Here is a 111029-nt window from a genome sequence, read left to right as displayed (position 1 = left end):
TGCCGGCAGCAATGGCGCGGCTGGACGAATTGAGCCGATTTATCTATAAGCCGGCCATTCCGACAGCGAGCGCCGTCCGTCCGTCAGGGACGCAGCAGGACGTTCTGAAATTTTGAATTCGAGCATTTTGCAAGATGCCGGGTGGTTCACCAGGCGGCAGATGCTCTAGCCGAGAAGATGACAGGGGTGCCATGGCTGGCCATTCACAGTTCAAGAACATCATGCACCGCAAGGGCCGCCAGGATGCGGTGCGGTCGAAGATGTTTTCCAAGCTGGCGCGCGAAATCACCGTCGCCGCCAAGAGCGGCACGCCCGATCCATCGATGAACCCGCGCCTGCGCCTTGCGGTGCAGAACGCCAAGGCGGTGTCGATGCCGAAGGACAATATCCAGCGCGCCATCAACAAGGCGTCGATGGGCGATGCCGAGACCTACGAAGCCGTGCGCTACGAGGGTTACGGGCCAGGCGGCGTCGCGCTGATCGTCGAGGCGCTGACCGACAACCGCAACCGCTCGGCGTCGAATGTGCGCGCTGCCTTCACCAAGGCGGGCGGGGCGATGGGCGAGACCGGCTCGGTATCGTTCATGTGGGACCGCGTCGGCGAGATCTACTATCCGGCATCGGCCGGCAGCGCCGAGAAGGTGATGGACGCGGCGATCGAAGCCGGTGCCGACGACGTCCAGTCGGACGAGGAAGGCCACACGATCTACTGCGCTTTCGAGAATCTTGGCGAAGTGTCGAAGGCGCTGGAAGGCGCGCTCGGCGAGGCTGAATCGGTGAAGCCGATCTGGAAGCCGCAGACCAATATCGCGGTCGACGAGGAGCGGGCACAATCGCTGATGAAGCTGGTTGCGACGCTCGAGGACGACGACGACGTGCAAAGCGTCTACGCCAATTTCGAGGTCGACGAGGAGACCTTGGCAAAGCTCAGCGCGGCGTAAGTTCAGAACGCCGCGCACCGATCACGTATCTTTCTTCTAGAGCTGTCAGTTACTGATGGGGGACGGATGACTGACACTGACGAGGCTCGTTTTGCTGACGCGATGTCCTGGCCTCGCCGGGGTGACATATGGCGCCGGCTGTTCGCTTCGATCATCGACTATCTTATCGTCCTGATACCTCTTTACGCACTGGTAGCGGGTTTGTTTCTGCTGACTGACGGCGGAGTCAAAGGCAGCTTTTGGTTGAACTGGAGAATATGTCAGGCGGCTTCGTTAAACGGAGCAAGTGATCCATCACTTGCCCGTTACGATTGGCAGGTATGCAGAACGTCGCTGTTCGGTTTGACGGTCGCCGAATGGGCCCTGGGAACGGCTTCGGGCTCACAGTCTGAAGGAAATCCCTCCGTCTCATTTGATTTGGATTCGCAGGGCAATTTCCGACCGGCAGCATTGGATTTGGGTTTCCTCGAACTGGTCGTTCTCGCGTCTTATCTCCTTGTCATGGAGTTGACCTCTGGCCAGCCAATCGGCAAGCGGTTCGCGGCGCTCATAGTGCATGACCAGGATGACAAAAATAGAATCGGACTACCCGTACGAAAGGCTGTTCGGCGGCAGGGAATGAAATTTCTCGGCGCTTTGCCTATAATGGCCACAGGAGGGTGGTACGCTTTTCAGGCTTGGGGCAGCGCTCCTGGGGTCGCGCAGGACTTCTCCCAGCTGGAGATTGTCGGTGCATACGCTGCGTTGGTCTTAGTTATGGTCTGGCCGATCTGGATCGCAATATCCATAGCTCTTGGCAACGACCCGATACACGATCGATTTGCCGTAACCACAGTCCGCGCAGATGAGACCGAGACATGAGCGAACAGGCGCCCACCGTCCGCATCACCTATTGCACCCAGTGCCAGTGGCTGCTCCGGGCCGGCTGGATGGCGCAGGAACTGCTGTCCACCTTCGGCACCGATCTCGGCGAGGTGACGCTGGTGCCCGGCACCGGCGGCATCTTCACCATTTCCTGCAATGACACGCTGGTCTGGGACCGCAAGCGTGATGGCGGTTTTCCCGACGCCGCAAAGCTCAAGCAACTGGTTCGCGATGTCATCGATCCGGATCGCGATCTCGGCCATGCCGACCGCAAGGGCGATAAGTCAAAAGATCCTGCCTGAAGGCCTTTTACGCTTCCGTCCTGCATTCACCGCCACGCGAAGATGAAGCAGCCCAGCGCCACGATGGCGGTGATGGTGCGGACATGGTTCCACATCACCCAGTCCTTGAGATAGGTGGCCCACACGGCGGCGCCGTTGGCGCTTGCCGGATCGACCGCAGCCAGGGCGTTGTTGAGCGGCACGTTGAACACCATCGTCACGATCGGAGTGCCGACGACATAGATCAGGGCGCCGGCGAGAAGCCAGAACGAACCCGGTTGGCTCCAGCCGATAAGAGCGCCGGCGGCGAGGACAAGACAGACCAGCCCGGTGCCGAAAAGTGCGGTCATGAATGCCGGCGTAATCACGGTGATGTTGATCGAATTCATGGCGGCGATGCCGCCTCCGGCAGGCAAGCGGGCGAGCGCCGGCATGATAAAGTTGGAGAAGGCGAAGAAAACGCCGCCGACAACGCCTGAGCCAATGGCAGCGACGAAGGTGAGGGTGGGAAGCAGTTTCATGATCATGTCAGTTGCTCCAGATGCCGGTTGAGGCGGTTTCGGTTGCGTAGGCGGAAAAGTCCTTTGGGGCGCGGCCGAGCACGCGCTCGACGCCGTCGGTCAGCGACTCGTTGCGGCCGTCGAGGACTTCGGTGAACAGCTCGTTGAGCAGCCACGCGAACTCGGCCGGCAACTCATGCTCGGCGATGGCGGCGGTGAACTCGGCGTTTGAAATCCGCTTGAAACGAATGTCGCGGCCGGCGGCCCTGCCGATCTCGGCGACCGCGTCGGCGAAGCTCAGCAGCCGCGGCCCGGCCAACTCGTAGAGCTGGCCGATATGGCCCTGCCGGGTTAGTACGGCAAAGGCGGCCTCCGCGATATCGTCGGCATCGACGAATGGCTCACCGACATTGCCGACCGGCAACGCCACCTCGCCCTCCACCAAAGATTCGACGAGGAAGCCTTCACTGAAGTTCTGGGAAAACCAGGCGCAGCGCAGGATCGTCCAATCGGCGCATGTGGCTTTCAGCATCTCTTCGGCACGTTGCGCTTCCGTTTCGCCGCGCCCCGACAGCAGCACCAGCCGGCGCACACCACACTCCACAGCAAGACGAGAGAAGGCGCCGACCGTGTCGGCCGCGCCGGGCACCGCAAGATCAGGATAGTAGCTGATGTAGACGGCGCCGACACCATCAAGCGCGGGTTCCCAAGTGGCTTTGTTTTCCCAGTCGAAGGGTGGCGTGCCCGAGCGCGAGCCTATCCGTACCGGCAGGCCCCGCGCCGTCAGCCGCTCGGCGAGGCGACGGCCGGTCTTGCCGGTGCCGCCGAGGATCAAAGTTGGTTTCGTTATAGTAGGGTTCATGTCGATTTTCCTCAGTTTGAAAATGTGAGTAATCCTCACATTTGCAAAACGTGATAAACCCTCGTATTTTGCGAGTCAAGCCAATTTGTTGATTGTTCGTCTGGAGACAGTGATGGAAGGCTCTGCCGTATCGGATTCACAGGACGGCCAGATCGCATCGCCGCGCCGGGCGCCGAGCCAGCAGCGCAGCCGTGAGCGGGTCGAGCGCATGCTGGCTGCCGCCTCGGTGCTGATCGCCGAACAAGGCAGCGACGCCATGCGCATGGGCGAGGTGGCCGAGAGGGCCGGCGTGTCGATCGGCTCGCTCTACCAGTTCTTCCCCGACAAGAGGGCGATCATCTGGGCGCTGGCCGAACGCTACACCGCCGAAAGCCAGGCCTGCATTGCGGCAGCGCTAGCCGAGGTCAATGACGCCGAAGGCCTGCGCCGGGCATTTTCGGAACTGGTGGATATCTACTACGGAATGTTCCTGGCTGAGCCGGTGATGCGCGACATCTGGTCGGGCACGCAGGCCGACAAGGCGTTGCGCGAACTTGAGCTCGCCGACAGCCGGGCCAACGCCGAATTCCTCACTGCGGTGCTGAAGCGGCTGCGGCCATCCGCCGATCCAGAAGCGCTCGAAACGACGGCGTTTCTCATCTGGCAGATGGGCGAGGCCACAATGCGGCTGGCGATCTCGGTCGGGCGGAAAGAGGGCGACAGGCTGGTTGCAGCCTACAAGCGGATGGCCCTGCGCGAGTTGCTCGGCGAGTAGGGCCGTATTTTCGCAACAAAAAACCCGCCACGAAGGCGGGTTTCTCGATCTGCGAAACGCCAATGCGGCTTAGAGGCCGAAGCCTTCGAAACGCTTCTTGAACTTCGACAGGCGGCCACCGCGGTCGAGCAGGGTCTGCTGGCCGCCAGTCCAGGCCGGATGAGTGGTCGGGTCGATGTCGAGGTTCATCGTATCGCCTTCCTTGCCCCAGGTCGAACGAGTCATGTATTCGGTGCCGTCGGTCATGACGACCTTGATGGTGTGGTAGTCGGGATGAATATCGGTCTTCATGGGTCTGTTCCTGGCTTGCCGGGTGCTGCCGACGGGCTAAAGCCTGCGTCGATGCGCCCCTTTTTAAAACTCGAAGCCGCAGCTATTGAGGAGCCACGGCTTCTAAAACGGTCGGCGAGCCTATACATCAGCCGGAATTGAATCACAAGGCCGCGGCAAGCGCATATTGATGGCGCAAGCCTCAAAGGGCCAAAGGAAACGGTCATGGCGAACATCAGCGGCGATGCAGACGAGCGCAGGCGCTCGCTGAAGCCGCTGCAGCGCCTGTTTCCCTACATCACCCATTACCGCAAAATGGTCATCGGCGCGATCGTCTCACTGGCCGTCGCGGCGGCGACGACGCTGGCGCTGCCGCTGGCCGTGCGGCGGATGATCGACCACGGTTTTTCCGCTTCCGATTCCAGCTTCATTGCCGAATATTTCGCCATGCTGGTGGTGATGGCCGCCGTTCTGGCGGCGGCATCGGCCAGCCGCTACTATTTCGTCATCACGCTCGGCGAGCGCGTCGTTGCCGATATCCGCCGCGATGTCTTTGCCCACGTCACAACACTGTCGCCATCCTTTTTCGACACGGCCCAGTCGGGCGAGATCGTCTCGCGGCTCGCCGCCGACACGACACAGGTCAAATCGGCCGTCGGTGCCACCGCCTCGGTGGCTTTGCGCAACGTCATCCTCGGCCTGGGCGCCGTGGCGATGATGGTCTTCACCAGCCCAAAACTGTCCGGCCTGGTCATCGCGGCCATTCCGCTAATCGTGCTGCCGCTGGTCGCCTTCGGCCGCTCGGTGCGGCGCAAGTCACGGCTGGCGCAGGATACTCTGGCCAATGCCACCGCCTACGCCAGCGAGCAGATCGGCGCGGTGCGCACCCTGCAGGCCTTCACCAACGAGAAGCTTGTAACCGGGTATTTTTCATCCGCAGTGGAAGCAGCGTTCGAAGCGGCGCGGGCCTCGATCTTTGCCCGCTCCTTTCTCACCTTCTTCGCCATCTTCATGATCTTTTCGTCAGTCGTGGCGGTGCTGTGGTTCGGTTCGCGCGACGTGCTCGACGGCACGCTGTCGCCGGGCACGCTCGGTCAATTCCTGCTCTATTCGGTGTTCGCCGCCGGCGCGCTCGGCGCCCTGTCGGAGGTCTGGGGCGAACTGTCCCAGGCAGCGGGCGCTGCCGAACGGCTGACCGAGATTCTGGCCGAGAAACCCGCGATCCAGGCGCCCGCCGATCCGAAGCCGCTGCCGGCAAAGGCGAGAGGCGCGATCAGTTTCGACGATGTCTCCTTCTCCTATCCGGCCCGGCCCGACCGCGCCGCCGTCCATGGCCTGAGCTTTCAGATCAAACCCGGTGAGACGGTGGCGATCGTCGGGCCATCCGGCGCCGGCAAGAGCACGGTGTTTTCGCTGCTTCTGCGCTTCTACGATCCGGAGGCCGGCAGGATCGTCATCGACGGGGTCGATCTGCGCGAGGCCGATCCGGCCGCGATCCGCGCGCGCATCGCCATCGTGCCGCAGGACGTCACCATCTTTGCCGCAAGCGCGCGCGACAATATCGGCTTTGGCCGGCCTGGCGCCAGCCAGGCCGAGATCGAGGCGGCGGCGAAGGACGCGCTGGCCGACGAGTTCATCCTGAAACTCGAAAAGGGCTATGACAGCCAGGTCGGCGAGCGCGGCGTGACGCTGTCGGGCGGCCAGCGCCAGCGCGTGGCGATCGCCCGCGCCATTTTGCGCGATGCGCCCATCCTGCTGCTCGACGAGGCGACCTCGGCGCTAGATGCCGAAAGCGAGACGCTGGTGCAGACGGCGCTGGACCGGCTGATGAAGGGCCGCACCACGATCGTCATCGCCCATCGGCTGGCAACCGTGCTGAAGGCCGATCGCATCCTGGTCATGGATGGCGGCCGCATCGTCGAGGAAGGCACGCATCAGAGCCTGGTCGCCAAGGGCGGCATCTATGCGCGGCTGGCCAAGCTGCAGTTCGATACCGGGGCGAATGCTTTCAGGGGCGCGGCCGAGTAGCATCGCTCCATCCCGATGAAATCGGGATGAGGCTCCATCTTCTTGTTTGACCATGATCTTTTCCGAAAACCGGCATCCACTTTTCGGGATCATGGTCCCCAGCGGCCGCCGAGATTCTTCAGCTACCGAAAGCTCGGCGTTTGCCGCGTCGATAGGCGATGAACAGGGGAACGCCGACAAGCAACGACAACAAAAGCATGCTGGCGACGGTCTGTCGCTGCTCCTTTGCCGGATCGCTGAGCTGCACATCGGCAGGCGGCTCTTCATAGGTAAAATCGTACTGCCAGCGAATTTGGTCTGCGACGTCATCGACGGTTTTCAGATAATCGGCAATCGCCTTGGCCGGTACTTCAGTCGCCAGCGTCTGAAAGTTCCATTCAACTTGAAATTCGGTGGGCGTGTTGGACCAGGACGCCTTGAGAGACAGATAGGGCGTCACGACGTTTTTCATCGACTCGCCGGAAAACCTCGCCTTGAGGTTGCGCACGGTCACCTTGTGGCGGCGGTAGAACTGGGGGCCGAGGGAGACGGGCCCGGTTCGGTCGACGATTGTCGGGGTTGGAAGAGAGTTGTTGCCGAGATCGGCCGCGCGGATCGGGAAATTCTTTGCCAGATCGTTGGCCGTCAGCGCCTCCGCTGGCAAGCGATAACTTTCCTTCACGCTCACTATGTTGCCGTCGCGGCGATCCACGATTTCCGGCTTGGCGATGGTTTGGATGCCCGGATATTGCTTGTTGTAGTATTTCAGGTAGGCGTCCGACACCTCGCTCAGCGACCGGCTGGCGAAATTGCCGCGCATCCAATCGGCATCGGCGTCCTCATATGTCGAGAAGACCGTCAGCACGAGGGGATCGCCCGGTTTCCGCGGAAAGTCGAATTCCTCGGCGATCTGGATCGACGGGCTGGTAAGCACAGGGCTCGGCATCTTCTCCAACCCGCCGGTGCTGGAAAGCGGCAGCGCGAAGCCGTAGTCCGGCTGTGCGAGATTGTGCGCCCTGCCGCCCTGAAGATAGTTCGTGGCGTCCAGCCAATATGTCTTTGCTCCGATCCTTGCCTTGACGATGGCATGGTCGAAATCGCGGAGCGCCGGCAGATGCTGGTCCAGGGCCCGTCCCTCGTCGAGATCGGCCAAGGCGACCTCGGCAGCAATGCCAAGCCGCACAAGCGATGAAACCAGCAGCAGGGCTTTGTCCTTGCAGTCACCGAACCCGCTCAGGATGACCGTCGCGGGATCACGCGGAACGTAGGAACCGGCACCCATCGACAGGCTTACATAGCGGATCTGGTCCTGCACCAACCGCATTGCCTCGACCATCCGGTCTTCGGGCACCGGATGCCGCAGAGCGATGTCGTCGAGCTTTGCGGCAAAAGCCGAGGGAAAAACGGTCGCTGGCTTGTAATAGGGCGCAACGGCATCGACCACACTTTGCCAATTCGCGGTAGACGCGACATCGATGGAGCCCCAGCCTGGATAGGTCACGGGCAGGTTATCCTCGACATTGACCGGTTTCGGGTTTGGAATTTCCCATAGATAGGTGGTGTCCGGCCCAGTCGGGGAGATTGAGGGCTTAAGTCGGGTTCCCCTTGTCTTGATCTGGAGCGGCTGGCCCGAGGGCCAAATGATGCTTGTGCGGATAAGCGCTACCGGCTCTTCCCATTCGGTGGAGAAATTCTTGAAGAAAAGGTCCTTGCCGACCAGCGGTGTTACTTCGTAGGTCGACCCGTAATCGACGATGTCGCCGGCACGCACGTCATCGATGTTGACATGTGCTGTCAGCCAGCCGTCGAAGACGCCTTTCTCGGCGTCTCTTTCCCTGCGGAAGATGTCGAATCCGACGCCTTCCAGCCGGTCCAAAACGGCACCATCGCGGATGATGTGAAGATGGTTGAGCGTGACCTTGTGCCGGGACGGATCGAACTGCAGATCGATACTCGCGCCACGATCCAGGCCGGGACGGTCGACGATTTTATAGACGGTGCGCGAGTACTCGACATAGCCGCCGGCGCGATGCTTGATCTGGTCGTCCGAGAGCAGCCATGAAACGCCATTCTTGATTTGATCCGATCGGGTGGGATCGGCAGCCGGAATATCAAGCTGCTTTACCCAGCTTTCTGCCGGACCCTTGAGAACCATGTCGTCGGACATGGCCGGAGAACTCAGGCCGATCAATAAGATGAAAAATACCAAGCGGGGCCAGAAAGACTTCATCCTATGAAAACTGTAACAGACAGACATCTACGCTCGCCCAACTTGGAAGAACTCCTTTTTCAGAGGCTTTCCCACCAAAGTAAAGGCCAGTTTCGCGGATTTCTGCAAGTCACCGCGGCAAGAACCTGGAATAGACGAAGCGGCTCAGTTCCCGTACCGCTTCTTCAGATGGTCAGTGAAATGTGCGGCATCGAGCTTTTCGCCGGTAGCGCGTTCGAGCAGTTCCGGTGTCGACCAGCGCGAGCCTTGCGACCAGATCCTTTTGCGGCGCCAGTCGTTGATCGCGGCGAAATCTCCCTTGGCGAGGTCTTCGTCGGCTGAAGGATGATCCCTGGTCAGCGCCGCCCATTGCTGCGCCGCCATCATGGCGCCCAGCGTGTAGGAGGGGAAATAGCCGAAGGCGGCACCCGGCCAGTGGACGTCCTGCATCGGACCGTCAGCCGGATTGTCTGATGTCGACAGGCCGAGATAATCGCGCATCTTGGCATCCCAGGCTTCGGGCAGGTCGGCTGCTTCCAGCCGTCCCGAGACAAGCTCCTGCTCCAGCTCGTAGCGCAGGATGACGTGCAGCGGATAGGTGACCTCGTCGGCATCGACGCGGATCAGGCCGCGCTCGACCCGGTGTACATGCGGCAGGATGTCGTCGATCGTCCAGCTCTCGCCGAGGTGTCTTTCGACCACCGGCAGCGCCCAGCGCCAGAATTCTGGATTGCGGCCGATCTGCTTTTCGACGAACAGGCTCTGGCTTTCATGCACCGCCATGCCGCGCGCTCTGCCCAGAGGCCAGTGCGCCCACGCCTTCGGCAGGTTCTGCTCGTACAGCGCATGGCCGGTCTCGTGCAGCACGCCCATCAGCGCCGACAGGAAATCCGAGGTCTTGTAGCGGGTGGTGATGCGCACGTCGCTCGGCACGCCGCCGCAGAAGGGATGGTGCGAAACCGACAGCGAGCCGTGGGTGAGGTCGAAGCCGACCGCCGCCATCATGGCGAGGCCAAGCTCGCGCTGCTTGTCCAAGGGGTATCTGCCGGAAAGCGGCTTCAGCGGATGTTTCGCCAGCCGCTCTTCCTGCACGGCCAGTGCCTCCGGCACGAAGCCTTTCAGGAAGGTCTTCAACTCGACAAACACAGGCGTGATGTCGGCGGCGCGATTGCCCGGGTCATATTGCTCCATGAGCGCGTCGTAAGGCTCGAGCCCGAGCACCTCGGCGCGAAGGGCCGCCTCCTCGCGGACCAGCGCCACGACGCCTTCGAGCGCCGGTAGGAAACCCGCCCAGTCGTTCTTGGCGCGCAGGTCGCGCCAGAGCTGCTCGGAGCGCATGCGCGCGGTCGTCTGGCGCTCGACGAACTCGACCGGCAGGCAGGTCAGGTTGGTGTATTGCCGGCGGAATTCCCTGACCGCGGCCTGCTGCTCTTCGTTCAGCGCCTCCTGCTCGGCCGCCGCGATCCAGTCGGCAATCTCCGGCGCAGTCGCCCGGGCATGGTGCATGCCCGCAAGCGCCGACATTGCCTCTGCGCGCTTCTCGCCGCCGCCGACCGCCATATGGGTCGCCTCGTCGGCGCCGAGGATGGCGAGGGCGTGTTCCAGCGCTTCGAGCTTGTGGCCGAGGTCGTCGAGTTTTTGAAAGGACATTGTGGGTTCCGCTGATTTGACGGCGGGAAAAGATACCAATGCAAAAGTGTTGGCAACCCCGAAGCCGTCCGCGATCGACGCATCGACTGCCGGCTGCAACGGCCGAAAAGCATCTTGTGGAAGCGGTGGCGTGCGTGGTCAATGTCGTCCGGCGGCGGCAGACCGCGATGCGGAGACGAAACATGATCGCCAATGTGCTGGTCGGGCTGGTGGCCGTGATCCACCTCTGCATCGTCTATCTTGAGATGGTGCTGTAGGACACGCCGCGCGGCCATATGGTATCCAGGCTGACGCCGGAATTCGCCAGGGCCTCGAAAGTGCTCGCGGCCAATCAGGGGCTTTACAACGGCTTTCTCGCAGCCAGCCTGATCTGGGGCTTTACCTCGGCGAAGCCGGTTTCCAGTAGTCTTCTTCCTGCTCTGCGTCGCCGTCGCCGGCCTTTACGGCAGCGACGGCGGGCCGTAAAATCCTGTTCATCGAGACAGTGCCGGCAGCGCTGGCGCTGATTGCACTGGCGGTGGGCTAGCGCATGATCCCTGAACCGAAAGCTGGAACGGGATCATGCGCAAATCAATTGCCACAGCGCCGGGCACTGCGGCCGATTTCAGCCGCCTGGATAAGTTGGGCCATAGCCGTTGGGATAGTATCCGCCATCGGCGCCGTTGCCGATGAGGAAGGCACTGCCGGTGTCAGCGCGCAGCTTTTGGCTGACATCGTCGAGCTGCGCCAGCAACTGCTGATATTGCGTGCTCGGCATGGTTCCATCGCGTGCGGCCCTCTGGGCGGCCCGATCGAGTTGAGCGACCTGCGTGCGCAAGTCACGTGCCTCGCCCGGCTCGAGCTTGTTCGCCCGGATGGCGCCCTGGATACCCGTCTCCACGCTCTGGATCTGATTGATCAAGGCCGTCGCACGCGGGCCGGCGTAAGCGCCAGCAAACGGAACGGCGAGGAGCAGTGTGGCGAGCGTAGCAGTCCTGAGATTCCTGGGAGCGAAGAAGCGCATGGTTGCGTCTCCTTTACTGGGGAAGGCGGTGGTTGGGAGGGTCCTGCCTTCCGGCCGCGGGCCGTCAGGTTCCGTCGCGTCGCGATGAGCGGTTCCACCGCCGGCGGTTCTCGGCCCATGACCAAGGCTAAAAGGCCATGGCGGCAAAGTGTAATTAAAAAAAGGTAATTTTTTTCAGCTCTTGCCGCTGCCGCACCAGTGCCCTAAATGCCGCCGACTTGAGCCGGCTCGACCTGGCCCGACCTGGCGCATGATACAAGCCAAAGGCCTGCAGATCACCGCTCGGTCAGCTTCAACTCGATGCGGCGGTTCTTGTTGCGCGCCTCTTCGGTATCGGCGGGGTCGAGCGGCTGGAATTCGCCGAAGCCGGCCGCGACCAGCCGGTTGGCCGGCACGCCGTTCTCGATCAGGAACTTGACCACCGATGTCGAGCGCGCCGTCGACAATTCCCAATTGTCGCGGTAGCGGCCGGTGCCGGAGAGCGGCTTGTTGTCGGTGTGGCCGTCGACGCGCAGCACCCAGTTGATCTCCGGCGGGATTTCCTTTTGCAATTCGATGATGGCATCGGCGAGCTTCTTCATCTCGACCTTGCCGGCATCGTTGATCACCTCGGAGCCGGTCGGGAAAAGCACTTCCGACTGGAAGACGAAGCGGTCGCCGACGATGCGGATGTTCTCGCGGTCGGCAAGAATTTCACGTAAGCGGCCGAAGAAATCGGAGCGGTAGCGGTTTAGCTCCTGCACGCGTTGCGCCAGTGCGACGTTGAGGCGGCGGCCGAGATCGGCGATCTTGGTGTTGGATTGGCGGTCGCGCGTTTCGGACACGTCGAGCGCTTGTTCGAGCGCTGCGATCTGCCTGCGCAGCGCCGAAATCTGCTGGTTGAGGATCTCGACCTGGCTCAGCGCCTGCTGGCTGATCTGGCGCTGGCTGTCGAGCTCGCCGGAAAGTGCCGTCGCGCGCTGGTTGGCGGCATCGCCGGCATCGGCGCCTTGCGCCAGCAATTGCTCGAGCCGGCTCTTTTCCGCCTCCGATGCGGACAGCGATGCCTGCAAATTGGCAAGGGTGTCCTCCTTGTCCTGCGTCGTCGAGCGCTCCAGCGCCAGAAGCTGGGTCAACTCGTTGATCTGCGAATTGAGGCGGTTGAGCACCGTGTCCTTGCCGGAGATCTCGCGGCCGAGCAGGAACTGCGCCAGCACGAAAACCGTGAGCAGGAACATGATCGCCAACAGCAGCGTCGACAGCGCATCGACGAAGCCCGGCCAGTAATCGATGCGGCGGTCGGAGCGCCGGCCTCGTGCCAACGCCACGTCAATGCACTCCAGGCTTCTTCAAGGCGTCGGCGATCTTCTCCAGGGTGTTGCGCATCGCCTTCTGCTCGTCGGACTGGGCCTCGACCCAGTCGCGCATGATCTGCTGCTCCGAGCGCATGTTCTTGACCAGGCCGGAAATGCCGTCGGCGAGATTGGCCATGGCGGTGGCGACGCGCGGATTGGAGCCGCCGCCATTCTCCTGCAGAGTGCGCAGCTTTTCCGACAACAGCCGGATTTCCTCGGAGGGTTCGGTCTTGGCCGCGTCGGCAACGACGATGTCGGAGGACAGGTCGGTGACCGAGGACAGCCAGTTTTCGAGTTCGGTATAGAAGCGCGTCTGGGCGCGGCCGGCCTGCAGGTCGAGGAAGCCGAGCACCAGCGAGCCGGAGAGGCCGAACAGCGAGGACGAGAAGGCGGTGCCCATGCCGGCCAACGGAGCGGAAAGCCCCTGCTTCAGGGATTCGAGCACGGCCGCGGCATCGCCGGTGCCGGGATCGAGCGACTCGATGGTTTCGCGGATCGAGCCGATCGTGTTGAGCAGGCCCCAGAAGGTGCCGAGCAGGCCGAGGAACACCAGCAGTCCGACAAGGTAGCGCGACGTGTCGCGGCTTTCGTCGAGCCGGGTGGCGATCGAATCCAGCATGGTGCGCATCGAACTGGTCGAGAAAGCAATCGTCGAGGAGCGGCCGATCATCGCCTTCATCGGCGCCAGCAACACCGGTTCGGTGGTTTCGGAACCGGCGCGGAACGAGTTGACCCAGCGCACCTCGCGGAACAGCCGGCCGACCTGGACGAAGGCCAGCAGGATGCCGACCGCCAGCACGCCGATGATCAGGCCGTTGAGGCCGGGATTGGTGACGAAGGCGGTCGAGATCTGGCGGGTCAGGATGGCGGCGATGAAGGCCACGATGAACAGAAAGATCACCATGGTCAGCAGAAACACCTGCGGGCTCGACAATTTGTGCGGGTCGTAGATCAGAACGTCGGAGCGCCTGCCCATGCCGAAGGATCTGAGAAGAGTCATCCGTGCCCCGTTTCCGATGCCGTCGCCGCCGATCAATTTGTGTTTGCGACTCTAAACGGAATTGTGACGAAATTGAATGGCGCTTGGCAATATTGCCACTGTCCGCGACCGGAGGTCAAAGCCGGTTGATGACCAGGCAGTCGACCATGGCGGCCAGATGCAGGCCGGCGCCGGTGACGACAAAGCCATGCCACAGCGCATTGTGGAAGCGCAGGCCCTTCCAGGCGAAGAAGATCACGCCACAGGAGTAAACGATGCCGCCGGCAACGATGAGCGCGATCGATGTCGCCGGCAGCGTCCGCACGAGCGGCTCCACCAGAACGATACCGCTCCAGCCGATGGCTAGGTAGAAGACGATCGCCAGCCGGTCGAAACGGCCGGGAAGAAAGACCTTGATGGCGATGCCGACCGCCGCGGCGGTCCAGACCAGGACGATCATGGAAACGGCTAGCGGCGAGCCGCCGAGCTGGGCCAGGAAAGGCGTGTAGGTGGCAGCGATCAGCAGATAGATCGCGGCATGGTCGAAGCGCCGCAATATCCATTTTGCCGGCGACGACACCGGCCAGACATTGTAGGCCAGCGAAACCGACAGCACGGTGAGCAGCGAGACTACATAGAAGGCGGCGGCGACGTATTCGCCGGGGCCGGTTCGATAGGCGGCCAGTGCCAGCAGCGTCGAGCCGGCAGCGATCGCCAGCACGATGCCCACGGCGTGGACAATGCCGTCGGCGATGATCTCGGCGCGCGAGTAATGCCAGCGCCCCATAAAGGGAATGTCGAGCTGGGAGAGTTCGCTCTGGGGTTGGGGCCGGCTGTTCGTCATCGATGATCCTGCGCCACCTTATCTGGGCGGCCGCGGGACAGTATTTCAAGCTTTGGTTGCGGTTTTGCGACTGCGGCTGTTCAGCGCGGCGTGCCTCTATCAGCCGGCTGAGAGTGGCCTTTTGATAGTCTTCAACAGCGCGCGCTGGATGAGTTCGTTGCCGGCGACCAGTGAACCGGCGTTCAGCACATCCTGTCCCCCGGCGAAATCGGAGACGAAACCGCCCGCCTCGCGGATCAGCAAAATGCCGGCGGCGACATCCCAGGCCGACAGGCCGGTTTCCCAGAACCCGTCCATGCGGCCGGCGGCGACGTAGGCGAGATCGAGCGAGGCCGAGCCGAGACGGCGGACGCCAGAGACCTCGGCCATGACATTGCGCAACTCGATGAGGAAATTGCCGTGCTGGCCACGCCCGAGATGCGGCATGCCGCAGCCGATCACCGCATCGACCAGCTTGGTGCGGCCGGCGACGCGCAGCCGGCGGTCGTTCATGAAAGCGCCGCCGCCGCGCTCGGCGGTATAGAGCTCATCCATCGCCGGATTGTAGACGACGCCGGCGACGATCTGGCCCTGGCGCTCCAGCGCGATCGAAACGGCAAAGAGCGGAATGCCGTGCAGGAAATTGGTGGTGCCGTCGAGCGGGTCGACGATCCAGCGGTGCTGGCCGTCGTCGCCCTCGATTACGCCGCGTTCCTCCATCAGGAAGGCGTAGCCGGGCCGCGCCTTGGAGAGTTCGGCAAAGACGATGTCTTCGGCCTTGCGGTCGGCCTGGCTGACATAGTCGCCCGGCCCCTTCATCGAGACCTGCAGGTTCTGCACTTCGCCGAAGTCACGCGACAGCGAGCGGCCGGCCTTCATTGCGGCCTGGACCATGACATTGAGGATCGCGGAACGCGCCATTGCTGTTCTTCCTGTCGCTGCGCCTATTTGCCTTGACGCATGATCTTATCCAAAAAGTCTGCAACTCTTTGGGATCACGCCTTAGTCGGCGCGGCGCACGTAAGTGATTTCGTTGGTATCGACGATGATGCGCTCGCCCGAGCCGATGAACGGCGGCACCAGCACGCGGATGCCGTTTTCGAGTATCGCCGGCTTGTAGGACGAGGCTGCCGTCTGGCCCCTCACCACCGGGTCGGCCTCGGTGATGGTCAGCGTCACCTGGTCGGGCAGCGAAATGCCGATCGGCCTTTCGTCATAGAGCTGGACCGTCACCATCATGCCGTCCTGCAGGAAGGCGGCGCGATCGCCGACGAACTCCTTTTGCAATTCGAGCTGCTCGTAGCTTTCGGTGTCCATGAACACCAGCGCGTCGCCCTGCTCGTAGAGGAAGGAAAAATCCTTCAGATCGAGCCGGATCTGCTCGACCGTCTCGGCCGAACGGAAGCGCTCGTTGAGCTTGGTGCCGTTGATCAGATTCTTGAGTTCGACCTGGTTGTAGGCGCCGCCCTTGCCGGGCTTGACGGTGTTGGTCCTGACCGCCACCCAAAGGCCGCCATCGTGCTCGATGACGTTGCCGGGACGGATTTCGTTGCCATTGATCTTGGCCATGGTGAGGTGATCCGGAAATGAGATGATCGCCGCAAAGGGCAATTTGGCGCCTCCAAGACCACAAATCGCCAGCAGAGGCAAGGAGCGCCTTCCGATGAAGCGGGAACGAAGCTGGCCCGGCAGTGCGGCGTGGCGGCCTCAGTCCGCCCTGACAGTCGCGGTGACGGCCTCGGTCACTGCGTCGGCGACCTCTGTCAAAAGATGCAGGTGCGGCGACCGCAGGACGACAATTCGCAGCGACAGCTCGAGGCCGGGAGCATCGACCAGGGCAATGCCCTCCGGCAGCTTTTCCCGCAGCAGCCGCCTGGGTAGCAGACCAAGGCCTTGGCCTCGACGAACCCAGTCGATCTGCAGCGCGCTGTCCTGAATCTCGGCGCCGACAGTCAATCTGTTCCCGCCCTCGGCAAGGGCAGCCGCCAGCCGCCGGCGCGCGTCGCAAGGCTCAGGGCTGAGGATCCAGGGCATGGTCTTGACGTCGGCTTGCCGGCTGGTGTTTTCGGCAGCGATGATGCCGAGGGGCTCGGTTCCGACAACGCCGTCTCTAGTTTTGGAATTGCTGCCGTCCAGGATGAAGGCGAGGTCGAGCTGTCCGCGCTTGTGCTGGTCGGCCAGCTCAAGACTCCAGCCGCTCTTCAGACGCAGCGAGACCTTCGGAAACCGCGCCACGGCATCACCAATGGCGGCGGCCACGGCTTTGTCGCAAAGTCCATGCGCGAGGCCGAGCCGCAGCAGGCCCTCCGGCTCGTCGCCCTTGGCGAATGTTCTCAGCGCGGCGACGGCGGCGAGAATTTCCTTGCCGCGTGCCAGCACCTCTACGCCGGCCGGGGTCAGTCGCGACGGCTTTAGCCGGCGGTCGAGCAATTCCGTGCCGAGCATCTCCTCCAGCCGCTGGATCTGGCGGGTGACGGCCGGCTGCGTCAATGGCAGGCGTTGCGCCACCTTCTGAATCGAACCCTCCTCGGCAAAGAGGGCCAGTGTTTTCAGTTCTTCAAGCACGACACACCCGAACATGTCAGAGAAGCATAATTATCCTGAACATTATGAATTTGAAATCCAATGGATGGCAAGCGATTTTCTTCCGGCAGGACCCAGCTGGAAAGGAACGACGATGAAGGCGATCGAATTACAAAGCCCGGGCGGCCTCGAGAGCCTCAGAATGGTCGAGCGGCCGATGCCTGAGCCAGGGCGCCAGGAGATGATTGTGAAGGTCAAGGCGACGGCGCTGAACTTCCGCGATGCCGAGATCGTTCGCGGCAGCTATCACACGAAGTTTGCATTGCCGCTGGTGCCGCTGTCGGACGGCGTCGGCGAAGTCGTTGCCATCGGCGCCGAGGTCAGCCGGTTCAAGATCGGCGACCGGGTCTGCGGCACGTTCTGGCAGCGCTGGGTCGGCGGCAGTTTCGCCATGGCCGAGCCATCCTATCAACGTGGCGGCCCGATCGACGGGCTGCTCAGCGAATTTGCCCGGCTCGACGAACAGGCGGCGGTGCTGGCGCCGGCCAATCTGAGCGACCTCGAGGCGGCGACGCTGCCATGCGCCGGCGTGACGGCATGGCATGCGCTGTTTACGGAGGGCAGCGTCAAACCCGGCGACACCGTGCTTTGCCTCGGCACCGGCGGCGTTTCGCTGTTTGCGGTGCAGTTCGCCGCCGCTGCCGGGGCGCGCGTCATCGTGACGTCGAGCAGCGACGAGAAGCTTGCGCGGGCAAAGCAACTTGGCGCGCAGGATGGCGTGAACTATCGCAGCGTCCCCGATTGGGCATCGGCCGTGCTGGGATTGACGGATGGCCGCGGCGCCGACCATATCATCGAGGTTGGTGGACCGCAGAGTTTTCCACAATCGCTGAGGGCAGCGGCGCGCGGCGCCCAGATCAACGTCATCGGCTATCTCGGCGGCAGTGACGGCGCCATCAACCCGCTCGACATCTTCCGCCGGCAGGTCCGGGCGCGAGGCATACCGGTGGGCTCACGCGAATCCTTCGAGGCGATGAACCGCGCCATTGTCGTCAACCGGTTGAGACCGGTGATCGACCGGGTCGTGCCATGGAGCCGGGCCGCCGAAGCCTTTCGGTACCTTGAACACGGCTCGCCCTTCGGCAAGGTCGTGCTCGATCATACGCAATGAGCCCGCCTGACGAGCCCGGTGCGATGAGTCGCGAGACCGCGGTCAGGGCAGGCGGTTGGCCCGTTGCAGCGCCTGCTGCGTCTGCTCGTCGGTCAGGCCCTGCAGGAAATCGTCCATCTCTTGGTCGATGAGCCCGGCGCGGCGGGCGACAACATACCAGGCGCCGGCTAGGATCAGATCCGGATCGGTGCCGATGCCGTTCATGTAGAGCTTGGCGAGACGGTTCTGGGCGGCGACATTGCCGCCTTCTGCGGCCTGCTTCATCCAGTTGAAGCCGGATTTCAGGTCGCGGGCGCCGCCGCGCCCCTCGATCATCCAGGTTGCGAGATCGATCTGTGCGGTGTCGTAGTTCTGCCGCGCGGCCTGTGCCAGCAGGCCGCGGGCGCGGACATCGTCGCGCGGCTTGCCGCCGGCGCCGTTGGCGTAGACCTGTGCCATCGCATATTGTGCGTCGGCAAGCCCGGTCGCGGCAGCGCGCTCGTAATAGGATACGGCTTTGGCAATCCCGGCATCGCCGGGCTCCTGTTCGACCATCAGTTGCGCAAAATTGAACTGCGCCAGGCGGTTGCCGGCCTCGGCGGCGGCCTGCATCAGCGCATAGGCCTCCTTCTCGTCCTTTTTGACGTAGCGGCCGTCGAGCAGCATCAGCGCATACTGGAATTGAGATTCCGGGACGCCCTGCTCGGCGGCAAGCGCATACCACTTCGCCGCCCCTGCCGCGTCGACCGGCACGCCGAGGCCGCGCGACAATATTTCGGCCACCAGCGTCTGTGCCGCCGGATCGCCGTTTTGAGCGCGCGAAAGCGCAAGGTTGTAGGCCGTCTTGTAGAGTCCGCGCTGAAAGGCGCCGTAGGCAGCGTCGGACGGCTTTGCGCCGAAGCGGTCGGGGTTGATGGTGTCGGCCGACGGCAACGGGGCGGTGGTGGCGGGCTGCGGCAATTGTGCGGCGATCGGCTTGTCGGCAGGTTCGCTGGAATCCGGCCTGGGCTGCGGCAGAGGAACGGGTTCCGCCGCAATCGCCTGCGTCACGGCCGTTGCGAGAAAGGCGCTGAAAAGGATTTTCCGCGAGAGCACGTCAGTCCTCGAAGCGCGGCGCGGTTTCGTCGAGCAGCGCGTTGGCGGCGGCGACCGCCATCTTCGGATCGACGCCCTCGGCGAAGACGGCGCTGGACAGCGCCACGAATTCGGCGCCGGTGGCGGCGACCGCTTCCACCGAGGCAAGATCCGATCCGGCCATGACGATGCAGGGGATCTGGATGACGTCCGCCCACCATTGCCCGAGCGACAGGTTGCGCGGGTGCGGCTCAGGCTTGTTGTCGTAGCCGAAACGGCCGAAGAAAATGTAATCAGGCCTGACCTCGCCGAGTTCCAGCGCATCGTCGCGGGTCTTGGCGCCGCCGGTGCCGACCATCATCCTGGCCTGGAAGTGTTCGATCGTTTCGGCGAGCTCGTCCTTGCCGACCTCGACATGAATGCCGTCGGCCTGGACGCGGCCGGCGATGCGGGTGTCGCCGGCAATGATGACGGCAATGCCGGCCGCTTGCGCCACCGGCACGATCTGCTCGGCAAAGGCTTGGAAAGAGGCCTCGTCCATACCGTTTTCCGGCAGGATAAGCGAGGCGACGTCACCGCCGTCGAAAGCCGCGGCGATGCGCTCGGCCGGCACGTTCGGCGGCGCGATCAGCACGATGCGGCAGCGATTGGACGGCGTTGCGTCATTCATTGGTGTTCGATCCCGGTTATCGCCTATGCCGGGCGAAGATGGTTGCATTGCGGCATAGACCAAAGTGCGGGGATTGAACAGGCGGCAGGGGGATCACGTTTGCCGTCAACGATTCCATAGGGCTCGGCGCATGGCTGCCGTTGGCCGAAATTCTCCTCGCCTGGTCGCTTGCGGCCCTACGCAGGCACCTTCGATTTCCACAGCGACCAGCCGAGATTCATGCCGGCGGCGGCGACCAGGATGGCGGCGGCGCCGACGATCTGCGCCGGATGCAGCCGGTGGCCGAAGGCGACGACATCGACGAGGATGGCGACGACGGGATAGATAAAGGACAGCGATCCCTGCAGATGCGTCGGCAGCTTCTGGATGGCGCCGTACATGAGGATGTACATCAGGCCGGTATGGACGATGCCGAGTGTCGCCAGCATGACCCAGCTCCGCGCATCGACGGGAAGGTGGGTGAGATTGGCGAAGGGTGCCAGCATGAGAACGCCGACGCAGACCTGGATCAGGGCGATCAGGTGCGGCGGCGTGCCTTTGAGCTTCTTGGTGACGATAGCCGCAACGGCCCAGAAGAAAGCCGCGGCCAGCGCCATCGCAATGCCGGTAAAGTAATCCGTACCATGATCGCCTGCATCGGGCGCGGCCTGCACGATCAGCAGCATGCCGGCGAAGGCGATGCCGAGCCAGGTCAGCTTGGTCATCGTCAGCCGTTCGGAGAAGAAGAGCGCGCCAAAACCCACCAGCATGAAGGGCTGCGTGTTGTAAACGGCCGTGGCGATCGAGATCGACGCGCGGGAAAACGCGCTGAACAGCAACAGCCAGTTGATAACGATGGCAGCACCGCCGAGCGCCGCGATCGCGACGATGCGAAGCGACAGCCTGCCGCGCAGCAGTCCCAGCGCCGCGCAGATGATCAGCAGCGTTACCGTCCCGAAAGCACAGCGCCAGAACACCACGTCCATGATAGGTTGGCCGGAAAGGACGACGAACCAGCCGATCGTGCCGAGGATCGCCATCGCCGCCGTCATTTCGATCGTGCCGCGTACCGTGTTGTCCATGGATGCTCCTGAAACCCGTTGAGATTTTATAATCCCACAGCGGATCGGGTCTTTCCATGACTTCTAGCTGGTGATATGCAGGACGAACCTCATTAAATTAGGTAAATATCGGCTTTTTCTTGGAATTGTAAAATGCTGGACGAGCTCGATAGAAAGCTCCTCGATATCGTGGTCAAGGATTCACGGACCTCGCTGAAGGAACTGGCGCTGCAGGTCGGGTTGTCGTCACCAAGCGTTTCGGAGCGGCTTCGGCGGCTAGAGGATCGCGGCGTCATCCGCGCGTTCACCATCGACATCGATCCGCAGGCGCTCGGCTACGCCTTGCAGGCGATCGTTCGCATCCGGCCATTGCCGGGCAAGCTGCACATCGTCCAGAAGCTGATCGAGGAAATCCCGGAATTCGGCGAATGCGACAAGGTGACGGGCGATGACTGCTTCGTTGCCCGGCTGTTCGTCCGCTCGATCGGCGAGCTCGACGGGATTCTCGACCGCATCGCCGACAAGGCCGAAACCAGCACCGCCATCATCAAGGCGCAGCCGATCCGCAGACGCCCGCCGCCGCTCGACATGCCAAACATGTGACGGGTTTCGGTGGCGTGGCCCACATATTTGCGGTCGCCGTCTGGCCATTTCTGGTCTATTCCAGAGTTCAACCTTCCCTCCAGCGTCCCTTCCCCATGTCAGGCCTGCTCGTCGATCCCTGGTTCTATGCCGCGGCCATTCCGGCCGTCATCCTCGTCGGCCTGTCGAAAGGCGGCTTCGGCGGCGCCGTCGGCTTTGTCGGCGTGCCGTTGATGGCGCTGACCATGCCGCCGGTTCAGGCTGCCGCAATTCTTCTGCCAATTCTGTGCCTGATGGACATTGTCTCGGTGTGGACGTGGTGGGGCATCTTCGACCGCAAGATGCTGGCCGACATGATGCCGGGCGCCGTGATCGGCATTGCCCTTGGCTGGCTGACGGCGGCACTTGTAACCGAAGAGATGGTGCGGCTGATCGTCGGCGCGGTTGCCCTGATCTTCGTGCTGCGCTGGCTCTATTTGCAACTCCGCCACGGTGCCGGCCACGCGGCGGAGCCCAACCGCGTCGCCGCCGGCTTCTGGGGAACCGTTGCCGGGTTCACCAGCTTCGTCGCCCATGTCGGTGGCCCGCCTTTTCAGGTCTATGCGCTGCCGATCAGGCTCGATCCGAAGGTGCTGTCGGGCACCGCGGCGATCTTTTTCGCCGTCACCAATGCGCTGAAGCTCATCCCCTATTTCGCGCTCGGCCAGTTCGACACCACCAATTTGACCGCGTCGGCGGTGCTGATGCCGCTGGCGCCGCTGTCGACAGTCGCCGGCGCCTGGCTGGTGCGGCGGATGCGGCCGGAGCTGTTCTATCCCTTTACCTATGCGACCGTGGCGGTCGTCGCGGTCAAGCTTCTGTGGGACGGCATCGCCGGCCTCCTGTAAGACGGCGGCCCCATTCTGCCGCCGCCGGATTCCTTACACCTCAGGCGGCACTCGGCAGCAGCTGCCGCGTCCTGCCAAGCGCCAGGGCAATGCCGGTTGCCAGTACGAACGCCATGCAGCCCAGAATGGTGATGTCGTGCAGCGTCGGCTTCAGCACCATGTCCGCGATGATCACCAGCATCACCGAATAGTCGAAGCGCGCGGCGCTGAGGACGCGCTGGCCCTGGGCAAGCACTGCCGGCGTCACGCCCTCCTTGGCGATCATGCCTGCCATGCGGTCGGCAGTCGGCTTGAAGATGAACATGCCGATGCAGAAGGTCGTCGCATAACCGGCAAGGCCGATCAGCACCCACAGATCGGAAAAGCCGACCCAAAAGCCGCACATGATGAGGCCGAAGAGCAACGTTAGCATCGACATCGGCGCGAAGAACCGGTTGCCGAGCTCGCCGGTGGCGCGCATCGCCTGCAGCATGCCTTCGACGTTTCCAGCGCGGTCGGCGCGTACCGCGAGCAGCATCAGCGTGAAGCCGCCGCCGACCCAGAGGATCGCCGAGACGATGTGCAGAAATTTAACGGCCGAGTACCAGTCCATTGTTCGCTCCTTGAGAGATTGTCATGATTGCCGGAGCGCAAGGTTTGCTCCGCCTCGTTGCGAGGAACGGGCGTTTAGCGCGGCGCCTGTTTCGGAACGATGTCGCGCGCAGCGCCGTTTTGTTTCGGTAAGCCGGTCACCATTTGGAGGAAACCATGGCGCAAGCGTCGCCCCCACTTTCCAGCCGGTGGTGTGAACGGCGCCGTGGCCAGTCAGCTGTGCTGTTACGGCACAGTTGCTGGGCGCTTGATCGAAAAATATGCCCCGCGTTAAGGCTTCGTTAAGCTTTACAGGCGTTTACTATGTCCATCCAGTGATCTGGATTCTTACCGAGTGGTTGGAGCCACTTTGTTTGACGCCTCCCTGTTAAACTCCTGAGAGCCGCCTTATCCGCGGCTCTTTTTTTGTCCGCCGGCATGGGCGTCCTTCCGGCTAAATGCGGCCGTTAACCGTTTGTTAAACATGTGCTTGCCTTCGCTGGCAGCGAAGCGCATTTTCAAGCTTCAGTCGTTTAGGCTGCCGGATATGGCGGCCAAGAGCCGAATCGGGCGGCTGTCAGGCAAGTGCAGGGGCGTAGCGATGAACGAGCCTTCGAAGGCGAGCGCGAAAACCATCAAGCTGGCGGAGCGCCGGGTTTTCTCCCAATCCTTCAAGCCGCTCTATCAGGAAGGCATGGGCCTGGTCGAGCAGGCCGCCGAATATCTCGACGGCAAGGGCCGCGCCGAGGCCAAGAAGCTGTCGAGGCTGGCGGCGACGCTTTATGCGGCCGAATCGATGCGGCTGACCACCAGGCTGATGCAGGTCGCCTCGTGGCTGCTTTTGCAGCGGGCGGCGAATTCCGGCGAGATGACCCGCGATCAGGTGGCCTCAGAAAAATCCAAGGTGCGTCTCGATACCGCCTCCGCGCATGAGGAGGCGCCCGGCTGGGCCGAGCTGCCGACGGATTTCATCGATCTCGTCAACCGCTCGCTGCGCCTGCAGGCGCTGGTGCGCCGCATGGACGAGGAGATCTACGGCGGCCTCGCCGAGGTGCCGCCGTCGAGCCGTCGCGTCAATCCGGTGTCGGACCAGATCACGCTGCTCAACACGGCTTTCGCCCGCGGCTGAGAGAACGTTTCATAATTCTACTCCGGCGGCCATCTAGACTAACCGCGAAGGGATGGGCTCGCGATCATCAGGCGGGGAGAATCACGCAGCAGCAGGCGCGATCCGACCTCCACGATAGACCTGATCGCTGGGAGCAGCTCCTGCCCCAATGACGTCAGCTCATACTCCACGGTCGGCGGCGATGTCGGCATCACGTGGCGTGCGAGGACGCCGCGCTCCGCGAGATCGCGCAACCTGCCGGTCAGCACCTTCGCCGAAATGGCTGGGATATCGCGGCGCAATTCGGAGAACCGGCGCGGGCCGTCGCTCAAGGACCAGAGCACCTCGGGTGTCCAGCACCCGCCAAGCAGCGCCATGCACCTCGACATGGGGCAGCCGGGAAGCTCCTTCACCTTCGTTCGCATCCTGAGGACCATCGCGCATCTTCCGTGGGAGTTTCCAGTTGGTTACCGGAAAATGATGGTAACTACAAGATACGTGGTTTCCGAGGGTAACGAGAGCCGCTATCTGAGGCTCTCAATCCATCCAACCACGAAATGGACAGAACGATGTACGCAATAACTGGAGCAACAGGACAGCTTGGCCGTCTCGTGATCGACGCACTGCTGAAGACAGTTCCGGCCAGCCGGATCGTTGCGGCGGTTCGTGATCCGGCAAAGGCCCGCGATCTTGTCCAACGCGGCGTAGTCGTGCGGGAGGCGGACTATAATCGTCCCGACACGCTCCCGATGGCGCTGGCCGGCGTCGATAGACTGCTGCTGATTTCCTCGACCGAAGTCAGCGGCCGCTTGCCGCAGCATCGGTCAGTGATCAAGGCCGCCCAACGGGTGGGGGTTTCGCTGATCGCTTACACAAGCATGCTGCATGCGGACACGTCTCCCGCGAGGCTCGCGGTCGAACATCGGCAGACGGAGGAGGTCATCGCGGCCTCCGGCCTACCCGCCGTCATCCTGCGCAACGGCTGGTACACCGAGAACCATCTGATGGCACTCCCGGCGGCTCTGGAGCACGGCGCCTTCATCGGCGCCGCAAATGAGGGGCGCTTCTCGTCCGCGGCGCGGCAGGATTATGCCGAGGCCGCGGCCGTGGTGCTGACGAGCGAGGATCAAGTAGGGAGGACTTACGAGCTCGCCGCGGACCAAGCCTTCACGCTCGCCGAGCTTGCGGCGAAGGTCTCGCGGCAATCGGGCAAGGCGATCGCCTACAACGATCTTGCCGGGGCGGCCTATGAGGGTGCGTTGACAGGCGCCGGGCTGCCCGCCGATCTCGCCGCTATCCTGGCCGATGCCGACATTGCAGCCTCACGCGGAGCGTTGTTCGATGACGGCGGCGCCATGAGCCGGCTGATCGGTCGACCGACAACGCCACTGGAGAGCGTCGTTGCGGCAGCATTGCGCGGTTGAAACCGAGATGGCTGTCACATCCGCCAAAGGATCAGAGGACCGTCTGTCGCTCGCGCCAACAGTTATTCAAACGACTAGACTAGCGCAGCCTTCTGCGCTTCCGGTGCTCGCGTACTTATGTACGCTCCGCTCCGGTTCTCGAAAACCACGCTATCTGTCTCGCCAGAGCGAATTCTCAAACATTCTCTAAACCAGACTCGGTTGCTGTTTCTGGTTTGTTCACATTTCGCTGGCATCGCTGCTCGCCGGGGTTAAAGTTGGCGGATGGGGGAAGCGATTCGCATCATCGGGATCGATCCGGGGCTTAGGCGCACCGGCTGGGGCATCGTCGAGAGCCTCGGCAATTCGCTGCGCTTCGTCGCCTCCGGCACGGTACGGTCCGATGACAAGGCCGCGCTGGCGGTGCGTCTTTGCCAGTTGCATGACGGGCTCGCCGAGATCCTGCATGCCGCGATGCCGCACGAGGCGGCGGTCGAGCAAACTTTCGTCAACAAGGACGCCGCGGCGACGCTGAAACTCGGCCAGGCACGCGGCATCGCCATGCTGGTGCCGGCGCGTGCCGGCCTTGTCGTTGCCGAATATGCGCCAAACGCCGTCAAAAAGGCGGTGATCGGCGTCGGCCATGGCGACAAGAAGCAGATCCACATGATGGTCAAGGTGCTGATGCCGAAGGCGACTTTCGACAGCGATGACGCCGCCGACGCGCTGGCTATCGCCATCTGTCACGCGCATCACCGGCAGAGCATCGCCTACAGGATGGCGGCGCTGGCCGGATAAGTATGTTCTTGACTTGTTCTCCAGTGGGCAATAAGTAATACCAACGAGGTATTACCATGCGCGTTACCACCAAGGGCCAAGTGACCATCCCGAAGGAAATACGGGATCATCTGGGTATCGGCCCGGGCTCGGAGGTGGAGTTCGTCCCCACCGAGGACGGCGCTCGTGTCATAGCCGTCGACGAAAACATGTCGGAGGAGGAAGCCTCGCGCAGATTCAGCCAGATGCTCGATCGTATGGCCGGTACGCTGGATCTGGGAGGCTTGACGGCGGATGAATATGTGGAATGGCTGAGGGGCCCACGTGAAGATCTCGACATTGATTGACACAAATGTCTTGATCGACGTTTGGGGTCCTGCCGGACGGGAGACGAAATGGTCGGCATCCGCGATTACCGCATGCCGGCGCGACGGCGCACTCGTAATCAATGCAATCGTCTGGTCCGAGCTCGCGCCGTTGATTGCGACCGAACAGGCTCTTCGTCAAGCAGCCGACATGCTCAAGATGGATCGCGAATTTCTGCCGTGGGAAGCAGCCTTCCTCGCTGGTGTCACGCACTCGCGCTATCGCCGCGCCGGCGGCATTCGCGAACGAACCTTGCCGGATTTCTTTATTGGAGCCCATGCGGTTGTCGCTGGGCATCGCCTGCTGACGCGCAATGCTGCGCGCTATCGCGGCTATTTCCCGGACCTCGATATCATCTCTCCGGAAACCCACCCGGCATGATCGGCACGCTCAAATGATCGGCAAGCTAAAAGGCACGCTGGATGAGATCGACGAGGATTTCTGCATCGTCGACGTGCATGGCGTCGGCTATGTCGCCTACTGCTCGGCGCGCACGCTGGCGGCATTGCCGCGACCGGGCGAGGCGGTCGTGCTGTTCATCGAGACCTATGTGCGCGAGGACATGCTGCGGCTCTATGGGTTCCAGTCGGTGCTGGAGCGCGAATGGTTCCGGCTGTTGATGAACAATGTGCAAGGCGTCGGCGCCAAGGTGGCGCTGGCAATCCTGTCGACGCTGGCGCCGGCCGATCTCGCCAACGCGATTGCGCTGCGCGATATCGCCATGGTCAGTCGTGCTCCCGGCGTCGGCAAGAAGGTGGCCGAGCGCATCGTCACCGAATTGAAGAACAAGGCGCCGGCCTATGCGGGCACTGCCTCCGGCACAATCGGCCTGAAGCAGGAGCTCGGCGAGGGCGTCGCCTCGGCGCCGATTACCGACGCCGTCTCGGCGCTGGTCAATCTCGGCTATTCGCGCGACACCGCCGCCAATGCGGTGGCGGCGGCGCTGAAGACGGCAGGCGAGGAGGCGGACGCGTCGAAGCTGATCCGCTTCGGGCTGAAGGAGCTGGCACGGTGAGACGTTGCCCGACAAATAAATTCCGACTAGGAACAAGAGCATGGTCGGATATGCAAGCTTGACCTCCAGGGGGCAGCTTACGATTCCAAAGAAAGTCCGGAACGAGTTGTCGCTCAAGTCAGGCGATACTGTTGCGTGGACGGTCGTGGATGGTCTCCTGATAGGAACGCCGCGCAATCTCGAATTTGCCGACCTCGCTGGATTTCTAGGCGATCCACCTGACGGGCCTGCTGCGCTGGAACAGATCGACGCGGTGGTAAGAGATGCAGTGGGCCGCCATGTTGTTGGCGAGGAGCACGGCGACGAACGAGAGGGTGCCGGGTGACGTTGATCGGTATCGATACAAACTTTTTCTTTCGGGCGGTATGCGCATGAGCCTTTCGCCACGCCTCATTGCTCCCGACAGACGCGGCGAGGACGCCGAGCAGACCTTGCGGCCGCAGACGCTTGGCGACTTCGTCGGCCAGGCGGCGGTGCGGGCCAATCTCAAAGTGTTCATCGAGGCCGCCAAGGGGCGCAGCGAAGCGCTCGACCATGTGCTATTCGTCGGCCCGCCCGGCCTCGGCAAGACGACGCTGGCGCAAATCATGGCGCGCGAGCTTGGCGTCAATTTCCGCTCGACCTCGGGTCCGGTCATCGCCAAGGCCGGCGATCTCGCGGCGCTGCTCACCAACCTCGAAGACCGCGACGTGCTGTTCATCGACGAGATCCACCGGCTCAACCCGGCGGTCGAGGAAATCCTCTATCCGGCGATGGAGGATTTCCAGCTCGACCTGATCATCGGCGAGGGGCCGGCGGCGCGCTCGGTCAAGATCGACCTGGCCCGCTTCACGCTTGTCGCCGCCACCACCCGGCTCGGCCTGTTGACCAACCCGCTGCGCGACCGCTTCGGCATTCCGGTGCGGCTCAATTTCTACTCGGTCGAGGAACTCGAGCAGATCGTGCGGCGTGGCGCCCGCATCCTTGCCATGCCGCTCGGCGACGACGGTGCCTTGGAGATCGCCCGGCGGGCGCGCGGCACGCCGCGCATCGCCGGCCGGCTGTTGCGCCGGGTGCGCGACTTCGCCAGCGTTGCCGGCGACGGTCATGTCGACCGCAAGGTCGCCGACGAGGCGCTGACGCGGCTGGAGGTCGACGGGCTCGGCCTCGACGCACTCGACCGCCGTTATCTGTCGATGATCGCCCGGAATTTCGGCGGCGGGCCGGTCGGCATCGAGACAATCGCTGCCGGGCTTTCCGAGCCACGCGATGCCATCGAGGACATCATCGAACCCTTTCTGATCCAGCAAGGCTTCATCATGCGTACCCCGCGCGGCCGCGTGCTGGCGGCCAATGCCTGGCGGCATCTCGGCCTCGACGCGCCGAAGGACCTGGCGCAGCAGCAGATCAGCCTGTTCCAGGAAGAGCCCTAAGTTGGCTGCTTATGGCTTCGGTGCTGGCAGTTCCCCGGCCCAGCCCTCCAGGTCTTGATCATCGCCGGTCTATGCGCAAAACAGGTGTTGCTTGAAACAGGGCCCGTCGGGCCAAAAGGACAGCGCAATGGACGATCACGGTGAATCGGCATTGTCCGCCGGGCTTTCCGGCGCGCTGACGGAATTCGGCCATCGATTGATGGCGCGGGTCTATTATGCAGACACCGATTTTTCCGGCGTCGTCTACCACGCGCGCTATCTCGAATTCTTCGAGCGCGGCCGTTCCGATTATCTGCGGCTGGCCGGCGTCCACCACACCGAGCTTGCCGACGGCAAGCATGGCGAGAAAATAGTCTGGGTGGTGCGGCGCATGGAGATCGATTTCCGCGGTTCGGCCCGCATGGACGACATCCTGACCATCGACACGCGCACCGACGAGATTTCCGGCGCCCGCATCGTCATGGCGCAGCAATTGAAGCGCGGCAGCGAAATGCTGGTCGAGGCGCGGGTCGAAGCAGCGATCGTCGGCGAGAACGGGCGGCCGCGGCGCTTTCCCAAGGACTGGGTGGCAGCCTTCATGCCCGGAACGCGCAAATAAGAGTTCAGAGGCGGAAGATCCGGAGCTCCCGGTCGGGGCGAGGATCGCCGGGCGGCGTCGGGGCGCGGCAATGCGCCGCGCTGTACGTCCTAACCCATCCTTAACCATAACGGTCCATGAAGGGATTGGTTAAGATTGGAAGAATCCAAGCGCCTTCCTTTCACCAATATTTGCCCCGAAAAGGCCGCCAACGGTGCATTTGGGGTTATTCCGCAAGCTTAACGCGAACGGACCACAAGGGATGCCCATGGGCCAGCCGCCAGCCACGCCCGGAAAATCTTTAAGGACGTAACATGGAAAACATCGCTCTCGCCGACCCGGGCGCGCATTTATCGATTTGGGCCTTGTTCATGCAGGCCGGTTGGGTGGTCAAGCTGGTCATGATCGGCTTGCTCTGCGCCTCGATCTGGACCTGGGCGATCATCGTCGACAAGCTCGTCGCCTATGCCCGCATGCGGCTGGCGCTCAACCGCTTCGAACAGGTGTTCTGGTCGGGACAGTCGCTGGAAGAACTTTACCGCACGCTCGCCGACCGCAAGACGACCGGCATGAGCGCGATCTTCGTCGCCGCCATGCGCGAATGGAAGAAAAGCTTCGAGAAGGGCGCGAAATCGCCGCTCGGCCTGCAGACCCGCATCGACAAGGCTATGGATCTGGCGCTGACCCGCGAGATGGAAAAACTTGAAGGGCGGCTCGGCTTCCTCGCCACCACCGGCTCGGCGGCGCCGTTCATCGGCCTGTTCGGCACCGTGATCGGCATCATGACCTCGTTCCAGGCGATCGCCGCCTCGAAGAACACCAGCCTGTCGGTGGTCGCGCCCGGCATCGCCGAAGCGCTGCTGGCGACAGCCATCGGCCTGCTCGCCGCCATCCCGGCCGTCATCGCCTACAACAAGCTGTCGTCGGACGCGAGCAAGATCGCGGTGCGCATGGAAGGGTTCGCGGATGAGTTCTCCGCCATACTCTCGCGCCAAATCGATGAAAAAGTCGCGCAGAAGGCCTGAGGAACGATCATGGGAATGTCCGTAAGCGCAGGTGGCGGAGGACGCGGCGGGCGCGGCCACAGGCGGCGCGGCCGCCATCACGCCTTGATATCGGAGATCAACGTCACGCCGATGGTCGACGTGATGCTGGTGCTGCTGATCATCTTCATGGTCGCGGCGCCGTTGCTGACGGTCGGCGTGCCGATCGACCTGCCGGATACCCAGGCCAAAGCGATGAACGCCGATACGCAGCCTATAACCGTGTCCATCAACTCGGCCGGTCAGATCTACCTCCAGGAAACCGAGATCCCGATCGAGGAGCTGGTGGCAAAGCTGCAGGCGATCTCGAAGACCGGCTATGAAGAGCGCATTTTCATCAGGGGTGACAAGTCCACCGACTATGGCACTGCCATGAAGGTGATGGCCCGCATCTCGGCTGCTGGCTACAAGAATATCGGCCTGGTGTCACTGCAGGAACAGGATCAGTAGACGCAAGATGAGGACCGGCCTCACCACATCGGTGATCTTGCATACGGTGGCGATCGCCTTCGGGCTGTTCACGTTGTCCTCGCCGCCCGCGATGCCTGCGTCCGATGCGGAATCGGTGTCGGTCGAGATCGTGCCGATGGAAGCGACGGCACAGGTCCTGCAAGGCGACAAGAAGGCTGTAATGCACGACAAGCCGGCGCCGGTACCGACGCAGCGTCCCGACATCGTTCCCGATGCCCAGAAAGTCGGCGATAACAGCGTCGACACCGACAAGCCGCCGACACCTGAGCCCAAGCCCCAGCCAGTCGACATGACGGCGGCTCCGCCACCCGCGCCGACGCCGGTCGAAAAGCCCAAGCCCGAGGACGTGCCGAAGCCGAAGGAAGAGCCGAAGCCTATTCCCGCTACGGAGGTGGCGCCGGTGCCGCAGCCGAAGGAAGAGGTCAAGCCCGAACCTGTCAAGCAGACCGAGCCCAAGCCGACGCCGGCCAAGGAGCCGACGCCCACGCCGCCGCAGGACAAGACCGCCGCGATCGATCCGCAGCCCGAGGTCAAGCCGGACGCCGTCGCCGAGGCGATCGCCAAGCAACCGCCGACCGAGGAGACGTCGCTTCCGGATTCAGCGCCGGCGCCTGAGGCGCGGCCGAAGCCGCAGCCGGTCCAGGCCGAAAGCGCCAAGGCGCCGGAGCGCAAGGACGCCGACAAGCCGGTCAAGGAAGCCTCGTCCAAGCCGAAATCGGATGACAAGCAATTCAACGCCGACGAGATCTCGGCTCTGCTCGACAAGCGCAAGCCGTCGGGCGGCGGCGCCAAGCGCTCGACCCAGCAGGCATCGCTCGGCGGCGAGAAGGATCAGGGCCAGAAGCTTTCGAAATCGGAGCAGGGGGCATTGGAGGCCCAGCTTGGTGGTTGCTGGACGCTTCCGGCAGGGCTCGAGGGTTCGGAGAATTTCGTCGTCGTGGTCCGGTTTAATCTGGACGCCTCCGGCAAGCTGGATGGCCGGCCGAGCGTTGAAAAGTCGAGCGGAAACCGCCCGTTTGACGAAAGTGCAGTGCGCGCGGTTCAGAAATGCGATGTGGCCGGCTTGCAGGTTCCAGCGGGCAAGCAAGACATCTGGTCCGACGTTCGGGTCACTTTTGACCCCAGGGAGATGCTCGGTCTTTAGGCCCGGCTCCCACAGAATCAGCGAAGAGAAGCGAGAAGACATGAAATCCATCCTCAAGCCGCTCCTGACGATCGCAGCGATGGCGCTGGGTATGACTGTTGCCGTCACCCTGCCGGCGCGGGCGCTCGTTGAGCTCAACGTCAATAAGGGCAATGTCGAGCCGTTGCCGATCGCCATCACGGACTTCCAGGGCGGGGATGCGCTCGGCGCCGAGATTTCCGGCATCGTCAGTGCCGACCTGAAACGCTCCGGCCTGTTCGCGCCGATCGACAAAAGCGCTTTCATTGAAAAGATCTCCAACCCGGATGCCACGCCGCGCTTCGAAGACTGGAAGGTAATCAACGCCCAGGCTTTGGTCACCGGCAGTGTCGGCAAGGAGGCTGACGGCCGCATTCGCGCCCAGTACCGGTTGTGGGACACGTTTGCCGGCCAGCAGATGTCGGGCGAGCAGTTCTTCGCCAACGACGCCAATACCAGGCGCGTCGGCCATATCATCGCCGATGCGATCTACGAGCGGCTGACCGGCGAGAAGGGCTATTTCGACACGCGCGTCGTCTTCATCGACGAGTCCGGTGCCAAGAATGCGCGCAAGAAGCGGCTTGCCATCATGGACCAGGACGGCGCCAACGTCCGCTATCTCTCGAACGGCAAATCGATCGTGCTGACGCCGCGCTTCTCGCCGAACCGGCAGGAAATCACCTACATGTCCTATGAAAGCGGCCAACCACGGGTGTATCTTTTGCAGATCGAGACGGGGCAGCGCGAGCTGGTCGGCAATTTCCCCGGCATGACGTTTGCGCCGCGCTTTTCGCCGGACGGCCAGAAGGTAATCATGAGCCTGCTGCGCGATGACGGCAATTCCAACATCTTCGCCATGGATCTGAGAAGCCGCTCGACAACCAGGCTCACCAACTCGACCGCCATCGACACCTCACCGTCCTACTCGCCTGACGGCAGCAAGGTGGTGTTCACCTCGGATCGCGGCGGCCGCGCGCAGATCTATGTGATGGGCGCCGACGGCTCGGGCCAGACCCGCATCTCGTTCGGCGACGGCGTCTATTCGACGCCGGTGTGGTCGCCGCGCGGCGATCTCATCGCCTTCACCAAGCAGACCGGCGGCGAATTCCAGATCGGCGTCATGCGCACCGACGGTTCGGGTGAGCGCATCCTGTCCACCGGCTTTCAGCAGGAAGGGCCGACCTGGGCGCCCAACGGCCGGGTGCTGATGTTCTTCCGCGATTCCAATGGCGGACCAAAACTTGTTTCGGTCGATCTCACCGGCCGCAACGAACAGTCGATCCCGACGGCGAACTTCGCCTCGGATCCGGCCTGGTCGCCGCTGCTGGAGTGATGGAAGAAGAACTGAGGAATTGAAGAACTGAGGAATTGAAGAACTGACGAGTTGAAGAACTGAAGAGTTGAAGAACTGAAGAATGGAGAAGGCAGGGGTCTACATCGAGCACGCGAGGGATTTAGAAGTCTATAAGCGTGCCTATGCGGTTTCCCTTGGGGTACACAGAGCCACGCTTGCTTTTCCGAAAATGGAGCAATACGCGCTCGCCGATCAACTACGTCGTTCCAGCAAGGCGATCTGCGCCAATTTGGCCGAAGGCTTTGCCAAACAGACTCACTCCAAGCCCGAATTCGCACGCTTCATTTCGATGGCCATAGGATCATGCAGTGAGGTGGAGACCTGGATTTCGTATGCGTTCGACCTCGAGTACATCACACAGGCGCAACGCGACGATTGGTTGCAATCCTATGCCCGCATCTACGGAATGCTGGTCAATCTCAGAGAGAAGCTGAGGTGATCTCTTTCCTCAATTCCTCAGTTCTTCAGTTCCTCAATTCCCTCTTTTTCATGTTTTGGCCGCATTTCCGCCTACGGTCCGCGCTCATTGTCGCCTTTGAGTAGCCCTCGGCAGAACGGTTGCGGACGGCAGCCGAAACCAAATTTTAACCGTGTTTCTTGAGCGCCGGTTAACCCAAACGTGGTTACTGGACGATCAATGAAATCACTCGAATTGCGAAGGAGAGGCGGCATGGGCCGTATCGCAGCACTTACCACAAACCCGGTCATGATCGCGCTGGTCGCTATGCTCGCGATCACCGGTTGCGCCTCGAAGAAGACGCCGAACAGCGCCGCCGATCTCGGCCTCAACGGCGCCGGCGCGGCAACGCCCGGGTCGGCCCAGGACTTTACCGTCAACATCGGCGACCGCATCTTCTTCGATACCGATTCGTCCTCGATCCGCGCCGATGCGCAGACGACGCTGTCGCGCCAGGCGCAGTGGCTGAACCAGTACAAGCAGTATGCCATCGTCATCGAAGGCCATGCCGACGAGCGCGGCACGCGCGAATACAATCTGGCGCTCGGCGCCCGCCGTGCTGCCGCCACACGCGACTTCCTGGTCGCCAAGGGTGTTTCGGCGCAGCGCCTGAAGACCATTTCCTACGGCAAGGAGCGTCCGGTCGCCGTTTGCGACGACATCTCCTGCTGGTCGCAGAACCGCCGCGCCGTAACCACGCTGGGCGGCGCCGGTTCTTGATCGGCATAAATGCAACACTTGGTGCGAAAGGCGGCCAAAAGGCCGCCTTTTTCATATCTCCTCGCTCCAAACAAAATTTGGCCGAAGTCTCACGTCCTGTTAAGAGCCGAGAGCGTCTGGCTAGTCCCCAGTTGACTGGTCTACTTCGAATGAGAGGCGCGCAACAATGGTTTCACGGCGAGAGGCACATGCATTTCAGATCGGTCTTGAGCGGCACGCTTGCGCTGCTACTCGTATCAAGTATCGCGGCACTTGCTGACGGGGCAAACGGCACCGGGCAGTCATCGGAAAGCGGTTTTTCCTTCCACCTGCCGACGATCAAACTGCCCGGCATTTTCGGCGAAAAGAAAAAGCCGGATCAGGTTCAATTCGCGCAACAGGATGGCACCGGCACTCCGGCGCTGGAGGAACAGCTCCGGCAGATGAATGGCAAGATCGAGGAACTCAATTTCCAGGTCCTGCAGATGCAGGAGCAGATCCGCAAGCAGCAGGAAGACAACGAATTCCGCTTCCAGCAGTTGGAAGGCGGTCCGCAAGGCGCGCAGCAGCCGGCCGAGCAGAAGAAGTCCGAGGCGGCGCCTAGCAGCGACAGCCCCAACGGCGACAGTAACGTGGCGGAGGCGCCGGGGACGCCGGCTCCGGCCGATGCGGGCAAGGCGGCAGACGGCGACAAGAGCGTCGAGGACGTCATCGTCGAATCGCCCAACGGCGATCCCGGCAAGCTGATCCCCGGCGCGCCGCCCAAGACGTTCGGCACCATCACCGTCGACAAAAACGGCAATGTCGTCGAAGCCGACGGCAATGCGCAAGCGAATGCGCCGCAGCAGAATACGGCCCCAGCCAACGGCACCAGCGCAGCCGGCAACAAGGCCGGTAAATCCGATGATACGGTGGTCGCGGCACTCCCGTCGACCAACGATCCGGAGGAGCTTTACCGCAATTCTTACCAGTTCATCCTGTCGGGCGACTACAGCACCGCCGAACAGGGTTTCCGCGACCATATCGCCCGTTTTCCCAGAGACGCCAAGGCGGCGGACGCGCATTACTGGCTCGGTGAATCGCTGCTCGGCCAGCAGAAATACCGCGATGCGGCCGAGATTTTCCTCGCTGCCAGCAAGGACTATCCCAAGGCCAAGAAGGCGCCCGACATGCTGCTGAAACTCGGCGTTTCACTGGTCGGGCTGAAGCAGCGCGACGTGGCCTGTGCCACTTTCAGCGAGATCGGCAAGCGCTACCCCGATATTTCCGGCGCGCTCAAGGAGCGGGTCAAGCAGGAAAGGGCGCTCGCGGCGTGCTAGTATTTCTGTTGCATGTCGTAGCCCCAAAACCGGGTCCACTTTTGGACGACATGCATGACGCTCGACACCGAGCCTGACCTTTCGGATTTTTCGCAGATCGACTTTTCCAACGGCGCTGTTGCGGCCGTGTCCGGCGGCAGCGACTCGACCGCCCTTCTCCTCCTCCTCAAAGCCCATCTCGACCGTAACGCCCCGGCAACGAAATTGCTGGCGGTAACGATCGATCATCAATTGCGGCCGCAAGCGGCAGCGGAAGCGCAAGCCGTGGCCAGGCTGTGTGCGGCGCGCGGCATTGCCCATCGCATCCTCGCCTGGTCGGGCCACAAACCATCGACCGGCCTGCCCGCCGCCGCGCGCGAAGCCCGATACCGGCTGCTCGCCGAGGCCGCCGACGCTGAAGACATCGGCCTGATCCTGACCGGCCACACAGCCGACGACCAGGCTGAGACCGTGCTGATGCGGCAAGCACGTGACGACGGGCCAGGTGAGGAGAGGCCGCGCGAGGAAGGGCGGGGCCTTGCCGGCATGGCGCCGGCAACCCTCTACGATTGGCGGCACTGGATCGTGCGGCCGCTGCTCGGCATAAGGCGTGAGGCACTGCGCGAATTCCTGCGGCGTGAACAGGTTGCCTGGATCGAAGATCCGACCAATGCCGACACCGCTTTCGAGCGGCCGCGCGTCCGCGCAGCACTTGTTGAAGGCGACGATGCGCCTCGCATGGCTGAAGCTATGGCGCTGGCCAGAAAGGCGGCGGCCGAGCGTGAGCAGTTGGGACATCGCGCGGCCATGCTGATCCGCAGCTTGGCCTCCAGGCCGGCCGCCGGCCTCGTCCGCCTCGATCGGGATTTTGCGACGGCCGCCGACAGCCGGGCGGCCATTTATGCGCTGCGCATCCTGCTGGCGGCGACCGGCGGCACCGCCTTCCTTCCCGACCAGGCCCGCAGCGAAGCCCTTTTCGGCCGGTTCCGCACCGGGCCGCTTTGTGCCACATTGTCGCGGACCGTGATCGATGCCCGGCGTACCGGCATCTTTCTGCACCGCGAATTGCGGGATCTGCCGCCCGCTGTTGCGGTTTCCGGCAATGCGCTTTGGGACGGGCGCAGACGGATCACATTGGACGACAGTTCAGGTGCATTGTTGATCGCGCCGCTGTTGGTAGCACCGCTCAGGCCGGCTCTTGCCGCAAAGCGGGCAATTGCCGGGCATGGCACGCCAGCAAGCCTTGTACGTGCCGCCCTGGCCGCCGAGCCGGCGCTCTGGCGGGACGGCGAATGCCTTGGTTTGCTCGGGGAAGGCCCGGGTTTGCCCGGGGAAGGCCCGATGCCGGCGGCTGTCGCCGCATATCCGGCAGTCGCGCCCTTCGCCCGTTTCCTGCCGTCCTTCGATCTGGCACCGGCCGATGCCGTCGCCGCGTTGCTTGGCGCGGCGCCGGTTCCAGCCGTGCCATTCGGCGGCCACAGTGCCGGCCTACCACGGGCGAAAGCTTAACCGAGACCTGCTGTTATGCTTGGCAAGGGGAGACGCTCTCCCTATGTTAGGGCCAAGTTTCCTCTCACGACGCGTGTCCGCCCAGCGGCGCCAACGGGACAATTGATGAATCCGAATTATCGCAACCTAGCGCTCTGGGCGATCATAGCGGTCCTGCTCATCGCCCTCTTCAATCTTTTCCAGACGCCGCAGACGCGTGGAGCCTCGAGCGATGTTCCCTATTCGCAGTTCCTGCAGGAAGTCGCGGCGGGACGGATCAAGTCGGTGACCATCGCCGGCGCCCGTATCTCCGGCAACTACACGGACAGTTCCAACGGCTTCCAGACCTATTCGCCTGGGGACCCGTCGCTGGTTTCGCGGCTGCAGGACAAGAACGTCACCATCAATGCGCGTCCTGAGTCCGACGGCTCCAATTCGCTGTTCGGCACCCTGATCTCCTGGCTGCCGATGATCCTCATCCTCGGCGTCTGGATATTCTTCATGCGCCAGATGCAGTCCGGGTCCGGCCGCGCCATGGGCTTCGGCAAGTCGAAGGCCAAGCTTTTGACCGAAGCACATGGCCGCGTCACCTTCCAGGACGTCGCCGGCGTCGACGAAGCCAAGGAAGATCTGGAAGAGATCGTCGAGTTCCTGCGCGACCCGCAGAAATTCCAGCGGCTCGGCGGCAAGATCCCACGCGGCGTGCTGCTCGTCGGTCCTCCCGGAACCGGCAAGACGCTGCTCGCCCGCTCGGTCGCGGGTGAAGCCAACGTGCCGTTCTTCACCATTTCGGGCTCGGACTTCGTCGAGATGTTCGTCGGCGTCGGCGCAAGCCGCGTCCGCGACATGTTCGACCAGGCCAAGAAGAACGCGCCTTGCATCATCTTCATCGACGAAATCGACGCGGTCGGCCGCCATCGCGGCGCCGGCCTCGGCGGCGGCAATGATGAACGCGAGCAGACGCTGAACCAGCTGCTGGTCGAGATGGATGGCTTCGAATCCAACGAAAGCATCATCCTGATCGCCGCCACCAATCGGCCAGACGTGCTCGATCCGGCGCTGCTGAGGCCGGGCCGCTTCGACCGCCAGGTGGTGGTGCCGAACCCCGACATCGTCGGCCGCGAGAAGATCCTGAAAGTGCATGTGCGCAACGTGCCGCTGGCGCCCAATGTCGACCTCAAGGTGATCGCGCGCGGCACGCCGGGCTTTTCCGGCGCCGATCTGATGAACCTGGTCAACGAATCCGCCCTGATGGCGGCGCGGCGCAACAAGCGCCTCGTCACCATGGCCGAATTCGAGGACGCCAAGGACAAGATCATGATGGGCGCCGAGCGCCGCTCGTCGGCGATGACACAGGCCGAGAAGGAGCTGACCGCCTATCACGAGGCCGGTCATGCCATCCTGGCGCTCAACGTGCCGTCGGCCGATCCGCTGCACAAGGCGACCATCATCCCGCGCGGCCGGGCACTCGGCATGGTCATGCAGCTGCCGGAAGGCGACCGCTATTCGATGAGCTACAAGTACATGATCTCGCGCCTCGCCATCATGATGGGCGGCCGTGTCGCCGAGGAGTTCAAGTTCGGCAAGGAGAACATCACCTCCGGCGCCTCCTCCGATATCGAGCAGGCGACCAAGCTGGCGCGTGCCATGGTGACGCGCTGGGGCTTCTCCGACAAGCTCGGCCATGTCGCCTATGGCGACAACCAGGAGGAGGTGTTCCTCGGCCATTCGGTGGCGCGCACGCAGAACATCTCGGAAGAGACGGCGCAGATCATCGACGCCGAAGTGCGCCGGCTGATCGACGAGGCCTATTCGACGGCAAGGTCCATCCTGACCAAGAAAAAGAAGGAATGGATCGCGCTGGCGCAGGGCCTGCTCGAATACGAGACGCTGTCCGGCGAGGAGATCAAGCAGCTGATCGCCGGCAATAAGCCCGCGCGCGACCTTGGCGACGACACGCCGCCGAGCCGCGGCTCGGCCGTGCCGAAGTCCGGCCGCCGCAAGAAGGGCCCCGAGCCCGAAGGCGGCATGGAACCCCAGCCATCAAGCTAGGCTCCGGCCCAGGACAGATCGACTTCGAAACGCCGCGGCTCTAACCGCGGCGTTTTCTCTTGGGGAATGCGACCCTTCCTGCATCGCTGGAAATTGGCGAAAGTGACGATAACGGCCAATCTCCCCCCCTCGTGGGGGAGATGTCCGGCAGGACAGAGAGGGGCGCGAAGGAACGGGGCCTTCTATCCTCCTCGTTGACGATTTCGGGAAGATCGACAAAGCGCGCCGGAGAATGAAGCTCGCATTTTTTGCCGGCGGCGCCACATTTTGTTCTTGCTTTGTGCCGGCAGCTATGCTACTAATTTAGGTATGGTGCCAATTGGCGCCGCCGACCCGCCCACGGAGGCGGGTTTTTTTTATTTCAGGCTCCTTTTCGACCAAACGTCGCGCGTGCTGGCGACCATCGATGTCGGCGGGACAGTGCCCTGGACAGTGCCCCTCTGTCCTGCCGGACATCTCCCCCGCACGAGGGGGAGATTGCTAGTCTAGAGCGGCGGCCGATGCCGCCTCTTCTGAACGCGCGGCAGCATGCAACAAAAAAGCCCGCGAACCTTGCGGCTCGCGGGCTCATGTCGTCGGATGGTGGCGCCGGTCAGCTCTTCAGCTTGGCGTTGCAGAGGCTGTAGAAGCCGCCGCCTTTCTGGATCCACCTGAGGCCGCCCAGCGTGTTGGCGTCCTTGTTGGCGTAGTAGAGGTCGAGGCAGGTGTGCATGCGGCCCTTGGCCGGGGTCTCGGTTGCATACTTCTTGGAGATCGCCGTCGGGAATTTCACGCCCTGGGGGGCGGTGATGGTCGGCGGTTGCGGATCGCCGGTGTACTTGGCATCGGGAGCCGGCAGGGTGTCGTCGTCGGCTGCGCCGGCGCCGCATTGGCTCTTGCGGAAGTCGTTCCACTTCATGCCATTCAGCGTGTTGCCGGCCTTGGCAGCCTGATATTTGGCGCTGCAATCCGCCATGCTGAGGCCTTTGCCGGTATCGGTCGCGGCGGCTGTCGTCGCCTTGGCAGGTGCCGCGGCAGGCTGTGCGGCTGCAGTTGCGCCGGCGGCGCATTCACTCTTGCGGAAGTCGTTCCATTTCATGCCGTTGAGCGTGCCGGCAGCCTTGGCGGCCTGGTATTTGGTGCTGCATTCCTTGGCCGTCAGCCCAGGCGCCGCGTCATCGCTGCTGGCCGCCGCTGCTTTGGTCGTGGCGGCGGGTTGTGCGGCTGCCGTCGCGCCGGCGGCGCACTGGGTCTTGCGGAAATCGTTCCATTTCATGCCGTTGGGCGTGCCGGCAGCCTTGGCGGCCTGGTATTTGGTGCTGCACTCCTTCGCCGTCAGGCCCGGCGCCGCATCGTCGGCGGCGGCTGCCTTGGTCGTGTCGGCGGCCTTGGCCGTGGCTTTGGCTGGCGCGGGTTCGGTTGTAGCGGCGGTGGCATCGGTGCCGCATTGGGCCTTGCGGAACTGGTTCCAGTTCTGCCCGCCAAGCGTTCCCGCATCCTTGGCCGCGTTATACTTGGTGCTGCACTCGGCCATGGTCAGCGCGTTGGCAGGCGCCGCCAGGAATAAGGTCGCGACGGCAAGACCCGTCAAAGTGGCAAGTCGGTGGATGAGCATGCGTTTTCTCCCTACGGCGGTTCATGATATGTCCCAGTGCAGCAATAGCGCTCAACGGCTGGTTGCGCCAGATGCTAAGTAGCGTAGAGACAAATTTAGAAGTGCATTCTTTTCTTTAAGGTGATGAATTCGTTGCCGGGACCGTCTCCCGGCCAAGTTCGTCCGGGTGCATTGCACGGAGAGCGCGCATATGGCTGGTTCCCAGCGAGGACACTGCGTCGCATGACAGCCAGTCAAATCGGCGGGTGCGGCGGACCTGAGCCTACCACTGTCTGGAGCAGCACGATGCGGATTCGGGTTCAAGGCCACACTGCCACAGACCAAAGGATCCAGATGAGGTTTGAGTTGACGTTTCTGATGCTGCTGCCGCAACAAGGGCTCGGAACTTGAAAATCAACACACTAGCGTGACGCAAAACACACAAAACAATAATTTTCTAAGGATTGGTCGTCCATAATCATACAATGTGATGACGGGGCTTGGGCCATTTTATGGCATGAGATGCTCGGAAAGAACCATCGGGAAGCTGGCGAACATGGCAGGACATTATTTCGGTACGGACGGCATTCGTGGGCGCGCCAACAAGTTTCCAATGACGGCGGAGGTCGCCATGCGGGTCGGCATGGCCGCCGGCCTCTCCTTCCAGCGCGGCAGCCACCGCCACCGCGTCGTGCTCGGCAAGGATACCAGGCTTTCCGGCTACATGATCGAGAACGCGATGGTATCCGGCCTGTGCGCCGCCGGCATGGATGTCTTCCTGCTCGGCCCGATTCCGACGCCGGCTGTTGCCATGCTGGTGCGCTCGCTGCGCGCCGATATCGGGGTGATGATCTCTGCCTCGCACAATCCCTATTACGACAACGGCATCAAGCTGTTCGGTCCCGATGGCTATAAGCTGTCCGATGAGATCGAGGAGCGTATCGAGGGGATGCTCGACAAGGATATCGAACTGGCGCTCGCCGATTCCGATGGGCTCGGCCGCGCCAAACGCGTCGACGGCGTGCATGACCGCTATATCGAATTCGCCAAGCGCACGCTGCCGCGCTCGATGTCGCTGTCGGGCCTGCGCATCGTCGTCGATTGCGCCAATGGCGCCGCCTACAAGGTGGCGCCCGACGCGCTGTGGGAACTCGGCGCCGAGGTCGTTGCCATCAATGTCGAGCCCAACGGCTTCAACATCAACAAGGAATGCGGCTCGACTCATCCGGCCGGCCTGCAAAAGAAGGTGCACGAGGTGCGCGCCGATATCGGCATTGCGCTCGACGGCGATGCCGACCGCGTCGTCATCGTCGATGAAAACGGCGCGATCGTCGATGGCGACCAGATCATGGCACTGATCGCCGAGTCCTGGCACCAGAACGGACGGCTGGCCGGCGGCGGCGTCGTCTCGACGGTGATGTCCAATCTCGGCCTCGAACGCTTCCTCGGCGACATGAACCTGCAGTTGCATCGCACCAAGGTCGGTGACCGCTATGTCGTCGAGCACATGCGTGCCCATGGGCTCAATGTCGGCGGCGAACAGTCGGGCCACATCGTGCTGTCCGATTTCTCGACTACCGGCGACGGGCTCGTCTCGGCGCTCCAGGTGCTCGCCTGCATCAAGCGGCATAACCGGCCGGTCAGCGAACTGTCGAAGAAATTCGAGCCGGTGCCGCAGCTTTTGAAGAATGTGCATATTTCCGGCGGCAAGCCGCTGGAGGAGGCGCCGGTCAAGGCGGCGATCGAAGATGCGCGCAATCGCCTCGGCAAGGCCGGGCGCCTGGTCATCCGGCCATCCGGCACGGAGCCGCTCATCCGCGTCATGGCGGAGGGCGACGACCCGCAGCTTGTCGAGTCCGTGGTCAACGACATCGTCGAGGTCATTTCGGAAACGCGCAGCGCCGCCTGATCTCCCTCCAACATCGGTTCAAAAGCCCGCCTTGCCGGCGGGCTTTTTTATTGGGTCGCGGCCAGCTCCGCCTGCAGCAACGGCCGCCAGATTGCTCCACTTTTAGAGATTCGTGGTTAATCAATACGGTTAAACGCCTTTTAACCTTTCCGATTCATTATCCACAACTGAAGTCAATCACATTTCGGGCGCGTTCGCCGTTCGAGGGTTCTCAGGGGTGATAAGCATGTTCAACACAGCAAGAATGGCTCTCCTGGCCGCGCTGTTTGCCGGCGCCGGGCCGGCATTCGCCGCCGATTTCGTCGAGCCGCCCGTCGTCGAGGAGGCGCCGCCACCGGTTGCCTACGAGCAGCCGGCCGACTTTGGCGGCTGGTATATCCGTGGCGACATCGACTATCACTGGTCGAAGTTTCGTGGTGGCGACTACATCACCTACGGTGTGGCGCCCCAGAGTCCCGGCAAGTTCGATACAGGCAAGCTGGATGGCGCCTTCTCGGCCGGCGGCGGTGTTGGTTACCAGATCGACGAGCATTTCCGCACCGATCTCACCTTGGACTGGATGAGCAAGTCCAAATTCCGCGGCTCGACCAACGGCTTCTGCGGCGTATTACAAACCCCTTGCACATCCGTCGACACCTCGTCCTATTCGGCGCTGCTGCTCTTGGCCAACGCCTATGTCGACATCGGCACCTGGCATGGCGTCACGCCTTATGTCGGTGCCGGCATCGGCGGCGCCTGGGTTAAGTGGGATACACTCCACAACGTCGACGATGACGGCGAGTTCGAGCATCACGGCGGCAAAGGCTGGCGTTTTGCCTATGCTGCCATGGCGGGCGCCTCCTACTGCCTGACCGACCGCGTCAAACTCGACGTCGGCTACCGCTTCAGCCACATCAATGGCGGCAAGATGTTCGACTACGCTTCGGATAGCAATGTCGGCCCGGGCTATGACCGCGGCATCAACGTGCACGAAGTGCGCGGCGGCCTGCGCTACCAGTTCGGCAGGTCGGACTGCGCGCCGCCGGAGCCTTACGTCCCGGAACCCGAGCCGGTCTACACGAAGTAGTCGCTGCGAAATCGAGGAATTCGTCGACCGCCCGGCTGATGCCGGGCGGTTTCGTTTGGCTGCCTAAAGATGCTGCGTTGCCCTGTAACACCGTCCAGCTCGAGGAGCGAAAACGGATCAAATCAATTGCTAACGCCTTGTTATCCTTAACCCGCACTTAACCACTATGGTTAACAATGCTGTCTGAAACGGCGCGCGCGATCGCGAATGCGCCAAGTTCGGGAGCCGAGGACCATGACATCCAAATCGCCTGTAGCACTGGCGCTTGCAGCAGTCATCCTGATGCCGCTGACGCCGGCGCTTGGCGCCGATTACGATCCGCCGGTCTATGTCGACCAGGCGCCCGACTATGTACCGGTCGAGGTTGGCTCGGGATGGTATCTGCGCGGCGATGTCTCCTATCTGGTGCAGAAGAGCTTCAAGGATAAGGATTTCGCCTTCACGCCCGCGAGCTTCGACGAAAAGGAAGATCCCATCTTCGCCAGCATCGGCTTCGGCTACCATTTCAATGACTATCTGCGCGCCGATCTCAATGTCGGCTATCTTCCCGGCAACAAGATCGACGTCGGCTATAACGACGGAACGACCGTGGCATCGGCGACCCTGAAGAACTATGCCTTCTCAGGCATACTCAACGGCTATGTCGACCTTGGCACCTATGTCGGAATCACACCTTATCTCGGCGCCGGTGTCGGTGTCGTGCAGAGCAAGCGTCGCCTGTCGGCGAGCTACTTCACCGACAACGCCGACCCCACCGACGATTTCGTCCGGCATGACAACAAGACCCAGTACTCCTTCGCCTACACGCTGAATGCCGGGCTTGCGTACCAAGTGTCCAAGAACGTCTCAGTCGATCTGGGCTATCAGTATTTTTCCGCGCCAGACGCCGAATATGTGACTGCCGAGAGCCTGACTTCCTTTCCGATCCGCAAAGGGATCAACAATCATCAAGTCAAAGTCGGACTACGCTACGATCTCTGGTAGGCTCGATCGAAGCCGAGGCGTTGACAATGGCGGGTCGCAGGCCCGCCGTTTGCGTTTCGCCCCCGGCAATATCCTGACAGCGACAAAAACTTTCCCCTTGACGCCGAAAGCCTGAACGCATATCGCCATCCGTGGGCCACCCCTCCCCAACGAGGGGCCACTATCTGGAAGGATAGACCACGATGACCACGCATACGAAGCCCGGATTCCGTCCGGCAAATCGCAATTTTTCCTCAGGTCCCTGTGCAAAACGCCCCGGCTGGTCGGTCGAGGCGCTCAAAAATGCCGCGCTCGGGCGCTCGCACCGCGCCAAGATCGGCAAGACCAAGCTCGAACAAGCGATCGAGCTGAGCCGGGAAATCCTCCAGGTTCCGGCGGATTACCGCATCGGCATCGTGCCGGCCTCGGATACCGGCGCGGTCGAAATGGCGCTGTGGTCGCTGCTCGGCGAACGCGGCGTCGACATGGTCGCTTGGGAGAGCTTCGGCTCCGGCTGGGTCACCGATGTGGTCAAGCAGCTGAGGCTCGCCGATGTTCGCAGGTTAGAGGCGGACTACGGCGCACTGCCGGACCTGACCAAAATCGACTTCGACCGCGACGTGGTCTTCACCTGGAATGGCACGACGTCGGGTGTGCGCGTGCCGAACGGCGATTTCATCCCGGCCACCCGCAAGGGCCTGACCATCTGCGACGCTACTTCGGCGGCCTTTGCGCAACAGCTCGATTTCAGGAAACTCGACGTTGTCACCTTCTCCTGGCAGAAGGTGCTGGGCGGTGAGGGCGCGCACGGAATGCTGATCCTCAGCCCGCGCGCCGTGGAACGCCTGGAAAGCTACAAGCCGGCCTGGCCACTGCCGAAGATCTTCCGTCTCACCTCGGGCGGCAAGCTGATCGAAGGCATCTTCAAGGGCGAGACGATCAACACGCCGTCGATGCTGTGCGTCGAGGACTATCTCGACGCGCTGCGCTGGGCGAAGTCGATCGGCGGCCTCGACGCGCTGGTCACCAGAGCGGATGCCAATGCCGCTGTTCTCGATCGCTTTGTCGGAAAATCTTCCTGGCTCGGCCATCTTGCCGTAGACCCGGCGACGCGTTCGAACACGTCGGTCTGCCTTTCCTTCACCGATCCGGATGTCGCTGCACTCGACGCCGACGGACAGGCTGCATTCGCCAAGGCAATTGTCTCGGCGCTCGACAAGGAAGGCGTCGCCTACGACATCGGTGCCTACCGCGATGCACCGCCCGGCCTGCGCATCTGGTGCGGGGCGACAGTCGAGACCTCCGATGTCGAAGCGCTGCTGCCCTGGCTCGACTGGGCCTTTGCCGCGCAAAAGGCGTCGCTCAAAGCGGCGGCCTGACTCCCTCCCCCTCGAGGGGAGGGTGGCCCGAAGGGCCGGGTGGGGTCGCCTCCACCCGCTCAACGATCCGCCATCCAGAAAGAAAAAGATTTGGCCGCATCCGGCCGCAACGACCCCACCCCGGCGCTTCGCGCCGACCCTCCCCTCAAGGGGGAGGGACGCCAATCGCAAAGGACCAAGCCAATGCCCCGCGTTCTCGTCTCAGACAAACTTTCCACCACCGCCGTGCAGATATTCAGGGATCGCGGCATCGAGGTCGACTATTTGCCGGATCTCGGCAAGGACAAGGAAAAACTGCTCGAAGTGATCGGCCAGTATGATGGGCTGGCCATCCGCTCGGCGACAAAGGTCACGGAGAAGCTGATCAACGCCGCGACCAGGCTGAAGGTCGTGGGCCGCGCCGGCATCGGCGTCGACAATGTCGACATCCCGGCGGCGAGCCGCAAGGGCATCATCGTGATGAACACGCCCTTCGGCAATTCGATCACCACCGCCGAGCATGCCGTCGCCATGATCTTCGCGCTGGCCCGCCAGATACCGGAGGCCAACGCCTCGACCCACGCCGGCAAATGGGAAAAGAACCGCTTCATGGGTGTCGAGATCACCGGCAAGACGCTGGGCATCATCGGCTGCGGCAATATCGGTTCGATCGTCGCTACGCGCGGCGTCGGCCTGAAGATGCATGTCATCGCCTTCGATCCATTCCTGTCGGACAGCCGCGCCGAGGAGCTCGGCGTCGAAAAGGTCGAGCTCGACGAGCTGTTCGCCCGCGCCGACTTCATCACGCTGCACACGCCGCTTACCGACAAGACGCGCAACATCATCGACGCCGCGGCGATCGCCAAGATGAAGAACGGCGTGCGTATCATCAACTGCGCCCGTGGCGGGCTGATCGTCGAGGCCGACCTGATCGCGGCGCTGAAGAGCGGCAAGGTGGCCGGCGCCGGCATCGACGTGTTCGAGGTCGAACCGGCGGACAACAACGCACTGTTCGGCATGGAGAATGTCGTGGCGACGCCGCATCTCGGCGCGTCGACCACCGAAGCGCAGGAGAATGTCGCCCTGCATGTCGCCGAGCAGATGTCCGACTATTTGATCAAGGGCGCCGTTTCCAACGCCATCAACATGCCGTCGATCACCGCCGAAGAGGCGCCGCGGCTGAAACCTTTCGTCAAGCTTGCCGAAGTGCTCGGCGCCTTTGTCGGACAGGTCACCGAGGATCCGATCAAGGAGGTCGAGATACTGTTCGACGGCTCGACCGCGACGATGAACACGCGCGCGCTGATCAGTGCCACCCTTGCCGGGCTGATCCGGCCGCAGGTCTCCGACGTCAACATGGTGTCGGCGCCGATCATGGTGAAGGAGCGCGGCATCATCGTCGCCGAGGTCAAGCGTGACAAGTCGGGCGTGTTCGACGGCTATATCAAGCTGACGGTTAAGACCGAGCACAGGACGCGCTCGATCGCCGGCACCTGTTTCTCGGACGGCAAGCCGCGCTTCATCCAGATCAAGGGCATCAATCTCGACGCAGAGGTCGGCCAGCACATGCTCTACACGACCAATGCCGACGCGCCCGGCATCATCGGTCTGCTCGGCACGGTGTGCGGCGAGAACGGCGTCAACATCGCCAACTTCCAGCTCGGCCGCAACCGGCCGGGCGGCGATGCCATCGCATTGCTCTATCTCGATGCGCCGTTCCCGGAAAACGTGTTGGCGCAGGTGCGCTCGCACAAGTCGATCGACTCCGCCAAGCGGCTGCATTTCGATGTGGGGATAGCCTGAAATTCGGTCGCCCCGTGTGCAGCAGCACGCGGGGCGGTGGAACGTCGCGGCAAGCGACTTCATTCAGCAGCGGCCGCCATCTTCCGTCCGCTGTATTCGGCGAGGCTGATGCCACCGAGCACCAGCGCGAGAGCCAGCGCCTGATAGAGCTGGAATGTCTCACCGACAATCAGCACCGATAGCAGCGTACCGAAGATCGGCACCAGATTGATGAACAGGCCGGCCCGGTTGGCGCCGATCAGCTCGTTGCCCCTGATATAGAAGATCTGCGAGATGACCGAAGCACCGATGGCGGTATAGAACGCGACCGCCCAGCCGCGGGCATCGGGGACGATGACCTTGCCGGCGGCAATCTCCCACAGGAAGAAAGGCAGCGATGTGACGAGTGCGGCAACCGACAGCGCCAGCATCAGGCTCTGCCAGCGGATGACCGGCTTCAGCCGCAACCCCACCGAATAGAAGGAGTAGCAAAGCACGGCGACCAGCATGATCGCGTCGCCAAAGTTGAGATCCAGCTTGAGAAGCTGGCGCAGGTCGCCATGGCTCGCCGTCACCGCGACGCCAATGATGGTCAGCACGACGCCAGCTATCTGCACCCGGTTCACCCGCAGGCGAAACAGCACGAAATTGGCGATGATGATCACGATCGGTATCGCCGCCTGCTCGATCGAGACGTTGATCGCCGTCGTGTAGTTGAGCGCCGTGTAGAAGATCGCATTGAAAAAGGCGAAGCCGCAAGCGCCGAGCCCGCCAAGCAGCAACCAGTGCCTGCGCACCACCGGCCAGTCTTGGCGTAGCGTTCCCCAGCCGATCGGCAGCAGGATCAGAACCGCCAGCAGCCAACGCAGGAAGACCAGCGTCATCGGCGAGATATGACCGACCGCCAGCTTTCCCGCCACGGAGTTGCCGCCCCACAGCAAGGTGGTGAACAGCAGGAACAGATAGGCGGCTCGATGCATCGTGAACTCCCGGCCAGGCAGAGGGAATTTGACGGTCGGTGTGGGCCTATTGCGACCGCCAGCCCAAGTAAATGATGTCAAAGGCGAAAATTGTTGTGCCTCGGAGCGTTTTGGGCGGCAAAGAGTGGTCGCGCTCGCCGGGTCTTGACGCTATAGAGCGACGTGCGTGCAATTGGACGCTACAAAGTACGCGTCGGAAGGCTTTAATCTCGCGTCGTGCTTTTCCGAAAATCGATTCCGATTTTGGGGGCCGATGCGATAGAGGCCTATCGTTTCGAATTGTTTCAAGCTGCTCGTGCGGCGTCTCAAGGGAAAAGAAATATGGCCAATGTGGTGGTCGTCGGCTCGCAATGGGGCGATGAGGGCAAAGGCAAGATCGTAGACTGGCTGTCGGAGCGCGCCGATGTTGTCGTGCGCTTCCAGGGCGGCCACAATGCCGGCCACACGCTGGTCGTCGACGGCAAGGTCTACAAGCTGTCGCTGCTGCCGTCCGGCGTGGTGCGGCAAGGCAAGCTTTCCATCATCGGCAACGGCGTCGTCTTCGATCCGCACGCTTTCGTCGCGGAGGTTGCGAAATTGAAGGCGCAAGGCGTCGAGGTGACGCCAGACCGCCTGAAAATAGCCGAAAACACCGCGCTTATCCTGTCCTTGCACCGGGAGCTGGACGGATTTCGCGAGGACGCCGCTTCCAATTCCGGAACGAAGATCGGCACGACCCGTCGCGGCATCGGTCCCGCCTATGAAGACAAGGTGGGCCGGCGCGCGGTCAGGGTGATGGATTTGGCGGATTTGGAAACGCTGCCCTTGAAGGTCGACAGGCTGCTGACGCACCACAATGCGCTGCGGCGCGGGCTCGGCCATGCCGAGGTCACGCATGAGGCGATCATGAGCGAGCTGATCTCGGTGGCCGACGAGATCCTGCCCTATATGGACCGCGTCTGGAAAATCCTCGACGACAAGCGCCGCGCCGGCGAGCGCATCCTGTTCGAGGGCGCGCAAGGCACGTTGCTCGACATCGACCACGGCACCTATCCGTTCGTCACCTCGTCCAATACGGTTGCCGGTCAGGCCGCCGCCGGGTCGGGTGTCGGGCCGGGCGCCATCGGCTATGTGCTCGGCATCACCAAGGCCTATACGACGCGCGTCGGCGAAGGCCCGTTTCCAACCGAACAGAAGAACGAGATCGGCGAGTTCCTGGGCACGCGCGGCCATGAATTCGGCGTCGTCACCGGCCGCAAGCGGCGCTGCGGCTGGTTCGATGCCGTGCTGGTCCGCCAGGCCGTCGCCGTCAACGGCATCAAGGGCATTGCGCTGACCAAGCTCGATGTGCTCGATGGGCTGGACGAGATCAAGGTCTGTACCGGCTACCGACTCGACGGCGAGGCGATCGATTACCTGCCGGCCAGCCAGGGTGCGCAGGCCCGCGTCGAACCGGTCTACGAGACGCTGGAGGGGTGGAAAGGCACCACTGCCGGCGCGCGTAGCTGGAACGACCTGCCGGCCCAGGCGGTGAAGTACGTCCGCTACATCGAAGAGCTGATCGGCGCGCCGGTCGCACTCCTTTCCACCAGCCCTGAACGGGACGACACGATACTTGTGACCGATCCGTTTCAAGACTAGTTTCTCAGCCTTCCGGGCATTGCGGCTGATTTGCGGGGGCCGGCCCAGAAACAAATGCAGGTCGACTGACGTATGGTAGATTTTGTTCCTATTCTGAAAAAGGCGCTCGATAAACTCGGTGAGCCGTCGGCGGAAGTGCGCGCCAGGGTCTATGACAGGGCCCGTTCGTCAATCGCGAAACAACTCGCAGAGAAGGCCACGATGACGCCTTCCGATGTCGACCGGCAGATGCGTGCACTGGAAGACGCCATCGCCAAAGTCGAGCGGGACTATGCCAAGCCTGCGCCGCCACCCGACCCGCTGGCGGAACTGGAGGACATCTTCTCCTCCATCGACCGCAACAAGAACCAGTCCAGCCATATCCGACAGCCAGCAAAGACGGAGCCGGCATGGCAGCCGGCCAAGACCGAGCCGGCAAAGACCGGGCCGGCCTGGCAGCCCACGCCCGCCAAGGCGGCGCCGAACTGGCAAAAGCCGCAGCCCGTCGCTCTTTCTCAGGAGCGCGCTGGTCCGCCGCCGTCCGATATGGATCTTCCGACGGCTGACGGCCAAGACGGCGTTTTTCGGGGCGACGACTTTTCCAACGACGGCGGCCCCGCGGAGGACAGGTTCCAGCGGCTCCATCCTGCCGAGCGCAGGCGCAGCTATGGCGGTGTTATCGCCGCCGCCATTGCCTTGCTCGTCATTGCCGGTGGTGGCTATGGCATCTGGCTGAACAAGGATGCGTTCGGCAGCATGCTCGGCCTCGACTCGACCAAAGCCGTCGCCACCGAACCGCTGGTAAAACCAGCCCCGGCCAAGCCGGAGGCCGATGCGGCGGTACCGGCCGCCGCGCCTCCGACGGAGGCCGGCGAGGGCGCGAAGTTCACGCAGCGCCTGACGCCCGAGGGCCACGAAGTCGATCCCGGCCCCGCGGCCGGGCAGGCGGGCATCGGCGAAGGCGAATCCGTCGCCGCACTGACCACGCCGCCATCGGCCGCACAAGCGCCGACCATCCCGGCACCCGCCGCGCCGGCACCGGCCGCACCCGCCGACACGCAAGCCACGGCCGATGCTCCAGCAGTCGATGGGTCCGCTGCACCAACTCCCGCAACGCCGCCCGCCAACGGGGCAGCAGCGCCTGCAGCGGCCGCCCCGCCGCCCGCACCGGCAGCGGCACCAACGGCAGTTCCGCCGCAAGCCACGTTGGCCGTCGGCCAGAAGGCGATCTTCTACGAGGAGCGCACCAGCACCGCTCAAGGCTCGGCCGAGCCCGGCAACATCGTCTGGTCGCTGGTGCAGGAATCGCCCGGCGGCGACCTGCCGCCCGAGCCGGCGATCCGCGCCGAGGCGACCATTCCAGGCAAGGATATCCAGTTGCGCATGACGATCCGTCGCAACACCGACCAGACGCTGCCGGCCAGCCATATTATCGAGATGATCTTCCTGACGCCTGACGGCTTCGAGGGCGGCGGCGTCGACAACATCCTGCGTGTCGCCATGAAGGGCTCCGAGCAGGATGCCGGAAGCCCGCTGATCGGCATCCCGGCCAAGATCGCCGACGGTTTCTTCCTGGTTGCGCTCAACGATACCAAGGCGGATGAAGACGCCAATCTGACCTTGCTCAGAGGTCAGGACTGGATCGATGTGCCGGTCGTCTACAAGACCGGGCGGCGGGCGCTGCTCACCATGGAAAAGGGCATTCCAGGCGAGAAGGTGTTCGACGAGGCGCTAAAGGCCTGGCAGACAAAGACGGCGGGGTGAGGCCGGCTCACCAGCCCAACGCCTCTCTGGCTCAGAAGCCTTGGAACAGCATGTCGAGCGCGCTCACGATGTCGTCGTGATGGCGAGAAAGATTTCCTTCGGCAACGGGCAATTCAGAGGTCATCAAGGCTGACATGAATTGAGTGACCATGACATGGTCCTTACCGTTGATGGTGAAGATAGGGTTTAGCCGGCGGCCCGGCACTGGGGCCTTATTGGCTGGCATCAGTGGGACGACGACTTTCGTGTCGAGCCGTCCCAGAAAGTCGGATTGGACATCGAGAAGGTAACCGTCGCCTTCGGCACTCTGGTAGAAATCATAACGTGCCATCAAAACAGCCGGTGCTTGGCCAGAGGCAAGCCGTTGCGCCTGACATAGTCATTCGAACTGTCGATCGCTTCCTTGTTTTCCTCCTGCCACCGGCGGTTTTTTTCGGCCGAAATCGCCTTGGCGATGCCCTCTTCCGCAGCGCGGGATATATTGATGCCCAACGCCTTGGCATCCTCGATCAAGCGGGAGTCGATCGATGTATTAACCGACTTTCTTTGGGTTTTTGGATTCGATTGAAGCATACAGCCGCTCCCATTTATGCGCATAATGTAGGCGCATATGAGCGTGCATGCAACCTCTCAAGCCTCCATCTCTTCCCTTAGCATCTCGAGTTCCAGCCATTCCTCCTCGAGCGCTGCCAGTGTGACGCGCTCCTTGTCGAGCGCGGCAATCGTCTTCTGGAACGAGGCCGGGTCGCGCTCGTAATAGGCCGGATCGGCGATGTTGTTCTCCAGCCGCGAGATCGAGGCCGACACCGCCTCGATCTTCTTGGGTAAGGTTTCCAGCGCGAATTTCTGCTTGAACGACAGTTTCTTGGCCGGGCCCTTCGGTGCGGCCGCTTCGCTCCTGCTTGCCGCCGTCGCGTCGCCGGCTTCTGCTTTTGGCCGCGCCCTGCGGTCGTCCAGCCTGGTGCCGCCGCGCTGCGCCAGCATGTCGGAATAGCCGCCGGCATATTCGATCCAGCGGCCGTCACCATCCGGCGCGATGATGCTGGTCACGGTGCGGTCGAGGAAATCGCGATCGTGGCTGACCAGGATCACCGTGCCGGCAAAGCCGGCGACCAATTCCTGCAGCAGCTCCAGCGTCTCCATATCGAGGTCGTTGGTCGGCTCGTCGAGCACAAGCAGGTTTGCCGGCCGCGCCAAAACGCGGGCGAGGATCAGCCGCGCCCGCTCGCCGCCCGAAAGCTCGCGCACCGGCGTGCGCGCCTGTTCCGGCTTGAACAGGAAGTCTTTCATGTAAGAGACGACGTGGCGCTGCTCGCCATTGATGACGAGGTTCTCGCCGCGCCCGTCGGTGAGATACTGCGCCAATGTCTCCTGCGGGTCGACGGCTTCGCGCTTCTGGTCGAGCGTGGCGATCTCCAGATTTGTGCCGAGCCGCACCGTGCCCGCGTCCGGCTTCAATTCGCCGGTCAGCATCTTCAACAGCGTCGTCTTGCCGGCGCCGTTCGGCCCGACCAGACCGACGCGATCGCCGCGCTGGATGCGGGTCGAGAATCCCTTGACCACGGTCAGATCGCCAAAGCTCTTCTCGATGTTCTTGGCTTCGATCACCCGTTTGCCGGATTCGGCGGCGTCGCTGGCTGTCATCGTCGCCGCACCCTCGGCGCCGCGGTGGCCGCGAAAGCGCTGGCGCATGGTCTGCAACTCACCGAGCCGGCGCATGTTGCGCTTGCGCCTTGCCGTCACGCCATAGCGCAGCCAGTGCTCCTCGCGCACGATCTGGCGACCGAGCTTGTGCTGCTCGCGCTCTTCCTCCTCCAGCACCGTGTCGCGCCATTCCTCGAAATAGCCAAAGCCCTTGTCGAGACGGCGGGTCTGGCCGCGGTCGAGCCAGATTGTGGCGCGCGACACGCGCTCGAGAAAACGGCGGTCATGCGAGATGACGAACAGTGCCGAGGAGGTGCGGGCAAGCTCCTCCTCCAGCCATTCGATGACCGAAAGGTCAAGATGATTGGTCGGCTCATCGAGGAGGAGAATGTCGGGCTCCGGCGCCATGACGCGGGCGAGGGCGGCGCGCCGCGCCTCGCCGCCGGAGAGGTCGTTCGGCCGTTCCTCGCCGGTCAGGCCGAGATGCTCCATCAGATAGGTGGCGCGGTAGGGATCGTCGGCCGGCCCGAGCCCCGCCTCGACATAGGCGCGGACAGTCGCAAAGCCGTCCATGTCGGGCATTTGCGGCAAGTAGCGCACGGTCGCCGAAGGCTGGCGGAAGACTTCGCCGTCCTGCGGTTCGATCAGCCCGGCGGCGATCTTGAGGAGCGTCGACTTGCCAGAGCCGTTGCGGCCGACCAGGGCGATCTTGTCGCCAGCAGAGGCCGTCAGGGCGGCACCGTCGAGCAGCGGCGTGCCGCCAAAGGTCAGCTTTATCCCGTCGAGATTGAGAATTGGCGGCGCCATGTCGGCTTTCTGGGCTCAGCTTTCCGGAAGAGGATAGGGATGTGCGAGCAGCAGCACGCGGCCGCTGGCCAGCGCGATTTCCAACCGGCCCCTGACCTCGTTGGAAATGGTCAGCGACGAGCCGAACGCAACCTCGACATGGTCGAGCGGCCATTTGGCACCGGTGACGCTCAGGCCGGCGAGATCGGAGAAGCCGAGCACCGAAAACAGCGTGCCGTCGGCATAGTCGAAGCCAGTCTTTCCCGGCAGCAAGGGAATGCCTTCCTGTGCGCCGCTGGTCAAAAGCACTTCCGTCCCGCCTTCCGCCAGCCGGACGCTTAGCGCCAGATGCAGGAAGATGTGGTCGGTGCGTTTGCCGCCGAAGGCGCCTGCGAGCACAAGGCTTGTCGCACCGCGTTCGAGCGCGGCGGCGATAGCGAGTTCACCGTCGGTCTTGTCCTTTTCAGCGGGAAACACCTGCCGTGGCACGGCGGCCAGATCTTCCGGCAAATCGGCAGGCACCGAATCGAAATCGCCGACCCAGAGTTCCGGCCTCAGGCCCAGCATACGGGCATGGCCGATGCCGGAGTCGGCAGCGATGACACGCGAGCCTTCGACCTGGCGGTCGAGCAGCGGCGTGCGGATGAGATCGCCGCCAAGCAGGATGGTGAATGTGCTCATATCTCGTGGCCCTTACCAGCCCTGCCCCGGAAACGGAAGATGAAACGGCAGACGAAACGGAAGGCTGGGCTTTGGATGCCCGGCAAACTTCCGCTTGCGCAGCACTTCGGCCGGGCCTATGTGTCGCAACGCTCTAACGGGGTGCCGGACGCGATTTTCGCGGACCGGCTGAGAGGCAAGACTGCCAACCCGCTGAACCTGATCCGGTTTGTACCGGCGGAGGGATTAGACGTTTCGGACAGCCCGACGCCTCAATTCCTTTCAACGCGAACGAAGGAGGCGCCGATGCGCAGTTTTTTCCACTCTCTTGTCTCAATTGTCCTGCTTGCGGCATCCGCGCTCGCCTTGCCAGGGCAGGCATCGGCACAGGATAGACTGACGGTCTATACCTATGAAAGCTTCACCGCCGATTGGGGTCCGGGACCGGCGGTGAAGAAGGCCTTCGAGGCCGAATGCAGTTGCGTCGTCGAATTCGTCTCGGTCGCCGACGGCGTGGCGCTGCTCAACCGTGTGAAGCTGGAAGGCGCCGCGACCAAGGCCGATATCGTACTTGGCCTCGATACCAATTTGACGGCGGATGCCAAGGCAACCGGCCTGTTTTCGCCGCATGGCGCAATATCGGGCGTCAGTGTGCCGGGCGGCTGGAGCGACGATATTTTCGTGCCGTTCGACTATGGCTATTTCGCCGTCGTCTACGATACCGAAAAACTGACGAGCCCGCCGAAGAGCCTCAGGGAATTGGTCGAGGGCGATGCCGGAGAGAAGATCGTCATCCAGGATCCGCGCACCTCGACGCCGGGCCTTGGCCTGCTGCTGTGGGTCAAGTCGGTCTATGGCGACAAGGCGCCGGAAGCCTGGGCCAAACTCAAGGCGAAGGTGCTGACGGTAACGCCGGGCTGGAGCGAGGCCTACGGCCTGTTCACCAAGGGCGAGGCGCCGATGGTGCTGTCCTACACCACCTCGCCGGCCTACCACATGGTCGCCGAAAACACCGAGCGCTACCAGGCGGCGTCCTTCGAGGAGGGCGAATATCTGCAGATCGAGGTTGCGGGGATCACCACCAAGGGTGCGAAGAACCCGCTGGCAGAAAAGTTCATTGCCTTCATGACCGGACCGAAATTCCAGGATGTCATTCCCGAAACCAACTGGATGTTCCCGGCCGGCAAAACCGACAAGCCGCTCAACCCGGCGTTCGACAAGCTGGTCAAGCCGACCAAGACCTTGCTGTTCAGCCCGGAAGACGTCGCGGCCAACCGCAAGGCCTGGGTCGATGAGTGGCTTGCGGCGATGAGCAAGTAGGGCTCAAGCCTCGTCGGATGTTTACGCCAAGCCACCCCCCTCTGGCCTGCCGGCCATCTCCCCCTCAAGGGGGGAGATCGGCAGCTTTGTCGCCTCTCCTCGTCCTGCCACTTGTGAGATTGGCGAAGGCGGCTGAGTGCGCAATCTCCCCCCTTGAGGGGGAGATGGCCGGCAGGCCAGAGAGGGGTGGGCTCGGCCATTGTCAGGTATTTCCTTCGATCAACGCCTGTCTCGGGTAGCGCGACATGCGTACGCGTCATCCGGCCGATCCCCGCGTCACCGCCGGCATCGTCGCGCTCGCTGCCATCGCGCTGCTTATCGGCGGAGCATTCGCCGGGCTCCTCGTCGAAGCTACGCGCGACCTGTCCGGCGCCGCTTCCGCCTTCGATTCCTATCTCCTGCGTGTTGCCCGCTTCACGCTCTGGCAGGCTCTGTTGTCGACCCTGCTCTCCGTCGCACCGGCGCTGTTCGTCGCGCGCGCCCTGTCGCGGCATCCGCGTTTTTTCGGGCGAGGCTTCATCCTCCAGCTTTTCGCCGTGCCGCTGGCGCTGCCGGCCATTGTTGCCGCACTCGGTGTCTTGGCACTCTATGGCCGCGCCGGGTATTTCGCCGGCACGCTCGGCGCGATTGGCGGGCAGAGCTGGCCCGGCATCTATGGCCTGTCGGGCATTCTCGTCGCCCACGTCTTCTTCAACCTGCCGCTGGCGACGCGGCTGTTCCTGGAAGCGCTGCAGACCGTGCCGGCCGACCAATGGCGGCTGGCGAGCCAGCTTGGCATGGGGGCTGCGCCGGCCTTCCGGCTGATCGAATGGCCGCCGCTGCGTGCGGCCTTGCCGGGCGTTGCCGGGCTCGTTTTCATGCTGTGCATCACCTCCTTCACCATCGTGCTTACGCTCGGCGGCGGACCCAGAGCGACGACGCTGGAGGTTGCCATCTACCAGGCGCTGCGTTTCGACTTCGACCCGGCGCGGGCTGTGACGCTGACCCTGCTGCAGATTGCCCTGACCTTCGTCGTCGTGCTGGCCTTGACGCGGCTCGGCGCCAATATGGTCGGGGATGCCAATCTGCCGGTGGCGCCGCGCCGGTATTTTTCAGCCGGTGCGGCCGAGACCGTGCTGAACGCATTGGCGATCGGGCTCGCACTGCTGTTTGTCGCCGGGCCGATGGCGGCCACGTTGGCAGCCGGGCTTGGCGCCGATCTCGGCCGCCTGGCCGGCGAGAGCGCGGTGCGGCAAGCGACGGCGACCAGTGCCGTGCTCTCCCTCCTATCGGCGCTGCTCTCTGTGGCGTTGTCGCTGTCGCTGGTCGTGGCGCGCCGGGCGCTGGCGCTCACCCGGCGGCAGGGCCGGCGGACACTGCTCGAACATCTGGCCGACACCGGTGCGGGGTTCGTCCTGGTGGTGCCGCCCATCGTCATCGGCGCCGGCTGGTTCCTGCTCTTGCGCACCGTCGGCGATGTCTTTGCGATCGCCCCTGTCATGGTCGTTACGGTCAATGCGGTGATGGCGATGCCGTTCGCCATCCGCGCCATTCGCCCTGCCTATGACGCGGCGAGCGAACGCCACGAACGGCTCTGCGCACAGCTTGGTATCTTGGGCTGGAACCGGTTGCGGCTGGTCGACTGGCCGTCGCTGCGGCGGCCGCTCGCCACCGGCTTCGCGTTCGCCATGGCGCTGTCGCTCGGCGATCTCGGCGTCATTGCGCTATTCGGCAGCGATTCCGTGCAGACCTTGCCCTATCTGCTGCTGGCGCGCATGGGCAGTTACCGCACCGAGGATGCGGCCGGCCTGGCGCTGCTGCTCGGCCTTGTCTGCCTGGCGCTGGTGTTGGCCGCAGACTGGCTGGGAAGGAGGGAGAAATCATGATGCCGATCAGCCCGGAACGGTCCATTTCCGTCGAAAAAGGCGCGGCCGTGCGGCTCGATAATGTCTCGTTCAGCTATGGTGAAACGCCGCTTATATTCGATGTTGATTTCCCGGCGTCGGAAATCACCGCCATCATGGGGCCGAGCGGTTCGGGAAAGTCGACGCTGCTCAATCTGGTGGCCGGCTTCGAGACGCCGCGGTCGGGCCGCGTGCTGATCGGCGGCGCCGACGTCAGCACTGCGCCGCCATCAGCGCGGCCGGTATCGATGGTGTTCCAGGAAAACAACCTGTTTGCCCATCTTTCCCTCGAGCAGAATGTCGGGCTCGGCCGCTCGCCTTCGCTCAGGCTGAGCGACGCTGACCGCGCCGCAATCGCCGCAGCGCTGAAGCGCGTCGGCCTTGCCGGCAAGGAAAGCCGGCTGCCGCGCGAACTCTCGGGCGGCGAGCGGCAGCGCGTCGCGCTCGCCCGTGTCCTGGTGCGCGACCGGCCGGTGTTGTTGCTCGACGAGCCGTTCGCTTCGCTCGGACCGGCACTGCGCGACGACATGCTCGACCTGGTGGCCGACGTCCATTCGGAGCAGCGCATGACGGTGCTATTCGTCACGCACCAGCCGGACGATGCGCGCCGTATCGGCCAAAACATGATTTTCCTGGATGGTGGCACGGTTGCCGCGACGGGCACCGCGGCCGATTTTTTCGTCGGGGCTGGACCGGAGGCATTCCGACGTTATATCGGCTCGGGTCCGTTTGCGGTTGGATCACGAGATGTTGCCCGGAAGGGGACATAATTTATGGTCAAACCGGCGGAAGGCGAAGCGGCGCTTGCTTGCCATGGTCGAGGTAGTGTGGCTAGGTCCGCCAGGAGCTGGTCCGGCTTAGACCGTGATTTGCCCTTGCTGCCTCGTATCTGTCGGACGCACGAAGGACGCCGTAGCTCTTGATTTTGCGCGTGATGCTTTCCGGAAATCGCGCCCGATTTTCGCGGTCACGTCCCAGGACTTGAAAGGAAGCCGATCTGCCGACCGGCATCGACAATCGGAGGGTGAAACCGCTGGCGCGCTTTCTGGCGCTGGCCGGTCTCGCCGTGGCGCTGGCAAGCTGCCAGATGTTCACGCCTCCCGACGTGCAGGAATCAGGCTTTCAGCCCTCAGACAAGCCGATCACGGTCGACAATGTCGCCGCCAACGGCAAGCTCGCTCAACTGGCGAAGGCGCAGCACCCGCGCATCCTCGCCACCTATGGCGGCGAGTATTCCGACCCCAAGCTCGAGCGCATGGTGGCCAAGATCGTCGGCAGACTGACCGTGGTGTCGGCCAACCCGACCCAGACCTACCGCATCACCATCCTCAACTCGCCCAACGTCAATGCCTTCGCCCTGCCGGGCGGCTATCTCTACATCACCCGCGGGCTGCTGGCGCTGGCCAACGATTCGGCCGAGCTTGCCGCCGTCATTGCGCATGAGATGGGCCACGTTACGGCCAACCACGGCCTGCAGCGGCAGCAGCTGGAAGCCGAGGAGGGGTTGGCGACCAAGGTCGTTTCGGATGTGCTCGGCGACAACCCGACGGCCAAGGCGGCGCTGATCCGCGGCAAGCTGAGGCTGGCCCAGTTCTCGCGCAATCAGGAGCTGGAGGCCGACGCCATCGGCATCAAGTCGATCGGCGAAGCCGGTTTCGACCCCTACGCCGCCGGCCGCTTCCTGCAGTCGATGTCGGCCTATACCGATTTCCGCTCAATCAGTGGCGCTACCGACGCCAGCCTCGACTTCCTGGCGACGCACCCCAACACGCCGCAGCGTATAGACCTCGCGCAGCGCCACGCCCGCCAGTTCGGCGCGCCCGGTGTCGGGTCGCGCGACCGCGATTCATTTCTTGCCGGCGTAGACGGGCTGCTTTACGGCGACACGCCGGAGGAAGGCTATGTGCGCGGCGAAACCTTCCTGCATCCTGGCCTCGGCGTGTCGTTCTCGGTGCCCAACGGCTTCATCATCGACAATTCGGCGGCGGCGGTGACGGCGACCGGCCCGGGTGACATGGCGATCCGCTTCGACGGCGTTTCGATCGACAAGAACCGCTCGCTGACCGACTACATCCGGAGCGGTTGGGTTGCCGGCCTCGACGACAGCAGCGTGCGCCAGGAGACGATCAACGGCAACGAAGCGGCAACCGCGCATGCCGGCGCCGATGGCTGGCAATTCGATATTGCGGTGATCCGCGCCGGCGGCCAGGTCTACCGCTTGCTGACCGCGGCACCTTCGGCCAGCACCTCGCTGAGCACGGTGGCGCGCTCGGTCAGCGGCTCGTTCCGCATCCTGAGTGCTGCCGAGAAGGCGGCGTTGAAGCCACTGCGTATCCGCATCGTCACGGTGCAACCCGGCCAGACAATGGGCTCCCTGGCCGCACAGATGGTCGGCGTCGACCGCAAGCTGGATTTGTTCAGGGTGCTCAACGCGCTGTCGCCGGGTGCCGCGGTTTCGGCCGGCGACAAGGTCAAGATCGTCACCGACAAATAGCAGCCGACGCGATTCAGGCTGCGAGAAATTCCGGATTCTGCTTTACCAGCGCCGCCTTGAGCTTTTCCATGGCGCGCGCCTCGATCTGCCGGACACGTTCCTTGGAGATGCCGAGCGTCTCGCCGAGCGCTTCGAGCGTCGCGCCCTCGTCGCTCAGCCGGCGTTCCTCGATAATCCTGAGCTCGCGCGCATTGAGAGCGCCGAGTGCCGTCTTCAGCCAGACAGAGCGGCGTTCGACGTCGATCGTATCGCCGACGACCTCATCGGGCAGCGGGTCATCCGAAACCAGGAACTCCATCCGCTCGGTTGCGCCCGCATCGTCGGCTAGCGGTGTGTTGAGCGAGCTGTCCGGCGCCGAAAGGCGGGAATCCATCATCGCCACATCGGCCTCCGATACCCCGAGAGCCGCCGACACTTCGCGGTAGAGCGTGGCATTCGACATCTGCTCGGCGCCGTTTGCCAGGCGGGCGCGCAGACGCCGCAGGTTGAAGAACAGCGCCTTTTGCGCCGAGCTAGTGCCGCCGCGCACGATCGACCAGTTGCGCAGGATATAGTCCTGCATCGAGGCGCGAATCCACCAAGTCGCGTAGGTCGAGAACCGGACCTCGCGCTCGGGCTCGAAACGGGCCGCTGCCTCCAGCAGCCCGACATGGCCTTCCTGGATCAGGTCGCCCAGCGGAAGGCCGTAGTGGCGAAACCGCGACGCCATGGAAATGACCAACCGCATATGCGCGACGGTGATGCGGTGCAGCGCGTGCTGGTCATTGTTTTCCTTCCAGCGCAGCGCCAGGAGATGCTCTTCGTCACGTTCCAGATAAGGGGCTTTCATCGCCGCGCGAACCATGGTCCGTCCTGCACTGTCTTCCATCATGCCGCGCTCCTGCTCCAGGCGTTGCGGTGCGATCGAATCGTGAGTTGGCGCCGATGGTTGAAATGGCGGCGCCGCGCCCTACAACAGCGAAGAACGTGCCATGCGGGGGAATGTTCCCCCGGACTGTCATGTCGATTGCGCTGTTCCAGGCGATTCGCCACCGGCCTTGACTCAGCCGGATGGCGCCCGGAGATGCTGGTTGAGAATTGGATTTCAAGGGCGCGAGATTTTTGAAATTTAGTTTCTTATTCTGGCATCGCGCATCTGTCATTTTCCGGCACTCGCAATGACGCCGGACATCGGCCGAGGACGGGATCACAGAAAAATGAAATGGCTCAAATCGCTCATCATCGCCGGAACGCTGCAGGTTCTGGCCATCGCCGCCGGTCACGCCGGCGCCAATCTCGACCAGATCAAGCAGTCCGGCGTCTTCAAGGTCGGCACGGAAGGAACCTATGCGCCCTTCACCTATCATGATGCTTCCGGCGCGCTGGTTGGCTTCGACGTCGAGATCGCGCGGGCCATCGCCGAGCGCCTCGGCGTCAAAGCCCAGTTCCTCGAAGGCAAATGGGACGGGCTGATCGCCGGTCTCGATGCCAACCGCTACGATGCCGTCATCAACGAGGTCGGCATCACCGAGGCGCGCAAGGCCAAATATGATTTCTCCGATCCTTACATCGCCTCCAAGGCGGTGCTGATCGTGCGCGGCGACAACACCGACATCAAGGGTTTCGCCGATCTCAAGGGCAAGAAGGCGGCGCAGTCGTTGACCTCGAATTTCGGCAAGCTGGCTGAAACCAACGGCGCCGAGCTCGTCGGCACCGACGGCTTCGACCAGTCGATCCAGCTGCTTCTTACCGGCCGCGCCGACGCCACCATCAACGACAGCCTGTCCTTCCTCGACTTCAAGAAGCACAAGCCCGACGCCAATGTGAAGATTGCCGCGCAGGAAGAAAACGCCGACTATTCCGGCGTCATCGTACGCAAGGGCGATCCGGAACTGGTGGCCGCCATCAATAAGGCGCTGGCCGACATCAAGGCCGACGGCACCTACCAGAAAATCGCCGACACCTATTTCGGCCAGGACGTTTCGAAGTAAAACGGCTTTCTCGTGTGGGCCGAACGCCGGCCCGCGTCGTTCATATCGCGGCGAGCTGTCTTTTGACGGCCCGCCGCTTTCGCGTGATATGAGCGACGGCAATCTGGCAAGGAGGAGCCTTCGTGCCGCACTGGCTGCAATTGATGCTGGAATCCCTGCCTACGCTGCTGTGGGCTGCACTGATCTTCACCGTGCCGTTGACGCTGCTGTCGTTTGCATTCGGTCTTGTCCTAGGCCTGGTTGTGGCGCTTGTCCGGCTGTTCGGTCCCAAACCGCTGGTCGCCGTGGTCCGCTTCTACGTCTGGATCTTCCGCGGCACGCCGCTTCTCGTGCAACTGTTCCTTATCTTCTACGGCCTGCCATCGGTCGGCATCCTGCTCGACGCCTTTCCGGCAGCACTGATCGGCTTCACCTTGAACATCGGTGCTTATTCGTCGGAAATCATCCGCGCCGTCATCGGTTCGGTGCCCAAGGGCCAGTGGGAAGCGGCCTATTCGATCGGCATGACCTGGGCCCAGGCAATGCGGCGCACCATTCTTCCACAGGCGGGGCGCGTCGCCGTGCCGCCGCTGTCCAACACCTTCATCTCGCTGGTCAAGGACACTTCGCTCGCCGCCGCCATCACCGTGCCGGAGATGTTCCAGGCAGCGCAGCGCATCGTCGCCACCACCTATGAGCCGCTGATCCTCTATGTCGAGGCAGCGGCCCTCTATCTGGCCATGAGCTCCGTGCTGTCGGCCTTGCAGGCGCGGCTGGAAACGCGGCTCAACCGTTATGGCGGCTTCCTGGAGGCGCGCGCATGATCGGCCTCACCAACATCGAAAAGCGTTTCGGCGACAATTTGGTGCTGAAGAGCGTGACCGTCACCATCGAGGAAGGCAGCGTCACGGCGCTTGTCGGGCCGTCGGGCGGAGGGAAGAGCACGCTTTTGCGCTGCATCAACCTGCTCGAGCTGCCGACTTCAGGCACGGTACGGATCGGCGACGATGCACTCGAATTCCACCCCGGCGGCAGGGTCTCGACCAGGGATATCCAGCGACTGCGGCTGCAGACCGGCATGGTGTTCCAGAATTTCCAGTTGTTTCCGCATCGCACTGCGATCGAGAACATCATGGAGGGGCTGGTGACGGTGCTGAAATGGCCCGAGGAGAGGGCGCGCGAACGGGCGCTGGCCCTGCTCGAAAAGGTCGGCATGGCGCACAAGGCCGATGCCTGGCCGGCGACGCTGTCAGGTGGCCAGCAGCAGCGCGTGGCGATTGGCCGGGCTCTGGCGCCTTCGCCGAAAGTCCTGCTCTGCGACGAGCCGACCTCTGCACTCGATCCGGAACTGGCGCAGGAGGTGGTCGACGTGCTCGGCAAGCTCGCCAGCGAGGGCACGACCATGGTGATGGCGACGCATGATCTGCGGCTCGCCTCCAAGATCGCGCGGGAAGTGGTGCTCCTCGATGCCGGCAACATCGTCGAGCAAGGCCCGGCCGCGGTGCTGTTCAGCAACCCGGAACGCCAGCGGACCAAGCGGTTCATTGCCACGCTGAAGCACGAGGCGGAAAGGGAGGGCGGCGAAGGTTAGATATGCCCGTCGCCGGTCAGCTAAGACAAAAAAACCCGGCGCAAGGCCGGGTTTTTCTGAATTCGAAAGCAAAAAAGCTCAGGCGGCTTCTTCCTGCTCGGCTTCCTCGTTGTCGGCCTTGGCGCCGCGCTTCGGGCCCTTGTTGAGGTTCACCTCGATGAGGCGCACCGCTTCGGTCTCCGACATGCGGTTGACGGCCGCGATCTCGCGGGCCATGCGATCGAGCGCCGCCTCGTAGAGCTGGCGCTCGGAATAGGACTGCTCCGGCTGGTTATCGGCGCGGTAAAGGTCGCGCACCACTTCCGAGATCGAGATCAGATCGCCGGAGTTGATCTTGGCATCATATTCCTGGGCGCGGCGTGACCACATGGTGCGCTTGACGCGGGCGCGGCCCTGCACGACCTTCAGCGCGCGCTCGACATAATCCTCTTCCGACAGCTTGCGCATGCCGATCGAGGTCGCCTTGGCGACCGGCACCTTGAGGCGCATCTTGTCCTTCTGGAAGTCGATGACGAACAGCTCCAGCTTGTGGCCCGCGACTTCCTGCTCATCGATCGAGACGATCTGGCCGACACCATGCGCCGGATAGACGATGTACTCGCCGGTCTTGAAACCGTGGCGCGCTGCGGTGGACTTCTTCTGCGGGGTGATCGTTGCCATTACGCCCTGAACTCCTTGTTGTGGTACCGGCATCGTGCCGGCCCGAACTCGTGCGACCGGGGTGACCGGTCCTTAGCCACACAACGATGAACTCACCGGAAAGGCCAGGACCGGCAAATCGCAACATTGCGACCGCCTGCCCCAGATCGCTCTGGTCCGGATTGAGAAATTCACCTTTCAGTGATTTGGGGCGTTTGCGCCATAAGTCGACGTTGTGTCACCGGCATGTTTGGTTGATATAACACAAAAAGTCGGAAGAATCAAGGTTTTGCTGCACGCGCGAAGGCCACGCGCCGTCGCCGCCTGTCAAGGCAGTTAATGTATCACGTCTGTTACGCGGCGTCAGGCCGCCGCAGCCGGCAGGCTCGTCAGTCGCCTTCGCCGGGCTCGGCGGAGAAATATTTCTCGAACTTGCCAGTTTCGCCATCGAAATTTTTAGCGTCGGCCGGCGGCTCCTTCTTGGCGGTGATGTTGGGCCATTTGTCGGCATATTCGGTGTTGATCTGCAGCCATTTGTCGAGGCCCGACTCGGTGTCGGGCTTGATCGCGTCGGCCGGGCATTCCGGTTCACAGACGCCGCAATCGATGCACTCGTCCGGGTGGATGACGAGCATGTTCTCACCTTCGTAGAAGCAGTCGACCGGACAGACCTCGATGCAGTCCATGTATTTGCATTTTATGCAATTGTCGGTCACGACATAGGTCATTGGTCGGCTCCGGGACGTCCCATTTTATTGGGCTTTTTTGGTGAGGTAACGCCTTTGTCCGCTGGTGGCAAGGGCGGCCCCTGCCAGCGGTGCCGCGGTTTCCGGAATGAAATTCCGGAAGGCCGGCAAAGCGGGCGTTCGACCTTGCTCAATCGTCGCCGAGCAGGTGGTCGGTCTGGCGGCGTTCCTTCTTCGTCGGGCGACCGCTGCCGGCCTCGCGCAACGGCGGCACCGCATCCGGAAGCGCCTCGCCCTTGGGCGCGGGGGGCGGCGACATGTCCTCGTAGAGCAGGCGGGCCTCTTCGGCCGGGCCACGCCGTACGCCGGTGCCAAGGACTTTCCAGACGAAGATCCGCCGCTCCAGCGTGATGGTCAAAACGTCGCCCGGCCGGACCGTATCGGAGGCCTGCGCTGCTTTGTCGCGATTGATGCGGACGCGTCCGGCGACGACCAGCTTGGCTGCCAGCGTGCGCGATTTTACCGCGCGCGAGAAGAACAGCCACTTGTCGATGCGCTGGCGGGCATCAGTGACCATTGGACGAGCAGCCTACTTCTTCAGCTGGTCGCGCAACGCGGCGAGCTTGGCGAAGGGCGAGTCCGGATCGAAGCGGACCGGGCGTTCCTCACGCGGCTTTGGCTGGAAGGCGGGCTTTGCGCCTTGGGCGCCGCCTTTGCCGTCCTGTCGGCCAGCCTTCCAGTCGGGCCGGTTTTCGCGCCGGTCCGGGCGTTCACCTTGCGGCTTGCCGGCGCGCTGTTCTGCCGCCTCGCCTTGCGGCCTGGGCTTGAACTTGCTGCGATCGAAGCGCGGCTTGCCGGCGCCGTCGCGCTGGTCGTGGCGCCCCTGACGGGCGGGCCGGTCGCCCGGCGTCGGTTGCCCGCCGGCATCTGCCGGCGCATCGCTGCGGCTGTCCGGCCCAGCTTGACCATTGCGCGCGCGATTGTCCCGATGATTGTCCCGGGGGCGGTTGTCATGCTGGCGATGACGCGGGCGCTGGTCGAAACGACCCTGCCGCCATAACAGGACAGGTTTTGGCTCCTCCGCTTCTGGAGCAGCTTCGCCGGAGACGGCTTCCGCCGTCGCTGCAGGTTCGGCCGGCGATGCTTCCGTAGTGTCGGAAACCGGCGGTTCTGCCGATGCCGCAGCCTCAGTTTCCGCCCCAAGTTCCGCCCTTGGCTCGGCCGCTGGTTCCGCAGGCGCTTCAGCAGTCGCCTCCGCGGCGGGCCGGGTCTCTTGCGTGACTTCTGCCGCAGCTTCAGGGGCTGGAGCTTCCGCGACAGGCTCTGCCGTCGCTTCGGTCACAGCTTCGGCCGCCGCCTCCGCAACAGGAGCCGCATCCGACACAGGTTCCGAAGCCTCCGCCGGCGGCTCTGCCGCGGCAGATGCTTCCGCCATCCTCGCCTGCTCGACTCGCGCAGCCTCTTCCGCCGCCTGCTTTGCAGCGGCAGCTTCACGCGCGGCATTGTCCTGTGCTTCGAGCCGCGCCTTGACCTCGGCCGCCGGTTTGGCATCGGCGCGATAGCCGAGTCCCTTCAGGATTTCTTCCATGTCGTCGGCGGTGGCGCCGAGAATCGACATCATCGGCGGCGTCACCATGAAGGACTGGCCGTCATAGGCGCCGTCGGGGCGAGGGCCGAGGCCCGGCTTCCAGTTGGTCGCCGGCCGGATCAGGTCGGCCAGCCGTTCGAGAATATCGACGCGTACAGCACGCCGGCCAAGATTGCGGTAGCCGGCAAGCTTGTAGAAGGTCTTGTCGAAGGTCGGATCGATGACCACCGAGGTGCGGCCGGAGGCCAGTGCGTGAACGACATCGCCGAAGCCGGGCTTGTCCTTGCCGTCGTTTCTCAGCGCCCACAGCAGCGTTATCAGCCCGGCCGGCGCCGGTTTGATCAGCGCCGGCACGAAGACATGGTAGGCGCCGAAGCGCACTCCGAGACGGCGAAGCGCCGCGCGGCCTTCCTGGTCGAGGGATTTCATCTCGTCGGCGATGTCGCGACGGTTGATGAGGCCGAGATGCTCGACAAGCTGGAAAGCGATGCCGCGGCCGATGCCGGTGATCTGCTCGGCATTCTTGAGATCGACCAGCGGCTTCAGCAGGGATTCGATCTGGAAATTGACGAAGCGCTCGGCGCGCGCCGCAACCTTGTCGCGGGCCGGGCCGGTGAGTTGCTCGTCGGCCAGCAGAACGAGACGCGGCTTCAAAGCGTCTTCGCCGGCAACCAACGTGCCGATCGGGGCGCCGATCCAGCGCAGCGTGCCATCCGAACCCAGCGCGATGTCGCCATTGGCCGAGGCGCCAAAGCGCTCGGCCCGCGCCTCGAACTCGGCGGCAAGCGCCTTCTGCGCCGCCGCCCGCACCGCCTTGGCGTCTTCACCGCCGGCACTCTGGTCGGCGGTGAAGCGGAAACCTTGCAACTCGCCGACGTGATGGCCTTCGACGAGGACGGTTCCGGTTGGGCTGATTTCGGCTTCAGGCATCGTGTTTTCTCTAAGGCGCCGCATGAGGACGGAAGTCCTGCGGTCTACAAAACGTTTCGTCAACCGCTCATGCAGCGCATCCGACAATCTGTCTTCGATTTCGCGCGTCTTTTCCTGCCAGTGTGCCCGATCGGCCAGCCAGCCGGGCCGGTTGGAGACGAAGGTCCATGTGCGGATCTGGGCAATCCTGTGCGATAGCGTGTCGATGTCGCCTTCGGTGGTGTCGGCACGGCGCACCTGCTCGGCCATGTAGTTCTCGTCGACATGGCCGTGCCTGGCAAGGTCCATGTAGATGGAGGCGATCAAGTCGGCGTGCTGGGCCGGCGCGATCTTCCTGTAGTCGGGCAGCGCGCAGGCTTCCCACAGCAGCGCCACGCGCCTGGCATCGGTGGTGAGTGCCCGGACGTCCTCGTCGCGCGATAGATGCTCGAGCGCCTGCGCGTCTACTGCCGGCAGCGCGCGCGTCAGGCCTTCGACCGGGGCGTTGGTCTCGATCGAGCGCTTCAGCGCATCGAGGTTGGCGAAATCGAAATGCGCGGTGCGCCATTGCAGTACTTTCACCGGGTCGAAATCATGCGCCTCGATTTTGTTGACCAGTTCATCATCCAGCGGATCGACCTGGCCGGTGACACCGAAGGTGCCGTCGCGCAGATGCCGGCCGGCGCGGCCGGCAATCTGGCCGAGCTCGGCCGCCGTCAGGTTGCGGTACTGGTAGCCGTCGAATTTGCGATTCTGGGCGAAGGCCACGTGGTCGAGGTCGAGGTTGAGGCCCATGCCGATGGCGTCGGTGGCGACGAGGTAGTCGACGTCGCCCGACTGGAACAGCGCCACCTGGGCGTTGCGGGTGCGCGGGCTGAGCGCGCCGAGCACGACGGCGGCACCGCCCTGCTGGCGGCGGATCAGCTCGGCAATGGCATAGACCTCGTCGGCCGAAAAGGCGACGATCGCCGTGCGCCGCGGCAGGCGGGTCAGCTTCTTCGAGCCGACATAGGCAAGATGCGACAGGCGTGGCCGGGTCACCACCGACACGCCCCGCAGCAGGCGCTGCAGGATGCCGTGCATGGTGGCCGCACCCAGCAGCAGCGTCTCCTGGCGGCCGCGTAGATGCAGGATGCGATCGGTGAAGATGTGGCCGCGTTCGAGATCGCCGGCGAGCTGGACCTCGTCGATGGCAACGAAGGCGGCGTCGGTCTCGCGCGGCATCGCTTCCACGGTGCAGACCGAGTATTTCGCGCCCGCCGGCTGGATCTTTTCCTCGCCGGTGATGAGCGCAACCTTATGGGCGCCGACCTTCTCGCAGACGCGCGCATAGACCTCGCGGGCAAGCAGCCTGAGCGGCAGGCCGATGACGCCGCTTTCATGCGCCACCATGCGTTCGATGGCGAGATGGGTCTTGCCGGTGTTGGTCGGGCCGAGCACGGCCGTCACGTCTCGACCCGACAGGATCAGCGGTTCAGTGTGTTTCGGATGGATGTTCATCGGCCTGGAAATAAGGCTCTCTGCCTCGCATTGTCGGGAGCGCGCCCATATTGGCCGCGTATGACAGGCGACACATAGGGATTTCGGGCGCGAAGCGAAAGCGGAATGTGCCGAGGGCAGGCCGATTGGTTCGTTCGAGCCTCAAATCTGTTCCCGATTAACAGTTGGAACGAGTCTGGAACGAATCAGCGACGAATCACTGACTCGCGCTGATTCAGGGTTTGTTCACGGCTACATCTGGGTTTTCTTTCGGCGAATCTCACCACATGCTGAATCACGGAAACTGGCCCGATTTATGCAAGCGGCATCCAAGCGAGCACTGCGGTTAACCTTTGCCGGTGAATGGTCGTGGCCGGCCAATCTGCTTCGCACAACGTTATGAAATTATTGATGTTTCCTAACGCGCTTTAATCATTTCAATGGTGTTTTCAGCACTCGCCGTTAACGTTCCGCTCAAAGCCGGAACGAATCGGCGACGAATCAGCGATGGGCAAAGTTTCTTGGTTTGTTCACCGCAACATGTTGTGTTGTGAACAGCTTTTCCACCGAGAATCCACAGGCTGCCGGGCGGTTTTTGCATAGGCTGCGCAGCGGCCGTTAACCTTTGCGTGCCGGATTGGGGCAGCGTGCCGCATCGAGATCTTGCAACGGGAAGACCGCTATAGAAACGGGCCGTTTTGCAGGCCCGTTCGTCCAAGCGCGTATCTGTCTCAACGTAAAGATAAACGATCAGGCGATGTACTGGCCGCCATTGGCTGATATGGTCGAGCCGGTGATGAAACCGGCATCGTCGGAAGCGAGGAAGACGACGCAGCGCGCGATTTCCTCCGGCTCGCCGAGACGGCCCACCGGGATGTGCGGGATGACGCGCTCGTTGAGGACCTTCTCGTCCATTGCCTTGACCATCTCGGTGGCGATGTAGCCGGGGCAAATGACGTTGACGGTGATGCCGGCGCGCGCGCCTTCCTGGGCCAGTGCCTTGGTGAAGCCGATATCGCCGGCCTTCGAGGCCGAATAATTGACCTGGCCGACCTGGCCTTTCTGGCCGTTGATCGAGGAGATGGTGATGATGCGACCGAACTTACGGTCGCGCATGCCGCCCCACAATGGATGCGTCATGTTGAAGACGCCGGAAAGGTTGGTGTCGAGGACCTCTTTCCATTGCTCGCGCGTCATCTTGTGGAACATCGCGTCGCGAGTGATGCCGGCATTGTTGACCAGCACCGAGACGGGACCAAGATCGGCTTCGATCTGTTTGATGCCGGCGGCGCAGGCCTCGTAGTCGGCGACGGACCATTTATAGACCGGGATGCCGGTCGCGGCCTTGAACTTTGCCGCCGCTTCTTCATTGCCGGCGTAGTTTGCGGCGACCGAATAGCCGGCGCTTTTCAAGGCGACCGATATCGCCGCGCCGATGCCGCGCGACCCGCCTGTGACGATTGCAACCTTTGTCATATGTCCTCCCGGGAAATGCAGATGACTGAGCGTTGAAGCGGTGGGGTTTGCCCTCTATTCCCTACTCGCTTTGCGCCAGCATCCTATTCGTATCGCTTATCTCATCACAATGCTTCCACGCACATGGCAACACCCATGCCGCCGCCGATGCACAGCGTGGCAAGGCCTTTCTTGGCACTTCTGCGGCGCATCTCGTAGACCAGCGTGTTGAAGATGCGGGCGCCCGAGGCGCCGACCGGATGGCCGATGGCGATGGCGCCGCCATTGACGTTGACGATGGCCGGATCCCAGCCCATGTCCTTGTTGACGGCGCAGGCCTGCGCGGCAAAGGCCTCGTTGGCTTCGACCAGATCGAGGTCGCCAACCGACCAGCCGGCCTTGGCCAGCGCCTTGCGCGAGGAGGGGATCGGTCCCGTCCCCATGATCTGCGGGTCGACACCGGCGGTCGCCCAGGAAACGATACGCACCAGCGGTGTGATGCCGCGCCTTGCGGCTTCCGCTTCGGTCATCAGCACCACGGCGGCGGCACCGTCGTTGATGCCGGAAGCATTGGCAGCAGTCACCGTGCCTTCCTTATCGAAGGCGGGCTTGAGCTTGGTCATGGCATCGATTGTCGCGCCGTGGCGGATGTATTCATCCTGGTCGACTACGGTGTCGCCCTTCCTGCCCTTGACTGTAAAGGCAACGATCTCGTCCTTGAATTTCCCGGCTTTCTGCGCGGCCTCGGCCTTGTTCTGGGAAGCCAGTGCGAACTGGTCCTGGTCGTCGCGGGTGATCTGGAACTGGCGGGCGACGTTCTCAGCGGTGTTGCCCATATGATAGCCATAGAAGGCATCGGTCAGGCCGTCCTTGATCATGGTGTCGATCAGCTTGAAATCGCCCATCTTGACGCCACCGCGCAGATGCTGTGCATGCGGAGCCATCGACATCGATTCCTGGCCGCCGGCAACGATGATCCTCGCGTCGCCCTGGGCGATCTGCTGCATGCCGAGCGCGATGGCGCGCAAGCCCGAGCCGCAGAGCTGGTTCAGGCCCCAGGAGGTCGCCTCCTGCGGTACGCCGGCAGCCATTGCCGCCTGCCGCGCCGGGTTCTGCCCTTGAGCCGCGGTCAGGATCTGGCCGAGGATGACCTCGTCCACCTCCTTGCCGTCGACGCCGGCACGGACCAGCGCTTCCCTGACGGCGACGGCACCCAATTCATGGGCTGGGGTGTTGGCGAAGGCGCCGTTGAAGGAGCCGACGGGCGTGCGCGCTGCACTGGCGACAACGATGGCGTTGGAAGCGGACATATTCTTCTCCAGGCTTTCGGGGAACGATTTCGGGTGCCGTCGGGGACTTTTCTTGCCCTTTCCACAACCCGAGTCAAACCCGAAATGGGCATGGCGTTCCTCCGCGGCAAGCAGGCCGCGCGTCGCTGCGATGACGGCCCATCCGTGCTGCGCAGCATAAAATGGTCCCGCACTGCACAAACTGCTTGGATTCATGACGCTTTTGCGCATATCCTTTAAAAAGGCGCAATCGTTACCGGCGGCTTACTTAAGCTGCCCGGTGTCCGGGGAGGATGCAGATGGCCGCAAAAGACGAACCTATTGTTATCAAGAAATATGCCAATCGCCGTCTCTACAATACGGGCACCAGCACCTATGTGACGCTCGAGGATCTCGCTGAAATGGTCAAAAGAGGCGAGGACTTTACTGTCCAGGACGCCAAGACCGGTGACGACATCACGCATCCGGTACTGACCCAGATCATCTTCGAGCTGGAGAACAAGGACGGGCAGAACATGCTGCCGATCCCGTTCCTGCGTCAGCTCATCGCCTATTACGGCGACCAGATGCAGATGATCGTGCCGAGCTTTCTCGAGCAGTCGATGCTGGCCTTCTCTAAGGAGCAGGAACGCTTTCGCGAGCAGATGAAAGATGCGCTCGGCAAGTCGCCGATGGACATGATGAAGATCGCGACACCAATCAAGGTGCTGGAGGAGCAGACGCGGCGCAACATGGAAATGTTCCAGAACGCCATGCGGCTGTTCACGCCGTTCCCGCCCGCGGGCTCGGCGCCGGCAGCAGCGCCGGCCGAACCGGCCAGGAAGGAAACGCCGGAAAAACCCGACGACCTCCAGGAGCTGAAGGAGCAGATCGCCGCGATGCAGCGTAAGCTCGACACGATGTCCTGACTGCCGGCTGGCGAAGTGCAGCGTCGAACCTCTCTTCAGGTGCCGCTGAGACTTCGCAAGCAGCGCGGCTAGAGCTGCTCCGGCAGCGGTCCCTGGTAGCGGGCGCGTGGCCGGATCAGGCCGTTGCTCGTCACCTGCTCCACGGCATGCGCGGCCCAGCCGACGCTGCGGCCGAGTGCGAACAGGCGGAACGGCGCATCGGACGGCAAACGGAGGCCGCGCGTCAGCGCAGCCAAGGCGAAATCGACGTTCGGGCGCATGCCCGTTGCCGCAAAGGCCACATCGCAAAGCCGTAACAGCCCATCATCGACATCTATCGCGGCCAGCAACGGTTCCGCACGCGGATCGCCGTCGGGATAAAGCGGATGGCCAAATCCGGGCAGCGGCCTGTCGTGACCGAGCCAGCGTCCGACAGCCGCATCCGGCCCCAATCTCTGCGCATCCTCCGCCAGCATCATGACCGCCTCCGCGGCGCCGCCATGACGCGGCCCGGAGAGCGTGGCGAGGCCGGCAAGCAGGCAGGCCGAAACAGGTGCGCCGGTGGACGCGGCGACCCGTGCGGCGAAGGTCGATGCGTTCAATTCGTGATCGGCCAACAGCACGAGCGAGCGGCGGATCAAGTCTGCGCCGGCCGCATCAAGCGACCATCCCTGCGCCAGCCTTTCGTGCACGGCACCAGTTCCGGGAATCGCGCCGAGCGCCTGGGCCAAAGCGGCGATGGCGCCGGCCGCATCGTGGTTGAGCGAAGCCGATCTTCGGCCGAGCGAAGGCCGGCCGTTGGCGGCCAACGCGGCCAATTCCGCGAAGGCAGCCGGCCGGCCAGTTGCGCCGTTGCCATGGCGGCTCGCCGAGACGAACGACACTGGTGCGCCAGATGCCCAAAGCAGGTTTGCCGTCTGCTCCAGCGTGGCAGCCTCGCAGAGAGCAACCGCATCCTGGCCGCGATAGACAAGGCGGCCATGCAAAACGGTCGAGATCGTGGTGGCGATCGCCGGCTCACCCCAGGCAATTGCACTTTCGGCGATTGCCTGGGGATTTCGGCCACGAGCCCGGCGGCTCGCCAGCGCCGCGATATCGTCGGCGCGATACTGGCTGCGGCGTGGATCCGCCCGGTCCGGCCGCACGCCGATGCGTCCGCGGCTGACATAGGCATAGAGGGTCTGGGCTCGCACCTTGAGACGCTCCAGGGCTTCGTCCCGCGTCAGCCACTCCGTCATGTCAGCCTTGTCATGTTGATTCCGTTGATCAAGATTGATGGTCCAGTCACCAACCCTTATCTTCCACCCGGAAAGGGTCAAGGAGAAAACCAATGGCGAATGGGCTCGATGATGTGGTGGCGGCGGAAACGGTGCTCTCCGATGTTGACGGTCTTGGTGGCCGCCTGACCATCCGGGGCCATTCGTTGCCCGAACTGGCAGGCCGCTGGAAATACGCCGAGGTGGTTCATCTGCTGTTCGACGGCTTTTTCGACGATCTTCCCGACGGCAGGGAGCTGGCGAACGCGATCGGTCGGGCGCGCAGCGAAGTGTTCGAGCAGATCAAACCCTTGCTGCCGTTTCTCGCATCCGTCGATATCTACAGCGCGATGCGCGCCGGTATTGCCCTGCTGCCGGATGGTGACAAATTGTCGGACGCGCTGCGGCTGGTTGCGGCACCTGCCGTGCTGACGCCGGCCTTGCTGCGCTTGCAGCGCGGCGAAAGCCCGATTGCGCCCGATAGCAAGGCCGATCATGCAGCCGACATGCTGCGGATGCTGACCGGCATTGTGGCCTCGCCTAAATTGGCGAAGGCGCTCGATGCCTATCTCGTGACGGTTTGCGACCACGGCCTCAACGCATCGACCTTCGCCGCGCGGGTGGTCGCTTCGACGCAGGCCGGGCTTACTTCGGCGGTGCTGGCCGGGCTCGGAGCGCTCAAGGGGCCGCTGCATGGCGGCGCGCCAGGTCCGGTGATCGAGATGCTGGATGCGATCGAGGTGCATGGCGACGCCGCCGGCTGGCTGCGTGGCGAGATCGCGCGTGGCGGCCGCATCATGGGCTTCGGCCATCGCATCTATCGCGTGCGCGATCCGCGTGCCGACGTGCTGAAAGCCGTCGTGCGCCAGCTCGGCGCCGAGGGCGAAAGCGGCCACCGGCTGGCCTTCGCCGAAAGCGTGGAGCAGGCGGCGCTCGAAGTGCTCCGCATCGCCAAGCCGTCACGCTCGCTCCAGACCAACGTCGAGTTCTTCACAGCGCTCCTGCTGGAAGCGGCGGGCTTTCCGAAAGAGGCGTTCACCAATGTCTTTGCTGCCGGGCGCGTCGCCGGCTGGATTGCCCATGCGCGCGAGCAGCAAACGAGCGGACGGCTGATCCGGCCGCAGTCGCGCTATATCGGGACGGTGCCGGACCTCGTCGCCTGACGAGCTTTCAGCGCATGCTTTGCGAAACGAGGCGACGACCTCTCTTAGGGGACGAGAGAGGTCTACATGACAAAAATTTCATGTCATTGCTCCACACATCCGCTGTTCTTGGGTGACAGAGAGCCTATATGCTGCAGTGCAGCATGGTTCCACGGGAGCCCGCCTCGAAAGGAATAAAGCCGCCTTGACCGCCAGAAAAACCGCCATCGTCACCGGTTCCACCTCGGGCATCGGCCTGGCCATTGCCCACGCGCTCGCGGCCGAAGGCTGCAACGTCGTCGTCAATTCCTTTTCCGACACCGCCGACGACCGCGCCATCGCAGACGCGATCGCGAAGCACCACAAGGTGAAGACCGCCTATGTCAAAGCCGACATGTCGAAGCCGGCCGAGTGCCGGGCTTTGGTGGCGAAGGCAGCCGAGGCATTCGGCTCGGTCGACATCCTGATCAACAATGCCGGCATCCAGCATGTCGCGCCGGTGGAAAGCTTCCCGATCGAGAAGTGGGATGCGATCATCGCCATTAACCTGTCATCGGCCTTCCACACCATCGCAGCCGCCATCCCGTTGATGAAACAGGCCGGTGGCGGCCGGATCGTCAACGTCGCCTCGGCCCACGGCCTTGTCGCCTCGCCGTTCAAGTCGGCCTATGTCTCGGCCAAGCATGGCATTATGGGCTTGACCAAGACTGTCGCCCTGGAACTGGCGCGCGACAAGATCACCTGCAATGCCATTTGTCCGGGCTATGTGTTGACGCCGCTGGTCGAGGCGCAGATCCCCGACCAGATGAAGGCCAACAAGATGGACCGCGAGACGGTGGTCCGTGAGGTAATGCTCGAAAAGCAACCGACCAAGGAGTTCGTCACCGTCGAGCAGGTTGCGGCGGCCGCGGTGTTCCTATGCTCGGATGCGGCGGCGCAGATCAACGGCGCGCACATCTCTGTCGATGGCGGCTGGACCGCTCAGTGAGGCTTCCAGCGGTCAAGGGCCACGCCATGCCGAAAAATGGCAAGGCGGAAGAGCCAAAGAAGATCAATGTCGCGCTGCAAGGCGGCGGTTCGCACGGGGCGTTTTCCTGGGGCGTGCTCGATCGGCTGCTCGAGGACGGGCGCCTCGACATAACGGCGGTTTCGGGCACCAGCGCCGGCGCCATGAATGCCGTGGCGCTGGCCGACGGCTTTGTCCGCGGCGGTGTCGAGGGCGCGCGGCGGAAGCTCGACGATTTCTGGCGTGCGGTGGCGGCAAAGGGCCGCTTCAGCCCGGTACAGCGCATGCCTTGGGACGTCGCCTGGGGCAATTGGTCGATCGAGAACACGCCCGGCTATTTCCTGTTCGATACGATGTCTCGGGTATTTTCGCCCTATGTCGCCAATCCGCTCGCCATCAATCCGCTGCGCGACGTGGTCGAACGTGAGATCGATTTCGACAATGTGCGCGCCTGCAAGTCGATGGAACTGTTCATTTCCGCTACCAATGTCGAGACCGGCCAGTTGCGGGTCTTCTCGGACGGCGAGATCGACCTCGACACGGTGATGGCGTCGGCCTGCTTGCCGCAATTGTTCCGTGCCGTCGAGATCAAGGGCGTGCCCTATTGGGATGGCGGTTATGGCGGCAACCCGGCACTGTTCCCGTTCTTCAAGACGGCGGCCACCGAGGACGTGCTTTTGGTGCAGATCAATCCGGTGGTCCGCGAGGGAACGCCGAAGAGCGCCAATGAGATCCAGAACCGCATCGACGAGATCACCTTCAATGCCGGGCTGTTGCGCGAATTCCGCTCGATCGCCTTCGTCAAGGAACTGATCGCCGCCGGCCGATTGCCGCACGGCGAATATCGCGACATCCGCATGCACCGCATCGATGCCGACGAAGCGTTCAAGGATCTGTCGGCATCGTCCAAGGTCAATGCCGAATGGGCGTTCCTTGCCTATCTGCGCGACCTCGGCCGCACCGCAGCCAGTGATTGGCTGGAAGAAAATTATGACGCCGTCGGCAAGCGGCCGACGATCGATCTGTCCGGCGAACTCGACGACGGCTTGAAGCCGGTGACCGGGCCGGCGCCGGGCCGGCGGGTCAAGGAATTTCTTGCGGCGCGCAAGCAGCCCGAGGCCGCCCGCCGTCCGGCCTAGCTGCTTCGCAAGCAGATGGCATTCGCAATCCGTCAATCATCCTGACACTTGCTGCCATACCGCTGTTTTGGCGATCAACAGCCGATGCTGCAGCCGCATCTTTGCGGACAAAGCAACAACCCATCAACTTTTCTGACTATATTGCGCTGCAACTTTGAGGTAGAAGCGCGCTTCGCCGATCACGGCAATTTGAATACGGCCTCGCGCGCACCCATATCGGCGACGCGCCCCAAGTAGAAGATGCGGCCTGGCCGAACCCCGCGCACTGGAAAAATGACGATGCCGAAATTCAGGTTTCACAAGCTTGCAGCCATTGTTGTGCTCATCGGGTTCGCCGGCTGGATGGCGACAGGCGAGTTCTCGTCCGTCGGCAGCGCGTCCGCCGACAACAAGCCCAAGGCAGGAGAGGTCGAGCAGCCCAAGGCAGCCGACGCAGGCAAGCCCCAAGCTGGCGAACAGGGGGCTGCCAAACCGGGGACTGCCGAGGCGGAACAGCCCAAGGCGCCGTTGCGCACGGTCGCGGTCATAACCCCGCCGCGGCGCACCTATGCACGCGCTATCCGCATTTCCGGACTGACCGAAGCCGACAAGCGCGCCGTCCTGGCGACACGCGTCGCCGGCGTCATCGACAAGCTGCCGGTCAAGCAGGGCCAGCACGTCAAGACCGGCGACCTGATCCTGATGCTTGCCGCCGAGGAAAAAATCTCGGCGGTCGACAACGCCAAGCAGCTTGTCGTGCAACGTGAGGCAGAGCTGGCAGCTGCCCTGCGGCTGATGAAAACCGGCAATCTGCCCAAGTTGCAGCTCGATACAACCCGCTCCAACCTGACGCTGGCCAAGTCGCAACTGGACGCAGCGCAAGCCGAGCTCGACCGCAACGAGGTGAAGGCGCCCTTCGACGGCGTCATCGACCGGGTGCCGGTGGAGCTTGGCAGTTCCGTGATGCAGGGCGGCGAGGTGGCGACCATTCTCAAGCTCGATCCGGTGATCGCACGCGGCGAAGTCAGCGAACGCGATCTCGGCTATCTGAAGATCGGTGACGAAGCCAATGTGCGCCTGGTCAGTGGCCAGACCGTCAAGGGTACGGTGCGCTACATCAGCCGGGATGCATCTTCGGCAACCCGTACCTTTCGGGTTGAAGTCGCTATCCCCAATGCCGATGGGTCCGTACCGGCCGGCATGACGGCAGAAATCGCGCTCAGCGCCCAGCCGACCGACGCCGTGATGCTGCCGCGCTCGGTGGTGACGCTCGGCGACAAGGGCGACCTCGGCATCCGCGCCGTCGACAAGGATGACAAGGTCGTGTTCTTCCCGATCGATCTGGTCGACGACACGCCAACCGGCCTGGTGCTCGGCGGCATTGCGGCCGACGCCCGCATCATCGTCGCCGGCCAGGAGCTGGTGAAGGAAGGCGAGGTGGTCAAGCCGGTCGCAGCCGACCAGGCGACCATCCAAAAGCTGTTGGGCGAAGCGACGGCCGGGACGCAGTAATCATGGACATCGTCAAACTTGCTATCAGCAATGCCCGGCTGACCATTGCGGTCCTGGTCTTTCTCATCCTTGCCGGTGCGGTCGCCTACCAGTCGACGCCGAAGGAAGCGGAACCGGACGTTCCGATTCCGATGATGTATGTCAGCCTGATCTACCAGGGCATCTCGCCGGAAGACTCCGAGCGCCTCCTGCTGCGGCCGATGGAAGCCAAGCTGAAGAGCCTGAAAGGCCTCAAGGAGATGCGCTCGGCCGCCTTCCAGGGCGGCGGTTATGTGCTGGTCGAATTCCAGCCACAGACGGATCTCGCCACCGCGCTGCAGGACACACGCAGCAAGGTGCAGGACGGCAAGGCCGACCTGCCGCAAGCGGCTGAGGAGCCCGTGGTCTCCGAGGTCAATATCTCCGAGTTCCCCGTCCTGGTCGTGACGCTGTCGGGCGAGGTGCCCGAGCGCGTGCTGACGGCGGCGGCGCGCGAGCTGCGCGACCGCATCGAGGAAGTGCCTGGCGTGCTCGAGGGCTCGCTGCAGGGTGCGCGCGACGACCTCGTCGAAGTGGTCATCGATCCGATGAAGCTGTCTTCCTACGGGCTGCAGCTCGACCAGTTGATCGGTGCGGTCGGCGCTTCCAACAGTCTTGTCGCCGCCGGCAACATCGAAGGATCCGAGGGCAAATACGCGGTCAAGGTGCCCTCGCTTATCGAGACACCGGAGGATGTGGCGGCGCTTCCGGTCGTCGCCGGCCCCAATGCGGTGGTGCAGGCCAAGGACATTGCCACCATCCGCTCCACATTCAAGGACGCCGAGACGGTCACCCGCCTCGACGGCAAGCCGGCGATCGCCATCGAGGTGAAGAAGCGCATCGGCTCCAACCTGATCGATACGATTGGCAAGGTCAGGGAGGTGTCCGACGCCTTCATCAAGACGATGCCGGAGGGCATGCACGTCACCTACACGCAAGACAAGTCCGTCTTCGTGAACCAGTTGCTCGGCGACCTGCAGAACCACGTGATGATCGCCGTCATCCTGGTGTTCATCGTCATTCTCTACGCGCTGTCTGGCCGTGCCTCGCTGCTGATCGGATTGGCCATCCCCTCGTCCTTCCTGATCGGCATCCTGTTGCTGGCAATGATGGGCTACACGATCAACATGATCGTGCTGTTCAGCCTCATCCTGGCGGTCGGCATGCTGGTCGACGACGCCATCATCGTCACCGAATTCGCCGAGCGACGCATGAGCGAGGGCATGCCGAAGGAGCAAGCGTTCGCGCTTGCCGCCAAGCGCATGGCCGGCCCGGTCATCGCGGCGACGATGACGCGCATTGCCGCCTTCTCGCCGCTGTTGTTCTGGCCGGGCATTATCGGCGACTTCATGAAATACATGCCGATCACGCTGATCGTGACGCTCTCGGCCTCGATGCTCTATGCGCTGGTCTTCGCGCCGACGCTGGGCGCGATATTTGCCAAGGCGCCGGCCCATCACCCCGACGACAATCGCGACGGCTGGTACATGGCCGTGGTCAAGCAGGCGGTGCATTATCCCATCACCGTGCTTGTCCTCACTGTGGCGCTGTTGTTCGGCGTCGGCTACGCCTATTCGAAATTCGGCGCCGGCGTCGAATTCTTCCCGAATGTCGAGCCTGACTACGGCCTGCTCTATGTCCACGCCCGCGGCAATCTTTCGCTTGCCGAAATGGACGCGGCCACCAAGACCGCGGAAAATCGGCTGCTCGGTTGGCCGGGCGTGAAGTCTGTCTATACCCGTGTCGGCAAGACGCAGGGCGGCGGCCAGGATGTTCCGGAAGACGTGGTTGGCGTGATCCAGTACGAATTCGTCGACTGGCGCGAGCGTAAATCGGCGAACTCAATCCTGGACGAACTGCGCGGCGTGATGGCTGGCATTCCCGGTGTCGACGTCGAGGTTCGCGTGCCGGAAGCCGGCCCGCCTACAGGCAAGCCGATCCAGATCAGGCTTTCGGCCGTAGATCCGAAGGGCCTTGACGACAAGGCCCGCGCGGTCGCCGCGCGCATTGCCAAGGTGCCCGGCGTCATCGATATTTCCGACGGTCTGGCGCCGCCCGGCGTTGACTGGGCGCTCGAGGTCGATCGCGCCAAGGCGGCGCAGTACGGCATCAGCCCAACCGCGGTCGGGACGGTCGTGCAACTGGTGACCAACGGGCTGAAGCTCAGCGAATACCGGCCCGCCGGCGCCGACGATGCAGTCGACATCAGGCTGCGCCTGCCCGAGGATCGGCGCACGCTGTCAACGCTCGACGAACTGCGGGTGCAGACCGCGCAAGGCTCGGTGCCGATCTCGAACTTCGTCGTGCGCAAGCCGGAGCCGACGGTCGGTATCCTCAACCGCATCGACGGCGCGCGAACTGTGGTCGTCCAGGCCAACGTCGCTGCCGGCGCCCAGGTGGCAGCCGTCCAGCAGGAGGTCACCAAAGCTGTCGCCGACATGAACCTCGGCAGCGGCATTCGCTGGAAGCTTGCCGGCTCGAATGAGGACAGCGCGGAGGCCGGCGCCTTCCTCAGCAAAGCCTTCGGTGCGGCGATCTTCCTGATTTTCATCGTGCTTCTGGCGCAGTTCAACAAGTTCACCAGCGTCTGGCTGGTGCTGTCCTGCGTGGTCATGGCGACGATCGGCGTGTTCCTCGGGCTGCTGCTGACGGGAGAGGCATTCGGCATCGTCATGTCGGGCATCGGTGTCATCGCGCTGGCCGGGGTGGTGGTGAACAACAACATCGTGCTGATCGACACCTATGACCGGTTGCGCGAAGAGGGCTGGGACAAATACGAAGCCGTGCTGCAGACCTGCCGCGAGCGTGCCCGCCCGGTGGTGCTGACGGCGGTATCGGCGATCCTCGGCGTGCTGCCGATCGCCTTCGGCCTCGGCCTCGAAATCTTCCATCACGAGACGACGATCAACGCGCCGTCGACGCAATGGTGGATTTCGCTGTCTTCGGCGATCGTCTTCGGGCTGTCCTTCGCCACCGTGCTGACGCTGGTGGTGACGCCGTCGATGCTGATGGTGTTCACTCGCGCCAAGGTCAAACCCGGTGCGCGTCGTGGCTGGTTCAGTCGCCTGTTGGGGCGTCGAAAGGCCGAAATCCCGTCGAAAGGCCTGGACGCCGATCTGGGCGCCGAACCGGCGATCGCCTTCCCGAAGGCCGCCGAATAGAGTCCGGATCGCCGTCCTGATCAAGCAAAGGCCGCCCGGGAACAATGGGCGGCCTTCTGCATTGTTCCGTCATTGCAACCTCAAAGCGAGGATTTTCTGATGACGATCAGCACCATTCTCATCATTATCCTTATTCTTATTCTGATCGGCGCGGTTCCGGCGTGGCCGCATTCCCGGTCCTGGGGTTACGGACCATCCGGCATCGTCGGCGTCATTCTGATCGTTGTCCTGGTGCTGCTGTTGATGGGCCGGATCTGACCGCAATCATTGGTCGTGACAAGCGGCGGATGACCATCTGGCCATCCGCCTTTTTTTGGTTTGTTGTTAGGCAACTTTTTGCGTCGTCTTGAGCGTGGCGATGCCGATATCCTCGAGCGCTTCCGACACTGCATTTTCCAGCGGCGTGTGCGGGATCGTACCGATAACGCTTTCCAGCCTGCCTGAAACCAGCCGGTGCGGCTCGAAGCGGAGATAGGACATCGAAACGATCTCGCGCCACATCGCCACGAACGGGCCGCCGGCACGCAGCACCCACCACGGCATCGACGTCAGTTTCAGCGTGCGTCCGAGCGCCTTCTCCGCGGCCGCCTTGATGTCCAGATCGGTCACCGCATGGCCAGGAAAGTTCAGCGCCTCGTAGGAGCCGAGCTTGTCGAGATTGTCAGCCAGCCCGACGAAGGCCTTGGCCAGGTCGGGCAGATAGGCCCATTCATGCACGAGATCGACCGGCCCTGGGGCGGTATAGACACCCTTGGTTATCTTGGCGGCAACAACCAGATCGAACCACGATCCGCTGCCGCTGCCGCCGAAGAAATCACCAGCGCGCAGCAGGATCGTGCGCACCCGACCCGCATCGGCCTCGCGGCGAAACAGATCTTCCATGGCGACGCGGATGCGGCCCTTTTCCGTTGTCGGGCGAAACGGCGTGTCTTCGGCGATCACCGCCGGCATCGGCGAGCCGTAATTGTAGACGGTGCCCGGGAAGAGATGCAGCGCGCCGTTCGCCCGGCAGGCAGCCATCACATTCTCGGCCATCGGCAGGCATTTGCTCCAGTCGGTGTAGAGCGGGTTGAGGCCGTTGAAAATGATATCGACGCCTTCGGTCGCGCGGATCAGCGCAGCACGGTCGAGCGCGTCGCCGGCGATCGCCGTGGCGCCTTTGAGCTCGGCCGGCACCTTGCCGCTGCGGGTGATGGCACGGACATCGTAGCCGGCATCGAGGAAGGCCTTGGCGACCGTGCGGCCGAGGCGGCCATTGGCGCCGAGAATTGCGATCGTGGTCATTGTTCGTCTCCGTGTTGCGTTACGACCCCAATATTGTCTCTTCGCAAACGAATGAAAATTGACTACGATTGGCGATATGATATTCAATTTTGAATGGATATTGACTGGAACCTGATCAAGAGTTTCGTCACCGTGGCGGAGACCGGCAGCCTGTCGGCCGCCGCGCGAAAACTTGCCGCGAGCCAGCCGACGCTCGGCCGCCACATCACCGAGCTGGAACAGGCGCTCGGTGTCACGCTCTTCCGGCGCGGGCGGCGTGGCTACGCGCTCACGGAAGCGGGCAACACGCTCTTTGAACGGGGCCGCGCGGTGAGCGAGCAGGCGAGCGCCTTTTCGCTGCTGGCGCTGGGATCGGTCGAGGCGATAGAGGGTACGGTGCGCATTGCCGCCAGCGAAGTGGTGGCGGCCTATGTGCTGCCGGAAATCACAGCGAGGCTTGGGTTCGAGGAGCCGGGCATCGAAGTCGAGATCGTCGCCTCGAACCAGGTCGAGAATCTGCTGCGTCGCGACGCCGATATCGCCATCCGCATGGTCAAGCCGGCGCAGAATGAACTGGTCGCGCGCAAGGTGACCGACATTCCGCTCCGCGCCTGCGCGGCAAAATCCTACCTCGACCGGCGTGGCCGTCCGCGCGAGGCCCGCGATCTTGCCGGCCATGATCTGGTCGGCTTCGACCGCAGCGATGAAATCATTCGCGGCTTCGCCCAGTTCGGCGTCGCGCTCGCCCGCAATGCCTTCCGCTTCAGGACCGATAATCAGATCGTGCTGTGGGAAGCGGTGCGGGCGGGAAACGGCATCGGCTTTGGCCAGGAGCCGCTCGCCGACCGTGATCCGCTGGTCGAGACAGTGCTGCCGGGTCTCCCGCTGCCGACGCTGCCGGTGTGGCTGGCCATGCACCGCGACGTGCGGACCAGCGTCCGCATCCGCCGCGTCGCGGATTTCCTCTACGAAGAGTTCAAGCGCTATTCAGCCGGTGCAGGCTCGGCAGCGAATTCGGCGCGGTGAGCGAGGCCGGCCATCAACAGCACGACGACCAGCAGCCCGGACAGTGCGACGAAGATCGGGCCGAAGCTCGAGTGTTCGGCGATGAAGCCGATCGCCGACGGCGCCACCAGAATGCCTGAGTAACCCATTGTGGTGACGACGCTCATGCCTGTGCCGGACGCCATGCCTTCCTGGTTGCCGCCGGCCGAAAAAATGATCGGCACCATGTTGGCAATGCCGAGGCCGCAAAAAGCGAAGGCGGCAATGGCCAGCCAAGGCGAGGGAGCCAGCCCGGCCACCAGCATGCCGGCAGCAGCGGCAAGGGCCGAGGCGCGCAACGTCGTAACGGCACCGAAACGGTTGCGGACGCCATCGCCGAGGAAGCGCATGATGGCCATGACTCCGGAAAAGGCGGCATAGGCCAGGCCTGCGATGGCAAGATCGGCGCCGAGCTCCTGCCTGAGATACAGCGCCGCCCAGTCGAGTACCGCACCTTCGGAGATCATCGTCAGCAGCGCCATCAGCCCAACCAGATAGACCAGCGGGTTTGCCGGCAGCGCGAATTTGTGGTGCTCGGCGACTGGGTGCTTGTCCTCGGCGATCAGGTAGCGGACCGCTACGGCGATTACGGCAAAGGCAAGAGCCGTCACCACCGTCGCATGGGCGAGGTGACCGTAGTTCTGGATGGCGAAACCGCCCAAAGCGCCGCCGGCGAAACCGCCAAGGCTCCAGAAGCCGTGCGAGGACGACATGATGGCACGGGACAGCCGCCGTTCGACTGCCACTGCATTGGCATTCATGGCGACGTCCATGCCGCCGATCGAACCGCCGAAGATGAACATGGCGACGGCCGCAAGGGGCACGTTGGGGGCCAGAGCCACAACCAAAAGGCCGAAGCTGCCGGCAAGTCCGAACCAGCGCAGCACCGTGCGCGAGCCATGCTTCGAGATCAGATGGCCGCACCAGGTCATGGCAGTGACGGCGCCGGCACCGAACAAAAGAATCAGCAAGCCGAGCGTGAACTTCGAAATGTCGAGTCGCGTCAGGAACACCGGGATCTGCGGCGCCCAACTGCCGGTCAAGAAGCCGTTGGCGAGGAAGATGCCGGCCACTGCCCAGCGTCCACGAATCGCGATCTGCGTGATTTTCTGCGCGTCCATCGGGTAGAATCCGGTCCGGAAATGGCGTTGCGCGGCAAATTAGATCGATTCAATTCACAGTCAAGCGCTCTTCGCCGAAAGTGCTTGGACCAGACGCTACGTCCTCTCGCGTCGGCCAACCATCTCGGCGGTCCACTCCGAAATCCCTATGGCTCGGGATAAGGCGCGCCATCCTTGTGCACAAACCGGCCGTCAGCGTTGGTGCCCATCATGTCGATGTCGGAGCAGGTGGCGACGTCGTCGGGCCAGCGCGAACCGACTTCGAGATAGATCGCCATCGCGCCCGATTTATTGATCATGTGATGGCCGTTGCCTGATCCTTTCGGAAAGGCCGCGCAATCACCGGCGCGCAGCACCGTCTCGCCGGCATCTTCGACGAGCGTCAGCTCGCCTTCAAGCACGTAGACGAATTCGTCTTCGTGCGAATGCCAGTGGCGCTGGCTCGACCAGTTGCCCGGCGGCAGGCGCATGAGATTGATGCCGAAGTCGGTGAGCCCGCCTGCGTTGCCTAGCCGCTGCCGCACGCGTTCGGCACAGGGTGCATCGAACGGCGGTGGATAGGATGAGCCCTTGCGTCCGGGCACGTCGGCAACGTCAATCTTAGGCACGGCGTCCTCCCCTAGTGATCCCTAGGGCGTCTTGCCTCGAACTCGGCCTTCTTGGCGTCGGAGGCTTCGACCTGGTTCAGTGCCTGCCACTCGGCATAGGGCATGCCGTAGATGATTTCGCGCGACCGGTCCTTGCTGAGTTCGACACCTTCGGCTTGCGCCGCGTCGCGGTACCAGTTGGACAGGCAGTTGCGGCAGAAGCCGGCGAGGTTCATCAGGTCGATGTTCTGTACGTCGGAACGCTCGCGCAGATGCGCGACCAGCCGGCGGAAGGCAGCGGCTTCGAAATCGCGCTTTTGTTCTTCGCTGAGTTCGGTCATGTCATGTTGGCCTCCCTTGGGCCTCATCATACCGGCCCGGTGCGCGAGCCGAATATTTTCACCGCATGTATATCGGCACGTCGATCTATCGCGTCAACGATCGGCGCCAGCCGTTCGGCCCAGGCGAGGGCACCCTTGCGGTCGGCGATCAGGTCCTGGCGGACCTCGAGCAGCGCATGGGCAAAGCCGTTGACGATGGCATGCCTGAACATGGTATCGCCGCGCAGTGCGCCGTCATAGGGTTCGTTGTCGCCGACGATGAGGCTCTTGTCCTCGGCGAGCATGTCGATCAGCGGCCGCGCAACGCGGTCGTCCAGGTCCCACAATATGCCGGCGTGCCACGGCCGCACGAATCCCTGCATGGTCGGTGTGAAGGAATGCACCGAAAAGATGAAGGGTGCCCGCGCGGATGCTCGCGCCACAGAGGCGATCATGGCGCCGACGGCATCATGATAGGGGCGGTAAAAGCGGTCCAGCCGCCTTTCGCGCTCCTCCGGGGCCATGGGATAATTTCCCGGGATGACGGTGCCGTCATAGAGCTGGCGAATCAGCGTTGGATCGTCTTCGCCGCGATTGGGGTCGATCAGCAGTCGCGAAAAATTGGCAAGCACCGCCGGAACGCCGAGCAGACTTGCGAGTTCGCGGGTTACAGTCTCGACGCCGATGTCGTAGGCGATGTGGCGGTCGAACTCCGCCGCCGGCAGGCCGAGACTGCCATACTCCTCCGGCAGGTCGCGGCGGGCGTGATCGGCGAGAAGCACCATGCCGCGCTTGCGATCGCCTTCGACGATATCGAAAGGCGCGAAAACTGTGGATCGGGTCATTGGCGGGAAAGGTCTGTTCGCTGGCTTTCGGGGAGGGTGGTATCGTCATTCCACGAAGAGAACGCTTGCGCAATGCCGTTGTTTGGCCACGGTTTCTGCCAAAAAACTGAGCAGGGGCGACCGCAAGCGCGCCAGAGCCTTCTAAATCGATTGGAATTGGACAGATCGGCGCGTTGACATGCGTACGGACTTTTCCGAAAAGGGGCGTTGAGAGATGCAAATGTGGTTCTTGAGGGGTTTCAGGATGGGTTTCGCCGGCAGGCTGCGTGTGCGCCACGCCTTGGCCATGCCGCTCCTGGTACCGGCCATGGCTCTTTTCGCGGTGATTTCGGCCTCGCCGGCACGGGCCGATTTCCGGGTCTGCAACGCCACGCAGAACCTGGTCGGTGTCGGCATCGGCTATCGCGCCAAAGCCGGCTGGATCACCGAAGGCTGGTGGCACATCGAAGGATCGAGCTGCAAGACGCTGATCGAGGGACCGTTGTCATCAAGGTTTTACTATCTTTATGCAGAAGACGCCGAGCGCGGCGGACGCTGGGATGGCCCGATCAACATGTGCGTGGCCGAAAAAGAGTTCAAGATCGCCGGCGTTACCGATTGCGTCGCCCGGGGCTTTCAGCGCGCCGGATTCCAGGAATATGACACGGGCGAGCAGGCAAGCTGGATGGTCCAGCTGACTGACGAGCCCGCAACGGATGGCGCTCCAGCCGCCCCGGGAACAAACAGTCAATGAGACGCAGCCGCAAGGTCAAGATCCTCGCCACCATCGGTCCGGCCTCCTCGTCCGAGGAGATGCTGAAGAAGCTGTTCGAAGCCGGCGCCGACGTGTTCCGCATCAATATGAGCCACACCGACCATGAATTGATGCGTACGCTTGTCGGCCGCATTCGTGCCGTCGAGGAGGCGGTCGGCCGGCCGATCGGCGTTCTCGCCGACCTGCAAGGGCCAAAGCTGCGCGTCGGCAAGTTCGCCAACGGCAAAGAGGTGCTGACCGTCGGTCAGACCTTCACGCTCGACGACAATCCCGAGCCCGGCAATTCGACGAGGGTCTACCTGCCGCATCCCGAAATCCTGCGTTCGGTCGAGGCTGGTCATCGCCTGCTGATCGATGACGGCAAGCTCGAGCTCAAGGCGGTCAGCAGCAACGGCAAGGCGATCGTCTGCACCGTCGTCGCCGGCACCACCATTTCCGACAAGAAGGGCGTCAGCCTGCCCGACACCGACCTGCCGGTCGGCGCGCTGACGGAAAAGGACCGCCGGGATCTCGACGCGGTTCTGGCGACCGGCGTCGACTGGGTGGCGCTGTCCTTCGTGCAGCGGCCCGAGGACCTGGCCGAAGCGCGCAAGATCGCACGCGGCCGGGCGCTGATCATGGCCAAGATCGAAAAGCCGCAGGCCGTCGCCCGGCTGGCCGAGATCATCGAGCTTTCGGATGCGCTGATGGTCGCCCGCGGCGATCTCGGCGTCGAGATGCCTCTCGAAGCCGTGCCTGGCATTCAGAAGCAGATCACCCGCGCCGCGCGCCGTGCCGGCAAGCCGGTGGTGGTCGCCACGCAGATGCTGGAATCGATGATCACCGCGCCGGTGCCGACGCGGGCCGAGGTGTCGGACGTGTCGATCGCCGTGTTTGAAGGCGCCGACGCGATCATGCTTTCGGCGGAGTCCGCCGCCGGCGCCTATCCGGTCGAGGCGGTGGCGATGATGAACCGGATCGCCACCAAGGTCGAAACCGACCCGACCTATGCCGGAATTATCAACGCGCAGCGCTCGGAACCGGAAGCGACCGGAGCCGACGCGATCTCGCTCGCCGCCCGCGAAATAGCCGAGACGCTGAAGCTGTCGGCGATCATCACCTATACCGCGTCCGGCACGACCGGCTTGCGCGCCGCGCGCGAGCGGCCGCAAGTGCCGATCGTGGCGCTGTCGCCGATCCTCAACACTGCGCGGCGGCTGTCGCTGTTGTGGGGCACGCATTGCGTCGTTTCTCCCGACGCCAGCGACCTCGACGATATGGTCGACCGCGCCTGCCGCATCGCCTTCGATGAAGGTTTCGGCAAGCCGGGCGACCGCGTCATCATCACGGCCGGCGTGCCGCTGAGGACGCCAGGCTCGACCAACATGTTGCGCATCGCCTATGTCGGATCGGAAGTCGGTCGCTAATGTCGGCCGCGGCTGCCGGATAGGCCGGCTGCATGGCGCGTCGTAAACACGGCGCCAGCCGGGCGCATCGACGGCAGTCTGGTTAGGATAGACGCCGAACTCCGCCAGCTTGCATCAGCCTGTGACCGGTTCAGGAGTAGGGGAGTAGGGCGCATGTGTGCCACAGTGCAATCTGCACCTCTCACATACTACCTTACTCCCCTATTCCCCTACTCCCTTACTGGTCTCAAATGCCTTCGCCGGCAAGCTCCTCGGAAAGTGCGGCGACCTGGTCCTGGGCGCTGCGCATCATTGGGTAGATGGCGAGCACGCGCTGCCAGGCCTCAAGTGCCGACTGCTTGTGGCCGGTTTCGGCCATGATCTGAGCCAGGCCCGAAAGCGCGCCGAAATGGCGTGGTTCGAGCTGCAGGGTGCGGTCGATGTCCGCCATCGACTTCCCGTAGTTCTTCATCATGAAATGAACAGTGGCGCGCCGGTTCCAGCCTTCCGCATAGGTCGGCTGCAAAGTCACCACCTGATCGAGGAAATCGAGTGCAACATCGAATTTCTGGTTTTCGATCGCCTTCTGCGACCATTGCATCATCAGGTCGATAGAGGCGCTGCCCGACTGGGACCACTCGCTGCCGATCCGTCCGGCGATGCGCTCGGCCGCCTTTTCATTGCGTTCGCGCTTGAGATCAGCAAACAGCTGATCGAGCCGCGCCTGTTTCGTCTTGACGACCGGAGGTGCTGTCGGCGGAGTTGTGGTCGGATCTTCAGCCCACGCCGGCAGCGAGACAGCGCCGGAAAAGAGGAAAGCCGTGAAAAATGCAAAAAGAATCCGCATCGCGGGAATCTAGCCCCCGACGCCGGATCGTCAAACTGAATTTAGCGTGAGAGTCGTATCATGCGAACGGAGGCGCGCAGCCTCCGTCGAAAACTCAACCCTGGCGCGCCTTGTAGCGCGGCGCGGTCTTGTTGATGATGTAGATGCGGCCCTTGCGACGAACCAGCTGGTTGTCGCGGTGACGCGCCTTCAACGCCTTGAGCGAATTCTTGATCTTCATGGTCTTGCCCGTCGGTCTGGGCCCGGTCACGGGCCGAATTATTAAGGCGCGCCCACAGACGCGCCTTTGAACTGTGCGTGGCTCATAGACGAGGAGCGTTGCCCGTGTCAACCGCAAGCGCGTTGCCTAAACGATACGGACCGTTTCGTATCATCAAATATCCGCCACTGGCGTCTTGCGGCGTTGCGCAGGCTTGAGACGGCTGGAATGATGCGGTTGCGAATTGGAGATCGTCATGCGCCGAATTCTTGTGTCCGCCTGTCTTGTCGTCCTCGCGCCAGGTTCTGTTGCCTATGCGCAGGAATGCGACCGCAACGACGACAGCCAGCAGATGATGAACATCTGCGCCGACGCGGACCACAAATCCGCCGACGCCAAGCTCAACAAGGCCTACCAGGATCTCATCGGCGGAAGTGACGCAAAAGCCAGGAAGCTGTTGCAGACGGCGCAGCGCGCCTGGATCGCTTTTCGCGACGCGGAATGCAGCTATTCCGCCGCGGACAGCGAAGGCGGCTCGATCTATCCGATGCTGATATCGGAATGCCTGACGCGGCTGACCGACGATCGCACCAAGCAGCTCACCGCCGATTCGACCTGCGCGGAAGGCGATGTGAGCTGCGCCAGCCCCGACGAGGACGAGAGCGGCGAAATCCAGTAAGCGTAGGTTCTAACTTTGTGTTTGAGCATGATCTTTTCCGAAATCCGGATTCCACTTTTCGCTAGCGCGGACCTTCGGTTCGGGATCATGCTCTAGCTGCGGCGGCTCACGCGCGTAAAATGGCCCATCTTGCGGCCGGGCCGCGCCTCGGCCTTGCCATAGAGGTGCAGCATCAGATCGGGCTCGGCGAGCAGCTCAGGAACGCGCCTGACATCGTCGCCGATCAGGTTTTCCATGACGCAGTCGAACTGCCGGGCGGGATTTCCCAGCGGCAGGCCGGCGACGGCGCGGATGTGCTGCTCGAATTGCGAGATGGTGCAGGCGGCCTCCGTCCAGTGGCCGGAATTGTGGACGCGCGGCGCTATCTCGTTGGCCAACAGCGAACCGTCGGCAAGGACAAAGAATTCGACGCCGATGACGCCGACATAGTCGAGCGCTGCAAGGATCTCTGCCGCCGCCGTTTGAGCCGCAGCCGCCGTTTCGGATTTTACTCCGGCCGGCAGCGTCGAGCTGTGAAGAATACCGTTGCGATGGACATTCCACGCTGGATCGTAGGCGGCGAGCGAGCCGTCGCTGCCGCGCGCGGCGATCACCGAAATCTCGCGCTCGAAGGTGACGAAGGATTCCAGGATCAACGGCACGTTGCCCATCGCCTCGCAAGTGCCGGCAAAGCCGCCTGTTTCCATGTTGCGGAAGACACGCTGGCCCTTGCCGTCATAGCCCATGCGGCGCGTCTTCAATATGCCGCTGCCGTTGAACTGTTTCAGCGCAGCCGTCAGTTCCTCGTCATTGTCGACGGGGCTGAAATCCGCGGTCGGTATGCCGATGCCGTTGAGGAATTTCTTTTCCGCCAGCCGGTCCTGCGCCACTTCCAGGGCGCGTGCCGGCGGATAAACCGGCACCGTAGAGGCAAGTGCCGCGGCGGCCGCGACCGGTACGTTCTCGAATTCATAAGTAACGACGGCACTGGCCGCAGCCAGCTCGCTAAGCGCGGCCGCGTCGTCATAGGCGGCGACGATCTGCCGGTTGGCGACCTGTGCCGCCGGGCAATCCGGCTGCGGCTCCAGCACGACGATGCGGTAGCCGAGGCGGGCCGCGGCCATCGCCAGCATGCGGCCAAGCTGGCCGCCGCCGATGATGCCGATGCTCGATCCCGCCGGCAGGCTCACGGCGCGTCCGTGGGCTCGGCGGCCACCTTGGCGGTCTGCGCGGCGCGCCAGCTATCCAGCCGGGCGGCGAGCTTTTCGTCGCTCAGCGCCAGCACCGCGGCGGCCAGAAGGGCAGCGTTGGCAGCGCCGGCCTTGCCGATGGCCAAAGTGCCGACCGGAATGCCGGCCGGCATCTGCACGATTGATAGCAGCGAGTCCTGGCCCGACAGCGTCTTTGATTCCACCGGCACGCCGAACACCGGCAGCGGCGTCATCGCCGCCGTCATGCCGGGCAGATGCGCCGCACCGCCGGCACCGGCGATGATCACCTTGTAGCCGGCCGCCTTGGCGCCCTTGGCGAAGTCATAGAGCCGGTCGGGCGTGCGGTGGGCAGAGACGATCAGGCGCTTGTGCGGAATTCCAAGCGCCTCAAGCGTTTCGGCGGCGTGGCGCATCGTCGCCCAGTCGGACTGGCTGCCCATGATGATGGCGACGTCGGCGCGGTGATCGTCCAAGCTTCTGCTCTCCGGCGGCAAAAGCGCGCATTAGCTGAAATCGAGGGGAGCCGCAAGGATGGCCGGAAACGGCAAAGCCGCTTGTGCCGTCTCCGTGGCTACGCACATGGACAGGGGCGGTCTGTCATCGGGCGGCCGCTGCTCGGAAGCGGTTGACGAAGTCGTCAAGTTCAGGCCGTTCGGTATCGGAAATCGCCCAATAGGAAAAGGCGCTGTCGCTCCAGTGGACCAGCGAGAAGCCACCAGCAGAAAGATCGACCGGTCCGGCTGTCGAGCCGGTTTCCTCGGGCGCGGCGACGAGAGTGATCAGGTGCTCGCGGTGCCTGTAGACCAGTGCCGGCACTGGCTGGTCGGCGATCACCTCGACCCGGCCGCCGAGCAACGCGAAGCCGTCACTGGCAAGGTCAGGTGCCGGCGGCGACAGGCCGACCCTGCCATCCAGCCAAGGTTTGACCGTGTGCCGGTCCGACGAGACGACGTCCACGGGGCTGGCTGCCAGCAGGCTGCGGCGATGGCCGCTGGCGACCGCGGCGGCAAAGCTGTCGGGCGCCCTGCTCAGCATCATCCATTGCGTCGCGCCGCTGGCCAGCACGGCGGTAACGATGATCGACGCCGCCAGCGCGCGCCAGTCGAACGCGCCAAATCGGTGCACCGCTCTGTGTGCCGGCGGCACTCGAGCGGCGGGCGCCGGCGCCGGCAGCACTTTCTCCGTACCGGCTGTCCCGATTGCAGCGATGCGAGCCTTGAAATCCTCACGGACATCGAGCCTCGGCAGCCCGCTGACGACCGGCTGCAGCGCAACGATGCGGGCATGCTCGGCGGCGAGCGCCGGATCGGCCGCGATGCGTCGCTCGACAGCCAATGCTGCTGCTGCGTCGAGCTCGCCATCGACCAAGGCATGGATCATCAGCTCCACGCCCGCCGGGTCATCGGGCAGTCCATCGTTGTGCGCGCTCATGGCGCCCTCCCAAGTTGGGATATCAGCAGACCGCGCGCCCTCGCCAGCCGCGACATCACCGTTCCTAGCGGCACGCCAAGCAGCGTCGCGATCTCGCGATAGCTGAGGCCGTTGATGTCGCGCAGCACCACAGTCTCGCGAAATTGGTGCGGCAGCGCGGCGATCGCCGCCTCGAGTGCGGCCGTGTCGGCCTTGGCGATCAGGCTTGCCTCAGGACTATCCGTATCCGGCAGCCCGGCGCCATATGCAGCCGTCGTGTCATCGAGGTCGCTCAGGTCGCCGACGGCGACGATACTGCGCGGCCGGTTGCGCGCCAGCCAGGAGTAAGAGGCGTTGCGCACGATCGCCAGCAGCCAGGCGCGCGCATTGCCGCCGGCATAGCCGGCGATGCCCGCATGCGCCTTCAAACAGGCCTCCTGCACCACATCCTCCGCGTCGGCGGCGTTGCCGGTCAGCCAGCGGGCAAGCGCAAGCGCATCCGCGAGATGGGGCAGAACCACCTCGCGAAAGCGCTCGGTCGCGGCCTCTTGGTTCAACACCGTCGCATCGCCCGGCATCCCGGGCAGAACCTTCCGAAAATCCTCACGGAGCGACGGTGATCCTGCCCTGCATGTGCGGGTGAAGCCCGCAGAAATAGGCATAGTCGCCCACTTTGGTGAAGGTGAAGGCATATGTGTCACCGGTGTCAAGCGCCTTGGAGCGAAACGAGGCATCGTTGGCGACCACCAGATGCGGGATGTCGTCGTCATTCTCGAAGGTCACGGTAGTGCCCTGCTTTACCGTCAGCACCGCCGGTGTGAAGGCAAAGTTCTCGATCTTGACCATTGGCTGGTCTGCTGCGTTCAGTGGCATGGCAACCATTATCAGGATCGCCGCCAAACCGAACGTGACAGGGGATACGACCAAGACGCGGGATGGGAAGCGGATCATCGCATTTCCCCTCAGGCCAGCGTGCTGTCGATGATGGCGAGGTCCTGCCCGCCTTGCTTGACTGTCACGCTGCTTGTGCCGAGCAGGCTGCGCAACTGGCCGGCAGGTACCGTCATCGGCCCGGGTGAGGCTGCGGTGCCCGGCGCCGGTTGCGGGAAAGCGGTCGAGCGCGCGGTATGAAAGGTAACGTTGCCTTCGACCTTCTGCATGATCTGGTGGATATGGCCGTTGAGTACGGTGACAGAGCCGAAGCGCTTGAGCAGGGCCAAGGCCTGCGCCGCGTCGTCGGTGCCCCAGCCCCATTCGGGATAAACAGCCCATAGCGGGATGTGGGCAAAGACGACGATTGGCGTCGAGGCGGTGACCGCCTTCAGATCATCGGCCAACCATGCCAACTGGTCGGCGCCGAGATTGCCCAGCCCGCCAGCCTTCAGGTTGACGACGTTGACCAGGCCGATGAAATGGACGCCGTTCTGGTCGAACGAATACCAGCCAGCGCCCTTGGTGCCCTTGCCGTAGCGGTCGAGATAGGCCTGGCCATTGCCGTCATCGATCAGGTCGTGCTCACCGGGCACATAATGCACGTCGAAGCCTGCGCCGCCGATGATCTGGGCAGCGTTGTCGAACTGCGCGGCTTTCGACAAATGGGTGATGTCGCCGGTGTGGATCATGAAGGCGGGCTTTTGCGGCAACGCCTGGATCTTGCCGATGGCCTCCTTCAGCGTGTCGATGGCGTGCGGGTTGGCAGCCTTGTCGAAGCCGATGTGGCTGTCGGAGATCTGGAGGAAAGTGAAGCCGGTGGCCAAGGCCTCGGCGGCTTGCGACGCACCGAGCAGGCTGAGCGAAACCGGCACGCCGGCCGAAATTGTCCACAGCACTCCCGTGCCGGCCCAGATCATGCATTCCAGTGCATGACGGCGGCTGATGCCGTCAGCTTCATTGTCGTGGTGGTGGGTCATACCGGTCTCCTGCACGCCGGAAATGGCGTCTGTTTGGGAGACCAATGGGCGGGGTGGTTTATTCCGCCCGAAGACTAAAAGTTCATTCACACTGCCGTGATGGCGCACTGGCCCGATGCGAAGCCGGCGCTGGAAGGCACTGGCTCGACCACGCTCTGGCGATGTCTAGTCCGGCCAGCGCAGCGCTCCGGCGGACTGCTTGCGAGCGGGTTTCATCGCATCCGCGGGCCGATCGGCAGCACTCAACACCGCTCGCAGGCGTTCGGCAACGATCTCCGCCTCGCCGGGATGGAGATTGCACGGATCAAGGAAGAAGTGACCGCGCTCGACCTCGTGGTTGCGCACGATCACGGGCGGCGAACCCGCCGCAAGCGCCGAGGCGAGGCCGGCGGCGGTGAAGCGGCTTTCCGGCGCAACAAACACCTGCAGGCGGTCGAGAGGATTTCCGGTCGGATCTGGAATGATACGTGCCTCGATGCCAGGCAGGCCCTGCAATGCGGTTTGCCACAGATGCAGTGCGGCGTCTTCCCGCTGGCGAATGCCGGCATGGTCGCGCCGCTCCCAGGCTTCCAGGGCCGCCATAGTGCCGGCAATGCTCTCCTTGCCGACCTTCATGGCGCGCGCAACGCCCCGGTTCTGAAGATAGGCGGCCCGTACCAGATCCTTGCGGCCGGCAACGATGCCGCTTGTCGGCCCTGAGAGAAATTTGTGCCCGCTGTAGACAACAATGTCGGCGCCGCGCGCCAGAAAGCCACGCAAATCGTATTCCGAGGCGGCGTCGACGATCACCGGCACGCCCTTGGCGTGGCAAATCTCGCAGAACTCCTCAAGCGAGAGCATGCCGTATTGCACGGTGTGGTGCGCAACGACGTAGAGGGCTGCCGCCGTCCGGTCCCGGATCGCCTCGGCAACATGATAATCCTGGGTGACGCTGACCGTGCCGGCAGGCACTGCCTTGGCTCCGGCAAGCCGGATCGACTGGTCGATCGGCGCGCCATAATTGACGATGTGACCAAGCTGAACGATGACCTCCGATTTGAGGCCCTCGGTGTCGTCCGGCAGCCGCTCGATCGCAAGAAGGCTGGTCCCGGTCATCGCGCCGGCAATCGCCATTGTTATGCCGCTGGCGCAGCATGCGGTGATGAAGCCGGCCTCGCCGCCGGTAAGGCGTGCAATCACCCTACTTGCGGCGCGCTGCAGATCGTCCATCTCGACCCATTGCGAGGCCATTTCCGACATTGCGGCAATCGCTTCTGGCACGATGATCGAAGCACCGAGTGCCGTCATCGTGCCGGAGACATTGATGATTGGGCGAAGGCCAAGCCGTTCGCGGATTGTCGTGTTGGAACGGTCAGCGGCATAGGTCGTCATCTCTGTAGATCCTGTTTAAGATTTCAGGCGGCGATCTCGACGACCGCCTCGATTTCAACTGTGATGTTGCCCGGCAGCGAGCCGACACCGATCGCGGAACGGGCATGTCCGCCAAGCGTATCAAAGACGGCCGCGAAAAGATCGGAACAGCCGTTCACCACCTTGGGGTGCTCGCCGAATGTCGGCGTCGCATTGACAAAGCCAAGCAGCTTGACGACGCGCACGATGCGGCCGAGGTCGCCGGCCGCCGCATGCATGACGGCGAGCAGGTTCAGGCCGGTCAGACGCGCATGCCCGTAAGCCTCTTCAACGCTGACATCCTCTCCGACCTTGCCGGTGCAGAGCGCGCCATCGGCGCGCAACGGCCCCTGGCCGGAGAGGAAGATCAGCCGTCCGCTCTCGGCATAGGTGACGAAGTTGGCGATGGGCTTCGGCGGCTCGGGCAGTGTCAGGCCCAATTCCGCGAGCCGGATGTAAGGCGTCATAAAAGCTCCTTGCGACAGCTTTCGCCGTCCGATGTCAAAAATGCGAGGCGCGAAACCGCGCCAGGAAACTGCGAAGGCGTTCATTGTCGAACCCCGCCGCCAGAATCTCGGCGGGTGGTCCGACGGCACTGACGCCGCCATCCGCCATGAAAACGATGCGGCTCGATGCGTCGCGCGCAAAAGCCATTTCATGCGTGACCATCAGCATCGTCATGCCGTCTTCGGCGAGGCTGCGCACGACCTCGAGCACCTCGCCAACCAGTTCGGGGTCGAGCGCCGAGGTTATCTCGTCGAGAAGCAATATCTTCGGCTCCATCGCCACGGCGCGGGCGATGCCGACGCGCTGCTGCTGGCCGCCGGAAAGCTCGGCCGGCAGACTGTCGGCTTTGTGGGCGAGGCCTACGCGGCCGAGCCAGTGCTCGGCAATGGTGCGGGCCTCGGCATTGCTCTTGCCGCGCACCTTGCGCAGGCCAAGCATGATGTTGCCGGCCGCAGTCAAATGCGGAAACAGATTGAAGCTCTGGAACACCATTCCGGTCTCGGCTCGCATCGCCGCCAGGTCGCGCTCGCTGCGTCGCTGGCGTGTTCCCGTCTCGCGATAGCCGACTTCTTTGCCGTCGATACGGATCGAGCCGCTGTCGTAGCTCTCCAGGAAATTGACGCAGCGCAGTAGCGTGGTCTTGCCGCTGCCGGAGGGGCCGATGATAGTCACGACCTCGCCGCGTGTCACTTGCAGGCTGACGGAGCGCAGGACCTCGACGGATCCAAAGGCTTTGGAAACCTCGGTGACATCGAGAAGTGCCGGATTCTGGTGCGAGGCGTTGGACATCGTGCTATTCCCGGATGAAGGAGAAACGCCGCTCCAGGCGCCGGCTGGCCAAGGAGAGGGCGTAGTTGACGGCGAAGTAGACGAGCGCACCGAGAATGTAGAGTGGCATCGCCTCATAGGTGCGGCCGATGACCTGGTTGATTGCCTGCATGAGGTCGGTGATGCCGAGCAGCGAGACCAGCGCGCTGCCCTTCACCGCGTCGGTGACGCCATTGATCCAGGGTGGCAGGAAGCGCCTGAACGCCTGCGGAAAAATGACGTAGACCAGCCGCTGGCGAAAGGTCAGTCCGATCGCCATCGCCGCCTCGGACTGACCCTTGGGAATCGAGCCGACGGCGCCCCTGAGATACTCGACGACTTGTGCGGTCTTGAAGAGGGTGAGGGCGAACACGGCCGCCCAAAAGGATTCCAGATGCAGCCCCACCGCGGGCAGGCCGTAATAGACGAAGAAGATTAGCACCAGGATCGGAATGCCGCGTATGGTGTCGCTGAAGATGCGCACTGCCCAGCGCAGCGGAAAAGGACCATAGACAAGGCCGACGCCCATCAGCACGCCGGCGATGAGCGATAACACCACGACCAGCAGCGACACCCACAAGGTTACGGCAAAGCCTTCGGCGAGGAACGGCAAGGCGTAGATGATCTGGCTCAGCATGTCAGCGCGCCGCCTTGAACCGGCGCTCGACGAGCCGCAGCGCGAAAAGCAGCGTGTAGCCGGTCAACAGGTACATTGCCGTCACCACCAGATAGACTTCGACAATGCGGAACGTGTTGAAGTTGATCCACTGGGCGCCATAGGTGAGTTCGGGTACCGAGATGACCGACGCCACGGACGTATCCTTGAAGAGCGATATGAATGTGTTGGAAAGCGCCGGCAGGGTTATGCGCAGCATCGTCGGCAGGCGCACATCGAGCAGCCTTTGCCATGGCGTCAGGCCGATTGCCTTGCCGGCGTCGAGCTGACCGCGCGGCACCGCCTCGAGCCCCGAGCGAAACACCTCGACCAGGTAGGCGCCGCTGTAGAGCGACAGCGTGGCAATGAATGAGGTTTGCGCGCTGTAGGCAATGTCGACCACCGTCGGCAAGCCGTAGAAGACCAGATAGACGAGCAGGATCAGCGGCACGTTGCGGATGAACTCGACATACCCCGCGATGATGGTCCGCACCGCACGTCCGGCCGACACGTACCAGACCGCCAGAACGAGCCCGATGACGATGCCGATCGCGATCGAGATGACGGCAAGTTCGAGGCTTAGCAGCAGTCCGCCCCAGAGCTTGTCGAAATGCCGCCAGATAAGGTTGAAGTTGAGAGTATAACCCATGCGTCCTCGTCATGGAGGGCTGTGATGAGAGAAGGCGGAAGGACGTTGTCCTTCCGCCTGCTTGCATCAAATGACCGGGAAACCGGGATGGCGCGCCGGCGGCTCCTGTCCGAAATAATCCTTGAACGCAGCGTCGTAGAGTGCCGTTTCATGGCCGAACATGGCGATGGTGAAGGTCTGGTTGACGAAGGTCAGCCAGTCGAGGTCGCCCTGCCGCAGCGCGGCACCATAAAGCATCGAGAACCAGCTCTTGCCGGCATCGAAGTACTTATCCGGATTGCGCGAGGCGAGCCAGCGCACCGTTGACAGATCGACCGCGGCGGCGTCGACGCGCTTCGATTCCAAGGCCTGCAGCACGTTGGCCTGCGTGTCTATCTGCATCACCTGCGACTCCGGCAGGACGATATGCACGTTAGCCTCGGCATCGACATTTTGCAGGATGGAAATCCGCGTCGCCGAACCGCCGGCAAGCAGCTTGTCGAAGGTCTTGTTTTCGGCGTTCGGAAGGGTCAGCAAGGCGATGCCTTCGACGTAGTAGGGTCGGGAGAAGTGGATCAGCTGCGAGCGCTGGGCGGTCATGGTCATGAACTGGATGGTGATGTCGACCTTGTTGGTGGTCACGTTTGGAATGCGCTGAGCCGGATCCTGCATGACGAATTCCACTTTGGTCGGATCGTCGAAAAGCCCCTTGGCGAGAATGCGACCCATGGTGATGTCCATGCCCACCAGTTCGCCGGCGTCGTTCTCGAAATGCCAGGGCGCATTGGTACTGCCGGTGCCGACGATTACCTTGCCGCGCTCGAGGACGGTGCGCAGCAGGCTGTCCGGCGCTGCCTGGGCCGCCGCTTTCTGAACGTCGACCGCGGTAGCGGCGCTCATCACTCCGGCCGTTGCAAGCCCGGCCATTCCCAGTTTCAGAAATTCACGCCTTTTGGATGTGTCGTTCACGGCGACCTCCTTTCGTGTTGTGTTCCCCTTTGGATCAGCAGTACAGGCATCGGTTGCAACTGACGCCATTGTCCCTTACAAGAGACGCCTGTACTCTGTACAAGACAGATTAACATCAGGAATCGATAATGCAAGAAGGCAATGCCTTGGCCGCTCGACCGGACGCCGGTCTGGACGAAGACAAGAACTCGGGTTCTCGGGAGAAGGGCCTCAACCGGGTCCTCCAGATTCTGGAGTTTCTTCACGCGACCCAGCGCGCGATCGGCATCGGCGATCTTGCCAAGGGGGTAAACGCGCCGCGTTCGACGACTTATACGCTTGTGCGCTCGCTGGTCGACGCAGGCCTGCTGGAAATGGCCGGAGACGGCAATCGGGTCTATTTCGGAAAGAAGCTCTATCTCTACGGAATGGACTATGTGCGGGGCAACGACCTGCTCAGGCGAGGGCGCCAGGAAGTCGACCATCTGTCACGCGAGACCGGCGAGACCTCGGAGTTGTGCATGCTGCAAAGCGGCCGCTACACCATCGTCCATTCAAGCCCGGGAACGAGGCCATTCCGGATCAGCTCGGCGACGGGTCTGCAAATACCGCTCCCCTGGACAGCTTCCGGGCGACTGCTCCTCGCCGGCTTCGACAGGGCAGCGATTGAGGATATGGTCTCCGAGGACGATCTCGTGCTGCCGGACGGCCGCAGATTGCAACTCGACGATTTCATAGACGACATCGCCGTCGCCAAGTCGGCCGGCTACTGCGTCACCTCCGGCCTTGTCGATGCCTACACGAAATGCCTGGCCGCGCCGGTCTTTTCAGCGCCGGGCAGGGTCGAGGCGACGATGTGCCTGGTGGTTCCCATCGATACCTCGACCGAAAAGACCGATGACCTGATAGAGCTGTTGCGCGAGCGCGCCGCGCGGCTTTCGATCGCGGCATAGGCCGCCTTTCCAGCAGGCCAGCGCCGGCGTCCGTTCAAGCGATAATGTCTGGAATGATCTTGTCTTCCAGCGCCATCAGCCTGTCCTTAAGGAAGAGCTTCTTTTTCTTCATGCGCTGGATCTGCAGCGGGTCGCAATTCATGGCGATCATCGCATTGATGGCGGCGTCGAAATCGGCGTGTTCCTGCTTCAGCCGGGAATATTCGAGGCGGATATCTGCCTGTTCCTGATCGGACATTTTTACCGTCTGCACGTCTGCGGCGCCCAAACTATGGGCCTGATTGGGCGGGACCGGGTCTTCTTGCACCGGCGCGCAGCCCATATCACATTTCATATTGGCGTGGAATGCTACCACGCAGCATTCGACATCGGTGCGCGATGGTGGCACACTGTCATTATGCCGTCACAGAAGCGAGCCTGCGGTGGACGTGCCATGACGGCTGCAATCCGAGGAAACCATGAAAGGGAGAACCAATCATGTCTCTTGCATCCCATCTTGATGAGCTGCAGCGGAAACACGGCGACATCGAACGGGAAATCGACGATGCGATGACCCATCCGTCGGTAGACGACCTCGAAATCGTGAATCTCAAGCGGCGCAAGCTGGCGCTCAAGGACGAGATTGAAAAACTGAAGGCGAAACCGACGACCCACTGAAGCCCTTCCAGGACTAGAACCGCCGCCCGGCGCGTGATTTCTTTCCGGTGGCATGTCTCTATGCTGCCGGAAACGCCTATGGATTCGCGGCAAGCTGCCGTCTTGTTATTTCCGATTTGCTAGGCCTGCGCGCCAGTCGCCATTGACAAGCCATCTTTGCTCCTCCACCTCATGCCCGGACCTTCAAGATTAAAGGCAGCCGGCATGACCGGATATTTTTCCTCACCCTTCCCGCGCCGCAGGTCGGTCGGTGTCGATGTCGGCGGCGTGATGGTCGGCGGCGGCGCCCCAGTCGTCGTCCAGTCGATGACCAACACCGACACGGCCGATATCGACCAGACGGTCGCGCAGGTGGCGGCGCTGCATCGCGCCGGCTCCGAGATCGTGCGCATAACGGTCGACCGCGACGAAAGCGCTGCCGCTGTGCCGGCCATCCGCGAGCGACTGGAGCGGCTCGGCATCAACGTGCCGCTGGTCGGCGATTTCCATTATATCGGCCACAAGCTCCTGGCCGATCATCCGGCCTGCGCCGCGGCCTTGGCCAAGTACCGCATCAACCCCGGCAATGTCGGTTTCAAGGACAAGAAGGACCGGCAGTTCGCGGCAATCGTCGAGATGGCGATCCGATACGACAAGCCGGTGCGCATCGGCGTCAACTGGGGTTCGCTCGACCAGGAGCTGCTGACCCGGCTGATGGATCACAACCAGGCCCAAGGCTTTCCGCTGACCGCGCAGGAAGTGACGCGCGAGGCAATCGTGCAATCGGCGATCCTGTCGGCCGAAATGGCCGAAGAGATCGGCCTTGCGCGCGAGAAAATCATCCTGTCGGCCAAGGTCAGCGGCGTGCAGGATCTGATCGCCGTCTACACAGAGCTTGCCACCCGATCCGACCATGCGCTGCACCTCGGCCTGACAGAGGCCGGCATGGGCTCGAAAGGCATCGTCGCCTCGTCCGCGGCCATGGGCATCCTGCTCCAGCAAGGCATCGGCGACACCATCCGCATCTCGCTGACGCCGGAGCCGAACGGCGACCGCACGCGCGAGGTGCAGGTGTCGCAAGAGCTGCTGCAAACCATGGGCTTCAGGCAGTTCGTGCCGATCGTCGCCGCCTGCCCGGGCTGCGGCCGCACGACCTCGACCGTGTTCCAGGAGCTTGCCCAGAACATCCAGGCCGACCTGCGCAAGAACATGCCGGTGTGGCGCGAACAATATCCCGGCGTCGAGAACCTCAAGGTCGCGGTGATGGGTTGCATCGTCAACGGTCCGGGCGAATCCAAACATGCCGATATCGGCATTTCGCTGCCCGGCACCGGCGAGATGCCGACCGCGCCGGTATTCGTCGACGGCAAGAAGGCGGCGACGCTGCGCGGCCCATCGATTGCCGCGGATTTCGAGAAGATGGTCGCCGACTATATCGAACGGCGGTTCGGGCAGCACGACAAAGCCGCGGCGGAGTAGTTGAGTGCGGCGTTTGCTCGGCGCGGCGCTGGTTGTCATTTGCGGGCTGATCTGGGCGACAGCCGTCCAGGCCGATCCACCACGGCCCGCCAAGCAGAAGCTGATCGACCAGGTTTGCAACCTGATCGAGGCCCATGCCGACCGGAACGGGCTGCCCAGGGATTTCTTTGCCCGGCTGATCTGGAAGGAAAGCCGTTTCGATCCCAATGCGGTCAGCCCCGTCGGCGCTGAGGGTATCGCCCAATTCATGCCGGGTACCGCCAAGATGCGCGGCCTCGCCAATTCCTTCGACATCGAACAGGCGATCCCGGCCTCAGCAAAATATCTCGCCGAACTGAAGACCGGCTTCGGCAATCTGGGCCTCGCCGCAGCCGGCTACAACGCCGGCGAGACCCGGGTGTCGCGCTGGCTGAATTCCGGCGGCTTCTTGCCGATGGAGACCGAAAGCTACGTTCTGGACGTCATGGGCGAGCCGGCCGACAACTTCACCAATACCGCCTACGCCGGCGTCATCCGGCCGCTCGACAAGAAGGCGAGTTTCGCTGCCGCTTGCCGTGAGCTGCCGGTGATCATGTCCAGAACCGTGCCGATGTCGTCGATCAACATCAAGCCGTGGGGCGTGCAGGTGGCCGGCAATTTCCGCCGCGCCGCGGCGCTCAATCAGTGGAGCAACGTGAAGCGCCGGTTTCCAGCCTTGCTCAGCGGTCACGATCCGGTGGTCAGCCGGGTGCGCACACCGATCGGCAGGCGCGGCATCTATGCGGTGCGGATCGGCGCCGACACCAAAGCCAAGGCCGACGATATTTGCCAGAAACTGCACAGCGTGGGCGGCGCATGCATCGTGGTGCGCAATCGGTAAGCCATATGTCGGTGCGTTTCGCGCCATTGCTGCCATCTTGCTCCCCGTGGGCACTTCGTCCTCGACACGTGACTCATATTTTCGGCGAACCGCTAGCCAGGTCTTGCATCGTCGTCGATGCGGGGTAAGGTCCCCGCGATTTTTCGTGAAAGGGATCAGCATGGCCGGCTTCAAGACACTGGACGACATCGGCAATATCAGCGGCAAGCGTGTGCTGGTGCGTGTCGACCTCAACGTTCCCGTCACCGAGGGCAAGGTCACCGACGCCACCCGCATCGAGCGCATTGCGCCGACTATCGCCGAGCTCTCCGGCAAGGGCGCCAAGGTCATCCTGCTAGCACATTTCGGCCGGCCCAAGGATGGACCGGCGCCGGAATTCTCGCTCGAGCCGATCGCCAAGGCGACGGCGGACGTGCTCGGCCGTCCGGTTGGCTTTGCCTCCGACTGCATCGGTGACAAGGCGGCAAATGCCGTTGCTGCCATGAATAATGGCGACGTGCTGCTGCTCGAGAACACCCGGTTCTACAAAGCTGAGGAGAAGAACGACCCGACCTTCACCGAAAAGCTCGCCGCCAACGGCGACATCTTCGTCAACGACGCCTTCTCGGCTGCGCACCGCGCCCATTCGTCCACGGAAGGCCTGGCGAATGTGCTGCCGGCGTTCGCCGGGCGCACCATGCAGGCCGAGCTCGATGCGCTGGAAAAGGGTCTCGGCAATCCTGTCCGTCCGGTTGTCGCCATCGTCGGCGGGGCCAAGGTCTCGACCAAGATCGACCTGTTGATGAACCTGGTGAAGAAGGTCGACGCGCTGGTCATCGGCGGCGGCATGGCCAATACGTTTCTAGCGGCGCGCGGCACCGACGTCGGGAAATCCTTGTGCGAGCATGATCTCGCGACCACCGCCAAGCAGATCATGATCGAGGCAGCCGAGGCCGGCTGCGCCATCATCCTGCCCGCCGACGGCGTTGTCGCCAGGGAGTTCAGGGCCGGCGCCGCCAACGAGACCGTCGCCATAGCAGACGTGCCGGCCGACGGCATGATCCTCGACGTCGGCGCGAAAACCGAGAAAACCATTGCCGAATGGATCGACCGTGCCGCGACGCTGGTCTGGAACGGGCCGCTCGGCGCCTTCGAGATCGAGCCATTCGACCACGCAACGGTGGCGACGGCCAGGCACGCGGCAGCGCGCACCAGGGCCGGCAGACTGATCTCGGTCGCCGGCGGCGGCGATACGGTGGCGGCGCTCAACCATGCCGGCGTCAGCGATGATTTCACTTATGTCTCGACGGCCGGCGGCGCTTTCCTCGAATGGATGGAAGGCAAGCCCTTGCCCGGCGTCGACGTCTTGAAGCGCTGAGCGCGGCCGCAACAGCAGCGCGAAGGAGTGCGCCCGCGACTTTCAATCGATTCGCGCTTGTTTGACGAAATGGTTCGACTTGAACCTGCGTTGCTCTGGTGGTCTGCTGGGCGCGGATCAATTCTTTCAGGAGAAGCAAAAATGAGCGAACGTCTCGAGGACATTGCCGCCGCGATGGTGGCCGATGGCAAGGGCCTGCTGGCCGCCGACGAAAGCTCCGGCACCATCAAGAAGCGCTTCGATGTCATCGGCGTCGAGTCGACCGCCGACAGCCGCCGCGACTATCGCGAGATGATGTTCCGCGCCAGCGAGGCAATGACCAAATACATTTCCGGCGTCATCCTCTATGACGAGACCATTCACCAGAAGGCCGCCGACGGCACACCGCTGGTCGATATCATCAAGGCATCAGGCGCTATCCCCGGCATCAAGGTCGACGCCGGCGCCAAGCCGCTGGCCGGCTTTCCCGGCGACACCATCACCGAGGGCCTGGACGGCCTGCGCGAACGCCTTGCCGACTATTACAAGCTCGGCGCCCGCTTTGCCAAATGGCGCGCGGTGATCGACATCGATGTTGCCAAGGGCGTGCCTTCCGCCACCTCGATCGGCTCGAACGCCCATGCGCTCGCCCGTTACGCCGCGCTTTGCCAGGAGGCCGGCATCGTGCCGATCGTCGAGCCGGAGGTGCTGATGGACGGCGCCCACGACATCGACACCTGCTACGAGATCAGCAAGGCGACACTGACAAAGTTGTACACCGAGCTCTATGCGGCCCGCGTCGTGCTCGAAGGCACCATCCTGAAGCCGAACATGATCCTCGCCGGCAAGAAATCAGGCAAGGTCAGCAGTCCCGACGAAGTCGCCGAAAAGACGATAAAACTGTTCCGCGAGACGGTACCGGCCGCGATCGGAGGCATTGCCTTCCTGTCAGGCGGACAATCGGACGAGCAAGCGACCGCCAACCTCAATGCCATCAACGCCATCGGGCCGCATCCGTGGAAGCTGACCTTCTCCTACGGCCGCGCCTTGCAGGCCGCTCCGCAGAAGGCCTGGAGCGGCAAGCCGGCAAACGTCGCCGCCGCGCAGGCCGCCTTCGCCCATCGCGCCCACATGAACCATCTGGCAGCCCTTGGACAATGGCAGCCGACGCTGGAGCAAGCCGCCTGACGGAATTCAGGTTGCGTTCCCTCCGACCCGGGCCATGTGCCCGGGTTTGTTTGAAAGCAGCAAGGTCTGCAATTTCCTGCTACTGAAAATGCAGCTCGGTGTCGGTATTCCTCGCTGCCGAACGTCCTCCGTGAAAAGAGGAGCAGACCGATGCCAAACAACAAGACCGTTTCGCAGGAAGAGTGGTTTCAGGCGCACAAGGCGCATCTGGCGCGCGAAAAGGAATTGACGTGCTTTCGCGACCGCGTCGCCGCCGAACGCCGCGAACTGCCGTGGCTGAAGATCCGCAAGGACTATGTCTTCGAGACCGAGCAAGGGCCAAAGAAACTGCCCGACCTGTTCGGCGGCAACAGCCAGCTGATCGTCTACCATTTCATGTTCGGGCCGGGCGCCGATTATCGTTGCGAGGGCTGCTCGTTCCTTGCCGACCACATTGACGGTGCCAACCAGCATCTCAGGCACCACGACGTCTCGCTCGTGGTGGTGGCGCGGGCGCCGCTGGCGGAGCTTCTGCCCTACAAGCAGCGCATGGGCTGGAAATTCGACTGGGTGTCGTCGTACGCTTCGGACTTCAACTTCGACATGCAGGTGTCCTTCACCGACAAGCAGATCGCGGCCGGCGACACGACCTACAATTTCGAGCGGCGCGCGCGGCAATCGAAGGATCTTCCCGGCACCAGCGTGTTCTATCGCGACGAGAAAGGCGACATCTTCCTGACTTTTATCTCGCGCTCCAGAGGCGGCGATCCGCTGATCGGCGCATATCACTATCTCGACCTGACGCCGAAGGGTCGCAACGGAACCGGTCCCCACCATAGCCTGGTGGACTGGGTGCGGCTGCACGACGAATATGCGGATACGCCCGAGATGCAGGACAGCTGCTGCCATTGACGACGGGCGGTCACCCAAGGTCTTTCGCCTTCGGCCCGAGATGCGCTAAGTGCTGTTCGCTATGCCCTAAAAGGGACTTGCCATGCGGCGCTTTCCGACCCTTCTCACCTGGCTCGCCTTTCCGGTCTATGTCTGGCAAGGACTTGGCGTGCGTCGCCGCACCGCCCGCATGCTGCCGGCACAAGGTCCGGTCATGCACGAGATATCTGGCCTGGCGCCAGCAATCTCGGTTCTGGTGCTTGGCGATTCCTCCGCCGCCTCGGTAGGCATCGGCAATTCCGAAAACGGATTGGCCGCGCAACTGGCAGTTCTGATTGCGCAACGCACCGGCCGCACCGTGCGCTGGCGGGCGGCCGGCTTCAACTCGGCAACCTCTGGCCAGATCCGCGATCATGTGCTGCCCAATCTATCGGCCGATCCGTGGACGCATATCGTGCTGGCCATCGGTACCAACGACACCAAGAATTTTCATTCGGTACCGCGCTTCAAGCGCGAGTTTGGCGGCCTGCTCTACGCGCTGCGCGCCAAATGGCCGGAAGCGCGCGTCGTGTGGTCGCCGGTGCTGGAGTTCACCCGGGCTCCGGCAATGCCTCCGCTGCTCGGCAAGATCCTCGAAATCCGCGCCGTCGAAATGAACCGGATGGGCGAGCGCCTTTGCCTCGAACGCGGCGCCATACCGGCGCCCCGGCTGCCGATCACGGATGCCGATGCCGGCTTCGCATCGGATGGATTTCACGCTTCGGAAGCCGGCTACCGAGCCTGGGCGGAACATCTGGTCAGCCTGGTGCTCGCCAACGAACCGGGCGTCGCGTAGCGGGCCGCCCGCACTAAAGCGCGTCGCGTTCGATTGGCCTCATCCGACGCGCTTCAGGTTCTTGTTTTTATGCATGTCATTGTCGCAAAACCGCTGCACACTTTTGCGCGACATGCATTACGTCCAGTGCCCGAGCACCGCCGTAATCGAAATCGCCGCCATCGCCAGAAGCGCCAGCTTCCAGAAATCGCTGCGCCGCTTCAGCCCGGGCCAGCCGAGCGGCTTGATGAGCTGGATGACCATCATGAAGATGATGACGAGCGCGAGAAGTTTCGACATGCAGCCTTTGATCAGCATCGCGGCTGGCTGTCAAAGCGGCTCCGGGATCGCCGGCTTCCACTGCGGCAGGCCTCTTTTCAGCACTGCCTTGTCACTTCGATGGATAAATCGGAACGCCGGTCATGAGAGCCGCACCCTCCTGACAGACTGCTGTCAGCAGGGGTGTGCGATAGTGCCTGCATCGAAAGAGAGGAGACCAGCCATGAACGGTATTACCATTCTGCGTAGCGTGCAGCACTATGTCGGCAAGATCCGGACGATCCGCAATGAGATCCGCACCCAGCGATTCATGAACACCCTGCCGGCGGACATCCGCAAGGATATTGGTTGGCCGGACATGTATGGCGACCGCCGCAATGGCGGCAATTGAGGCAAGCTTTCTGCGTGGCGTTTGGATGCGACCTGGCGACGAGCTGAAATGGGCATGCTGAAGCCTCCTGACAGTATGGTGTCAGGAGGCTCGTGCCATAGTGCGATGGCCGCCGGAGCCGGATGGCCGAGAGGACGATCGATGAAAAGCTGGAACGACAGGCTGAGCACGCCTGGCATCAACGGCATAAGACCGTCGCCACGCACCATCGGCGACGTCGTCGAAGGCCAGCCGATGCTGGTTCCTACAGCTCGCCAGGTTCATGCATTCATCCGCTCCATCCCCGAAGGCATGGACATGAATATCCGCGCTTTGCGCACCGCTCTCGCCATCGAGCACGGTGCCGAGATGACATGTCCGGTCACAATCGGCTATCATCTGCGCACCGTCGCCGAGGCCGCCAACGAGGATCTTGAGCGTGGTATGGCGCTGGGCGACGTTGCGCCGTTCTGGCGGGTGGTCGACGCAAGCACGCCGACAACGAGGAAACTGTCCTTCGGCGCGGCCTTCGTCGCCGCGCAGCGCAAGCGCGAAGGGCTGGAACGATAGACGCCGAGGGACCATACGATGCGCCGCGCCGACAGGCTCTTCCAGATCGTGCAGCATCTGCGTGGT

Annotated in this window: 115 protein-coding genes, 1 pseudogene and 1 riboswitch (1 of these 117 only partly in view); of the genes and pseudogenes, 63 read left to right on the top strand and 53 right to left on the bottom strand. The window is 63.1% G+C overall.

Going from position 1 to position 111029, the window contains the following annotated elements; all coding sequences use genetic code 11:
* Positions 1–191 precede the first annotated feature (191 nt).
* The 3 genes from NKI58_RS02320 (at position 192) to NKI58_RS02310 (ending at position 2107) form a co-directional block, all read left to right on the top strand.
* A complete protein-coding gene (locus tag NKI58_RS02320) occupies positions 192–941 on the top strand; it encodes a YebC/PmpR family DNA-binding transcriptional regulator (RefSeq protein ID WP_023678028.1) in 750 nt (249 codons plus the stop codon).
* Between the two features lie 66 nt (positions 942–1007).
* Positions 1008–1802, top strand: a complete 795-nt coding sequence (locus tag NKI58_RS02315) for an RDD family protein (RefSeq protein WP_352574686.1) — start codon at positions 1008–1010, stop codon at positions 1800–1802.
* Positions 1799–2107 (top strand): Rdx family protein, encoded by a 309-nt coding sequence (locus NKI58_RS02310; RefSeq protein WP_352574687.1) that lies wholly within the window; start codon positions 1799–1801, stop codon positions 2105–2107. The genes NKI58_RS02315 and NKI58_RS02310 overlap by 4 nt, the downstream gene beginning before the upstream one ends.
* 26 nt (positions 2108–2133) lie before the next feature.
* Here NKI58_RS02310 and NKI58_RS02305 read toward each other — a convergent pair whose 3' ends face one another.
* Together NKI58_RS02305 and NKI58_RS02300 are read right to left on the bottom strand one after the other, a co-directional pair.
* The gene (locus NKI58_RS02305) at positions 2134–2613 is read right to left on the bottom strand and encodes an anthrone oxygenase family protein (protein WP_352783091.1); all 480 of its coding nucleotides are present in this window, start codon (positions 2611–2613) and stop codon (positions 2134–2136) included.
* A 1-nt stretch (position 2614) separates the two neighbouring features.
* Entirely contained in the window at positions 2615–3448 is an 834-nt protein-coding gene (locus NKI58_RS02300) for a Rossmann-fold NAD(P)-binding domain-containing protein (RefSeq protein WP_352574691.1), read from the bottom strand.
* 112 nt (positions 3449–3560) lie between these two features.
* On the opposite strand from NKI58_RS02300, the gene NKI58_RS02295 reads away from it, so the two are divergent.
* On the top strand, positions 3561–4202 hold the full coding sequence (locus NKI58_RS02295; RefSeq protein ID WP_352783095.1) for a TetR/AcrR family transcriptional regulator: 642 nt from the start codon (positions 3561–3563) through the stop codon (positions 4200–4202).
* Between the two features lie 69 nt (positions 4203–4271).
* Here NKI58_RS02295 and rpmE read toward each other — a convergent pair whose 3' ends face one another.
* Positions 4272–4493 (bottom strand): 50S ribosomal protein L31, encoded by a 222-nt coding sequence (gene rpmE / locus NKI58_RS02290; protein WP_006327661.1) that lies wholly within the window; start codon positions 4491–4493, stop codon positions 4272–4274.
* 204 nt (positions 4494–4697) lie between these two features.
* On the opposite strand from rpmE, the gene NKI58_RS02285 reads away from it, so the two are divergent.
* Complete coding sequence (locus NKI58_RS02285; RefSeq protein WP_352783098.1) at positions 4698–6500, top strand: ABC transporter transmembrane domain-containing protein; 1803 nt, start codon at positions 4698–4700, stop codon at positions 6498–6500.
* A 118-nt stretch (positions 6501–6618) separates the two neighbouring features.
* Here the strand turns inward: NKI58_RS02285 and NKI58_RS02280 are convergent, their stop codons facing one another.
* Together NKI58_RS02280 and NKI58_RS02275 are read right to left on the bottom strand one after the other, a co-directional pair.
* The gene (locus NKI58_RS02280; protein WP_352783101.1) at positions 6619–8646 is read right to left on the bottom strand and encodes a DUF3857 domain-containing protein; all 2028 of its coding nucleotides are present in this window, start codon (positions 8644–8646) and stop codon (positions 6619–6621) included.
* A gap of 207 nt (positions 8647–8853) precedes the next feature.
* Positions 8854–10338 carry a carboxypeptidase M32 gene (locus tag NKI58_RS02275; RefSeq protein ID WP_352454909.1) on the bottom strand — a complete coding sequence of 495 codons (1485 nt, stop codon included), beginning with the start codon at positions 10336–10338 and terminating at the stop codon, positions 8854–8856.
* 182 nt (positions 10339–10520) lie between these two features.
* Between NKI58_RS02275 and NKI58_RS02270 the strand changes: the two are divergent.
* Positions 10521–10864, top strand: a pseudogene (locus NKI58_RS02270) (DUF1304 domain-containing protein).
* Between the two features lie 78 nt (positions 10865–10942).
* Here the strand turns inward: NKI58_RS02270 and NKI58_RS02265 are convergent.
* From NKI58_RS02265 to NKI58_RS02235, 7 genes are all read right to left on the bottom strand, one after another.
* Complete coding sequence (locus tag NKI58_RS02265; RefSeq protein ID WP_352454908.1) at positions 10943–11341, bottom strand: hypothetical protein; 399 nt, start codon at positions 11339–11341, stop codon at positions 10943–10945.
* A 275-nt stretch (positions 11342–11616) separates the two neighbouring features.
* Complete coding sequence (locus NKI58_RS02260) at positions 11617–12648, bottom strand: peptidoglycan -binding protein (RefSeq protein ID WP_352783105.1); 1032 nt, start codon at positions 12646–12648, stop codon at positions 11617–11619.
* 1 nt (position 12649) lies between these two features.
* Positions 12650–13675: a MotA/TolQ/ExbB proton channel family protein gene (locus NKI58_RS02255; RefSeq protein WP_023678019.1), complete on the bottom strand. Its 1026-nt coding sequence runs from the start codon at positions 13673–13675 to the stop codon at positions 12650–12652.
* Positions 13676–13790: 115 nt separating this feature from the next.
* On the bottom strand, positions 13791–14498 hold the full coding sequence (gene trhA / locus NKI58_RS02250) for a PAQR family membrane homeostasis protein TrhA (protein ID WP_023678018.1): 708 nt from the start codon (positions 14496–14498) through the stop codon (positions 13791–13793).
* Positions 14499–14597: 99 nt separating this feature from the next.
* Positions 14598–15398 (bottom strand): inositol monophosphatase family protein, encoded by an 801-nt coding sequence (locus NKI58_RS02245; RefSeq protein ID WP_023678017.1) that lies wholly within the window; start codon positions 15396–15398, stop codon positions 14598–14600.
* 81 nt (positions 15399–15479) lie between these two features.
* Positions 15480–16046 carry an elongation factor P gene (gene efp, locus NKI58_RS02240; RefSeq protein WP_023678016.1) on the bottom strand — a complete coding sequence of 189 codons (567 nt, stop codon included), beginning with the start codon at positions 16044–16046 and terminating at the stop codon, positions 15480–15482.
* A gap of 138 nt (positions 16047–16184) precedes the next feature.
* Positions 16185–17042, bottom strand: a complete 858-nt coding sequence (locus NKI58_RS02235) for a LysR family transcriptional regulator (RefSeq protein WP_352783108.1) — start codon at positions 17040–17042, stop codon at positions 16185–16187.
* Positions 17043–17154: 112 nt separating this feature from the next.
* Between NKI58_RS02235 and NKI58_RS02230 the strand changes: the two genes are divergently transcribed.
* Positions 17155–18171, top strand: coding sequence for a zinc-dependent alcohol dehydrogenase family protein (locus tag NKI58_RS02230; RefSeq protein ID WP_352783111.1), 1017 nt, complete (start codon positions 17155–17157; stop codon positions 18169–18171).
* A 42-nt stretch (positions 18172–18213) separates the two neighbouring features.
* On the opposite strand, the gene NKI58_RS02225 is transcribed toward NKI58_RS02230, so the two are convergent.
* The 3 genes from NKI58_RS02225 to NKI58_RS02215 form a co-directional block, all read right to left on the bottom strand.
* Positions 18214–19245, bottom strand: a complete 1032-nt coding sequence (locus NKI58_RS02225) for a tetratricopeptide repeat protein (protein ID WP_023678013.1) — start codon at positions 19243–19245, stop codon at positions 18214–18216.
* A gap of 1 nt (position 19246) precedes the next feature.
* Positions 19247–19894 (bottom strand): thiamine phosphate synthase, encoded by a 648-nt coding sequence (locus NKI58_RS02220; RefSeq protein ID WP_352783114.1) that lies wholly within the window; start codon positions 19892–19894, stop codon positions 19247–19249.
* Between the two features lie 176 nt (positions 19895–20070).
* Positions 20071–20955 (bottom strand): DMT family transporter, encoded by an 885-nt coding sequence (locus tag NKI58_RS02215; RefSeq protein ID WP_352767607.1) that lies wholly within the window; start codon positions 20953–20955, stop codon positions 20071–20073.
* Positions 20956–21087: 132 nt separating this feature from the next.
* On the opposite strand from NKI58_RS02215, the gene NKI58_RS02210 reads away from it, so the two are divergent.
* Positions 21088–21537: an Lrp/AsnC family transcriptional regulator gene (locus tag NKI58_RS02210; RefSeq protein WP_352783120.1), complete on the top strand. Its 450-nt coding sequence runs from the start codon at positions 21088–21090 to the stop codon at positions 21535–21537.
* A 95-nt stretch (positions 21538–21632) separates the two neighbouring features.
* Positions 21633–22403, top strand: a complete 771-nt coding sequence (locus NKI58_RS02205; RefSeq protein ID WP_352826487.1) for a sulfite exporter TauE/SafE family protein — start codon at positions 21633–21635, stop codon at positions 22401–22403.
* A gap of 40 nt (positions 22404–22443) precedes the next feature.
* Here the strand turns inward: NKI58_RS02205 and NKI58_RS02200 are convergent, their stop codons facing one another.
* On the bottom strand, positions 22444–22995 hold the full coding sequence (locus NKI58_RS02200) for a DUF2269 family protein (RefSeq protein WP_352589973.1): 552 nt from the start codon (positions 22993–22995) through the stop codon (positions 22444–22446).
* 579 nt (positions 22996–23574) lie between these two features.
* Between NKI58_RS02200 and rcdA the strand changes: the two genes are divergently transcribed.
* Positions 23575–24102 carry a protease adaptor protein RcdA gene (gene rcdA, locus NKI58_RS02195; RefSeq protein WP_352574712.1) on the top strand — a complete coding sequence of 176 codons (528 nt, stop codon included), beginning with the start codon at positions 23575–23577 and terminating at the stop codon, positions 24100–24102.
* A 38-nt stretch (positions 24103–24140) separates the two neighbouring features.
* On the opposite strand, the gene NKI58_RS02190 is transcribed toward rcdA, so the two are convergent.
* Positions 24141–24458 carry a winged helix-turn-helix transcriptional regulator gene (locus tag NKI58_RS02190; protein WP_352826488.1) on the bottom strand — a complete coding sequence of 106 codons (318 nt, stop codon included), beginning with the start codon at positions 24456–24458 and terminating at the stop codon, positions 24141–24143.
* 192 nt (positions 24459–24650) lie between these two features.
* Here NKI58_RS02190 and NKI58_RS02185 point away from each other — a divergent pair, with 192 nt between their 5' ends.
* The 17 genes from NKI58_RS02185 to ftsH all read left to right on the top strand — a co-directional run bounded on the left by NKI58_RS02185 (position 24651) and on the right by ftsH (position 39655).
* Positions 24651–25505, top strand: coding sequence for an SDR family oxidoreductase (locus NKI58_RS02185; protein ID WP_352826489.1), 855 nt, complete (start codon positions 24651–24653; stop codon positions 25503–25505).
* Between the two features lie 264 nt (positions 25506–25769).
* On the top strand, positions 25770–26282 hold the full coding sequence (ruvC, locus tag NKI58_RS02180) for a crossover junction endodeoxyribonuclease RuvC (protein ID WP_023678004.1): 513 nt from the start codon (positions 25770–25772) through the stop codon (positions 26280–26282).
* Positions 26283–26338: 56 nt separating this feature from the next.
* Positions 26339–26608 (top strand): AbrB/MazE/SpoVT family DNA-binding domain-containing protein, encoded by a 270-nt coding sequence (locus NKI58_RS02175; protein WP_352589970.1) that lies wholly within the window; start codon positions 26339–26341, stop codon positions 26606–26608.
* A complete protein-coding gene (locus NKI58_RS02170; RefSeq protein ID WP_023678002.1) occupies positions 26586–27008 on the top strand; it encodes a type II toxin-antitoxin system VapC family toxin in 423 nt (140 codons plus the stop codon). The genes NKI58_RS02175 and NKI58_RS02170 overlap by 23 nt, the downstream gene beginning before the upstream one ends.
* A gap of 13 nt (positions 27009–27021) precedes the next feature.
* Positions 27022–27642 (top strand): Holliday junction branch migration protein RuvA, encoded by a 621-nt coding sequence (gene ruvA, locus NKI58_RS02165; RefSeq protein WP_023678001.1) that lies wholly within the window; start codon positions 27022–27024, stop codon positions 27640–27642.
* A 40-nt stretch (positions 27643–27682) separates the two neighbouring features.
* Positions 27683–27967, top strand: coding sequence for an AbrB/MazE/SpoVT family DNA-binding domain-containing protein (locus NKI58_RS02160; protein ID WP_023678000.1), 285 nt, complete (start codon positions 27683–27685; stop codon positions 27965–27967).
* A 46-nt stretch (positions 27968–28013) separates the two neighbouring features.
* A complete protein-coding gene (gene ruvB / locus NKI58_RS02155; protein WP_023677999.1) occupies positions 28014–29054 on the top strand; it encodes a Holliday junction branch migration DNA helicase RuvB in 1041 nt (346 codons plus the stop codon).
* 127 nt (positions 29055–29181) lie between these two features.
* The gene (ybgC, locus tag NKI58_RS02150; protein WP_352783132.1) at positions 29182–29652 is read left to right on the top strand and encodes a tol-pal system-associated acyl-CoA thioesterase; all 471 of its coding nucleotides are present in this window, start codon (positions 29182–29184) and stop codon (positions 29650–29652) included.
* A gap of 293 nt (positions 29653–29945) precedes the next feature.
* Positions 29946–30656 carry a protein TolQ gene (gene tolQ / locus NKI58_RS02145; protein ID WP_352489260.1) on the top strand — a complete coding sequence of 237 codons (711 nt, stop codon included), beginning with the start codon at positions 29946–29948 and terminating at the stop codon, positions 30654–30656.
* 9 nt (positions 30657–30665) lie between these two features.
* Positions 30666–31124 (top strand): protein TolR, encoded by a 459-nt coding sequence (gene tolR, locus NKI58_RS02140; RefSeq protein WP_352569595.1) that lies wholly within the window; start codon positions 30666–30668, stop codon positions 31122–31124.
* Positions 31125–31131: 7 nt separating this feature from the next.
* Entirely contained in the window at positions 31132–32289 is a 1158-nt protein-coding gene (gene tolA, locus NKI58_RS02135) for a cell envelope integrity protein TolA (protein WP_352783136.1), read from the top strand.
* Between the two features lie 79 nt (positions 32290–32368).
* Entirely contained in the window at positions 32369–33640 is a 1272-nt protein-coding gene (tolB, locus tag NKI58_RS02130) for a Tol-Pal system beta propeller repeat protein TolB (RefSeq protein WP_502896948.1), read from the top strand.
* 82 nt (positions 33641–33722) lie between these two features.
* On the top strand, positions 33723–34100 hold the full coding sequence (locus NKI58_RS02125; RefSeq protein ID WP_023677993.1) for a four helix bundle protein: 378 nt from the start codon (positions 33723–33725) through the stop codon (positions 34098–34100).
* A gap of 231 nt (positions 34101–34331) precedes the next feature.
* Positions 34332–34838 carry a peptidoglycan-associated lipoprotein Pal gene (gene pal / locus NKI58_RS02120; RefSeq protein WP_023677992.1) on the top strand — a complete coding sequence of 169 codons (507 nt, stop codon included), beginning with the start codon at positions 34332–34334 and terminating at the stop codon, positions 34836–34838.
* A 188-nt stretch (positions 34839–35026) separates the two neighbouring features.
* The gene (gene ybgF, locus NKI58_RS02115) at positions 35027–36136 is read left to right on the top strand and encodes a tol-pal system protein YbgF (RefSeq protein WP_352783143.1); all 1110 of its coding nucleotides are present in this window, start codon (positions 35027–35029) and stop codon (positions 36134–36136) included.
* A gap of 54 nt (positions 36137–36190) precedes the next feature.
* Positions 36191–37624, top strand: coding sequence for a tRNA lysidine(34) synthetase TilS (gene tilS, locus NKI58_RS02110; RefSeq protein ID WP_352824141.1), 1434 nt, complete (start codon positions 36191–36193; stop codon positions 37622–37624).
* 105 nt (positions 37625–37729) lie between these two features.
* Positions 37730–39655, top strand: a complete 1926-nt coding sequence (gene ftsH, locus NKI58_RS02105) for an ATP-dependent zinc metalloprotease FtsH (protein ID WP_023677989.1) — start codon at positions 37730–37732, stop codon at positions 39653–39655.
* Positions 39656–40247: 592 nt separating this feature from the next.
* Here the strand turns inward: ftsH and NKI58_RS02100 are convergent.
* Positions 40248–40910 (bottom strand): hypothetical protein, encoded by a 663-nt coding sequence (locus tag NKI58_RS02100; protein WP_352621115.1) that lies wholly within the window; start codon positions 40908–40910, stop codon positions 40248–40250.
* An 874-nt stretch (positions 40911–41784) separates the two neighbouring features.
* Between NKI58_RS02100 and glmM the strand changes: the two genes are divergently transcribed.
* From glmM to serA, 5 genes are all read left to right on the top strand, one after another.
* Positions 41785–43137 carry a phosphoglucosamine mutase gene (gene glmM, locus NKI58_RS02095; RefSeq protein WP_352454889.1) on the top strand — a complete coding sequence of 451 codons (1353 nt, stop codon included), beginning with the start codon at positions 41785–41787 and terminating at the stop codon, positions 43135–43137.
* A gap of 226 nt (positions 43138–43363) precedes the next feature.
* Complete coding sequence (locus NKI58_RS02090) at positions 43364–44203, top strand: outer membrane protein (protein WP_352454888.1); 840 nt, start codon at positions 43364–43366, stop codon at positions 44201–44203.
* 234 nt (positions 44204–44437) lie between these two features.
* A complete protein-coding gene (locus NKI58_RS02085; RefSeq protein WP_023680658.1) occupies positions 44438–45187 on the top strand; it encodes an outer membrane protein in 750 nt (249 codons plus the stop codon).
* Positions 45188–45369: 182 nt separating this feature from the next.
* A complete protein-coding gene (locus NKI58_RS02080; protein WP_352783154.1) occupies positions 45370–46545 on the top strand; it encodes a phosphoserine transaminase in 1176 nt (391 codons plus the stop codon).
* A gap of 183 nt (positions 46546–46728) precedes the next feature.
* Positions 46729–48327, top strand: coding sequence for a phosphoglycerate dehydrogenase (gene serA, locus NKI58_RS02075; RefSeq protein ID WP_023680656.1), 1599 nt, complete (start codon positions 46729–46731; stop codon positions 48325–48327).
* 59 nt (positions 48328–48386) lie between these two features.
* On the opposite strand, the gene NKI58_RS02070 is transcribed toward serA, so the two are convergent.
* Positions 48387–49286 (bottom strand): DMT family transporter, encoded by a 900-nt coding sequence (locus NKI58_RS02070; protein WP_352783156.1) that lies wholly within the window; start codon positions 49284–49286, stop codon positions 48387–48389.
* Positions 49287–49607: 321 nt separating this feature from the next.
* On the opposite strand from NKI58_RS02070, the gene NKI58_RS02065 reads away from it, so the two are divergent.
* Together NKI58_RS02065 and NKI58_RS02060 are read left to right on the top strand one after the other, a co-directional pair.
* Complete coding sequence (locus NKI58_RS02065) at positions 49608–50906, top strand: adenylosuccinate synthase (RefSeq protein WP_023680654.1); 1299 nt, start codon at positions 49608–49610, stop codon at positions 50904–50906.
* A gap of 72 nt (positions 50907–50978) precedes the next feature.
* Positions 50979–52649, top strand: coding sequence for a hypothetical protein (locus NKI58_RS02060; RefSeq protein WP_352824140.1), 1671 nt, complete (start codon positions 50979–50981; stop codon positions 52647–52649).
* 31 nt (positions 52650–52680) lie between these two features.
* On the opposite strand, the gene NKI58_RS02055 is transcribed toward NKI58_RS02060, so the two are convergent.
* The 4 genes from NKI58_RS02055 to NKI58_RS02040 form a co-directional block, all read right to left on the bottom strand.
* Positions 52681–52980: a CcdB family protein gene (locus tag NKI58_RS02055; protein WP_352783161.1), complete on the bottom strand. Its 300-nt coding sequence runs from the start codon at positions 52978–52980 to the stop codon at positions 52681–52683.
* Positions 52980–53162, bottom strand: coding sequence for a type II toxin-antitoxin system CcdA family antitoxin (locus tag NKI58_RS02050; RefSeq protein WP_023680565.1), 183 nt, complete (start codon positions 53160–53162; stop codon positions 52980–52982). Before NKI58_RS02050 ends, NKI58_RS02055 begins: the two co-directional genes overlap by 1 nt.
* A gap of 117 nt (positions 53163–53279) precedes the next feature.
* The gene (locus NKI58_RS02045) at positions 53280–55100 is read right to left on the bottom strand and encodes an ABC-F family ATP-binding cassette domain-containing protein (protein ID WP_352783164.1); all 1821 of its coding nucleotides are present in this window, start codon (positions 55098–55100) and stop codon (positions 53280–53282) included.
* 15 nt (positions 55101–55115) lie between these two features.
* The gene (locus NKI58_RS02040) at positions 55116–55760 is read right to left on the bottom strand and encodes a thiamine diphosphokinase (RefSeq protein WP_352826492.1); all 645 of its coding nucleotides are present in this window, start codon (positions 55758–55760) and stop codon (positions 55116–55118) included.
* 127 nt (positions 55761–55887) lie between these two features.
* Positions 55888–56002, top strand: a riboswitch (TPP riboswitch).
* Between the two features lie 43 nt (positions 56003–56045).
* Between NKI58_RS02040 and thiB the strand changes: the two genes are divergently transcribed.
* The 4 genes from thiB (at position 56046) to NKI58_RS02020 (ending at position 61436) form a co-directional block, all read left to right on the top strand.
* Entirely contained in the window at positions 56046–57059 is a 1014-nt protein-coding gene (gene thiB / locus NKI58_RS02035) for a thiamine ABC transporter substrate binding subunit (RefSeq protein ID WP_352853039.1), read from the top strand.
* A gap of 245 nt (positions 57060–57304) precedes the next feature.
* Complete coding sequence (thiP, locus tag NKI58_RS02030; protein WP_352783168.1) at positions 57305–58924, top strand: thiamine/thiamine pyrophosphate ABC transporter permease; 1620 nt, start codon at positions 57305–57307, stop codon at positions 58922–58924.
* Positions 58921–59712 carry a thiamine ABC transporter ATP-binding protein gene (thiQ, locus tag NKI58_RS02025; protein WP_352783171.1) on the top strand — a complete coding sequence of 264 codons (792 nt, stop codon included), beginning with the start codon at positions 58921–58923 and terminating at the stop codon, positions 59710–59712. Before thiP ends, thiQ begins: the two co-directional genes overlap by 4 nt.
* A gap of 254 nt (positions 59713–59966) precedes the next feature.
* Complete coding sequence (locus NKI58_RS02020) at positions 59967–61436, top strand: M48 family metalloprotease (RefSeq protein WP_352574751.1); 1470 nt, start codon at positions 59967–59969, stop codon at positions 61434–61436.
* A 13-nt stretch (positions 61437–61449) separates the two neighbouring features.
* On the opposite strand, the gene NKI58_RS02015 is transcribed toward NKI58_RS02020, so the two are convergent.
* Positions 61450–62307: an RNA polymerase factor sigma-32 gene (locus tag NKI58_RS02015; RefSeq protein WP_023680558.1), complete on the bottom strand. Its 858-nt coding sequence runs from the start codon at positions 62305–62307 to the stop codon at positions 61450–61452.
* A gap of 325 nt (positions 62308–62632) precedes the next feature.
* Here NKI58_RS02015 and NKI58_RS02010 point away from each other — a divergent pair, with 325 nt between their 5' ends.
* The 3 genes from NKI58_RS02010 to NKI58_RS02000 all read left to right on the top strand — a co-directional run bounded on the left by NKI58_RS02010 (position 62633) and on the right by NKI58_RS02000 (position 64976).
* Positions 62633–63406, top strand: a complete 774-nt coding sequence (locus NKI58_RS02010; protein ID WP_023721021.1) for an amino acid ABC transporter substrate-binding protein — start codon at positions 62633–62635, stop codon at positions 63404–63406.
* Positions 63407–63528: 122 nt separating this feature from the next.
* Positions 63529–64209: an ABC transporter permease subunit gene (locus NKI58_RS02005; RefSeq protein WP_023680556.1), complete on the top strand. Its 681-nt coding sequence runs from the start codon at positions 63529–63531 to the stop codon at positions 64207–64209.
* A complete protein-coding gene (locus NKI58_RS02000; RefSeq protein ID WP_352783176.1) occupies positions 64206–64976 on the top strand; it encodes an amino acid ABC transporter ATP-binding protein in 771 nt (256 codons plus the stop codon). The genes NKI58_RS02005 and NKI58_RS02000 overlap by 4 nt, the downstream gene beginning before the upstream one ends.
* A 78-nt stretch (positions 64977–65054) precedes the next feature.
* Here NKI58_RS02000 and NKI58_RS01995 read toward each other — a convergent pair whose 3' ends face one another.
* The 7 genes from NKI58_RS01995 to NKI58_RS01965 form a co-directional block, all read right to left on the bottom strand.
* Entirely contained in the window at positions 65055–65636 is a 582-nt protein-coding gene (locus NKI58_RS01995; protein ID WP_006327799.1) for a CarD family transcriptional regulator, read from the bottom strand.
* Positions 65637–66004: 368 nt separating this feature from the next.
* Entirely contained in the window at positions 66005–66343 is a 339-nt protein-coding gene (gene fdxA / locus NKI58_RS01990; RefSeq protein WP_023680554.1) for a ferredoxin FdxA, read from the bottom strand.
* Positions 66344–66491: 148 nt separating this feature from the next.
* Complete coding sequence (locus tag NKI58_RS01985; protein WP_023680553.1) at positions 66492–66878, bottom strand: RNA-binding S4 domain-containing protein; 387 nt, start codon at positions 66876–66878, stop codon at positions 66492–66494.
* Between the two features lie 12 nt (positions 66879–66890).
* Positions 66891–70298 carry a helicase-related protein gene (locus tag NKI58_RS01980; RefSeq protein ID WP_352826493.1) on the bottom strand — a complete coding sequence of 1136 codons (3408 nt, stop codon included), beginning with the start codon at positions 70296–70298 and terminating at the stop codon, positions 66891–66893.
* Between the two features lie 397 nt (positions 70299–70695).
* A complete protein-coding gene (locus NKI58_RS01975; RefSeq protein ID WP_352619741.1) occupies positions 70696–70995 on the bottom strand; it encodes a hypothetical protein in 300 nt (99 codons plus the stop codon).
* A 32-nt stretch (positions 70996–71027) separates the two neighbouring features.
* Entirely contained in the window at positions 71028–71753 is a 726-nt protein-coding gene (gene phbB / locus NKI58_RS01970; protein WP_023678447.1) for an acetoacetyl-CoA reductase, read from the bottom strand.
* A 104-nt stretch (positions 71754–71857) separates the two neighbouring features.
* The gene (locus NKI58_RS01965) at positions 71858–73042 is read right to left on the bottom strand and encodes an acetyl-CoA C-acetyltransferase (RefSeq protein WP_352471180.1); all 1185 of its coding nucleotides are present in this window, start codon (positions 73040–73042) and stop codon (positions 71858–71860) included.
* Positions 73043–73320: 278 nt separating this feature from the next.
* On the opposite strand from NKI58_RS01965, the gene phaR reads away from it, so the two are divergent.
* Positions 73321–73929, top strand: a complete 609-nt coding sequence (gene phaR / locus NKI58_RS01960; protein ID WP_023678449.1) for a polyhydroxyalkanoate synthesis repressor PhaR — start codon at positions 73321–73323, stop codon at positions 73927–73929.
* Between the two features lie 68 nt (positions 73930–73997).
* Here phaR and NKI58_RS01955 read toward each other — a convergent pair whose 3' ends face one another.
* On the bottom strand, positions 73998–75146 hold the full coding sequence (locus tag NKI58_RS01955; RefSeq protein WP_023678450.1) for a citrate synthase: 1149 nt from the start codon (positions 75144–75146) through the stop codon (positions 73998–74000).
* Between the two features lie 92 nt (positions 75147–75238).
* On the opposite strand from NKI58_RS01955, the gene NKI58_RS01950 reads away from it, so the two are divergent.
* The 6 genes from NKI58_RS01950 to NKI58_RS01925 all read left to right on the top strand — a co-directional run bounded on the left by NKI58_RS01950 (position 75239) and on the right by NKI58_RS01925 (position 83379).
* The gene (locus tag NKI58_RS01950) at positions 75239–76327 is read left to right on the top strand and encodes a citrate synthase/methylcitrate synthase (protein ID WP_023678451.1); all 1089 of its coding nucleotides are present in this window, start codon (positions 75239–75241) and stop codon (positions 76325–76327) included.
* A 184-nt stretch (positions 76328–76511) separates the two neighbouring features.
* Entirely contained in the window at positions 76512–77294 is a 783-nt protein-coding gene (locus tag NKI58_RS01945; protein ID WP_023678452.1) for a 3-hydroxybutyrate dehydrogenase, read from the top strand.
* A gap of 26 nt (positions 77295–77320) precedes the next feature.
* Positions 77321–78451 (top strand): patatin-like phospholipase family protein, encoded by a 1131-nt coding sequence (locus tag NKI58_RS01940; RefSeq protein ID WP_023678453.1) that lies wholly within the window; start codon positions 77321–77323, stop codon positions 78449–78451.
* A 279-nt stretch (positions 78452–78730) separates the two neighbouring features.
* Positions 78731–79942, top strand: a complete 1212-nt coding sequence (locus NKI58_RS01935) for an efflux RND transporter periplasmic adaptor subunit (protein ID WP_023678454.1) — start codon at positions 78731–78733, stop codon at positions 79940–79942.
* Between the two features lie 2 nt (positions 79943–79944).
* Complete coding sequence (locus NKI58_RS01930; RefSeq protein ID WP_023678455.1) at positions 79945–83121, top strand: efflux RND transporter permease subunit; 3177 nt, start codon at positions 79945–79947, stop codon at positions 83119–83121.
* Positions 83122–83220: 99 nt separating this feature from the next.
* Positions 83221–83379: a DUF3309 family protein gene (locus NKI58_RS01925; protein WP_023678456.1), complete on the top strand. Its 159-nt coding sequence runs from the start codon at positions 83221–83223 to the stop codon at positions 83377–83379.
* A gap of 66 nt (positions 83380–83445) precedes the next feature.
* Here NKI58_RS01925 and NKI58_RS01920 read toward each other — a convergent pair whose 3' ends face one another.
* A complete protein-coding gene (locus tag NKI58_RS01920; RefSeq protein ID WP_023678457.1) occupies positions 83446–84405 on the bottom strand; it encodes an NAD-dependent epimerase/dehydratase family protein in 960 nt (319 codons plus the stop codon).
* A 93-nt stretch (positions 84406–84498) separates the two neighbouring features.
* Between NKI58_RS01920 and NKI58_RS01915 the strand changes: the two genes are divergently transcribed.
* Positions 84499–85410, top strand: a complete 912-nt coding sequence (locus NKI58_RS01915) for a LysR family transcriptional regulator (RefSeq protein WP_023678458.1) — start codon at positions 84499–84501, stop codon at positions 85408–85410.
* On the opposite strand, the gene NKI58_RS01910 is transcribed toward NKI58_RS01915, so the two are convergent.
* The 4 genes from NKI58_RS01910 to NKI58_RS01895 all read right to left on the bottom strand — a co-directional run bounded on the left by NKI58_RS01910 (position 85368) and on the right by NKI58_RS01895 (position 88301).
* Positions 85368–86549, bottom strand: coding sequence for an MFS transporter (locus tag NKI58_RS01910; protein WP_023678459.1), 1182 nt, complete (start codon positions 86547–86549; stop codon positions 85368–85370). The genes NKI58_RS01915 and NKI58_RS01910 overlap by 43 nt on opposite strands.
* A gap of 146 nt (positions 86550–86695) precedes the next feature.
* Positions 86696–87157 (bottom strand): cupin domain-containing protein, encoded by a 462-nt coding sequence (locus tag NKI58_RS01905; RefSeq protein ID WP_023678460.1) that lies wholly within the window; start codon positions 87155–87157, stop codon positions 86696–86698.
* Positions 87158–87168: 11 nt separating this feature from the next.
* A complete protein-coding gene (locus tag NKI58_RS01900; protein WP_352589894.1) occupies positions 87169–87477 on the bottom strand; it encodes a DUF1244 domain-containing protein in 309 nt (102 codons plus the stop codon).
* A gap of 26 nt (positions 87478–87503) precedes the next feature.
* The gene (locus NKI58_RS01895; RefSeq protein WP_352572000.1) at positions 87504–88301 is read right to left on the bottom strand and encodes an N-formylglutamate amidohydrolase; all 798 of its coding nucleotides are present in this window, start codon (positions 88299–88301) and stop codon (positions 87504–87506) included.
* 286 nt (positions 88302–88587) lie between these two features.
* Between NKI58_RS01895 and NKI58_RS01890 the strand changes: the two genes are divergently transcribed.
* Entirely contained in the window at positions 88588–89034 is a 447-nt protein-coding gene (locus NKI58_RS01890; RefSeq protein ID WP_352489443.1) for a DUF1036 domain-containing protein, read from the top strand.
* Positions 89031–90461: a pyruvate kinase gene (pyk, locus tag NKI58_RS01885; RefSeq protein ID WP_352454861.1), complete on the top strand. Its 1431-nt coding sequence runs from the start codon at positions 89031–89033 to the stop codon at positions 90459–90461. The genes NKI58_RS01890 and pyk overlap by 4 nt, the downstream gene beginning before the upstream one ends.
* 226 nt (positions 90462–90687) lie before the next feature.
* On the opposite strand, the gene NKI58_RS01880 is transcribed toward pyk, so the two are convergent.
* Both NKI58_RS01880 and ykgO read right to left on the bottom strand, forming a co-directional pair.
* On the bottom strand, positions 90688–91287 hold the full coding sequence (locus NKI58_RS01880; protein WP_352783192.1) for a tetratricopeptide repeat protein: 600 nt from the start codon (positions 91285–91287) through the stop codon (positions 90688–90690).
* Between the two features lie 94 nt (positions 91288–91381).
* Entirely contained in the window at positions 91382–91507 is a 126-nt protein-coding gene (ykgO, locus tag NKI58_RS01875; protein ID WP_006203764.1) for a type B 50S ribosomal protein L36, read from the bottom strand.
* A gap of 235 nt (positions 91508–91742) precedes the next feature.
* Here ykgO and NKI58_RS01870 point away from each other — a divergent pair, with 235 nt between their 5' ends.
* Entirely contained in the window at positions 91743–92165 is a 423-nt protein-coding gene (locus NKI58_RS01870) for a lysozyme inhibitor LprI family protein (protein ID WP_352783194.1), read from the top strand.
* Between the two features lie 92 nt (positions 92166–92257).
* Here NKI58_RS01870 and NKI58_RS01865 read toward each other — a convergent pair whose 3' ends face one another.
* The 12 genes from NKI58_RS01865 to NKI58_RS01810 form a co-directional block, all read right to left on the bottom strand.
* The gene (locus NKI58_RS01865) at positions 92258–93334 is read right to left on the bottom strand and encodes a 5-(carboxyamino)imidazole ribonucleotide synthase (protein WP_352621519.1); all 1077 of its coding nucleotides are present in this window, start codon (positions 93332–93334) and stop codon (positions 92258–92260) included.
* Positions 93331–93828, bottom strand: coding sequence for a 5-(carboxyamino)imidazole ribonucleotide mutase (purE, locus tag NKI58_RS01860; RefSeq protein WP_023678468.1), 498 nt, complete (start codon positions 93826–93828; stop codon positions 93331–93333). The genes NKI58_RS01865 and purE overlap by 4 nt, the downstream gene beginning before the upstream one ends.
* A 124-nt stretch (positions 93829–93952) precedes the next feature.
* The gene (locus tag NKI58_RS01855; RefSeq protein WP_352783196.1) at positions 93953–94786 is read right to left on the bottom strand and encodes an anti-sigma factor family protein; all 834 of its coding nucleotides are present in this window, start codon (positions 94784–94786) and stop codon (positions 93953–93955) included.
* Positions 94783–95343 (bottom strand): sigma-70 family RNA polymerase sigma factor, encoded by a 561-nt coding sequence (locus NKI58_RS01850; RefSeq protein WP_352946860.1) that lies wholly within the window; start codon positions 95341–95343, stop codon positions 94783–94785. Before NKI58_RS01850 ends, NKI58_RS01855 begins: the two co-directional genes overlap by 4 nt.
* A 25-nt stretch (positions 95344–95368) precedes the next feature.
* Positions 95369–95716 carry a cupredoxin domain-containing protein gene (locus NKI58_RS01845; RefSeq protein ID WP_023678471.1) on the bottom strand — a complete coding sequence of 116 codons (348 nt, stop codon included), beginning with the start codon at positions 95714–95716 and terminating at the stop codon, positions 95369–95371.
* Between the two features lie 11 nt (positions 95717–95727).
* Positions 95728–96675, bottom strand: coding sequence for a metallophosphoesterase family protein (locus tag NKI58_RS01840; protein WP_023678472.1), 948 nt, complete (start codon positions 96673–96675; stop codon positions 95728–95730).
* 165 nt (positions 96676–96840) lie between these two features.
* Entirely contained in the window at positions 96841–98046 is a 1206-nt protein-coding gene (locus tag NKI58_RS01835) for an aminotransferase class V-fold PLP-dependent enzyme (RefSeq protein ID WP_031212142.1), read from the bottom strand.
* A gap of 23 nt (positions 98047–98069) precedes the next feature.
* Positions 98070–98531: a RidA family protein gene (locus tag NKI58_RS01830; protein ID WP_352574784.1), complete on the bottom strand. Its 462-nt coding sequence runs from the start codon at positions 98529–98531 to the stop codon at positions 98070–98072.
* Positions 98532–98565: 34 nt separating this feature from the next.
* Positions 98566–99360: an amino acid ABC transporter ATP-binding protein gene (locus NKI58_RS01825; RefSeq protein ID WP_023678475.1), complete on the bottom strand. Its 795-nt coding sequence runs from the start codon at positions 99358–99360 to the stop codon at positions 98566–98568.
* A 4-nt stretch (positions 99361–99364) separates the two neighbouring features.
* Complete coding sequence (locus tag NKI58_RS01820; protein ID WP_023678476.1) at positions 99365–100015, bottom strand: amino acid ABC transporter permease; 651 nt, start codon at positions 100013–100015, stop codon at positions 99365–99367.
* Between the two features lies 1 nt (position 100016).
* A complete protein-coding gene (locus tag NKI58_RS01815) occupies positions 100017–100682 on the bottom strand; it encodes an amino acid ABC transporter permease (RefSeq protein WP_023678477.1) in 666 nt (221 codons plus the stop codon).
* Positions 100683–100748: 66 nt separating this feature from the next.
* Positions 100749–101630 (bottom strand): transporter substrate-binding protein, encoded by an 882-nt coding sequence (locus NKI58_RS01810; protein WP_031212143.1) that lies wholly within the window; start codon positions 101628–101630, stop codon positions 100749–100751.
* A 128-nt stretch (positions 101631–101758) separates the two neighbouring features.
* Between NKI58_RS01810 and NKI58_RS01805 the strand changes: the two genes are divergently transcribed.
* Positions 101759–102562: an IclR family transcriptional regulator gene (locus tag NKI58_RS01805; protein ID WP_352640809.1), complete on the top strand. Its 804-nt coding sequence runs from the start codon at positions 101759–101761 to the stop codon at positions 102560–102562.
* Between the two features lie 34 nt (positions 102563–102596).
* Here the strand turns inward: NKI58_RS01805 and NKI58_RS01800 are convergent, their stop codons facing one another.
* Positions 102597–102800 carry a YdcH family protein gene (locus NKI58_RS01800; RefSeq protein ID WP_023678480.1) on the bottom strand — a complete coding sequence of 68 codons (204 nt, stop codon included), beginning with the start codon at positions 102798–102800 and terminating at the stop codon, positions 102597–102599.
* A 239-nt stretch (positions 102801–103039) separates the two neighbouring features.
* Between NKI58_RS01800 and NKI58_RS01795 the strand changes: the two genes are divergently transcribed.
* The 7 genes from NKI58_RS01795 (at position 103040) to NKI58_RS01765 (ending at position 109765) form a co-directional block, all read left to right on the top strand.
* Positions 103040–103219, top strand: a complete 180-nt coding sequence (locus NKI58_RS01795) for a YdcH family protein (RefSeq protein WP_023678481.1) — start codon at positions 103040–103042, stop codon at positions 103217–103219.
* A gap of 204 nt (positions 103220–103423) precedes the next feature.
* Positions 103424–104677 (top strand): flavodoxin-dependent (E)-4-hydroxy-3-methylbut-2-enyl-diphosphate synthase, encoded by a 1254-nt coding sequence (gene ispG / locus NKI58_RS01790; RefSeq protein ID WP_352783200.1) that lies wholly within the window; start codon positions 103424–103426, stop codon positions 104675–104677.
* A 4-nt stretch (positions 104678–104681) separates the two neighbouring features.
* Positions 104682–105536 carry a lytic transglycosylase domain-containing protein gene (locus NKI58_RS01785; RefSeq protein WP_352783202.1) on the top strand — a complete coding sequence of 285 codons (855 nt, stop codon included), beginning with the start codon at positions 104682–104684 and terminating at the stop codon, positions 105534–105536.
* Between the two features lie 160 nt (positions 105537–105696).
* Entirely contained in the window at positions 105697–106893 is a 1197-nt protein-coding gene (locus NKI58_RS01780; protein ID WP_352783204.1) for a phosphoglycerate kinase, read from the top strand.
* Positions 106894–107034: 141 nt separating this feature from the next.
* Positions 107035–108060, top strand: coding sequence for a class I fructose-bisphosphate aldolase (locus NKI58_RS01775; protein ID WP_352574797.1), 1026 nt, complete (start codon positions 107035–107037; stop codon positions 108058–108060).
* A 150-nt stretch (positions 108061–108210) separates the two neighbouring features.
* On the top strand, positions 108211–108951 hold the full coding sequence (locus NKI58_RS01770; RefSeq protein ID WP_352826494.1) for a DUF899 domain-containing protein: 741 nt from the start codon (positions 108211–108213) through the stop codon (positions 108949–108951).
* 82 nt (positions 108952–109033) lie between these two features.
* Complete coding sequence (locus NKI58_RS01765; RefSeq protein ID WP_023678487.1) at positions 109034–109765, top strand: SGNH/GDSL hydrolase family protein; 732 nt, start codon at positions 109034–109036, stop codon at positions 109763–109765.
* 117 nt (positions 109766–109882) lie between these two features.
* On the opposite strand, the gene NKI58_RS01760 is transcribed toward NKI58_RS01765, so the two are convergent.
* Complete coding sequence (locus NKI58_RS01760; protein ID WP_352540257.1) at positions 109883–110044, bottom strand: hypothetical protein; 162 nt, start codon at positions 110042–110044, stop codon at positions 109883–109885.
* Between the two features lie 202 nt (positions 110045–110246).
* Between NKI58_RS01760 and NKI58_RS01755 the strand changes: the two genes are divergently transcribed.
* The 3 genes from NKI58_RS01755 to NKI58_RS01745 all read left to right on the top strand — a co-directional run.
* Positions 110247–110414, top strand: coding sequence for a hypothetical protein (locus NKI58_RS01755; RefSeq protein WP_023678489.1), 168 nt, complete (start codon positions 110247–110249; stop codon positions 110412–110414).
* Positions 110415–110555: 141 nt separating this feature from the next.
* Entirely contained in the window at positions 110556–110963 is a 408-nt protein-coding gene (locus NKI58_RS01750; protein ID WP_352574803.1) for a hypothetical protein, read from the top strand.
* 18 nt (positions 110964–110981) lie between these two features.
* Positions 110982–111029, top strand: the beginning of a protein-coding gene (locus tag NKI58_RS01745; protein WP_023678491.1) for a helix-turn-helix transcriptional regulator. 672 nt of this gene lie beyond the right edge of the window; the window shows 48 of its 720 coding nt (coding positions 1–48); the start codon lies at positions 110982–110984; its stop codon lies beyond the right edge, outside the window.

This window comes from Mesorhizobium sp. M0522 (genome assembly GCF_040321085.1).
Classification (GTDB): domain Bacteria; phylum Pseudomonadota; class Alphaproteobacteria; order Rhizobiales; family Rhizobiaceae; genus Mesorhizobium.
Note: the sequence above shows the minus strand (reverse complement) of the source record. Positions and strands in the feature narration are given on the sequence as shown.

Bases quoted from the DNA above. Each gene is read 5' to 3' on its own strand.
- NKI58_RS02320 (WP_023678028.1), top strand. From the start codon at position 192: ATGGCTGGCCATTCACAGTTCAAGAACATCATGCACCGCAAGGGCCGC.
- NKI58_RS02315 (WP_352574686.1), top strand. From the start codon at position 1,008: ATGACTGACACTGACGAGGCTCGTTTTGCTGACGCGATGTCCTGGCCT.
- NKI58_RS02310 (WP_352574687.1), top strand. From the start codon at position 1,799: ATGAGCGAACAGGCGCCCACCGTCCGCATCACCTATTGCACCCAGTGC.
- NKI58_RS02305 (WP_352783091.1), bottom strand. From the start codon at position 2,613: ATGATCATGAAACTGCTTCCCACCCTCACCTTCGTCGCTGCCATTGGC.
- NKI58_RS02300 (WP_352574691.1), bottom strand. From the start codon at position 3,448: ATGAACCCTACTATAACGAAACCAACTTTGATCCTCGGCGGCACCGGC.
- NKI58_RS02295 (WP_352783095.1), top strand. From the start codon at position 3,561: ATGGAAGGCTCTGCCGTATCGGATTCACAGGACGGCCAGATCGCATCG.
- rpmE (WP_006327661.1), bottom strand. From the start codon at position 4,493: ATGAAGACCGATATTCATCCCGACTACCACACCATCAAGGTCGTCATG.
- NKI58_RS02285 (WP_352783098.1), top strand. From the start codon at position 4,698: ATGGCGAACATCAGCGGCGATGCAGACGAGCGCAGGCGCTCGCTGAAG.
- NKI58_RS02280 (WP_352783101.1), bottom strand. From the start codon at position 8,646: ATGTCCGACGACATGGTTCTCAAGGGTCCGGCAGAAAGCTGGGTAAAG.
- NKI58_RS02275 (WP_352454909.1), bottom strand. From the start codon at position 10,338: ATGTCCTTTCAAAAACTCGACGACCTCGGCCACAAGCTCGAAGCGCTG.
- NKI58_RS02265 (WP_352454908.1), bottom strand. From the start codon at position 11,341: ATGCGCTTCTTCGCTCCCAGGAATCTCAGGACTGCTACGCTCGCCACA.
- NKI58_RS02255 (WP_023678019.1), bottom strand. From the start codon at position 13,675: ATGACTCTTCTCAGATCCTTCGGCATGGGCAGGCGCTCCGACGTTCTG.
- trhA (WP_023678018.1), bottom strand. From the start codon at position 14,498: ATGACGAACAGCCGGCCCCAACCCCAGAGCGAACTCTCCCAGCTCGAC.
- NKI58_RS02245 (WP_023678017.1), bottom strand. From the start codon at position 15,398: ATGGCGCGTTCCGCGATCCTCAATGTCATGGTCCAGGCCGCAATGAAG.
- efp (WP_023678016.1), bottom strand. From the start codon at position 16,046: ATGGCCAAGATCAATGGCAACGAAATCCGTCCCGGCAACGTCATCGAG.
- NKI58_RS02230 (WP_352783111.1), top strand. From the start codon at position 17,155: ATGAAGGCGATCGAATTACAAAGCCCGGGCGGCCTCGAGAGCCTCAGA.
- NKI58_RS02220 (WP_352783114.1), bottom strand. From the start codon at position 19,894: ATGAATGACGCAACGCCGTCCAATCGCTGCCGCATCGTGCTGATCGCG.
- NKI58_RS02215 (WP_352767607.1), bottom strand. From the start codon at position 20,955: ATGGACAACACGGTACGCGGCACGATCGAAATGACGGCGGCGATGGCG.
- NKI58_RS02210 (WP_352783120.1), top strand. From the start codon at position 21,088: ATGCTGGACGAGCTCGATAGAAAGCTCCTCGATATCGTGGTCAAGGAT.
- NKI58_RS02205 (WP_352826487.1), top strand. From the start codon at position 21,633: ATGTCAGGCCTGCTCGTCGATCCCTGGTTCTATGCCGCGGCCATTCCG.
- NKI58_RS02200 (WP_352589973.1), bottom strand. From the start codon at position 22,995: ATGGACTGGTACTCGGCCGTTAAATTTCTGCACATCGTCTCGGCGATC.
- rcdA (WP_352574712.1), top strand. From the start codon at position 23,575: ATGAACGAGCCTTCGAAGGCGAGCGCGAAAACCATCAAGCTGGCGGAG.
- NKI58_RS02190 (WP_352826488.1), bottom strand. From the start codon at position 24,458: ATGGCGCTGCTTGGCGGGTGCTGGACACCCGAGGTGCTCTGGTCCTTG.
- NKI58_RS02185 (WP_352826489.1), top strand. From the start codon at position 24,651: ATGTACGCAATAACTGGAGCAACAGGACAGCTTGGCCGTCTCGTGATC.
- ruvC (WP_023678004.1), top strand. From the start codon at position 25,770: ATGGGGGAAGCGATTCGCATCATCGGGATCGATCCGGGGCTTAGGCGC.
- NKI58_RS02175 (WP_352589970.1), top strand. From the start codon at position 26,339: ATGCGCGTTACCACCAAGGGCCAAGTGACCATCCCGAAGGAAATACGG.
- ruvA (WP_023678001.1), top strand. From the start codon at position 27,022: ATGATCGGCAAGCTAAAAGGCACGCTGGATGAGATCGACGAGGATTTC.
- NKI58_RS02160 (WP_023678000.1), top strand. From the start codon at position 27,683: ATGGTCGGATATGCAAGCTTGACCTCCAGGGGGCAGCTTACGATTCCA.
- ruvB (WP_023677999.1), top strand. From the start codon at position 28,014: ATGAGCCTTTCGCCACGCCTCATTGCTCCCGACAGACGCGGCGAGGAC.
- ybgC (WP_352783132.1), top strand. From the start codon at position 29,182: ATGGACGATCACGGTGAATCGGCATTGTCCGCCGGGCTTTCCGGCGCG.
- tolQ (WP_352489260.1), top strand. From the start codon at position 29,946: ATGGAAAACATCGCTCTCGCCGACCCGGGCGCGCATTTATCGATTTGG.
- tolR (WP_352569595.1), top strand. From the start codon at position 30,666: ATGGGAATGTCCGTAAGCGCAGGTGGCGGAGGACGCGGCGGGCGCGGC.
- tolA (WP_352783136.1), top strand. From the start codon at position 31,132: ATGAGGACCGGCCTCACCACATCGGTGATCTTGCATACGGTGGCGATC.
- tolB (WP_502896948.1), top strand. From the start codon at position 32,369: ATGGCGCTGGGTATGACTGTTGCCGTCACCCTGCCGGCGCGGGCGCTC.
- NKI58_RS02125 (WP_023677993.1), top strand. From the start codon at position 33,723: ATGGAGAAGGCAGGGGTCTACATCGAGCACGCGAGGGATTTAGAAGTC.
- pal (WP_023677992.1), top strand. From the start codon at position 34,332: ATGGGCCGTATCGCAGCACTTACCACAAACCCGGTCATGATCGCGCTG.
- ybgF (WP_352783143.1), top strand. From the start codon at position 35,027: ATGCATTTCAGATCGGTCTTGAGCGGCACGCTTGCGCTGCTACTCGTA.
- tilS (WP_352824141.1), top strand. From the start codon at position 36,191: ATGACGCTCGACACCGAGCCTGACCTTTCGGATTTTTCGCAGATCGAC.
- ftsH (WP_023677989.1), top strand. From the start codon at position 37,730: ATGAATCCGAATTATCGCAACCTAGCGCTCTGGGCGATCATAGCGGTC.
- NKI58_RS02100 (WP_352621115.1), bottom strand. From the start codon at position 40,910: ATGAAATGGAACGATTTCCGCAAGACCCAGTGCGCCGCCGGCGCGACG.
- glmM (WP_352454889.1), top strand. From the start codon at position 41,785: ATGGCAGGACATTATTTCGGTACGGACGGCATTCGTGGGCGCGCCAAC.
- NKI58_RS02090 (WP_352454888.1), top strand. From the start codon at position 43,364: ATGTTCAACACAGCAAGAATGGCTCTCCTGGCCGCGCTGTTTGCCGGC.
- NKI58_RS02085 (WP_023680658.1), top strand. From the start codon at position 44,438: ATGACATCCAAATCGCCTGTAGCACTGGCGCTTGCAGCAGTCATCCTG.
- NKI58_RS02080 (WP_352783154.1), top strand. From the start codon at position 45,370: ATGACCACGCATACGAAGCCCGGATTCCGTCCGGCAAATCGCAATTTT.
- serA (WP_023680656.1), top strand. From the start codon at position 46,729: ATGCCCCGCGTTCTCGTCTCAGACAAACTTTCCACCACCGCCGTGCAG.
- NKI58_RS02070 (WP_352783156.1), bottom strand. From the start codon at position 49,286: ATGCATCGAGCCGCCTATCTGTTCCTGCTGTTCACCACCTTGCTGTGG.
- NKI58_RS02065 (WP_023680654.1), top strand. From the start codon at position 49,608: ATGGCCAATGTGGTGGTCGTCGGCTCGCAATGGGGCGATGAGGGCAAA.
- NKI58_RS02060 (WP_352824140.1), top strand. From the start codon at position 50,979: ATGGTAGATTTTGTTCCTATTCTGAAAAAGGCGCTCGATAAACTCGGT.
- NKI58_RS02055 (WP_352783161.1), bottom strand. From the start codon at position 52,980: ATGGCACGTTATGATTTCTACCAGAGTGCCGAAGGCGACGGTTACCTT.
- NKI58_RS02045 (WP_352783164.1), bottom strand. From the start codon at position 55,100: ATGGCGCCGCCAATTCTCAATCTCGACGGGATAAAGCTGACCTTTGGC.
- NKI58_RS02040 (WP_352826492.1), bottom strand. From the start codon at position 55,760: ATGAGCACATTCACCATCCTGCTTGGCGGCGATCTCATCCGCACGCCG.
- thiB (WP_352853039.1), top strand. From the start codon at position 56,046: ATGCGCAGTTTTTTCCACTCTCTTGTCTCAATTGTCCTGCTTGCGGCA.
- thiP (WP_352783168.1), top strand. From the start codon at position 57,305: ATGCGTACGCGTCATCCGGCCGATCCCCGCGTCACCGCCGGCATCGTC.
- thiQ (WP_352783171.1), top strand. From the start codon at position 58,921: ATGATGCCGATCAGCCCGGAACGGTCCATTTCCGTCGAAAAAGGCGCG.
- NKI58_RS02015 (WP_023680558.1), bottom strand. From the start codon at position 62,307: ATGATGGAAGACAGTGCAGGACGGACCATGGTTCGCGCGGCGATGAAA.
- NKI58_RS02010 (WP_023721021.1), top strand. From the start codon at position 62,633: ATGAAATGGCTCAAATCGCTCATCATCGCCGGAACGCTGCAGGTTCTG.
- NKI58_RS02000 (WP_352783176.1), top strand. From the start codon at position 64,206: ATGATCGGCCTCACCAACATCGAAAAGCGTTTCGGCGACAATTTGGTG.
- NKI58_RS01995 (WP_006327799.1), bottom strand. From the start codon at position 65,636: ATGGCAACGATCACCCCGCAGAAGAAGTCCACCGCAGCGCGCCACGGT.
- fdxA (WP_023680554.1), bottom strand. From the start codon at position 66,343: ATGACCTATGTCGTGACCGACAATTGCATAAAATGCAAATACATGGAC.
- NKI58_RS01985 (WP_023680553.1), bottom strand. From the start codon at position 66,878: ATGGTCACTGATGCCCGCCAGCGCATCGACAAGTGGCTGTTCTTCTCG.
- NKI58_RS01980 (WP_352826493.1), bottom strand. From the start codon at position 70,298: ATGAACATCCATCCGAAACACACTGAACCGCTGATCCTGTCGGGTCGA.
- phbB (WP_023678447.1), bottom strand. From the start codon at position 71,753: ATGACAAAGGTTGCAATCGTCACAGGCGGGTCGCGCGGCATCGGCGCG.
- NKI58_RS01965 (WP_352471180.1), bottom strand. From the start codon at position 73,042: ATGTCCGCTTCCAACGCCATCGTTGTCGCCAGTGCAGCGCGCACGCCC.
- phaR (WP_023678449.1), top strand. From the start codon at position 73,321: ATGGCCGCAAAAGACGAACCTATTGTTATCAAGAAATATGCCAATCGC.
- NKI58_RS01955 (WP_023678450.1), bottom strand. From the start codon at position 75,146: ATGACGGAGTGGCTGACGCGGGACGAAGCCCTGGAGCGTCTCAAGGTG.
- NKI58_RS01950 (WP_023678451.1), top strand. From the start codon at position 75,239: ATGGCGAATGGGCTCGATGATGTGGTGGCGGCGGAAACGGTGCTCTCC.
- NKI58_RS01940 (WP_023678453.1), top strand. From the start codon at position 77,321: ATGCCGAAAAATGGCAAGGCGGAAGAGCCAAAGAAGATCAATGTCGCG.
- NKI58_RS01935 (WP_023678454.1), top strand. From the start codon at position 78,731: ATGCCGAAATTCAGGTTTCACAAGCTTGCAGCCATTGTTGTGCTCATC.
- NKI58_RS01930 (WP_023678455.1), top strand. From the start codon at position 79,945: ATGGACATCGTCAAACTTGCTATCAGCAATGCCCGGCTGACCATTGCG.
- NKI58_RS01925 (WP_023678456.1), top strand. From the start codon at position 83,221: ATGACGATCAGCACCATTCTCATCATTATCCTTATTCTTATTCTGATC.
- NKI58_RS01920 (WP_023678457.1), bottom strand. From the start codon at position 84,405: ATGACCACGATCGCAATTCTCGGCGCCAATGGCCGCCTCGGCCGCACG.
- NKI58_RS01915 (WP_023678458.1), top strand. From the start codon at position 84,499: ATGGATATTGACTGGAACCTGATCAAGAGTTTCGTCACCGTGGCGGAG.
- NKI58_RS01910 (WP_023678459.1), bottom strand. From the start codon at position 86,549: ATGGACGCGCAGAAAATCACGCAGATCGCGATTCGTGGACGCTGGGCA.
- NKI58_RS01900 (WP_352589894.1), bottom strand. From the start codon at position 87,477: ATGACCGAACTCAGCGAAGAACAAAAGCGCGATTTCGAAGCCGCTGCC.
- NKI58_RS01895 (WP_352572000.1), bottom strand. From the start codon at position 88,301: ATGACCCGATCCACAGTTTTCGCGCCTTTCGATATCGTCGAAGGCGAT.
- NKI58_RS01890 (WP_352489443.1), top strand. From the start codon at position 88,588: ATGCCGCTCCTGGTACCGGCCATGGCTCTTTTCGCGGTGATTTCGGCC.
- pyk (WP_352454861.1), top strand. From the start codon at position 89,031: ATGAGACGCAGCCGCAAGGTCAAGATCCTCGCCACCATCGGTCCGGCC.
- NKI58_RS01880 (WP_352783192.1), bottom strand. From the start codon at position 91,287: ATGCGGATTCTTTTTGCATTTTTCACGGCTTTCCTCTTTTCCGGCGCT.
- ykgO (WP_006203764.1), bottom strand. From the start codon at position 91,507: ATGAAGATCAAGAATTCGCTCAAGGCGTTGAAGGCGCGTCACCGCGAC.
- NKI58_RS01870 (WP_352783194.1), top strand. From the start codon at position 91,743: ATGCGCCGAATTCTTGTGTCCGCCTGTCTTGTCGTCCTCGCGCCAGGT.
- NKI58_RS01855 (WP_352783196.1), bottom strand. From the start codon at position 94,786: ATGAGCGCGCACAACGATGGACTGCCCGATGACCCGGCGGGCGTGGAG.
- NKI58_RS01850 (WP_352946860.1), bottom strand. From the start codon at position 95,343: ATGCCGGGCGATGCGACGGTGTTGAACCAAGAGGCCGCGACCGAGCGC.
- NKI58_RS01845 (WP_023678471.1), bottom strand. From the start codon at position 95,716: ATGATCCGCTTCCCATCCCGCGTCTTGGTCGTATCCCCTGTCACGTTC.
- NKI58_RS01840 (WP_023678472.1), bottom strand. From the start codon at position 96,675: ATGACCCACCACCACGACAATGAAGCTGACGGCATCAGCCGCCGTCAT.
- NKI58_RS01835 (WP_031212142.1), bottom strand. From the start codon at position 98,046: ATGACGACCTATGCCGCTGACCGTTCCAACACGACAATCCGCGAACGG.
- NKI58_RS01830 (WP_352574784.1), bottom strand. From the start codon at position 98,531: ATGACGCCTTACATCCGGCTCGCGGAATTGGGCCTGACACTGCCCGAG.
- NKI58_RS01825 (WP_023678475.1), bottom strand. From the start codon at position 99,360: ATGTCCAACGCCTCGCACCAGAATCCGGCACTTCTCGATGTCACCGAG.
- NKI58_RS01820 (WP_023678476.1), bottom strand. From the start codon at position 100,015: ATGCTGAGCCAGATCATCTACGCCTTGCCGTTCCTCGCCGAAGGCTTT.
- NKI58_RS01815 (WP_023678477.1), bottom strand. From the start codon at position 100,682: ATGGGTTATACTCTCAACTTCAACCTTATCTGGCGGCATTTCGACAAG.
- NKI58_RS01805 (WP_352640809.1), top strand. From the start codon at position 101,759: ATGCAAGAAGGCAATGCCTTGGCCGCTCGACCGGACGCCGGTCTGGAC.
- NKI58_RS01800 (WP_023678480.1), bottom strand. From the start codon at position 102,800: ATGTCCGATCAGGAACAGGCAGATATCCGCCTCGAATATTCCCGGCTG.
- NKI58_RS01795 (WP_023678481.1), top strand. From the start codon at position 103,040: ATGTCTCTTGCATCCCATCTTGATGAGCTGCAGCGGAAACACGGCGAC.
- ispG (WP_352783200.1), top strand. From the start codon at position 103,424: ATGACCGGATATTTTTCCTCACCCTTCCCGCGCCGCAGGTCGGTCGGT.
- NKI58_RS01780 (WP_352783204.1), top strand. From the start codon at position 105,697: ATGGCCGGCTTCAAGACACTGGACGACATCGGCAATATCAGCGGCAAG.
- NKI58_RS01775 (WP_352574797.1), top strand. From the start codon at position 107,035: ATGAGCGAACGTCTCGAGGACATTGCCGCCGCGATGGTGGCCGATGGC.
- NKI58_RS01770 (WP_352826494.1), top strand. From the start codon at position 108,211: ATGCCAAACAACAAGACCGTTTCGCAGGAAGAGTGGTTTCAGGCGCAC.
- NKI58_RS01765 (WP_023678487.1), top strand. From the start codon at position 109,034: ATGCGGCGCTTTCCGACCCTTCTCACCTGGCTCGCCTTTCCGGTCTAT.
- NKI58_RS01760 (WP_352540257.1), bottom strand. From the start codon at position 110,044: ATGTCGAAACTTCTCGCGCTCGTCATCATCTTCATGATGGTCATCCAG.
- NKI58_RS01755 (WP_023678489.1), top strand. From the start codon at position 110,247: ATGAACGGTATTACCATTCTGCGTAGCGTGCAGCACTATGTCGGCAAG.
- NKI58_RS01750 (WP_352574803.1), top strand. From the start codon at position 110,556: ATGAAAAGCTGGAACGACAGGCTGAGCACGCCTGGCATCAACGGCATA.